The 115,343-nt window shown below is 72.7% G+C and carries 98 protein-coding genes; 53 read left to right on the top strand and 45 right to left on the bottom strand.

Going from position 1 to position 115,343, the window contains the following annotated elements:
- Positions 1-103 precede the first annotated feature (103 nt).
- The gene (locus IE248_RS33875) at positions 104-1,429 is read right to left on the bottom strand and encodes a hypothetical protein (RefSeq protein ID WP_190032677.1); all 1,326 of its coding nucleotides are present in this window, start codon (positions 1,427-1,429) and stop codon (positions 104-106) included.
- Positions 1,430-1,852: 423 nt separating this feature from the next.
- On the opposite strand from IE248_RS33875, the gene IE248_RS33870 reads away from it, so the two are divergent.
- Both IE248_RS33870 and IE248_RS33865 read left to right on the top strand, forming a co-directional pair.
- Positions 1,853-2,104: a hypothetical protein gene (locus IE248_RS33870; protein ID WP_143196297.1), complete on the top strand. Its 252-nt coding sequence runs from the start codon at positions 1,853-1,855 to the stop codon at positions 2,102-2,104.
- On the top strand, positions 2,101-2,469 hold the full coding sequence (locus tag IE248_RS33865) for a fic family toxin-antitoxin system, toxin component (RefSeq protein ID WP_073797053.1): 369 nt from the start codon (positions 2,101-2,103) through the stop codon (positions 2,467-2,469). Before IE248_RS33870 ends, IE248_RS33865 begins: the two co-directional genes overlap by 4 nt.
- A gap of 347 nt (positions 2,470-2,816) precedes the next feature.
- Here IE248_RS33865 and IE248_RS33860 read toward each other — a convergent pair whose 3' ends face one another.
- The gene (locus IE248_RS33860; protein WP_190032676.1) at positions 2,817-3,344 is read right to left on the bottom strand and encodes a hypothetical protein; all 528 of its coding nucleotides are present in this window, start codon (positions 3,342-3,344) and stop codon (positions 2,817-2,819) included.
- Between the two features lie 102 nt (positions 3,345-3,446).
- Here IE248_RS33860 and IE248_RS33855 point away from each other — a divergent pair, with 102 nt between their 5' ends.
- Positions 3,447-4,055 carry an SMI1/KNR4 family protein gene (locus IE248_RS33855; RefSeq protein WP_073797055.1) on the top strand — a complete coding sequence of 203 codons (609 nt, stop codon included), beginning with the start codon at positions 3,447-3,449 and terminating at the stop codon, positions 4,053-4,055.
- Positions 4,056-4,102: 47 nt separating this feature from the next.
- Here the strand turns inward: IE248_RS33855 and IE248_RS33850 are convergent, their stop codons facing one another.
- Positions 4,103-4,297, bottom strand: coding sequence for a hypothetical protein (locus IE248_RS33850; protein WP_073797056.1), 195 nt, complete (start codon positions 4,295-4,297; stop codon positions 4,103-4,105).
- On the opposite strand from IE248_RS33850, the gene IE248_RS33845 reads away from it, so the two are divergent.
- The 4 genes from IE248_RS33845 to IE248_RS33830 all read left to right on the top strand — a co-directional run bounded on the left by IE248_RS33845 (position 4,296) and on the right by IE248_RS33830 (position 7,849).
- Positions 4,296-4,580, top strand: coding sequence for a hypothetical protein (locus tag IE248_RS33845; protein WP_073797057.1), 285 nt, complete (start codon positions 4,296-4,298; stop codon positions 4,578-4,580). The genes IE248_RS33850 and IE248_RS33845 overlap by 2 nt on opposite strands.
- A 324-nt stretch (positions 4,581-4,904) precedes the next feature.
- Positions 4,905-5,609 carry a hypothetical protein gene (locus IE248_RS33840; RefSeq protein WP_190032675.1) on the top strand — a complete coding sequence of 235 codons (705 nt, stop codon included), beginning with the start codon at positions 4,905-4,907 and terminating at the stop codon, positions 5,607-5,609.
- A gap of 661 nt (positions 5,610-6,270) precedes the next feature.
- Positions 6,271-6,879 (top strand): RNA polymerase sigma factor, encoded by a 609-nt coding sequence (locus tag IE248_RS33835; protein WP_073797059.1) that lies wholly within the window; start codon positions 6,271-6,273, stop codon positions 6,877-6,879.
- A 511-nt stretch (positions 6,880-7,390) separates the two neighbouring features.
- Positions 7,391-7,849 (top strand): hypothetical protein, encoded by a 459-nt coding sequence (locus IE248_RS33830; RefSeq protein ID WP_073797060.1) that lies wholly within the window; start codon positions 7,391-7,393, stop codon positions 7,847-7,849.
- A gap of 423 nt (positions 7,850-8,272) precedes the next feature.
- On the opposite strand, the gene IE248_RS33825 is transcribed toward IE248_RS33830, so the two are convergent.
- Positions 8,273-8,743, bottom strand: coding sequence for a hypothetical protein (locus IE248_RS33825; RefSeq protein WP_073797061.1), 471 nt, complete (start codon positions 8,741-8,743; stop codon positions 8,273-8,275).
- A gap of 449 nt (positions 8,744-9,192) precedes the next feature.
- Here IE248_RS33825 and IE248_RS33820 point away from each other — a divergent pair, with 449 nt between their 5' ends.
- The 4 genes from IE248_RS33820 to IE248_RS33805 all read left to right on the top strand — a co-directional run bounded on the left by IE248_RS33820 (position 9,193) and on the right by IE248_RS33805 (position 13,618).
- Positions 9,193-10,296, top strand: a complete 1,104-nt coding sequence (locus tag IE248_RS33820; protein WP_373301692.1) for a bifunctional DNA primase/polymerase — start codon at positions 9,193-9,195, stop codon at positions 10,294-10,296.
- Complete coding sequence (locus IE248_RS33815; protein WP_073797062.1) at positions 10,293-11,810, top strand: DNA primase family protein; 1,518 nt, start codon at positions 10,293-10,295, stop codon at positions 11,808-11,810. The genes IE248_RS33820 and IE248_RS33815 overlap by 4 nt, the downstream gene beginning before the upstream one ends.
- A complete protein-coding gene (locus IE248_RS33810) occupies positions 11,807-12,181 on the top strand; it encodes a DUF6009 family protein (RefSeq protein ID WP_008742100.1) in 375 nt (124 codons plus the stop codon). Before IE248_RS33815 ends, IE248_RS33810 begins: the two co-directional genes overlap by 4 nt.
- 591 nt (positions 12,182-12,772) lie before the next feature.
- Positions 12,773-13,618: a DUF6008 family protein gene (locus tag IE248_RS33805; protein ID WP_373301691.1), complete on the top strand. Its 846-nt coding sequence runs from the start codon at positions 12,773-12,775 to the stop codon at positions 13,616-13,618.
- Between the two features lie 36 nt (positions 13,619-13,654).
- On the opposite strand, the gene IE248_RS33800 is transcribed toward IE248_RS33805, so the two are convergent.
- Together IE248_RS33800 and IE248_RS33795 are read right to left on the bottom strand one after the other, a co-directional pair.
- Complete coding sequence (locus tag IE248_RS33800; protein ID WP_229895719.1) at positions 13,655-15,178, bottom strand: helix-turn-helix domain-containing protein; 1,524 nt, start codon at positions 15,176-15,178, stop codon at positions 13,655-13,657.
- A 388-nt stretch (positions 15,179-15,566) separates the two neighbouring features.
- Positions 15,567-16,511 (bottom strand): ScbA/BarX family gamma-butyrolactone biosynthesis protein, encoded by a 945-nt coding sequence (locus IE248_RS33795; protein ID WP_190032673.1) that lies wholly within the window; start codon positions 16,509-16,511, stop codon positions 15,567-15,569.
- A gap of 113 nt (positions 16,512-16,624) precedes the next feature.
- On the opposite strand from IE248_RS33795, the gene IE248_RS33790 reads away from it, so the two are divergent.
- Both IE248_RS33790 and IE248_RS33785 read left to right on the top strand, forming a co-directional pair.
- Positions 16,625-17,251, top strand: coding sequence for a ScbR family autoregulator-binding transcription factor (locus IE248_RS33790; protein ID WP_073797065.1), 627 nt, complete (start codon positions 16,625-16,627; stop codon positions 17,249-17,251).
- Positions 17,248-18,210, top strand: coding sequence for an NAD-dependent epimerase/dehydratase family protein (locus IE248_RS33785; protein ID WP_190032672.1), 963 nt, complete (start codon positions 17,248-17,250; stop codon positions 18,208-18,210). Before IE248_RS33790 ends, IE248_RS33785 begins: the two co-directional genes overlap by 4 nt.
- Positions 18,211-18,235: 25 nt before the next feature.
- Here IE248_RS33785 and IE248_RS33780 read toward each other — a convergent pair whose 3' ends face one another.
- Entirely contained in the window at positions 18,236-18,853 is a 618-nt protein-coding gene (locus IE248_RS33780) for a TetR family transcriptional regulator (protein ID WP_079196138.1), read from the bottom strand.
- A gap of 427 nt (positions 18,854-19,280) precedes the next feature.
- Here IE248_RS33780 and IE248_RS33775 point away from each other — a divergent pair, with 427 nt between their 5' ends.
- The 10 genes from IE248_RS33775 to IE248_RS33730 all read left to right on the top strand — a co-directional run bounded on the left by IE248_RS33775 (position 19,281) and on the right by IE248_RS33730 (position 34,524).
- Entirely contained in the window at positions 19,281-20,486 is a 1,206-nt protein-coding gene (locus IE248_RS33775; RefSeq protein ID WP_073797068.1) for an IS701 family transposase, read from the top strand.
- A 151-nt stretch (positions 20,487-20,637) separates the two neighbouring features.
- Complete coding sequence (locus tag IE248_RS33770; RefSeq protein WP_008742090.1) at positions 20,638-21,081, top strand: winged helix-turn-helix transcriptional regulator; 444 nt, start codon at positions 20,638-20,640, stop codon at positions 21,079-21,081.
- A 94-nt stretch (positions 21,082-21,175) separates the two neighbouring features.
- Positions 21,176-22,156, top strand: a complete 981-nt coding sequence (locus IE248_RS33765; RefSeq protein ID WP_073797069.1) for a DUF1702 family protein — start codon at positions 21,176-21,178, stop codon at positions 22,154-22,156.
- 91 nt (positions 22,157-22,247) lie between these two features.
- Positions 22,248-23,234, top strand: coding sequence for a DUF1702 family protein (locus tag IE248_RS33760; RefSeq protein ID WP_008742088.1), 987 nt, complete (start codon positions 22,248-22,250; stop codon positions 23,232-23,234).
- Positions 23,235-23,290: 56 nt separating this feature from the next.
- Positions 23,291-25,141, top strand: a complete 1,851-nt coding sequence (locus IE248_RS33755; protein ID WP_037793737.1) for a CRTAC1 family protein — start codon at positions 23,291-23,293, stop codon at positions 25,139-25,141.
- Between the two features lie 2 nt (positions 25,142-25,143).
- Positions 25,144-26,280: an RnfABCDGE type electron transport complex subunit D gene (locus IE248_RS33750; RefSeq protein ID WP_073776204.1), complete on the top strand. Its 1,137-nt coding sequence runs from the start codon at positions 25,144-25,146 to the stop codon at positions 26,278-26,280.
- A complete protein-coding gene (locus IE248_RS33745; protein WP_190032671.1) occupies positions 26,277-32,174 on the top strand; it encodes a type I polyketide synthase in 5,898 nt (1,965 codons plus the stop codon). The genes IE248_RS33750 and IE248_RS33745 overlap by 4 nt, the downstream gene beginning before the upstream one ends.
- Positions 32,175-32,177: 3 nt before the next feature.
- Complete coding sequence (locus IE248_RS33740; protein WP_008742083.1) at positions 32,178-32,636, top strand: acyl-CoA thioesterase; 459 nt, start codon at positions 32,178-32,180, stop codon at positions 32,634-32,636.
- Entirely contained in the window at positions 32,633-33,178 is a 546-nt protein-coding gene (locus tag IE248_RS33735) for a flavin reductase family protein (RefSeq protein ID WP_008742082.1), read from the top strand. The genes IE248_RS33740 and IE248_RS33735 overlap by 4 nt, the downstream gene beginning before the upstream one ends.
- On the top strand, positions 33,175-34,524 hold the full coding sequence (locus IE248_RS33730) for a cytochrome P450 (protein WP_008742081.1): 1,350 nt from the start codon (positions 33,175-33,177) through the stop codon (positions 34,522-34,524). The genes IE248_RS33735 and IE248_RS33730 overlap by 4 nt, the downstream gene beginning before the upstream one ends.
- 93 nt (positions 34,525-34,617) lie before the next feature.
- On the opposite strand, the gene IE248_RS33725 is transcribed toward IE248_RS33730, so the two are convergent.
- Both IE248_RS33725 and IE248_RS33720 read right to left on the bottom strand, forming a co-directional pair.
- Entirely contained in the window at positions 34,618-35,394 is a 777-nt protein-coding gene (locus tag IE248_RS33725; RefSeq protein WP_073797071.1) for a helix-turn-helix domain-containing protein, read from the bottom strand.
- Positions 35,395-35,420: 26 nt separating this feature from the next.
- Positions 35,421-36,545 (bottom strand): ParB/RepB/Spo0J family partition protein, encoded by a 1,125-nt coding sequence (locus IE248_RS33720; protein ID WP_190032688.1) that lies wholly within the window; start codon positions 36,543-36,545, stop codon positions 35,421-35,423.
- Between the two features lie 297 nt (positions 36,546-36,842).
- On the opposite strand from IE248_RS33720, the gene IE248_RS33715 reads away from it, so the two are divergent.
- The 6 genes from IE248_RS33715 (at position 36,843) to IE248_RS33690 (ending at position 42,533) form a co-directional block, all read left to right on the top strand.
- A complete protein-coding gene (locus IE248_RS33715) occupies positions 36,843-37,430 on the top strand; it encodes a DUF5987 family protein (RefSeq protein ID WP_008742078.1) in 588 nt (195 codons plus the stop codon).
- Positions 37,427-39,094 (top strand): FAD-dependent oxidoreductase, encoded by a 1,668-nt coding sequence (locus tag IE248_RS33710; RefSeq protein WP_073797073.1) that lies wholly within the window; start codon positions 37,427-37,429, stop codon positions 39,092-39,094. The genes IE248_RS33715 and IE248_RS33710 overlap by 4 nt, the downstream gene beginning before the upstream one ends.
- Before the next feature lie 109 nt (positions 39,095-39,203).
- Positions 39,204-40,277: a carboxymuconolactone decarboxylase family protein gene (locus tag IE248_RS33705; protein WP_073797074.1), complete on the top strand. Its 1,074-nt coding sequence runs from the start codon at positions 39,204-39,206 to the stop codon at positions 40,275-40,277.
- Between the two features lie 59 nt (positions 40,278-40,336).
- Entirely contained in the window at positions 40,337-41,155 is an 819-nt protein-coding gene (locus IE248_RS33700) for a TIGR03084 family metal-binding protein (protein WP_037800480.1), read from the top strand.
- A gap of 143 nt (positions 41,156-41,298) precedes the next feature.
- The gene (locus tag IE248_RS33695; protein WP_190032669.1) at positions 41,299-42,198 is read left to right on the top strand and encodes a prephenate dehydrogenase/arogenate dehydrogenase family protein; all 900 of its coding nucleotides are present in this window, start codon (positions 41,299-41,301) and stop codon (positions 42,196-42,198) included.
- A 71-nt stretch (positions 42,199-42,269) separates the two neighbouring features.
- Positions 42,270-42,533 (top strand): DUF6059 family protein, encoded by a 264-nt coding sequence (locus IE248_RS33690; RefSeq protein ID WP_190032668.1) that lies wholly within the window; start codon positions 42,270-42,272, stop codon positions 42,531-42,533.
- Positions 42,534-42,546: 13 nt separating this feature from the next.
- On the opposite strand, the gene IE248_RS33685 is transcribed toward IE248_RS33690, so the two are convergent.
- Complete coding sequence (locus IE248_RS33685) at positions 42,547-43,440, bottom strand: alpha/beta hydrolase family protein (RefSeq protein WP_073797077.1); 894 nt, start codon at positions 43,438-43,440, stop codon at positions 42,547-42,549.
- A 197-nt stretch (positions 43,441-43,637) separates the two neighbouring features.
- Between IE248_RS33685 and IE248_RS33680 the strand changes: the two genes are divergently transcribed.
- The 4 genes from IE248_RS33680 (at position 43,638) to IE248_RS33665 (ending at position 48,870) form a co-directional block, all read left to right on the top strand.
- Positions 43,638-44,651, top strand: coding sequence for a methyltransferase (locus IE248_RS33680; protein WP_229895717.1), 1,014 nt, complete (start codon positions 43,638-43,640; stop codon positions 44,649-44,651).
- Between the two features lie 88 nt (positions 44,652-44,739).
- Complete coding sequence (locus tag IE248_RS33675) at positions 44,740-45,969, top strand: cytochrome P450 (RefSeq protein ID WP_079196131.1); 1,230 nt, start codon at positions 44,740-44,742, stop codon at positions 45,967-45,969.
- A 160-nt stretch (positions 45,970-46,129) separates the two neighbouring features.
- The gene (locus IE248_RS33670; protein WP_190032667.1) at positions 46,130-47,128 is read left to right on the top strand and encodes a class I SAM-dependent methyltransferase; all 999 of its coding nucleotides are present in this window, start codon (positions 46,130-46,132) and stop codon (positions 47,126-47,128) included.
- A 23-nt stretch (positions 47,129-47,151) separates the two neighbouring features.
- Positions 47,152-48,870, top strand: coding sequence for a thiamine pyrophosphate-binding protein (locus IE248_RS33665; RefSeq protein WP_190032666.1), 1,719 nt, complete (start codon positions 47,152-47,154; stop codon positions 48,868-48,870).
- A 48-nt stretch (positions 48,871-48,918) separates the two neighbouring features.
- On the opposite strand, the gene IE248_RS33660 is transcribed toward IE248_RS33665, so the two are convergent.
- A complete protein-coding gene (locus IE248_RS33660; protein WP_008743168.1) occupies positions 48,919-50,499 on the bottom strand; it encodes a 4-hydroxyphenylacetate 3-hydroxylase family protein in 1,581 nt (526 codons plus the stop codon).
- Positions 50,500-50,699: 200 nt separating this feature from the next.
- Between IE248_RS33660 and IE248_RS33655 the strand changes: the two genes are divergently transcribed.
- From IE248_RS33655 to IE248_RS33645, 3 genes are all read left to right on the top strand, one after another.
- On the top strand, positions 50,700-51,881 hold the full coding sequence (locus tag IE248_RS33655; RefSeq protein WP_008743167.1) for an acyl-CoA dehydrogenase family protein: 1,182 nt from the start codon (positions 50,700-50,702) through the stop codon (positions 51,879-51,881).
- Between the two features lie 61 nt (positions 51,882-51,942).
- A complete protein-coding gene (locus IE248_RS33650) occupies positions 51,943-52,371 on the top strand; it encodes an SgcJ/EcaC family oxidoreductase (protein ID WP_008743166.1) in 429 nt (142 codons plus the stop codon).
- A 36-nt stretch (positions 52,372-52,407) separates the two neighbouring features.
- A complete protein-coding gene (locus IE248_RS33645) occupies positions 52,408-53,751 on the top strand; it encodes an FAD-dependent oxidoreductase (protein WP_073776226.1) in 1,344 nt (447 codons plus the stop codon).
- 175 nt (positions 53,752-53,926) lie between these two features.
- On the opposite strand, the gene IE248_RS33640 is transcribed toward IE248_RS33645, so the two are convergent.
- The 6 genes from IE248_RS33640 to IE248_RS33615 form a co-directional block, all read right to left on the bottom strand.
- Positions 53,927-55,174 (bottom strand): cytochrome P450 family protein, encoded by a 1,248-nt coding sequence (locus IE248_RS33640; RefSeq protein ID WP_190032665.1) that lies wholly within the window; start codon positions 55,172-55,174, stop codon positions 53,927-53,929.
- Between the two features lie 74 nt (positions 55,175-55,248).
- A complete protein-coding gene (locus tag IE248_RS33635; RefSeq protein ID WP_190032664.1) occupies positions 55,249-56,484 on the bottom strand; it encodes an acyl-CoA dehydrogenase family protein in 1,236 nt (411 codons plus the stop codon).
- A gap of 47 nt (positions 56,485-56,531) precedes the next feature.
- Positions 56,532-57,911, bottom strand: coding sequence for a condensation domain-containing protein (locus tag IE248_RS33630; RefSeq protein ID WP_073776232.1), 1,380 nt, complete (start codon positions 57,909-57,911; stop codon positions 56,532-56,534).
- A 90-nt stretch (positions 57,912-58,001) separates the two neighbouring features.
- On the bottom strand, positions 58,002-58,223 hold the full coding sequence (locus IE248_RS33625) for an MbtH family protein (RefSeq protein ID WP_008743161.1): 222 nt from the start codon (positions 58,221-58,223) through the stop codon (positions 58,002-58,004).
- On the bottom strand, positions 58,220-60,016 hold the full coding sequence (locus IE248_RS33620; protein ID WP_073797134.1) for a non-ribosomal peptide synthetase: 1,797 nt from the start codon (positions 60,014-60,016) through the stop codon (positions 58,220-58,222). The genes IE248_RS33625 and IE248_RS33620 overlap by 4 nt, the downstream gene beginning before the upstream one ends.
- 82 nt (positions 60,017-60,098) lie before the next feature.
- The gene (locus IE248_RS33615) at positions 60,099-61,010 is read right to left on the bottom strand and encodes an arylamine N-acetyltransferase family protein (RefSeq protein WP_047961327.1); all 912 of its coding nucleotides are present in this window, start codon (positions 61,008-61,010) and stop codon (positions 60,099-60,101) included.
- Positions 61,011-61,202: 192 nt separating this feature from the next.
- Between IE248_RS33615 and IE248_RS33610 the strand changes: the two genes are divergently transcribed.
- Both IE248_RS33610 and IE248_RS33605 read left to right on the top strand, forming a co-directional pair.
- Positions 61,203-62,537 (top strand): acyltransferase family protein, encoded by a 1,335-nt coding sequence (locus IE248_RS33610; protein WP_106433417.1) that lies wholly within the window; start codon positions 61,203-61,205, stop codon positions 62,535-62,537.
- Positions 62,538-62,760: 223 nt separating this feature from the next.
- On the top strand, positions 62,761-63,546 hold the full coding sequence (locus IE248_RS33605) for an alpha/beta fold hydrolase (protein WP_073797084.1): 786 nt from the start codon (positions 62,761-62,763) through the stop codon (positions 63,544-63,546).
- Positions 63,547-63,676: 130 nt separating this feature from the next.
- Here IE248_RS33605 and IE248_RS33600 read toward each other — a convergent pair whose 3' ends face one another.
- Together IE248_RS33600 and IE248_RS33595 are read right to left on the bottom strand one after the other, a co-directional pair.
- Positions 63,677-65,083 carry an extracellular solute-binding protein gene (locus tag IE248_RS33600; protein ID WP_190032663.1) on the bottom strand — a complete coding sequence of 469 codons (1,407 nt, stop codon included), beginning with the start codon at positions 65,081-65,083 and terminating at the stop codon, positions 63,677-63,679.
- Positions 65,084-65,123: 40 nt separating this feature from the next.
- Positions 65,124-66,296, bottom strand: a complete 1,173-nt coding sequence (locus IE248_RS33595; protein WP_008743154.1) for an epoxide hydrolase family protein — start codon at positions 66,294-66,296, stop codon at positions 65,124-65,126.
- Between the two features lie 311 nt (positions 66,297-66,607).
- On the opposite strand from IE248_RS33595, the gene IE248_RS33590 reads away from it, so the two are divergent.
- Both IE248_RS33590 and IE248_RS33585 read left to right on the top strand, forming a co-directional pair.
- Positions 66,608-68,155, top strand: a complete 1,548-nt coding sequence (locus IE248_RS33590; protein ID WP_190032662.1) for a class I SAM-dependent methyltransferase — start codon at positions 66,608-66,610, stop codon at positions 68,153-68,155.
- A 43-nt stretch (positions 68,156-68,198) separates the two neighbouring features.
- Positions 68,199-69,569, top strand: coding sequence for an FAD-binding oxidoreductase (locus IE248_RS33585; protein WP_190032661.1), 1,371 nt, complete (start codon positions 68,199-68,201; stop codon positions 69,567-69,569).
- A gap of 140 nt (positions 69,570-69,709) precedes the next feature.
- Here the strand turns inward: IE248_RS33585 and IE248_RS33580 are convergent, their stop codons facing one another.
- Together IE248_RS33580 and IE248_RS33575 are read right to left on the bottom strand one after the other, a co-directional pair.
- Complete coding sequence (locus IE248_RS33580; RefSeq protein WP_008743151.1) at positions 69,710-70,156, bottom strand: enediyne antibiotic chromoprotein; 447 nt, start codon at positions 70,154-70,156, stop codon at positions 69,710-69,712.
- Positions 70,157-70,379: 223 nt separating this feature from the next.
- Positions 70,380-71,924: a benzoate-CoA ligase family protein gene (locus IE248_RS33575; protein WP_190032660.1), complete on the bottom strand. Its 1,545-nt coding sequence runs from the start codon at positions 71,922-71,924 to the stop codon at positions 70,380-70,382.
- A gap of 168 nt (positions 71,925-72,092) precedes the next feature.
- Here IE248_RS33575 and IE248_RS33570 point away from each other — a divergent pair, with 168 nt between their 5' ends.
- The 3 genes from IE248_RS33570 to IE248_RS33560 all read left to right on the top strand — a co-directional run bounded on the left by IE248_RS33570 (position 72,093) and on the right by IE248_RS33560 (position 75,811).
- Positions 72,093-72,884 (top strand): tryptophan 2,3-dioxygenase, encoded by a 792-nt coding sequence (locus tag IE248_RS33570; RefSeq protein ID WP_073797088.1) that lies wholly within the window; start codon positions 72,093-72,095, stop codon positions 72,882-72,884.
- Positions 72,881-74,080 (top strand): aminotransferase class V-fold PLP-dependent enzyme, encoded by a 1,200-nt coding sequence (locus IE248_RS33565; RefSeq protein WP_037794765.1) that lies wholly within the window; start codon positions 72,881-72,883, stop codon positions 74,078-74,080. The genes IE248_RS33570 and IE248_RS33565 overlap by 4 nt, the downstream gene beginning before the upstream one ends.
- Before the next feature lie 159 nt (positions 74,081-74,239).
- A complete protein-coding gene (locus tag IE248_RS33560) occupies positions 74,240-75,811 on the top strand; it encodes an MFS transporter (protein WP_073776248.1) in 1,572 nt (523 codons plus the stop codon).
- A 69-nt stretch (positions 75,812-75,880) separates the two neighbouring features.
- Here the strand turns inward: IE248_RS33560 and cmdF are convergent, their stop codons facing one another.
- From cmdF to IE248_RS33545, 3 genes are all read right to left on the bottom strand, one after another.
- The gene (gene cmdF / locus IE248_RS33555; RefSeq protein WP_073797089.1) at positions 75,881-77,506 is read right to left on the bottom strand and encodes a tyrosine 2,3-aminomutase; all 1,626 of its coding nucleotides are present in this window, start codon (positions 77,504-77,506) and stop codon (positions 75,881-75,883) included.
- Between the two features lie 63 nt (positions 77,507-77,569).
- Positions 77,570-79,054, bottom strand: coding sequence for an AMP-binding protein (locus IE248_RS33550; RefSeq protein ID WP_037794763.1), 1,485 nt, complete (start codon positions 79,052-79,054; stop codon positions 77,570-77,572).
- A complete protein-coding gene (locus IE248_RS33545) occupies positions 79,051-80,082 on the bottom strand; it encodes an FkbO/Hyg5 family chorismatase (RefSeq protein WP_190032659.1) in 1,032 nt (343 codons plus the stop codon). Before IE248_RS33545 ends, IE248_RS33550 begins: the two co-directional genes overlap by 4 nt.
- A 303-nt stretch (positions 80,083-80,385) precedes the next feature.
- Between IE248_RS33545 and IE248_RS33540 the strand changes: the two genes are divergently transcribed.
- Positions 80,386-81,879 (top strand): MFS transporter, encoded by a 1,494-nt coding sequence (locus tag IE248_RS33540; protein ID WP_073797091.1) that lies wholly within the window; start codon positions 80,386-80,388, stop codon positions 81,877-81,879.
- 42 nt (positions 81,880-81,921) lie between these two features.
- Here IE248_RS33540 and IE248_RS33535 read toward each other — a convergent pair whose 3' ends face one another.
- From IE248_RS33535 to IE248_RS33500, 8 genes are all read right to left on the bottom strand, one after another.
- Entirely contained in the window at positions 81,922-83,154 is a 1,233-nt protein-coding gene (locus IE248_RS33535) for an ATP-grasp domain-containing protein (RefSeq protein ID WP_190032658.1), read from the bottom strand.
- Positions 83,151-84,107, bottom strand: coding sequence for a PLP-dependent cysteine synthase family protein (locus IE248_RS33530; RefSeq protein ID WP_073797093.1), 957 nt, complete (start codon positions 84,105-84,107; stop codon positions 83,151-83,153). The genes IE248_RS33535 and IE248_RS33530 overlap by 4 nt, the downstream gene beginning before the upstream one ends.
- Positions 84,108-84,195: 88 nt before the next feature.
- Complete coding sequence (locus tag IE248_RS33525) at positions 84,196-84,831, bottom strand: serine O-acetyltransferase (protein WP_073797094.1); 636 nt, start codon at positions 84,829-84,831, stop codon at positions 84,196-84,198.
- 38 nt (positions 84,832-84,869) lie between these two features.
- The gene (locus IE248_RS33520) at positions 84,870-86,141 is read right to left on the bottom strand and encodes an ATP-grasp domain-containing protein (RefSeq protein WP_073797095.1); all 1,272 of its coding nucleotides are present in this window, start codon (positions 86,139-86,141) and stop codon (positions 84,870-84,872) included.
- Positions 86,138-87,391, bottom strand: a complete 1,254-nt coding sequence (locus IE248_RS33515) for an ATP-grasp domain-containing protein (protein WP_190032657.1) — start codon at positions 87,389-87,391, stop codon at positions 86,138-86,140. The genes IE248_RS33520 and IE248_RS33515 overlap by 4 nt, the downstream gene beginning before the upstream one ends.
- A gap of 156 nt (positions 87,392-87,547) precedes the next feature.
- Entirely contained in the window at positions 87,548-88,471 is a 924-nt protein-coding gene (locus IE248_RS33510) for a GNAT family N-acetyltransferase (RefSeq protein WP_123083552.1), read from the bottom strand.
- 146 nt (positions 88,472-88,617) lie between these two features.
- Positions 88,618-89,601 carry a UDP-glucuronic acid decarboxylase family protein gene (locus IE248_RS33505; protein ID WP_073797137.1) on the bottom strand — a complete coding sequence of 328 codons (984 nt, stop codon included), beginning with the start codon at positions 89,599-89,601 and terminating at the stop codon, positions 88,618-88,620.
- Positions 89,602-89,669: 68 nt separating this feature from the next.
- Complete coding sequence (locus IE248_RS33500) at positions 89,670-91,811, bottom strand: HAD-IIIC family phosphatase (protein ID WP_190032656.1); 2,142 nt, start codon at positions 91,809-91,811, stop codon at positions 89,670-89,672.
- A 229-nt stretch (positions 91,812-92,040) separates the two neighbouring features.
- Between IE248_RS33500 and IE248_RS33495 the strand changes: the two genes are divergently transcribed.
- The 6 genes from IE248_RS33495 to IE248_RS33470 are packed head-to-tail and all read left to right on the top strand — an operon-like array spanning position 92,041 to position 99,079.
- Positions 92,041-93,309 carry an aldehyde dehydrogenase family protein gene (locus tag IE248_RS33495; RefSeq protein ID WP_073797099.1) on the top strand — a complete coding sequence of 423 codons (1,269 nt, stop codon included), beginning with the start codon at positions 92,041-92,043 and terminating at the stop codon, positions 93,307-93,309.
- On the top strand, positions 93,306-93,962 hold the full coding sequence (locus tag IE248_RS33490) for a hypothetical protein (RefSeq protein WP_053065883.1): 657 nt from the start codon (positions 93,306-93,308) through the stop codon (positions 93,960-93,962). The genes IE248_RS33495 and IE248_RS33490 overlap by 4 nt, the downstream gene beginning before the upstream one ends.
- A gap of 35 nt (positions 93,963-93,997) precedes the next feature.
- Positions 93,998-95,755 (top strand): thiamine pyrophosphate-binding protein, encoded by a 1,758-nt coding sequence (locus IE248_RS33485; protein ID WP_190032655.1) that lies wholly within the window; start codon positions 93,998-94,000, stop codon positions 95,753-95,755.
- Positions 95,752-97,122: a class I adenylate-forming enzyme family protein gene (locus tag IE248_RS33480; RefSeq protein ID WP_073797101.1), complete on the top strand. Its 1,371-nt coding sequence runs from the start codon at positions 95,752-95,754 to the stop codon at positions 97,120-97,122. Before IE248_RS33485 ends, IE248_RS33480 begins: the two co-directional genes overlap by 4 nt.
- Positions 97,119-98,264 carry a beta-ketoacyl synthase N-terminal-like domain-containing protein gene (locus IE248_RS38320; RefSeq protein ID WP_073797102.1) on the top strand — a complete coding sequence of 382 codons (1,146 nt, stop codon included), beginning with the start codon at positions 97,119-97,121 and terminating at the stop codon, positions 98,262-98,264. Before IE248_RS33480 ends, IE248_RS38320 begins: the two co-directional genes overlap by 4 nt.
- A 20-nt stretch (positions 98,265-98,284) precedes the next feature.
- Positions 98,285-99,079 carry a glycosyltransferase family 2 protein gene (locus tag IE248_RS33470; RefSeq protein WP_190032654.1) on the top strand — a complete coding sequence of 265 codons (795 nt, stop codon included), beginning with the start codon at positions 98,285-98,287 and terminating at the stop codon, positions 99,077-99,079.
- On the opposite strand, the gene IE248_RS33465 is transcribed toward IE248_RS33470, so the two are convergent.
- The 13 genes from IE248_RS33465 to IE248_RS33405 all read right to left on the bottom strand — a co-directional run bounded on the left by IE248_RS33465 (position 99,076) and on the right by IE248_RS33405 (position 113,241).
- Positions 99,076-100,131, bottom strand: coding sequence for a hypothetical protein (locus IE248_RS33465; protein ID WP_190032653.1), 1,056 nt, complete (start codon positions 100,129-100,131; stop codon positions 99,076-99,078). The two genes, IE248_RS33470 and IE248_RS33465, sit on opposite strands and share 4 nt — an antisense overlap.
- A complete protein-coding gene (locus tag IE248_RS33460) occupies positions 100,128-101,477 on the bottom strand; it encodes an MFS transporter (RefSeq protein ID WP_073776279.1) in 1,350 nt (449 codons plus the stop codon). The genes IE248_RS33465 and IE248_RS33460 overlap by 4 nt, the downstream gene beginning before the upstream one ends.
- Positions 101,478-101,482: 5 nt before the next feature.
- Complete coding sequence (locus tag IE248_RS33455; protein ID WP_190032652.1) at positions 101,483-102,472, bottom strand: ribonucleotide-diphosphate reductase subunit beta; 990 nt, start codon at positions 102,470-102,472, stop codon at positions 101,483-101,485.
- A gap of 155 nt (positions 102,473-102,627) precedes the next feature.
- The gene (locus IE248_RS33450; protein ID WP_037796758.1) at positions 102,628-102,813 is read right to left on the bottom strand and encodes a hypothetical protein; all 186 of its coding nucleotides are present in this window, start codon (positions 102,811-102,813) and stop codon (positions 102,628-102,630) included.
- A gap of 147 nt (positions 102,814-102,960) precedes the next feature.
- Positions 102,961-103,269, bottom strand: coding sequence for a hypothetical protein (locus IE248_RS33445; RefSeq protein WP_037796760.1), 309 nt, complete (start codon positions 103,267-103,269; stop codon positions 102,961-102,963).
- 68 nt (positions 103,270-103,337) lie between these two features.
- Positions 103,338-105,176 carry an NAD(P)H-dependent oxidoreductase gene (locus tag IE248_RS33440; RefSeq protein ID WP_190032651.1) on the bottom strand — a complete coding sequence of 613 codons (1,839 nt, stop codon included), beginning with the start codon at positions 105,174-105,176 and terminating at the stop codon, positions 103,338-103,340.
- 3 nt (positions 105,177-105,179) lie between these two features.
- Positions 105,180-106,604, bottom strand: coding sequence for a dihydroorotase (locus tag IE248_RS33435; RefSeq protein ID WP_073797106.1), 1,425 nt, complete (start codon positions 106,602-106,604; stop codon positions 105,180-105,182).
- Positions 106,592-107,695 (bottom strand): acyl-CoA dehydrogenase family protein, encoded by a 1,104-nt coding sequence (locus IE248_RS33430; RefSeq protein ID WP_190032650.1) that lies wholly within the window; start codon positions 107,693-107,695, stop codon positions 106,592-106,594. Before IE248_RS33430 ends, IE248_RS33435 begins: the two co-directional genes overlap by 13 nt.
- The gene (locus tag IE248_RS33425) at positions 107,692-108,753 is read right to left on the bottom strand and encodes a PrpF domain-containing protein (RefSeq protein ID WP_190032649.1); all 1,062 of its coding nucleotides are present in this window, start codon (positions 108,751-108,753) and stop codon (positions 107,692-107,694) included. Before IE248_RS33425 ends, IE248_RS33430 begins: the two co-directional genes overlap by 4 nt.
- Complete coding sequence (gene asnB, locus IE248_RS33420; protein ID WP_190032648.1) at positions 108,750-110,585, bottom strand: asparagine synthase (glutamine-hydrolyzing); 1,836 nt, start codon at positions 110,583-110,585, stop codon at positions 108,750-108,752. Before asnB ends, IE248_RS33425 begins: the two co-directional genes overlap by 4 nt.
- Positions 110,586-110,620: 35 nt before the next feature.
- Positions 110,621-111,580 carry a PLP-dependent cysteine synthase family protein gene (locus tag IE248_RS33415; protein ID WP_037796765.1) on the bottom strand — a complete coding sequence of 320 codons (960 nt, stop codon included), beginning with the start codon at positions 111,578-111,580 and terminating at the stop codon, positions 110,621-110,623.
- Between the two features lie 27 nt (positions 111,581-111,607).
- Positions 111,608-112,381, bottom strand: coding sequence for an HpcH/HpaI aldolase family protein (locus IE248_RS33410; RefSeq protein ID WP_073776291.1), 774 nt, complete (start codon positions 112,379-112,381; stop codon positions 111,608-111,610).
- Positions 112,378-113,241, bottom strand: coding sequence for a TauD/TfdA dioxygenase family protein (locus IE248_RS33405; protein WP_190032647.1), 864 nt, complete (start codon positions 113,239-113,241; stop codon positions 112,378-112,380). Before IE248_RS33405 ends, IE248_RS33410 begins: the two co-directional genes overlap by 4 nt.
- 340 nt (positions 113,242-113,581) lie before the next feature.
- On the opposite strand from IE248_RS33405, the gene IE248_RS33400 reads away from it, so the two are divergent.
- From IE248_RS33400 to IE248_RS33390, 3 genes are all read left to right on the top strand, one after another.
- The gene (locus tag IE248_RS33400; RefSeq protein WP_008744129.1) at positions 113,582-113,794 is read left to right on the top strand and encodes a tautomerase family protein; all 213 of its coding nucleotides are present in this window, start codon (positions 113,582-113,584) and stop codon (positions 113,792-113,794) included.
- Complete coding sequence (locus tag IE248_RS33395) at positions 113,791-115,065, top strand: MFS transporter (protein ID WP_190032646.1); 1,275 nt, start codon at positions 113,791-113,793, stop codon at positions 115,063-115,065. The genes IE248_RS33400 and IE248_RS33395 overlap by 4 nt, the downstream gene beginning before the upstream one ends.
- Positions 115,066-115,155: 90 nt before the next feature.
- On the top strand, positions 115,156-115,343 hold a 188-nt coding region (locus IE248_RS33390), incomplete at its 3' end, for an S-adenosylmethionine synthetase N-terminal domain-containing protein (protein WP_229895722.1).

The raw sequence follows: 115,343 nt of genomic DNA, 5'->3' as shown, positions 1-115,343 counted from the left end.
CGCCGCCGCGCTGCGCCGGGCCCGCGCTACACGGGCGGGACGGCTGGTGCCGGCCGCCGCTCCCGTCCTGCGCCAGGTCGGATGAACGCTTTCGGGGCATCCTCTACGCTCCCCAGCCGTTCTGCCTCCCAGTCTCGCCGGCCTGGTCGTCGCCGTCGGTGGCCTGGTCGGGAGTGACGCGGTCGTCGAGAGTAATGGTGACGCGCTCGCCCTCGCCGAGGCTGAGGCGGGTCAGACGCTGGTTGATCCGGTCGTAGACCGTCGCGGCGAGTTCGTGGTCGCCGCTGTTGTCGGACGGAGCGCTGGTGATGGCGTGCAGGCTGATCAGCAAGGCGATCAGGGAGCGGCCGGACAGCGGGGCGAAGATGCCTTCGCCGGGTTCCTCGGTGACGCGGGGCGGGACGCGGAAGTGGGGGTGGCCGGCGGTACGGGCTGTGATGAACTCCCAGGTGTCGCGGTGGCAGTACAGGTCGGCGGAGGAGATCCGGGCCGCGGACCGCAGCAGGGCGGTGTGCTCCTTAGCCACCGGTACCGGCTCGGAGGTTTCGGCGGTGCCGGCCTGGAGTTGGTCGACGACCATACGCAGTTCGGCAAGCTCCTGCGTCAGGGCGGTCAAGCCGGCGCGGGCCTCCTCCAGCGCGGTGACGAGTTCTTCCCTGACCTGGTGGGCGACCTCGCGGACCGTCTCGCGCAGCTGCTCGGCGACGGCGCCGTCCCGCTGCTTGTCGGTAGTGAGCTGCTCGACGAGGGGAGCGAGCTCCTGGGCAAAGACCTCGCGCACGGCTTGACGCACGGACTCCTGCGACCGCGTCGGATCCTCCGTCTCCGGCGCGGTCTCGGTTGCCGGGTCCGCCCCGGCCGGGCCGTCGCCCAGCTCCTGCGCCCCGGCCGCGGGGACGGTCTGCGACCCGGTTTCCTGCCCATCGCCGGTCCCCGGCCCGGACGTGGGCGCAGGTACGGAGTAGGAGCCGAGGGTGGGGTCTTCTTGGTCGGAGCGGCGTTGGGCGGGGATCGCCGGCTGAAGGGGCGTGATCGGCCCGTCGGGGCCGGTGAAGGCGGCGGGAGCACCGGGTGCGGCGGGAGGAGTCGGGGTGAGGGCGTTGAGGTGGTTGAGGTGGTTGAGGGTGGTGCGCAGCTCGGTCAGCTCGGCGCGCAGCAGGCCGGTGACCTCCTCGGTCTTGCTGGTGAAGAGGTCGCCGGAGGCGGGCTTGAGGGTCCTGTTGACCTCTTTGCGCAGCTGGTTGACCTCGTCGAAGACTCGGGTGAGCCCGTCCGTGACGGCCCGGGAGGTCGCCTCCTGAGCGGTGCGACCGGAGCCGTCGACCTTCTCGAAGCTCTCGGTGAGGGCGTCCCGCAGGCTCTGGTCCCCGTGCAGGACAGCAGTGTGCAGCATGGACACCATCTCGGCGATGTCCGGCTTCCGGGCCATCTCTCCCCCAAATGTTGCTTTAAGTAGTTGATCGCTTCCGCTGCGTATAGTGCCCGAGAGGCGAGACCGTCCGGGCTGAAATCTGACCAACTGCCCTCTAGAGAGGAGGGATTGGCTACTCCGGCACTGCGAACTGGCCAGTTCCTTGCTCTCCGGCGCGACCGAACCTGGACCTGGTAGCGCTCCACCGTCGAAATCCCACGACCGGGAGAACCCGCAGAGCGCCGGTCGTACGAACGCCCGCCTCACGAAGACCCCGGCGGGGATGTGGCCGATCCGCACCGGTTTCCTCGGAAGGGCGTGATATCCGGGATCGGGTGCCCGTACGGTAGGAGACACAGGATTTACATGCCCGGGGCCGCCACCTCGGGTGACCGCCACAGGCTCCCGGGCCTCTTGTTCTCCACCCGCCAGGAGACCGTCATGAGCACACCCGCTCCGCACCCCGGCCGCCGCGAGCTGCGCGTCACCGTCACCGACGAGGTCTACGAGCAGCTCCAGGCGCTCGCCGCCGACAGCCGCGTCCCGGCCGAGGAGTACGCTGCGCGGATGCTCACCGACGACGTCGCCCGCGCCAGGTTCCTCGCCGGCGCCGAGCACTTCGTCGCCGAGCACGCCCTCGGCTTCGCCGAGCACTTCGGCCACCACCCCGCCGCGGGAGACCAGGCCGCGTGAACCTGACCGTCGACCTGATCTGGCTTCTTGAGGTCGCCCAGGAGAAGCTTCCGGGCGATCCCGACGTGGTCGATTTCGGCGCCCTGGAGGCCGCCCGGGCACGCCACTGCGCGGTCGTCATGGGCACCACCGTGTACCCAGAGCCGCACCACCGGGCCGCCGCCCTCCTGCAGTCCCTCGTCCGGCTGCCCGCGCTGGAACACTCCAACGAGCTGTACGCGGCCGTCATCGCCGCGGCCTTCCTCAACGCCAGCGGCCGCACCGTGAAGGTGAGCACCGACCAGGCCGTCGACCTGGTCAAGCAGACCGCGAACGGACTGGACGTCCGCGACATCGCAGCCGCCCTGACCACCTGGACCCCCTGAACGGCCCCCGTCGGCAGTGTCCCCGGAGCCCCGCACGACGTTGGGGACGGCGCCGCTTCCGCATCGAGTGGACGACGAACACCGCGCTATGCACTCACGGGTCAGGCGGCCTGGCCGAGGCTGGCAGCGGTCAGGCCCTGCGCTCCAGCGAGACGTCTCTGATGATGACAGCGACCTTGTCATCCAAGTCACAGCGGACTGCGCCCAACTCCGCCGTCAGTGACGGAAGCGGGGTCGGTATCCGGCGCAGGATAGAGCAGCATGTTCCTGCTGCGCAGCCGATCCCGTAGGCGCCGCTCCAGCAGCGTTTTCCCACAGGCGCACCAGGTGGTGGCCTCAGCCGGCGGTCAGGACGTAACGGCGGGCTCCGCTTCGTCGCCTGCGTCCCGCAGGGCATCTTCCAGGTCGGTGAGGGTGATGTCGGCGGGGGTGCCGATGGCCTGCAGGGAGAGGATGCTGGTGCCGCAGTAGGTGGTCAGAGCGAGCAGGAGGTCGAGGAAGCGGGTCTGGTCCTGCGCGAGGGTGCGGCCCATAATCTCGACGCCCTGGTCGTCGAGCATGCCCCGGATCGTCTCGACCATGAGCTTGTGCACCTCGTCGTCGCCGGCCTGCTCCAGGCCGGCGAGGAACTCGTCGAGCGTCTTCTCTCCTCGTGAGGCAACCTCCGCGCTGAGGCCGAGCGCTGCGAGGGCGAGACCGCCGGCGAGGTCGGCCAGGCGGCCGGCGCCGCTGTCGTCAGCGTCCGCGTGGGCCGCGGCGGCGATCAGGCGCCCGGTCAGAAGGTCTAGCTTCGAGACGACGTCCTTGCGGTGGCTCGCCGGATCGATCGAGGCACGAAGGAGTTCCATGACGGGCACGTGCGTGAGTTCACTCATCACGCCATCCTGCCTACCGGGCCGCGCGCTCCGGGCCGGAATCGGCATTGAGAATCGCAGTTCGCAGCAGATAGTTTGCGGAGGACAGAGAGAAGAGTTCGCATGGACCCCCGGATCCCCCGCATCCGACGCAAGCTCGCCAAGGTCCCCTATGCCGCGCCGCGAAGCTACTCCTTCGGTGAAGAGAAACACGGGTTCCGCCTCGAACGCCCGTTGCCGAACGAAAAGGTCGCCGAGTTCGAGGCTGACCACCACATCGAACTGCCCGATCCCTACCGCAGCTTCCTGACCACGCTGGGCGGGGGCGGTACATCGCCTTTCTACGGCCTGCTGCCGTTGCAGTCATGTCGGCTGTTCACGATGGACCCCCAAGGCGAGCCCGGCCGCCCTCGGGGGTTCACGTTCGCCGACGGCCCGACTCACCGAGGTGACCTGTTCCTGCACATCATCGAGGCGGGATGCACCGACCTGGTGCTTCTCGGCATCACAGGTCCCCTGGCTGGCCGCGTCCTCACCGGAAACGCCGACGGCTTCTGGGGCCCCAATGTCTCGTCAGCCACGGATTTCCTGGCCTGGTACGAGCGCTGGCTCGACCACATGCTCGACGGCCGCGACAACCGCGACCTGGAGCTGACCTCGCCAGCCCTGCGAGCGCCGGTTGACCGCATCCTGAGGCAGCACCGCGATCGCGAGCATCTGTCACAGCCCTGAAGATCCGGAGCCACGTCATCCGTTTGAGAACAGCTTGAAGCGGCTGTTCACGTGCTCAGCTCGTCGGCTTCGCTGAGGACGTCGCGCTGAAGCGGCCGGTAGTCGGGGTCCTCGGGGTGGCGCCACAGGTCGGGGTGGAGCCGGTTCATCTGCCGGTCGGTGAGGACGGCCGAGGGTGAAGTGAGCTGAGGCAGCCCGGCGCAGGGCGTAGGGGCCCCCGAGATCGGGATGGGCCCAGGCATGTTCAAGGGCACCGGCCACGCGGCCGGTGCCCCAGCCGAGGGACTCTGCGAGGAAGTCCGCGCTGAGCGGGCGGCCAGCGTGGGCGAGGGCGTTGAGGACCACGACAGCGTCCTGCTCCTTGTCGCTGTCGTCGGGTGGATTCTGGGTGTCGGTGTAGCGGGGGTGGGCGTAGGCGTCTTCGGCGTACGGGGCGAGGTCAGCCGTGTGGAGGTCCAGACGCCGGGCGAGTACCGGACGCTGTCCGCGTACGACGAAGCCACCGCCATCACCGGCCGTGGGTGACCGCCCGCTACGCCGCCATCAAGATGACTCCGTACGGCTGAACGTCCCCATTGGCGAACCCAGTGCCGGAACCCTGGTGATGGAGACGCCTCTCTAGCCTCGTAGGGCCACGCCAGGGCGCAGCCTCAGATGCTGAGGGCGTCTGCTTTGATCAGCCCTATGACGGAGTGGTCCCAGCTCACCCATGCGTACGGAACTGCCGAAGACGTGCCTGGCCTCCTGGAGGTAGCCGGGCCCGACCCGGAGAGTCCCGCGTGGGACGAGCTCTGGTCCCGCCTGTGTCACCAGGGGACGGTCTACCCCGCGAGCTACGCTGCCCTGCCGGTGCTGGTCGGCAAGGCGCGCCAGTTGACGGCGACAGACCGAACCATGCCCCTGCTCTTGGCCGCTTCCATCGTCGCCAGCACCGACCGGCCCTGCGGGATACCTGATCCCAAAGATGCCTACGCCGCGGAGACCTCTGAGCTGATCGAGCTGGCGGAGGAGGCTCTGCGCCATCCGTCACTGGCCGACAGTCCTGAGCGCTATGTGGAACTCCTGGAAGCCCTGCTCGCTTTCGAGGGGGTCGAGGTGTGGGGGGAGGAGCTGCACGGTCTCAGCGGTGAGGAGTTCGAGGTTCCCTGCCCCGCGTGCGAGGCGGAGAACTTCGTCGTGTTCGGCGAATACGGCTACTTTTCTACGACCGACAGCCTGTACATGAACGAGGCCACTGGGCACCGCAAGGAGTTGCAGCCTGCAGCCATCTCTTCCCTGGAAGGGCTGGCCAAGCGGCTCCACGTGCGGGCTCTCACCGACGGTCAGCACAAGGTCGCGGACGCATTGACCTACATCTTCGGAAGCGCGTACTGCGCCGAGTGCGACGCACTCTTCCTGACATCTACTCTGCGCCCGACACGGAGGCTGGCCGGCGGGGGATCAGCGGGGTCGCCAGATCGACAGCGCACCCCCCTGCCGCAGAGCTGGCACACACCCCGGCCGTACACGGGCGGAATGCTCCTCGGCGTAGAAGAGGTCCATCAGCACGCGTGAGCGGCCGGAGAATCGCTGGGGGAAGCCGGATCGCGTACGCGTTCTCCTCGATGTCGACGGCGTCCCCGGCGGCCCGGGCCCCGGCGGTGACGGTGAGGGTAAGGGTGACGTCCACGGTCACGGCGGCCGGTCCGGGCGGGACGGCATCGGTGACGGCGGTGGGCGGGAGCAGGAGAAGCCGCCAATCCGCCAGACCGCCGTGGACATCGTGGCCGGGCAGGCAGCTGAAAGTGTTGACCAGCCACCTGGAGCCCCTCGGCGAGGTGGGCGCCGGCGATCCCGGGGTCGCTGTGGAGAGCAGGGTGGTGCCTTCCGCGGGTTCGGGAGGCTGCGTAATCACGCAGCCGTCCCCTCGCCTATGACATCCCTGACGACCCGCACCCCGAGCGGTTCGACGCCTCCCGTCAGGCGGGCAGTGACCTTGGATCCGTCCCGCCTGACGAACTCGCCCTGCACGCGCACCGGTGGGCGGGGGCGGAGACGTGGTGCTCGCCTCCCGCGCCGCCCCAGACCAACACGCGAACCGCCTGTGATGCAGGTCACTCTGAGGCTTGCTCACGCCGGAGGCGCCGCCAGGAGTGGTTCTTGCAGAAAGCCTTGGTGTTCCCCCTTTGAGGAGAAGCCAGGGTGCTGGTGTCGACACCTCGGGGAAGGCCAGAACGTGCGTGATCGCGGTTCCTACCAGCGGGTCCTGGGGGACCCACCCTCTGACCTCACACCGGAGGCCCTGAGCCAGTGGCTCAAGGCCGACCGGCGCATGCCCAGCTACCACCGGACCGTCGAGGCGATGGTGGGCCCGACCCACGTCGACGACGTCTTGTCGAAGGCCCGGGAGAACCTCTACCGGCACCTGCAGGTCCATGGACCGGTCGCCAAGGTGATCCCGTACTTCGGCACGATCTGCCAGAACGCGGCGCTGGACCACATTAAGAAGATCGCCAAGTTGGCCGAGCAGTTCGTCGGGGACAACACGTCGTCGCTGGAGGACGCGGCTCAGCGGATCCGGATTGTCGGCGCGGACGGCATGACCGTCGTCGAGTTCTCCGACCAGGTCTCCCGTGCCGTCAAGGAGCTGAAGAAGCACTTCTCCGCGCACGAGCTGGCCGTCTGGCTCTTGGTCGAGATGTACGACCTGGACTCCGCCACCATCGCGATGATCCTCGGCGGCTCCTCGGGCGCCGTCCGCCAGACGGTCCGGCGGGCGCGCTCCAAGCTCGCCGACCCCGAGCTGCAGCGCAAGCTGCGCGAGTGGACGCTCGCTCCCGAGTAGTCCCTGCCCACGGCGTTCGGTCGGGCCACACCCCCGTCGGCCGGCCCGAGCGCCCAAGGGAGGGACTGCCCAGCCCGCTGCAACGGGCGAGCAGTCAGCACCTCCATCCGCCATGGGGGAGAGGACGACCGGCCCAGGGTGAAGGGGACCGGTCGTGGGGCCTCTCAGAAACAGGAGAAGACTGTGTTGTTCGAATCGTCACGACCCCCACGGACCGCTGCAGGTCTGTGGATCATGTCTGTCGTTGTGCTGACCGTCAGTCTCTTCCGGCGGCTGCTCGATCGCGTGCTCATGTCCCTGCCGGCTTCGCCCGAGCGGAAGGGCGGCGGCCTGCCCGTTCGGCGGTTGCTCCCCCGCTCGTCGGCCGGTCTGAGCGGAGTCTCTCCACGATCCTGATGAAGCGGGTGTGAGTAACGCCACGTAGACCGGGCCGGGGTTCTTCCTCACTGGAAGAGCCCCGGCCCAGGTGTTTCTTGATACCGGTTCAGACGGCCGGTCTCACCGCTCGACCATGGCGACCAACCACGAGCGGGAGCCCTTCGGCATCAAGGACACGCTGATGAACAGCTTGCCGTCCAACAGCTCCGCCAACGACGGTAGCGCCGAGATCAACGAGACGTACGCGGAGGTGCTCGACCAGATCGAGGCCGCGCCCGTGCCGCTGGCCAACTCCGGCACCCTCGACGGGATGAACACCACCTACGCGGAGATGCTCGACGACATCGAAGCCGAGATCGCGCTGCTGCAGGGGAGCGTGAAGCGCCGCCGTCGCGCCCTGCGGCGACAGGCCCGCCGACAGGCCATGGACCGCGTCGCTTTGTACCGCCGGTCCGCCCTGGTCATGCTGGGCGTCTCCTTCTTCGTCGTCGGCGTCGTCATGCTGCTCACCGGCCAGCCCCACGCGCTCGACATGTTCGACCGCGCGATGACCGCCTGGGCCACCGCGTTCGCCGTACCCCCGAAGAGCTGATCGGCCGCAGTGCCGGAAACGCAGGAAGGCCCCTTCCCACCGGACCATCCGGGGGGGAAGGGGCCTTCGCGGAAGGTGCGGATGGCACCCCTCACATCGGGGGAGGGTCGCTGTCTCCCAGTCGGTCGGCCCAGCGCCAAGGCGGCGAGCACCGAGGACGTCGCCGACCAGCTGGCCAAGTCGATCCGGGTGATGCTCGACGACGCACAGACCGGGGAGACACTGAGCGAGGCTGCCGACCACTCGTACGCCGCGGTGTTGCGTTCCCGCGCCTGGGCCGAGGGAACGCACGGTGTTCTTGCAGCGGCAGGCCCCTCGAACCGGAGCCGGCCGCACGTACCCTTGAGCCCCGCCACCCGTGAATCGAGCGGCGGGCGGGGGATCCCGCGATGCCCGCCCAGGGGCGCCAAGGAATCTGATGGCCTACATACGGTCGAGGCCAAACATGCGGTTCACCGCCTCCTTGATGGTGAGACCAGCTCGTTCTCGCTGGGCGGGAACCGCTGTAGCGGGTGGGAGTTCCACCGCGAGGCCTTCGACGCGCTGGCCGGGGGCGGCCTGGGCAGCGATGCGGCTGCGTTCGCGCTCGGAGGCGGCGAAGAGGACAAGCGGGGCCAGGCCGCGGCGCAGGGTGGGGACGCGGCTGGCCACAGGGCAGATGACCGCATACGGCTTGCCGCGGACGTACACGGGCACTCCCATGGCGAACTCGGGGATCCCGTCGCGACCGACGGTCGGGTAGGCGCCGGCCTCGTGGACGACGAACTCCACCACCGGCTTGACCAACGCCTTCTGGCGCTGGAGCAGGGCCTCGATCGCCGCCATGTGGTCCTGCTCCGCTGCCTGCCTGGCCTCCCGCTGGCGCCGCTGGACGGTCGCCAGGCGGTCGATCACTTGGTTTCGCCGGGCTCTTCGGTCGCTGCCCAGAACGTCAGCGACCGAAGGCGAGCGACCGTGGAGAAGTTCAGTCGCTGGCTTCAGTCGCTGATGAAACTGCAGGTCAGAGCAGTCTCTCTCGTCAGGCAGCGACTGAAGCGACTCAACTTCCGGTATATGAGGACATTCATGTGTGCGCGTGTGCGTCATATATAGGAGGTTTCAGTCGCTTCAGTCGCTGTTTCCTATCCACCAGTCTCTTGACCAGCTGTTTTTCTAGAAGCGACTCAAGCGACCGAAGTCGACTCGGTCGCTGTGTCACGGAGTTCAGTCGCTCCATGGGCCCCCGGGCCCCGGAGCGCGACACGCCGATCGAGGTACGTGCGACACACTGCGCACGGTCTCTGGCAGGTTTCGCTAGTCTGTGTTCATTGTTGAGTCGCTTCAGTCGCTGTGAGGGGAAGTACATGCCCGCTGAGCTGCGGTTTTCTCGCAGCGACTCAGGGCAGCCCACCCCTGAGCGTTCAGTCGCTGCCCTGAGACTGGCCCGCTGGTGCGCCAGCAACGGCTGGCCGGTCCACCCACTGGCCCCGGGTCGGAAGACACCTGCTGCCAACTGCCGCGAATGCTCCCAGACCGGGCACACCCGCACTGGATGCCCCTGCCACGCCGCCGGCCGCTGGTGCCACGGCTTCCATGCAGCGACCCTGGACTACGAGCGCATTGAGCAGTGGTGGGGTAACACCCCATCACTCGGCGTCGCTGTAGCCTGCGGCCCCGCGGGCCTCGTCGTCATCGACATCGACGCGCACCAGAGCGAGCCCCCACACCGTGACAAAGTACTTCCGGGCATCCCCATCGGTGAGCACATCGACCTCTCCGGCATGACCACCGGCTACCACTCCCTCGCCGTACTCGCGGCCCTCCGAGGCGAACCCAGCCCTGCCGAGGACACCTCCACCCTGCGAGTCCGCACTCCCTCAGGCGGCCTGCACGTCTGGTACCGCGCCACCGATGGCCGCCGCTGGCAGTGCTCCACCGGGTCCGGCAAGCGAGCCCTGGCCTGGCAGGTCGACGTCCGCGCTCACGGCGGCTACATCATCGCCCCCGGAACCACCACGACCGCGGGTACCTACACCCCCGTCGGCCCTGAGCGCAGGCCCGCTCCGCTGCCCGCCTGGCTAGCCCAGGAACTGCAGCGCACCGGACACTCTCCCGCCTCGCACGTCCCCGCCCCGCGGCCGGTCCCACCCCGAGCCCGCCAGGCAGTCCTCGCGGCAGGCGGAGGCCACACCCAGACATCCCGCCTGCTGACCGCGCTCCTCGCGGACGTCGCGGCGTGCGCCCAAGTCACCGAAGGCGCCGGCTTCACAGAGAAACTGAACCGGGCGGCCTACACTCTCGGCGGACTCGCCGCAGCCGGCCACCTCTCCGTCACCGACGCCGAAACAGCCCTCCAGGAAACCGCGGAAGCGGTCCGCCCGGGACAAAAGCAGCGCTCCGGTCAGATCATCCGCAGCGGCATGACCGCCGGCGCCAAGCGCCCCCTGCACCTCGGAGGCCGACGGTGAGCACCCCACCCGAAACCGATGGTTTCCTCTTCAACTTCGACCCCGAGGCCATCGCCGCACAGATCCTCGCCCAGCCCGCCCCGCCCCCGGTCCCCGCACAAGGAGGGGAACAGGCGCACCTGCACCACGCGACGGTCGCAGGCCTCATCCCCGACACCCTCAGCGACCGCGGCAACGCCAAGCTGTTCGTGCGCCTGTACGCCGGGGACTACCGGCACGTCCCCGGACTCGGCTGGTACCGATGGGACACCACCCGCTGGCAAGTCGACGAGGATGACACCGTCGTCTGGGCCGCCGGAGACCTCGCCGAAGCCATCGCCACCACCGACCCCCGCGGTATCCACAGCAACCAAGCCCTGCAAAAGCACCGCCGCCGCGCCTTGAGCACCTCCGGCATGAACGCCATGCTCACCCAGGCCAAGGCCGCCCCCGGCATGGTCCTGCGAGCAGAGCTCCTCGATGCCGACCCCTATGCCCTGTGCACCCCCGCGGGCATCGTCGACCTTCACACAGGCCTCATCCGTACCCCCGAGCCGGACAAGGACTTCCACTCCCGCTCGACATCCACTGCCCCCAAGTCGCAGCCCACCCCGCGCTGGAACCGCTTCCTGGCCGACACCTTCGGAGACGACGCCGAAGGCCGGGAGATGACCGACTTCCTGCACCTGATGCTCGGCTATTCCATTACCGGAGACGTCGGAGCCCAGGTCATGCCCTTCCTCTTCGGATCCGGCAAGAACGGCAAGAGCGTCCTCCTGGACGTCCTGATGAAACTCCTGGGTGACTACGCCGACGCCGCTCCACCCGGCTTCCTCATGGCCCGCACCTTCGAAGGACACCCCACCGAACTCGCCGAACTCCACGGCCGGCGCGTCATCGTCTGCTCCGAGGTCAAGCCCGGCGACAAGTTCGACGAAGCCCGCGTCAAGCTCCTTACCGGCGGCGACCGCATCAAAGCCCGCCGGATGCGACAGGACTTCTTCTCCTTCGCCCCCACCCACAAACTGTGGCTCATCGGCAACCACCGCCCCGAGGTCGGCACCGGCGGCTTCGCTTTCTGGCGCCGCATGCGCCTGGTCCCCTTCGAGAAAGTCGTCTCCGACGACCGGAAGATCGACAACCTCGCCGACATCCTCGTCACCGAAGAAGGCCCCGGCATCCTCGCCTGGCTGATCGACGGAGCCCGCCGCTACCTCGCCGGCGAGAAAGACCTCACCGGCCCCGCCCCGGTCCGCATCGCCACCACCGCCTACGCGGAAACCGAAGACCACACCGGCCGCTTCTTCGAAGAATGCTGCACCTTTGACCCCGACCACCGCGCGGAACAAGCCCGCCTCTACAACGTCTACCGCACCTGGTGCCAGAATGAAGGCGCGCCCACCGTCTCCTCCCGCGCCTTCGCGTCGCGGGCACGCGAGCTCGTAGGCCTTGCCTCACCCAAAGAAATGATCTTGTCCAACTCGAAGAAGTACTACCCCGGCATCGGACTGCTCGCAGAAGAGGAGAACGCATGAGCTCCCTCATCTCCGACGACGAGCTCCACCACGAAATCGACCTCATCTGGCTCGAAGACGTCTCCGAACTCGACTACGTCCGCCAGTCCCTCGACCGCCTCCCCACCCGCCGAGGCAAACCCGCCTACCACCGAGACGGCCGTCTCGTCGGCTACGCCCAGCTCGGCCCCCAGGCCAAGCCCTCGCGCTCCAGCGGTACCTTCCGCCGCCGAGTCTTCTGGCTCCTGCCGCACGACCGCGACACCGTCCCCGACGGCCTCTACGCCACCGGCGCCCCTGCGGAAGCCGTCGACCCGACCACGCTCACCGCCGGCAGCAGAGGCCGCAAGACGGAACGCTCGGAAAGGCCAGCACAGGCTGCGGACGCCTGACGGGATGGTTCTGCGGCAGACGCCTTGCTTTCTGTACGTGATTGTTTGAAGTTCGGTCGCTTCAGTCGCTAGCCATCTGGCGTCATGTCATCTGACCTGCATCTTTGTGTGCAGCGACTCAACCAGCGGACATCCGTCTCTACTCATCTGCATCCCGCGGCCGGCATCGCTGAGGACAGGGTCGGGTTCAGCTCGTGCCGGCTTGGGTGCACGGGTCAGGCCCGGTGCCCAGAGCGCTCTGGGGTCAGTACCACCGGGCACTGCCGACCGAGCCGATGGACAGGACCGAATCCTTCGACCAGAGCGAGAGGAACGATCCGTCGGTGCGGTTCCGGAGGAGCGACAACACGGTCGAGGCGGTCATGGGGCCATCCTGACACGGGGCGGGTCCGGGCCAGCCGGGCGGACCGAGCGCGTGACGGGGGCGTACTCCGCACGGGAGAAGTAGCCGCTCCGGGAGGCTGCTCCCTACCGTGAGAGCCGACAACGGGCGACTGCCTGGCCCGGGTTGGCCAGGGTGGAAGTCGCCCGTGCCGGAACGCCTCCGGTCGCCGTCGCTACTGAGGAGCCAGAATGAACCATCCTCCCGGCATGCCTGGCATGCCCGGAATGGCAGGCATGGGCGGGCCCGTGTCCACCCTGGACACCGTGACCGCGGTGCTGTTCATCCTGTGGGCCGTCTCCATGTGGTTGGCGGTGGGCGTCCTCGCGTACGCCAACCGCGGTCCCGTCAAGCCGTGGCTCTACAAGACCTCCGTGGGTCTGATCGGCCTCGGGGTGATCGGGCAGATCGGCCACTTCCAGGAGCACGTGTCGCAGGCCGTGTACTGGATCGCCCACCCGACCTCGCCGGCCTGGATGACCCCGTGGGCCAACAGCCTGTCGCGCGGCATGGGCCAGGTGGACACGACCAAGCCCTCGCTGGGCATGGAGATCCTCCACCTCACCGGCAACTTCATCTTCCTCGCCGGCCTGGTCGGCATCGTGCTGATCACCAAGCGCGTCGCCGGACAGCTCCAGTCCCGCAAGTGGGCCAAGATGGGCGTCTGGATGCAGGGCATCCACGGCCTGGAGCACGTCGTCCTGACCGCTTCCGTCGCCCTCGGCGCCAAGCGCGCGATCGGCCTCTCCACCTGGTTCGGCACGATCGACCCGGGCCCCGCGCTGACCACCTACCGCGTGTGGTGGCACTTCGTCGCCAACCTCATCGGTACGGGCATCCTCGCGCTGTCGCTGTACCACCTGTGGCGGGAGAAGCGGAGCGTCAAGGCCGGCTTCGGCGAGCGGACGGGCGACGAGGCCTCCCAGACTCCCGGTGACGGCGAGACCCCCGCACACGGTGAGCCGTGCCCCACTTGCCACACCACCACGGGGACTTCCTCCACCGCCGGTTCTGCCGCCGACTCCGAGTTGGTGGGGGCAGGACGCGCGACCTAGGCGAGCGGATCCGTCCCTCCGTGGACCCCGGTCACTTCAGCCGGTACTCGCCCAGGGGCGGGTGCCGGCTGAAGTCATGAGCGGGAGTCTGGGCGGGGGCTCCGTCTCCGAGGCCGCCGGTACGGGCTCCCGCTCGGCGAGTTCTTCCGTACGGCAGCGCCAGCACAGGCCGCTCGGCGCGGGGCGTCCGCAGTGCGCCCCGCGCCGTCCCGGGCAGGGCTGTGCCACCCAGAGCTCGGGCGGGAGCGCCGTGGGGCACTGGGAGCACTGCGCGCACTCCCCGGACTGCCCCGGGCGCAGCGGCCGCTCGCAGACGGGGCAGCAGTGCAGCTCGGCAGCGGGGGCGCCGGTGCCCGTACGCCCGGCCCGGCGGTCGGCGCGGAACTCCTGGCACGCCCGGCACTCTTCGCCGGTCGACCACAGGACGCCGGTCTCGCAGTCGGGGTTCGCGCAGCCCCACCGGGGGAGGGCCACGCCGAGCAGCCAGCGGCCGGGGTCGCGGATCTCGTCGATGAACGTGCCGGCGAGGCGGGAGGTGAGGCGGGCCCGCAGCCGGTCGGTGTTCGTCCCGTTGTCGAGCTGGTGGCCGATCTCGCGGCCGATGCGGCGCAGCACGTAGCGGTTCACGCCGCCGAGCAGCATGCGGACGGGGTCCAAGACCCCGTCGATGCGGGGGCTGAAGGTCAGCTGGGATCTCTTGTCCGCGGGGGTGGCGGGCCGGGCGCTGTCGGTGCGGTTCGGGGGAGAGGGGATCTTGTGGCCCGCGCGCAGCGCGACGTGCGCCTGGCGCACCGCGACCGGCGGGCGACCGGGAGACCGATCGGTTTCCCTACCTTCCGGAAGTTCGCCTGCGGCGGGTGGGACGAGCGCGCGCTCGTCATCGGGTCGGTCAGTCTTGGGGTCTTCCTTGTACGCGAGCGATCCGGCATGAGCGTCCGGACCTGACCCGTCATCAGTGGCAGGTGTGGAAATGGCCGTCGGCGGGGCGTCGGGACCGGCCGAGGAGCTGTGCACGAGGAAGAGGTGCCGACCGCGGACGCCCGCCCTCCGCTCGACCGTGAGCCAGCCCGAGGCGGCCAGCCGGTCGATGATCCGCCCTGCGGCCTCCACCGTGATCGGGTGCCCGGCGCGGTGGCCCGTGTGGTGGCGCAGGAGGCGGGCGAGGTCGCCTTCGGAGAGCGGGATCCGCTGGACCACGGCATGGGAGATCACCGCGTACGCCCTGAGCAGGCGGGGCGGGAGGGACTCGCTGGCGTGCACCGGGAGCCAGATGAAACGCTCGGTGGCGGTCATGGGGCGGACCCGGCGCAGCGCCGTGGTGCCGCGGCCGCCGGGCAGTGAGCGGCGCCGGTTTTCGGGCAGTTCCACGATGCCGTCCGGGGCGGTGTCGGACCGCAGCTGGGCCATGGCCCGCTCGACCGTCGAGACGGACAGTCCGAGGTACGAGGCGAGGGTGGCGACGCCCGCGGTGCACCCCTCGGGGCGCTGCCCCAGCGCTTTGATCTTCATGTACACGCTGAGCGTGGCGTCCGAGTAGTACGCCGACTCCACGAGGCGCATGGGCACCTTGACGCGTCGGCGGAAGCGCGGCGCCAAGTCGGCCTCGGGGGTGCCCAGTTGAATCGGCTCAGACGAAGCGGCGGACGTGGAGTCCTTTTCCGGACAACCTTTATGAAGGGAGTACTGGAAAAGCCCCGGGTTTTGGTCCATGATATGGAAATCTCCGTGCGGTTGAGGCATGGCGAAGCCCTTCATTCGGGCTGTTGGTTCTGGCAGAACCTGTAACGAGCGTTCGGGGTGGCACCCGCAACGTGTGATTCGCCCGCCGAGTTGGCGCTCGACGGGCGATCGAATGACGTCGGGTTCCCGGTGGTGGCACACCGGGATCGGCGACTTGGCTCGGTGGAGCCCGGTGGACGGCTGCCGACGGCAGCATCTCGCGTCCGGATCAGATAGAGCTCACGTCCGTCATCTCCGCGCAGGCGGTGAAGGCGAAGGCGCCGCCCTGGAGGGCGTTGACGCGTACGGTACGGCGTGCGGCGGACACCTCGCCGGCCAGCGGTTCCGCTTCGATCCAGCAGGCGTCGTCGAACTCGACGTAGCGGTTGAAGCTGACGTCCATCGATGTCGGGATCATCGGGCTCCAGGACGGCTGCAGAGCGTGGCCGGCCTGCCGTACGGACTCCAGGAGGAGCATCCCCGGGACGTGGTCGAGCGGGTGGTCGAAGAGGACCGGGTGGTTGGTGTCCACGCGCAACTGCCAGCGCCACCGCTCCGAGGTGGGGGCCAGCACGATGTCCTGGGTGCGACTGCGGCCGACCGCGTACCGCGAGACCGCAGCGGGGGGCGTCGGCACGTTCTTGAACGTCTGCGCGACGTTCCGGCCGGATCTCAGTCGCTGGTACATGGCGGGGGAGTGGCCGCAGAAGCCGATGCTGGCCGCAGCGAGCAGCGTGCCGTTGCGGACCGCCTCGATGTGCATCGTCATGGTGACCGCCTGGGAGTGGCGGTAGCGGACGTCCGAACAGGTCACGTGCAGTTCGATCTCGGCAGGGGTGTGCTCGATGCGCAGCGCCTGCGGGTTGACGGCGTACTGCAGGCGGGACCAGCTGATCGAGTGGTCGAACGGCACCTGGTACCCGACGTGCGTCAGCAGCAGGCCGCACTGGCGGAGTGTCTCGCAGAGCATGAGCGGGTCGTGGAACCCCTGCTCGGACGTGTAGAAGCTGTGACTGCGCGGCCACTGGGCGGTGACGGTGAACGCGTCGGTGCCCACTTTCTCCCATCCGGTCAGGAACACTTCCGACAGGGCCGCCCGGTGAACGTACTCCCTGGCCACGGTCGTGGTCAGCGACCTACCTGCGATTTCGGGCCGTTCCGTCGTGATGGACATACCTCTCCCCCCTGGAGCATGCGTATGTGGTCCCCTCGGTCCTACCGGTTCGAGGGGCAGACCTGTAAAATAAGGGTGTTCGTTTTTTTTGTCGAGAGAGACCGAGAACCCCGATGGCCGAACCGAAGCAAGAACGGGCGGTGAAGACGCGGGAAGCGATCCTTTTCGCCGCTGCTGAAGTCTTCGACGAGTGCGGGTACAGCGGTGCCAGCATCAGCAAGATCATGCAACGCGCGGACGTGACCCAGGGTGGGATGTACTTCCACTTCAAGTCGAAGAGAGGGCTCGCGCTGGCCGTCCTGCAGCATCAGCAGGAGTTCGTGCACTTCCCCGACGGCGGCGCCGGGTTGCAGCGGCTGGTGGACCTCACCTTCTTCATCGCCCACGAGCTGCAGACCAATGTGCTGTTCCGGGCGAGCGTCAGACTCGCCGTCGAGCAGGGCGACTTCGGCGTGCAGGACGACACGGCCTACCAGGAGTGGGTCGAGCAGCTGTACACGCACCTGTGCGAGGCACGTGAGCTCGGCCAGCTGCTTCCCGAGGTCGACGAGCGGGAATGCGCCAACGTGCTCGTCGGCGCGTACAGCGGTACCCAGGTGTTCTCGAACATCGCCAGTGGTCGGGTGGACCTCGCCGATCGCCTCGTCTCGATGTGGCGCTACGTGCTTCCGGGGATCGCCACCCCGAAGGCGCTGGCAGGGGTCGCGATGCCCAGGGGCACGCGAAGACTGGCCGCATGAGGCCCTTACGCGTGGTGCTCACCGGCGCGACGGGCTTCATCGGAGCGACCGTGCTGCGCGAGCTCGCCGGGTACCGGGAGACCCCCGGCGCCGGTGGGCTCGCGCACCTGCGCGTGGTGGGCCGGCGGATGCCCGAGGAGGCGGCGGACGCCGTGGACGAGTGGGTACCCGCCGACCTCGCCGAGCCGGGCACGCTGCGCCGGGTGTGCGAGGACGCGGACGTGCTGCTGCACCTCGCCGCGCTGATCGGACCCGACGAGGCACGGTGCGCGGCCGTCAACGTCGACGGGACCGCGGCCCTGATGGACGAGGCGCTCCGGGCCGGGGTGCGACGGATCGTCCACCTCTCGACGACGGCCGTCTACGGGCCGGGCCCCCACCGGGGCATCGCCGTCGACGGCGTCGTCCCGGCGCCCGCCTCCCCGGCGAGCCGTACCCGGCTCGCCGGGGAGGCGTACGCCCTGGCGGCCGGGGCGGCCGTGCTGCGCCCGGGCCTGGTGCTGGGGCGGGGAGACCGCTGGGTCGTGCCCGTGCTGGCCGAACTCCTGGACGCGGTACCGGCGTTGTGGGACGGCGGACGCGGGATGCTCTCCGCCGTGGCGGTCGACGACCTCGCCCGCCTCATCGCCCGCCTGGGGCTCGCCGGCGGGCTCACGGGCCGGGTGTTGCACGCCAGCCACCCCGACCCGGTGAGCACCGGCGAGCTGCTCGGCGCCCTCGCCCACCACCGGGTCCTTCCCGCGGTGTCGCGGGAGCTGTCGTGGGAGGAGTGCCTGGAGCGGCTGCGCGCGCGGCCGACGCGGGTGAGCGAACGCCAGTTCGCCCTCGTCGCCCGGGACCACTGGTACGACAGCCGCGAGGTGTGGACCGCCGCCGGCTGTCCGCCGGGACCCGGCCCGCTGCAGAGGCTGGCCGGGTCGGCGTCCTGGTACCGGTCCCGGCTCGCGGCCCCCGCGTGACGGCGAGGGCCGGGCGAGCCGGGGTTCAGCTGTCCCGCGTACCGCGCGGGCCGGGTAGCGGGGTCGCCCCGGGGGAGCCGTCCGCGGACACCCCGGCCAGCGCCAGATGCCATACGCGCTTGAGCTGGGCGACCGCGCTCTCGAATTCCGCTTCCGTGCCGATCCGGCTGCGCATGTACGCCTCGGCCCCGCTCGTCAGGTACTCGACGAGGGTCGTGACGTCCGCCGGGAGCGCGTTCTCGCGAAGTTGGCCGGATTCGTACGCACGGTCCAGCAACTCCCGTACGGCCGGCAGCCAGACGTCCGACCAGGAGCCCGTGCCCGGCCGTTCCCGGGACAGCCGGATGGCCGCGCGCACCGCGGGCTCCTCGTCCATGAGACGGGCCAGTTCCAGGGTGAGGTCGACGACCATGCGCAGAGCCGGCAGGTTCTCGGCGGACCTGCTGCTCAGCGCCGCCTCCGTCACGGCCCGGCCTTCCTCCTGGACCGCGTCGGCCAGCTCCGTCTTGGACGGGAAGTGGAAGGTGACCGCCCCGATGGACATGCCGGCCGCGCCGCTGATCCGGGAGAGCGAGGTGCCGTCGTAGCCGGCGGTGTCGAACTCAGAGGCAGCCGCTCTGATCAGGGCGATGCGCGTGCGCAAGGCCCGCTCCTGCTTCACCACGCTGCCTCCTCAGGAGCGTTCCGAGCCGCTGGGGCAGCGAGGTAGGGGGTGCCGGGCCGACGGCTCGCCGCCGGGTTGTCCCGGATCGAGCCCATGTGGAGATGAGGGGACCACCTTCCAGGCCCGCGAACACGTTCCGCAAGTCCGACTTGCTGAAGATGTCGTGGATTGCCCGGAGCGGGCTCCGGGGCTTCCAGGACAGCTTTGACGGCGCTCCGGCGCGCGGCGAGGTGCTGCGGGGAGTGGCGGTCACGGACCGGTGCGGAAGCTTGCCGCAGGTGCCTGTCGGAGCCCGACTTGGCGAAGTGCATCAGGCAACTCTCCTGAGTCGCAAAAAAAAGAGGGTGTTCGCTATTATTCTAGCGTGGTCAGCAGCCGCGGGCCGATACAGGGGAGGGAACACGCCATGGTCACGCATGTTTTGACGAGCAATCGAGCCTCGGTGCCGGTGTTCGCGGACCGGGTCTTCGAAGGGCTGCCGCGGACCGACCAGCGCCGCTGGGCCCAGGCATACGTGGAGAGCCTGCTCACCACGCCGGGCAAGAAGACGGTCCGCCGGCTGGCCGCGCAGATATCCGATTCGCCGACCGCGTCCCAGTCGCTGCACCAGTTCGTGAACGCGAGCCCGTGGGACTGGAACCCGGTCCGCGCGGAGCTGAGCCGGTGGGCGGAGCAGGAGATGACCCCGCAGGCGTGGGTGGTCGGCCAGGCGGTGCTGCGCAAGCGGGGCGAGCACTCCTGCGGGGTGCACCGGCGCTACGTTCCCGCGACCGGACGGTCGGTCACCTGCCAGCTGGGCGTGGGGGCGTTCCTGGCGTCGGCCGACAAGGCGGTGCCCGTCGACTGGCGCCTGATGCTTCCCGGCTCCTGGTCCAAGGACCCGGAGCGCCGCCAGCGCACCCGCATTCCCGACGAGGCCGTGTCGAGGACGGTCGAGCAGCACGCCCTCGACCTGGTCGACTCCCTCGTGGCCGCCAGCGGCACGGCGCCGCTCCCGGTGGTGTGCGACCTGGAATCGGCCACGGGCACGGCGGCCCTGGTGCGCGGACTCGCCCTGCGCGGGCGTGACTTCGTCGTCGCCGTCCCCAGCGGCATGCAGGTCATGGTGGGGCGCCACCTGAGGGTCCAGCGGCCGCAGGCGGGCGGTCCCGAGGGTCCGGCCATGGCGGTGTCCGCCGGCAGCCTGTTCGAGTTCGACGCGGGCATGCTGACCCGGATGGAGACGGTGGCCTCGCTCGATGGCCGGGGCCGGCACACGACGGTCATGACGAGCTACGTGCGCCTGCCGGAGCCGGGTACCGCCGGCGCCCAGACGTACCGCACCTACCGGCTCTTCGCCGTCCGGCCCGAGGACGGCCGCCGCCCGGTCCAGCTGTGGCTGACCAGCCTGATGCACGCCCGGATGGAGTCGGTGCTGGCGCTGACCCGGTTGCTGCCCCGCGCGACGGAGGCGGTGCGAGAGATGGCGGAGGACTTCGGGCTCGTCGACTTCGAAGGCCGCTCCTACCCGGGCTGGCACCACCACATGACGCTGGTGTCCGCCGCCTACGCCTACAGCCGCCTCGACCGCCGTCCCGTCAGGACCCCGGAGCCGATGCTCGCGGCCGCGTAGGACGGCGCCGGCGACACGTCACGGAACGACGACACGGACGGGACGCCGGGACGCCGCGCGGCGTCCCGGGCGCGCGCCGCGGGCCGGAACCGACGGCGGCTTCGCCACATCGGTCCTTTGAAGAGACTCGTCCCGCACCTAGAGTGAGCGAATGCTGAGACACACGTACGAGGGGCAGGACTGCAATCTCGCCCGGTCGCTGGAGGTCATCGGCGAACGCTGGACGCTCTTGATCATCCGTTCGGCCCTGCTCGGCACCAAGCGCTTCGACGGGTTCCTCGGCAGCCTGCAGATCGCCCGGAACGTCCTGACCAACCGGCTGGCCCGGCTGGTCGAACACGGGATCATGGAGCGGGTCCCGTACCAGGAGCGGCCCGTGCGCTACGAGTACCGGCTCACCCCCACCGGCCGCGACCTGACCCGGGCCGTCATCGCGCTGATGCAGTGGGGCGACCGGAACCTGCCGCAGGAGCTCGGCCCGCCCCGCCGCGCCGAGCACATCGGCTGCGACGGACCGCTCCACGTCGAACTGCACTGCTCCGGCTGCGGCCGCCAGGTGCACGACGAGGAAGTGGACGTCCGCAGCATCCGCTGAACACGGTTGCGCACACGAGGAGATGCCACCTCGCGCGAGGTTTCCCACGATGGGGCCCTCCGCCGCCGACAGGGCGGCCGCACGAGGAGGCGTGATGGCACCCGTACTGGGAGCGCTGCGCAGGCTGGCCATGGCACCGTCACTGGCCGAAGTGAGCTTCGCCGGACGCGGGTTCCCCGTGGAACCGTCGGCGCGGACCCGCAAGCTGGAGGCCGTGCCGCAGGCGGTGGTCTGCGGATTCGAGTGGGGCATCGAGGACCGCGACCTCGCGACCACCGAGCGCCGCCTGTCCATGGTCGAGCCGGAGGTCAAGGGCTTCGCCTACGAGGGCGCCACGATGGCCTGCGCCATCCGCGACGTCATGGGGCCGCAGGGCCACCGCACGCGTGACCTGCTCCAGGGCGGGGGCAAGCCGCACATCTTCCTGAACTACATCGGCATCGGCTTCGCCATGGCCCGGCTGCCGCGGCCGCTGTGGAAGAAGCTCGTACCCGACCTGGACGGCGCCGAGTACTACCCGGCGATGAGCTGGCTCGCCGTGGACGGCTACGGCTTCGACCGGGCCTACTTCGACACCGCCCGCTGGGTCGACGAGCAGCGCCTGGACACCCCGTACGCCTGGGAAGGCGACGCCGACTACTTCCAGCGCGCCGTCGACCAGGGCATCGGGCGGGCGCTGTGGTTCATCAACGGCGGTCACACCGCGCAGGTCAGCGCCGCCGTGCGCAGGTTCGCGGGCGACCGCCGCCCCGACCTGTGGAGCGGGGTGGGCCTGGCCGCGACCTTCGCCGGGGGCGCCACCGCCGCGGAGCTGGCCACGCTGGTGGAGGAGGCGGGCGAGAGCCGCGACCACCTCGGTCAGGGCTCGGTGTTCGCCGCGAAGGCCCGCCACCACGCCGGCTTCGTCCCCGAGCACACCCGAACGGCCGTCCACGCGTTCACCGGGCTTGAGGTCGACGCCGTCGCGCGCCTCGCGGACGACTGCGCCGCCACCGAGGCGGACCCCGAAGTGGGGCCGGCCTACGAGGTGTGGCGCAAGGGGGTCCGCGAGCAGCTCCTCGCGCACGCTGTTTGAGCACACGGGAAGTAGACGACCCTCCTGGGCCTCTGGATAGATTCGATTCGCTGCGGGAAATTCAGGGATCCAAGAGGGGCGGTTCAATCCGGTGTCCACATTCTTTGGCGCGATCCGGCGCCGAGTTCTCACACCTCCCACCTCCGAGACGACAATGGAGGTGCGCGGTTTCCACGTGAAGAACGAGGAAGCCAAGGCGCGACTTGAGAACATCGGCGAGATTTTTCTCCGGGGATATGCATACGCCGTCGAGGCGGGCTCCGCCGCCGAGGCCGAGGAAATGCTGGAGACCGTCCCGCTGGACATGCGCGGATTCGCGTACGAGGGCGCCGGCATGGGCGCCGCGGTGTACGACTCGCTGCCGGGGCACAGCGGCCGGCTCTCCGGCCTGCTGGCCGGCAAGGGCCGTGACCACGACTACATGATCTACGTCGGAGTCGGCTGGGCGATGGCCCGCCTGCCGCGGATCCTGTGGCCGGACATCCGCAAGACGGACCCGCTGCTGCGCTGGCTGGCTCTGGACGGGTACGGCTTCCACCAGGCTTACTTCCGCACCGACTCCTACGTGCGCGACCCGCACGCGCGGCACTCCTTCCGCTGGAACGGCGGACACAACGACTACACCCCCAACGCCATCGACCAGGGGATCGGTCGTGCGCTGTGGTTCGTCGGCGGCACCGACCCCGACGTCGTCACCGAGCTGATCCGCTCGTACCCCGAGAGCCGCCACAGCGACCTGTACGCGGGCGCGGGACTGGCCTCGACGTACGCGGGCGGCGTGACGGAGGAGGAGCTGACCCGGTTCGCCGAGGGCGCCGGGGAGCACCGCTTCTCCCTCGCCCAGGGCTCGGCCTTCGCCATCGAGGCCCGCATCAAGGCCGGCACGATCATCGACCACACCCACCTCGCGGCCCGCGTCCTGTGCAACGCGACGGCCGAGCAGGCGGCCCGGGTGTGCACCGACCTCAGGCCCGCCGCAGCCGGCCCCGAGAATTCGCCGGCCTATGAGACCTGGCGGCTCGACGTCGCCGCCGAACTCGCTTCTCTCTCGCTCTCCCGGAAAGGTGCCGACCTGTGACGGACAAAAAGAACTGGCTGCGTAGGAATTCGCCGGGAATTGTCGCTCTTGCCCTCATGGTAAGCACGTTCTACGCGGTCCGGCTGCCCGAGTCCTCCGCCGCTGAGATTTCGGCCGTGGCCAAGGAGTTCGGCTTCGAGCCGATGTCCATCGCCATGCCCGCCGGGTACAAGAAGCAGGAATTCCGACAGGTCAACAAGGCGTACCGGCACATCGAGGGGTGGGTCTCCTCGGTCGGCGCCGGCATCGCCATGAACGACCTCGACGGCGACGGTCTGCCCAACGACCTGTGCGTCAACGACCCGAAGATCGACCAGGCGGTCATCACGCCGGCACCGAACCGCACTCCGGTCCCGTACCAGCCCTTCGCGCTCGAACTGGGATCGCTGCCGAGCAGCGACACCCTGGCCCCGATGGGCTGTGTCCCCGGCGACTACAACGAGGACGGCAGGATCGACGTCCTCGTCTACTACTGGGGCCGTACGCCGGTCATCTTCACCAACAAGGGGGAGAAGGGGAAGCCGCTGACGGCCGCCTCCTTCGAGCCCACCGAGCTGCTGCCCGGCAAGCCGGGCAAGAAGTACACCGGCCCGCTGTGGAACAGCAACGCCGCGGCGGTCGCCGACTTCGACGGTGACGGCCACGACGACATCTACATCGGCAACTACTTCCCCGACAGCCCCGTCCTGGACCCGTCCAAGGACGGCGGCGTGGTGATGAACGAGTCCCTCTCCCACGCCCAGAACGGCGGCGGCGGCCACTTCTTCCGCTGGACCAAGGACGGCTACGAGAAGACCGACGACGCCATCCCGCAGAGCCTGAACAAGGGCTGGTCGCTCGGCGCGTCGGCGGCGGACCTCGACGGCGACCACCTGCCGGAGCTCTTCCTCGCCCACGACTTCGGCACCTCCGGGCTGCTGTACAACAAGTCCACCCCCGGCAAGATCGAGTTCGCCGAGGTCAAGCAGGTCCACAGCGGCACCGTCCCGAAGTCCAAGGAGCTGGGACGCAGCTCCTTCAAGGGCATGGGCGTCGACTTCGGCGACCTGGACAACGACGGCCTGTACGACATGTTCGTCAGCAACATCACCACGTCGTTCGGCATCCAGGAGTCGAACTTCGCCTTCATCGACCAGGCCAACAGCAAGGCCGAGGTGCAGGGCCGCTTCAAGGACGGCGAGGCGCCGTTCAAGGACAAGAGCGCCGATCTGGGCGTCGCGTGGTCCGGCTGGGGCTGGGACGTGAAGACCGGCGACTTCAACAACGACGGCAACCTGGAGATCACCCAGGCGCTCGGCTTCGTCAAGGGCAAGACCAACCGCTGGCCCCAGCTCCAGGAGCTGGCCACGGCCAACGACGCCCTGACCTCCAACCCGCTGTGGTGGCCCAACGTCCGGCACGGTGACGACCTCGCCGGCAGCCAGACCATGCGCTTCTTCGCCAAGGGCGACAACGGCAAGTACGTGAACCTCTCCCCGTCCCTCGGCATCGCCGAGCCCATCCCGACCCGTGGCCTGTCCACCGCCGACGTCGACGGTGACGGCCGCCTCGACCTGGCGGTCGCCCGCCAGTGGGGCGAGCCGATCTTCTACCGGAACGTCGCCGAGAACACCGGCTCGTACCTCGGCCTCAAGCTCGAACGCGAGGACGGCTCGCCCGCCGTCGGCGCCGAGGTCTGCGTCGAACTGCCCGACGGCACCAAGCGCATCGCCCGTGTGGACGGCGGCGGCGGCCACTCCGGCAAGCGCAGCACCGACGTGCACATCGGCCTGGGCAAGGGCGTCAAGGGACCGCTCCCGGCCATGATCACGTGGCGCGACCGCAGCGGGACCGTCCACGAAGAGCAGCTGAAGCTGACGCCCGGCTGGCACGGCGTCCAGCTCGGAACCCAGGCGAAGGAGAAGTGACCATGTCCGAGCAGAAGACCCCGCCACGCCACAATCCGAAGGTCACCACCGCACTGCGCCGGTTCGCGATCTCGATTTCCGTGCTCAACGTCTTCGGCTACACGGTGCTCGGCTTCGAACAGCCCTGGACCTGGCCGTTCATCGCGCTGGCCACCTCGTACACGCTCGAAATCGTGCTGGAGGTGCTCGGCGCCCGCTCCGAGAAGCGCGAGCCGCGCTTCCGCGGCGGCGGCTTCAAGGGCCTGGTGGAGTTCCTCTTCCCGGCCCACATCACCGCCCTCGCGGTGAACATGCTGACCTACGTCAACGACCGCGTCTGGGTCATGGTCTTCGGCGTCATCGTCGCCGTCGGCACCAAGTGGGTGCTGCGCGCCCCGGTCAAGGGCCGTATGCGGCACTTCATGAACCCGTCGAACTTCGGCATCGCGGTCATCCTGGTGCTCTTCCCGTGGGCCTCGATCGCGCCCCCGTACCACTTCACCGAGTACCTCGACGGCGGCTTCGACTGGCTGGTCCCGGCGATCATCATCTCGCTCGGCACGCTGCTCAACGCGAAGCTCACCGAGCGCATGTGGCTCATCCTGGCCTGGGTCGGCGGCTACGCCCTCCAGGCGATCGTCCGCGGTCTGATCTTCGACACCTCCATCCCCGCGGCCCTCGCGATGATGACCGGCGTGGCGTTCGTGCTCTTCACGAACTACATGATCACCGACCCGGGTACGACGCCCTCCTCCAAGTGGGGCCAGATCGCCTTCGGCGGCGGCGTCGCCACCATGTACGGCGTCCTGACCGCCCTGCACGTCGTGTACGGCATCTTCTTCGCCACCGCCCTCGTCTGCGCCATCCGCGGCGCCTTCCTGTGGACCGCCGACGTGGTCACCAAGCGCCGCGCCGCCGAGGTCGCCGCCATGGCCGCCCTGGAGCAGTCCGTCGCCGGCGCCGAGAGCTGCCCGAACGGCTGCCCCGCCGGCGCCTGCGCCTGCCCCGCCGACACCCTCGTCGCCCAGGTCTGCCCGAACGGCTGCCCGGCCGGTGCCTGCGGCTGCGCCGCGGATTCCGCCTGCTCCTGCCCGGCCGGCGCCTGCGCCTGCCCCGCCGGCGGCGAGGCCGTCACGCAGAAGATCGCGGTCGCCGTATGACCAGAATCGCCATCGTCGGGATGGCCTGCCGCTATCCCGACGCCACCAGCCCCGGTGAGCTGTGGGAGAACGCCGTCGCGGGACGCCGTGCCTTCCGCCGCCTGCCCAGTGTCCGGATGAACCTGGACGACTACTGGGACGCCGATCCCACCGTCCCGGACACCTTCTACGCCCGCAACGCCGCGGTGCTGGAGGGCTACGAGTTCGACCGCATCGCCCACAAGATCTCCGGCGGCACCTACCGCTCCACCGACCTCACGCACTGGCTCGCCCTGGACACCGCCGGGCGCGCGCTCGCCGACGCCGGATTCCCGGGCGGCGAGGGCCTGCCCCGCGAACGCACCGGCGTGGTCGTCGGCAACACCCTCACCGGCGAGTTCTCCCGCGCCAACGTGATGCGGCTGCGCTGGCCGTACGTACGGCGCGTGATGGCCGAGGCCCTCGGCGACCAGCCGGACTGGGACGAGGACCGCGTCGACGAGTTCCTCGACGACGTGGAGGCCGCGTACAAGCAGCCGTTCCCGGACATCAACGAGGACACCCTCGCCGGCGGCCTCGCCAACACGATCGCCGGCCGGATCTGCAACCAGTTCGACCTGGGCGGCGGCGGCTACACCGTCGACGGCGCGTGCTCCTCCTCGCTGCTGTCGGTCACCACCGCCGGCACCTCGCTCGTCAACGGCGACATCGACGTCGCCGTCGCGGGCGGCGTGGACCTGTCCATCGACCCGTTCGAGATCATCGGATTCGCCAAGACGGGCGCCCTCGCCAAGGGCGAGATGAAGCTCTACGACCGCGGCTCCAACGGCTTCTGGCCCGGCGAGGGCTGCGGAATGATCGTCATGATGCGCGAGGAGGACGCCCTCGCGGGCAACCACCGCATCTACGCGACGATCGCGGGCTGGGGCGTCTCCTCCGACGGCCAGGGCGGCATCACCCGCCCCGAGGTCAGCGGCTACCAGCTGGCCCTCAAGCGCGCCTACGACCGCGCCGGGTTCGGCATCGACACGGTCGCCCTCTTCGAAGGCCACGGCACCGGAACGGCCGTCGGCGACGCCACCGAGCTCACCGCCCTCATGGGCGCGCGGGCCGCGGCCGACCCGGACGCCCCCGTCGCCGCCATCACCTCCATCAAGGGCATGATCGGCCACACCAAGGCCGCCGCCGGCGTGGCGGGCCTGATCAAGGCGGCCATGGCCGTCGATAACCAGACCCTGCCCCCGGCCATCGGCACCGTCGATCCGCACGAGCTGCTCACCGCCACCGACGCCAACCTCAAGGCGCTGCGCAGGGCCGAGGCCTGGCCCCAGGGCACGCCCCGCCGCGCCGGCATCACCGCCATGGGCTTCGGCGGCATCAACACGCACGTCGTCCTCGACGAGCCCGCCACCCGGCGGCGCGCCCCGGGCCGCGGCCGGGGCGCGGCCCTCGCCCACTCGCTGCAGGACGCCGAACTGCTGCTGCTGGACGCCGAGTCGCCCCGCGAGCTGCGCGCCCGGATCACCGAGGTCGCCGACTTCGTCGAGCAGGTCTCGTACGGCCAGGTCTCGGACCTGGCCGCCACGCTCCAGCGCGAACTGCGCGGACTGCCCCACCGCGCCGCCGTCATCGTCTCCTCCCCGGAGGACGCCGAACGCCGGCTGCGCCACCTCGCCGGGCTCCTGGAGACCGGCGAGAGCGAGCACACCGCCGCCGACGGCCGAAGCCACCTCGGCAAGGCCACCGGCCGAGGCCGCATCGGCTTCCTCTTCCCGGGCCAGGGCTCGGGCCAGGGCACCGGCGGGGGCGCGCTGCGCCGCCGCTTCCCCGAGGCCGCCGAGGTCTTCGACCGGGCGGGGCTGCCGACGTCCGGCGACATGGTCGCCACCGACGTGGCGCAGCCGCGCATCGCCACCGGCTCCGCCGCAGGCCTGCGCGTCCTGGACTCCCTGCGGCTGGAGGCGTCCGTCGCCGTCGGCCACAGCCTCGGCGAGCTCTCCGCCCTGCACTGGGCCGGGGCGATCGACGAGGAGACGCTGCTGGAGGCCGCGCGGGTGCGCGGCCGGGCCATGGCCGAGCACGCCGACTGCGGCACGATGGCCTCGCTCGCCGCCGCGCCGGAGCGGGCCGAGCAGCTCATCGAGGGCCTGCCCGTCGTCATCGCCGGCTACAACGGTCCCGAACAGACGGTCGTCGCCGGCCCCGTCGACGCGATCGAGGAGGTCCAGCGCCGGGCCGGGCGCGCCGAGCTGGGCTGCACCCGCCTCGCCGTCTCGCACGCCTTCCACTCGCCGCTCGTCGCACCCGCCGCCGCCTCGTTCGGCGCCTGGCTCGACGGAGCGGCGTTCGCCCCCGTCTCCGGCCGGGTCCTCTCCACCGTCACCGGGGCCGAACTGGCCCTCGACACCGACGTGCCCGAACTGCTGCGGCGGCAGATCACCGACCCCGTCCGCTTCACCCAGGCGGTCCGGGCGGCCGCCGCCGACGTCGACCTGTTCGTCGAGGTGGGTCCGGGCCGCGTGCTCAGCGGCCTGGCCCGGGCGGCGACCGGGATCCCGGCCGTCGCGCTGAACACCGACGACGAATCGCTGCGGGCCGTCCTCCAGGTGGCCGGCGCCGCGTTCGTCGCGGGCGCGCCGCTCGCCCTCGAACGGCTCTTCCAGGACCGGCTGATCCGGCCGCTGGAGGTCGGACAGCGCTTCTCCTTCCTGGCCAGCCCCTGCGAGGAGGTGCCGCAGGACGACGCGCCGACGGCCCGGCCGCTCCCCGCGGCCGCCGCCCCCGCGCGGCCCGCGCGGGTCCGCACCAAGAAGAAGGCCAAGGCACAGCCGGCGCCCGAGGCGGCGGCCCAGGCCCCCGCCGGTCAGGCCGCCGGCGCCGAGGACGCGGCGGCCGAGGGCGCCGCGGCGCTCGACGTCCTGGTCGCCCTGGTCGCCGAACGCGCCGAGCTCCCCGCGGAGCTGGTGGAGCCCGGGACCCGGCTCCTGGACGACCTGCACATGAGCTCGATCACCGTCGGACAGATCGTCAACCAGGCGGCGTCCCGCCTCGGGATCGCCGCCGCCCAGGTGCCGACCAACTTCGCCACCGCCACCCTGGGCGAACTGGCCGAGGCCCTCGACACGCTGGTCAGCACCGGCGGCGCGGCGCCCGACGAGGCCGCCGCCCCGGTGGTCACGGGCTCCGCGGCCTGGTCCCGGCCCTTCTCCGTGGACCTCGACGAGGTGGCCCGGCCCCGCGCCGGCGCCGAGGAGAGCGACGGCGACTGGGACCTGTTCGCCCCGGCGGGCTCCGCGTTCGGCGCGGAGCTCAAGGCGGCGCTCGCCCACGCCAAGGTGGGCTCCGGCGTCCTGGCCGTCCTGCCCAAGGGCTCCGCCCAGGAGCAGACCGACCACGTCCTCGAAGCGGCCCGCAAGGCCCTCGCGGGCGGCTCCGGACAGCGGTTCGTCCTGGTCCAGGACGGCCGCGGCGCGGCCGGGCTGGCCAAGACCCTGTACCAGGAGGCGCCGCACCTGCGCACCACCATCGTCCACACCCCGGTGACGGACGACGCGGTACGACGGGTCGTGGCCGAGGTCGCGGCGACCACGCGGTTCGCCGAGGTCCACTACGACGAGGCCGGAGTGCGCCGCGTACCGACCCTGCGGGCGCTGCCCGTGGAGCCGCTGCGCTCCGACGCCCCGCTCGACGCCTCCGACGTCCTGCTCGTGACGGGCGGCGGCAAGGGCATCTCCGCGGAGTGCGCCCTCGCCGTGGCCCTGGAGACCGGAGCGAAGCTGGCCGTACTGGGCCGCTCCGACCCGCAGGCGGACCGGGAACTCGCCGAGAACCTCGCCCGGATGGCCGACAGCGGCGTCACCGTGCACTACGCGCGCGCCGACGTCACCGTCCCGGAGCAGGTCGGCGCGGCCGTCGCCGAGCTGGAGCGGGAACTGGGCAAGATCACCGGTCTGCTGCACGGCGCCGGGCGCAACGAGCCCCGGCCGCTGACCCAGCTCGAACCGGCGGACTTCCGCAAGACGTTCGCCCCCAAGGTCGACGGCCTGCGCCACGTCCTCGACGCGGTGGGCGCCGGCGAGCTGAAGCTGCTGGTCACCTTCGGCAGCATCATCGGACGGGCCGGCCTGCGCGGCGAGGGCCACTACGCCACCGCCAACGAGTGGCTGGCCGACCTCACCGAGGACGTCGCCCGTACCCACCCGCAGGTCCGCGCCCGGTGCATGGAATGGTCGGTGTGGTCCGGCGTCGGCATGGGCGAGAAGCTCTCTGTCGTCGAGTCCCTCGCCCGCGAGGGCATCACCCCGGTCTCCCCGGACCAGGGCGTGGAGATCCTGCTGCGCCTGATCTCCGACCCGGACGCCCCCGTCGTCACCGTCATCAGCGGCCGTACGGAGGGCATCGACACGGTACGCCGCGACCTGCCCCCGCTGCCGCTGCTGAGGTTCACCGGCAACCCGCTGATCCGCTACCACGGCGTCGAACTGGTCACCGAGGTCGAGCTGAACGCCGGCACCGACCCCTACCTGGCCGACCACCTCCTCGACGGGAACCTGCTGATGCCGGCGGTGCTCGGCATGGAGGCGATGGTCCAGGTCGGCGCCGCCGCCACCGGCCGCAGCACCACTCCGGTCATCGAGGGCGCGCGCTTCCTGCGGCCCATCGTCGTCCCCCCGAACGGCAGCATGCGCATCCGCGTCGCCGCCACCGTCACCGGCGCCGACACCGTCGACGTCGCCATCCACGCCGAGGACACCGGCTTCGTCGCCGAGCACTTCCGGGCCCGCCTGGTCTACTCCGGGGTCCCGGTCCCGGACGGCCCGCCGCTCCAGGTCCCCGCGGACACCCCGGTGGTCCCGCTGGACCCGGCGAACGACCTGTACGGCGGCATCCTCTTCCAGGGCGCCCGCTTCCAGCGGCTGCGGCGCTTCCACCGCGCCGCCGCCCGGCACGTCGACGCCGACGTCGCCGTGGAGCGCGAGCCGGACGGCTGGTTCGCCGGCTTCCTGCCGGGCGGACTGCTCCTCGCCGACCCGGGCATGCGCGACTCCCTCATGCACGGCAACCAGGTGTGCGTACCCGACGCGACCCTGCTGCCGTCGGGCGTCGAGCGGATCCACCCGCTGGGCACCGGAGACCACGTACCGGACCGGCTGCGGTACACCGCAGTCGAGCGCAGCCGCGACGGCGACACGTACGTGTACGACATCGCGGTCCGCACCGAGGACGGCACCGTCGTCGAGCGCTGGGAGGGCCTGACCCTGCACGCGGTGCGCAAGACGGACGGGTCCGGCCCCTGGGTCACCCCGCTGCTCGGCCCGTACCTGGAGCGCAGCCTGGAGGACGTGCTCGGCGCCCGCATCGCGGTCGCCGTCGAACCGCACGGCGACGCGCCGGCCGGTTCGATCTCGCAGCGCCGCGGCTTCACCGCGGACGCGGCGGCACGGGCGATGGGCAGCCCGGTGACGGTCCACCACCGTCCCGACGGCCGACCGGAAATCGGGGCGAGCCGGCACGTGTCGATGTCGGCGGCCCACGGGCTGGGCGTCACCGTCAGCGCCGTCTCCGACACCGAGGTGGCCTGCGACATCGAGGCGGTCAGCATGCGGCCGACCGCCGAATGGCACGGGCTGCTCGCCGAGCACGCGCCCGTCGCGCAGCTGGTCGCCAAGGAGACGGGAGAGGCGCCCGACACCGCGGCCACGCGGGTGTGGAGCGCCGTGGAATGCCTGAAGAAGGCCGGGATCATGGCGGGCGCGCCGCTGACGGTGCTGCCGCGCCGCAAGGACGCCTGGGTGGTCTTCGCCGCCGGCGACCTGCGGATCGCGACCTTCGTCACCGGGCTGCGCGACGCCCTGGAGCCCGCCGTCTTCGCCTTCCTCACGCATGCACCGGATCACATCGAAGGGCGGTCCTAGATCATGGCGGAAGACTATTTCGAGATGCGGCACCTGGTCGGTTTCGAGGAGACCAACCTGGTCGGCAACGTGTACTACGTGAACTACCTGCGCTGGCAGGGCCGGTGCCGCGAGCTGTTCCTGCAGCAGAAGGCGCCGGACGTGCTGGCCGAGGTGCAGGACGACCTCAAGCTGTTCACGCTGAAGGTGGACTGCGAGTTCTTCGCCGAGATCACCGCCTTCGACGAGCTGTCCATCCGGATGCGGCTGTCGGAGCTGGGCCAGACACAGCTGGAGTTCACCTTCGACTACGTCAAGGTGACCGACGGGGCCGAGGTGCTGATCGCCCGCGGCCGGCAGCGGATCGCGTGCATGCGCGGCCCGAACACCAACACCGTGCCCTCCCTCATCCCCGAGGGACTGGCGCGCGCCCTGGAGCCGTACTCGGCCGCCGGCCGCGCCCTGTCGGGGCGGGCCGCATGAGCACCCTGACCGCCGCGCCGCCGCGGGACCTCGCCACCGGCGACCCCGCGCGGCTGCGTCGGGCCTTCGGGGCCTTCGCCACCGGGGTGACCGTCGTCACCGTCGGCGGCGAGGCGCCCCGGGGCATGACCGCCAACTCCTTCACCTCGGTCTCGCTGGACCCGGCCCTCGTGCTGCTGTGCGTGGGCAAGGAGGCGGTCATGCACCGCACCCTCGCGGAGGCCGACACCTTCTCGGTCTCCGTGCTCGGAGCCGGCCAGGAGGCCGTGGCCCGGCACTTCGCCGACCGCTCGCGGCCCGCCGGCGCCCGCCAGTTCGACGCCGTCGACTGGCTGCCGGGCAGCGCCACCGACGCCCCCCTGATCGCGGGGGCGGCCGCGCACTTCGAATGCGCCAAGTGGCGCGCGTACGACGGCGGAGACCACACCGTGTACCTGGGGCAGGTGCTCAGCCTCGACGAACTGCCCGACCGCGAGCCGCTGGTCTTCCACCGCGGCCGGTTCCGCCGGCTGGACGCGCCGGCGCAGGGAGGAGCGGCATGAGCGTCCACCCGCCGGGCCCACCCGTCTGGGCGCTGCCCGGACTGCTGCGCAAACTGGCCGTCGACCGGCTCGCCATGATGCGCGACGCGGCCGAGCTCTCCGACGCCGTCCGCGTCTCGATGGGCCCGAAGAAGATGTACATCTTCAACCGCCCCGACTACGCCAAGCACGTCCTGGCCGACAACGCGGCCAACTACCACAAGGGCATAGGGCTCGTGGAGTCCCGCAAGGTGCTCGGCGACGGCCTCCTCACCAGCGAGGGCGACCTGTGGAAGGCCCAGCGCCGCAACGTCCAGCCCGCCTTCAAGCCGGGCCGGATCGCCGCGCAGGCGGGCGTCGTGGCCGAGGAGTCCGGACGCCTGCTGGAACTGCTGCGCTCGCGCGCGGACGGCGGCGCCGTCGACGTGCTCCACGAGGTCACCGGGCTCACCCTCGGGGTGCTCGGCCGGACCCTGATGGACACGGACATGGACGGGCACGGCGGCATCGCCCACGCCTTCGAGGCCGTACAGGACCAGGCCATGTTCGACATGGTCACCCAGGGCCTGATGCCGACCTGGCTGCCCTTCGCGACCCAGCGCAACTTCCGCCGGGCCCGCGCCGAACTCACGGCCACCGTCGACGTGCTCGTCGCCGACCGCAGCGCCCGGATGTCCGACGGCGACGGCGCCGACGACGCCTTCTCCCGGATGATCCTCGCCGCCCGCAAGGAGAGCGACCCGGCCCTCGGCCGCAAGCGCCTTCAGGACGAACTCGTCACCCTGCTGCTCGCCGGGCACGAGACGACCGCGAGCACGCTGGGCTGGACCCTGCTGCTGCTCGCCCGCCACCCGCACGTACGGGACCTGGTGCGCGAGGAGGCCCGCGCCGTGCTGGCCGGCGGGCGGCTGCCCGAGGTCGACGACCTCCACAAGCTCTCGTACACGATGCAGGTCGTCCAGGAGGCCATGCGGCTGTACCCGCCGGTGTGGATCCTGCCGCGGATCGCCCAGCGGGCCGACGAGGTCGGGGGGTTCTCCGTACCCGCCAAGGCGGACGTACTGGTGTGCCCGTACACCCTGCACCGCCACCCGGACCTGTGGGAGGACCCGGAGCGCTTCGACCCGAGCCGCTTCGAGCCGTCACGGGTCGCCAAGCGGCCCCGGTACGCGTACATCCCCTTCGGCGCGGGACCCAGGTTCTGCATCGGCAGCAACCTCGGGATGATGGAGGCGGTCTTCGTCACCGCGCTGCTCACCCGGGACCTCGACCTGGACGTCGTGCCCGGGCACGCGGGGATCGCCGAGCCGATGATGTCCCTGCGGATGCGCGGGGGACTGCCCATGACGATCCGTCCGGCGCACTGACCGGGCGGCTCTCGGGGGACACGAAGAAGAGGCCGGCCGCGGCATCCACCGCGGCCGGCCTCTTCTTCGTGTCCCCCGCGGATCCCCCCCGCCTCAGCTGGCGACGGCCTCCATGGCATGGGTGCGCAGGTCCAGCAGGGCCATCAGCACCGGCGGTTCCGTGGCGTCCAGGGGTCGCAGCGTGATCTCGGCGGGCATGAGCAGGGTGTCCGCGTGCGCGGTCACCGGCCCGTAGCGCCCGACGGAAACGGTGTCGTCATCGCCGGTGCCGGACGGCAGGTGCTCGGAGCCGTACGGGACGGAGTGCACGAGGACGTACCAGGTGCCGACCGGGACGTCACGCAGCTCGAAGGCGCCGGGGCCCTCCAGGACGGTGCAGCGGACCGGCTGGCCCTGCGGAACGGGCGTGGGGAAGAGGCCGACGAAGCAGTAGCCGGACGAGCGGCCCTCGGTCATCTGCACACGGCCGCGCAGGGTGGAGCGGATTCCGGGCACGCTCGGGGAGGGAAGCGGGCCGGAAACGATTTCGGGAGTGAATCCGCCCTTGTCGCGGAACATGCTCGGAGAAACGCCGACGCACGCCTTGAAACGCGAGCTGAAGGTGCCCACGCTGCTGTAGCCGACCTGGCTGCTGATGTCCGCGACACTGAATTTGGTTTCGATGAGGAGACGCTTGGCCTCCTGAAGGCGGAGTACGGAGAGAAAGCGTCCGGGAGACGTACCGGTCACATCGCGGAAAACCCGGGTGAAATGGAACTTGCTGAACATGGCGGTGCGCGCCATGTCGTCGATCGTCAGTTCCTGGCCGAGATTTGTGTGCATGTCGCCGATTACCCGGAGGACAGCAGCCTCAATGGCGGTGGTGGTCACCGTGTCTCCCTGTCGTGTAGTAACGCTCAATGCCGTGAATCGGAGGCCGCGCGCCATTCGGGTGCGGATGCCATGTCGGTCAGGCGCCGCCGGGACAGGTCCTCGGCGAAGCGCTGCCAGGTGCGCGAGCACTGGAGCGCCAGTTCCGCGACGGCGTCGGTGCAGTGCGGCGGTACGGCGTCGGCCTGTTGCCGCCAGGCGTCGTCCACCACGAAGTGGGTGTTGAGCCAGCGAAGGAACTGCCGCCCGGATTCGGAGTGGCGCAGCGAAGGGTCGCGGACCAGCCGGCCGAGGGCCTCCAGCGAGGCCCGGCTGCGGCCCGACAGGCCCTGGGCGGCGTACGGACCCTGGGCGCGCGCGGGGTCCGGCGGGTACGCGCGGACGGGGTCCGGGGGAGGCGGCGCGGGTCTCGCGGCCGCCACCGCGGGCGGGCGCGGGCCGAGCGGCGCGGCGGCGCTCGCGTCGGGTCTCCCGGCGCCGCTTGCGGGTGCGCTTGCCGGTGTGCTTCCGGCGGCCCGGCGCCCCCGGGGGATCGGCTCCTCGCCGCGCAGCAGCCGCTGACGCACGTCGTGCGCGGTGCCCAGGGAGATCCCGGTCTCCTTGACGATGGCCCGCAGCGGCAGATCGGGGCGGCGGGTCATGAGCTCGGCGGCGCGCAGGCGTTCCGCGGTCCGGTCCAGCGGGTGTGCCCGGCCGTCCATGCCGACCCGGAGGTTCGACTGCGGATTTTCCTCGGTTGAACCCCGGCGGATCGCGGCGACCGTCTTGGGGTCGACGCCGACGTGGGCGGCGACCGCCCGGTCGGACAGCTCCGGGTGCGAGCCGAGGATGCGCGCGGCGGCGGCCTTGCGGTCGGCGACCGTCAGCGGCAGTCCGTGGGCGACGTTGGCGGACACGGAGCGCAGGAAGCCCTCTTCCGGCGTGCCGTCGAAGTACCGGACCTCGACCGACCGCAGGCCGAGGGCGCGCGCGGCGGCCAGCCGGTGCATTCCGTCCACGACGCGCAGCGTGGTCCGGTGGACCAAGAGCGGCGGCAGCGCCGGGAACATCCCCGCGAGCCGTCGCACGTGCTGTTCGTTCATTCCGTCCAGGCGCGGCGAATCCGCCGCCAGCAGCGAGTCGATGCGGACCTCGAACGCGCGGTGGGACAAAGACGCCTCGGGCGCACTGTTCGCTTTCAACTCTCCCCCTTGAGTCCGCACGCCCGCGCACCCCACCTGCCCGCAGAACCCCCGTTCAGCAGCCGGGAGGAATACCTCCTCCAGAAGCATATAGATCGACCGGTTTTTTTTCTGAGCCGGGTACGGCGATGCGGCGACTCCGGTTAGTTCATTGAAAGGACCCACTTCGTGAAATGAACGGCCGGACTCAGTTGCTCGAAAAGACTCTGCAGTTCTACGTTCCTCTCACGCCCCAGAAATACCCAGACCACCTGAGTGGAGGCCGAGTTGCAGGCTGTGGAAGAAGGCACGGAACGGAGGGTCGAGATCGGCGCCGACCAGGCGCTCACCCTTGAGGCCTACGCCGACACGATCGTGCCGGGAGAGAAGCGCTGGCCCGGGGACCGCGCGGTCGCCGGAGTCAGCTCGGGCGGCGGAGCGGTCGCCGCCGGCGCCCTGGAGCTGCTGCGCTGGGACGCCACCGGCATCCACGACGGCCTGGAGGACCTGGCGGATCTGGTCAACGGCCACGCCGGGACCTACGCGGCGGACGCGGGCCTGACCCTCGACGGGGCGGTGCCGCCCTTCGTGGCCCTCGCCTACGAGGACCGGGTGGCGCTGATCCAGGAGCTGACCACCCCGGGCCACCCGGAGAAGGACTTCTGGGTCCTGCTCTCCCTCTTCTGCAACATGGCCTTCGACTCGGCGGCGCACCTGCACACCGCGCAGGCCATCGAGGACGGCCACCCGGGCCTGGAGGCCATGGGCATCACCAAGCCCGACGCCGACGGCCTCTGGCGATTCCAGGACTTCGGCTACGGCCGACAGCTCGCCGACCTCCACCCCGCCACCACCCTCTCCGGGAGCCCAGCATGAGCAGCACCATCGAGAAGACGGACGTCCTGGTCATCGGGAGCGGCTTCGGTGGCGCCATCGCCGCCTACCACCTCGCCGCCGGCGGCGCGAAGGTCACCGTGCTGGAGCGCGGGCCCTGGCTGGAGAGCAAGGACTTCGAGCACGACTACAAGCTCGGCTCCTCCTACACGCGGGCCTTCGACTTCGTGGTCGGCGACGGGATGAGCGTCCTGGGCGGCAACTGCGTCGGCGGCGGCAGCGTCGTCTACTTCGCGGCCATGCCGCGGGCGCCCAGGTTCGTCTTCGACCGCAAGGGCAGCATCGGCCGCCGGATGTGGCCGAAGGCCGTCAGCCGCGAGACCCTCGACCCCTGGTACGACCGGATCGAGGAGTCCCTCTCCGTCAGCAAGCAGGAGTGGAGCGACGTCTCCTACGCCGGAGGCCTGTGGGCCGCCGCGTGCAACCACTCGGGACGCACCGCCAACCCGCTGGCCGTGGCGATCGACAACTCCAAGTGCACGAACTGCAACTTCATGATGGCGGGATGCCGTTTCGAGGCGAAGCAGTCGCTCACCGTCAACTACCTCCCGGCCGCGCTCGCCCACGGCGCCGAGATCCGCCCGCTGCACGAGGTGCAGTACCTGGAGCGGACCCCCGAGGGCGACTACCGGGTCCACTACAACATCGTGCACGACGAGGACTACCGCCTCCAGAACGGCTCCGGCGTGATCGAGGCCAAGATCGTCGTGATGGCGGCCGGCGCCGCCGCGACCCCCGTCATCCTCCAGCGCAGCGAGGCACACCTCGGCACGATGCCGCACGCCGTGGGCCGCTACTTCTCCGGCAACGGCGAGCGCCTCAACACCGCGATCCTCAACGAGGACAAGGTCGCCGAGATCCTCGGCCTGAGCCGCGGCGACGGCGAGCTGCCCTACGGCGCCAACGCGATCGGCAAGGGCCCGACCGTCGCCAGCTGGGACAGGCTCGACGGCTCCCTGCCCGAGTACTCCCGCTACTCCCTTGAGCAGCTCTACTTCCCGCCGGGCCTGGGCACGATCCTCGCCCAGGTGCCCGACGCCTCGGGCCCGACCTGGTTCGGGAAGGAGAAGAAGGAGATCCTCAAGAACTGGAAGTCCTGGCTCACCATCTTCTCGATGACCGAGGACGACAACGAGGGGGTCTTCGGGCCGCCGCCGGCCACCGGGAACGCGATGCGCATCTCCCAGCAGATGCTCGGCCGCGGCAACCTCTCCTACAAGCCGACGAAGAACACCTGGCACGGCTGGAACCAGTCCGACGCCGAGGTGAAGGAGATCATGGAGAAGGACGGCCTCGCCAAGGTGATGCCGTGGACCAACGACCTCGTCGGCGCCTACACGGTGCACCCGCTGGCCTCCGTACGGATGGGCGACGACCCCCGCACCTCGGCGCTGGACGACACCAACGAACTGCGCGGCCACTCCGGCATCTTCGTCACCGACGGCTCCGCCGTCCCCGGCGCGCTCACCGTCAACCCGGCGATGACCATCGCGGCGATCGCCGAGCGCGCGGTGCCGGGCATCGTCGCGGCGGCCCAGCGCAGGGGTGTCGCGGTGACCTACGGGGCCCCGTCCCCGACCGGTTACAAGAGCGGACGCAAGGCGGTCCTGCCGCTGCTGCGCCAGAAGCGGCTCGTCACCGTCTGACGGCTCCGGACGGCTTTTCGCCGACCAGTGAGTTGCTTCACACAACCCATGTGCGTGACCAGTGGGTTGCTTCAAAAGACCAGCTATCGCATCGGAACAGGAGGCGGCGGTGAGACCGCTCGTCAGAGGAATCCTGAAGGGCTCCCTCAAGCAGATCCGGCACGTCACGGCCGTCCCGCACGCCGACGCCGAGGGCCTCGTGGCCCAGGTCTACGACCAGGCCCGCCGGGAGTTCGGCGTCGTGGCGCCGCCGCTGGCCCTCCACTCGCCGGCCCCCGTCGCGCTGGCCGCCTCCTGGCTGATGCTCAGGGAGACGCTGCTCGTCGACGGCCGGACGAGCCGGGCCGCCAAGGAGGCCGTGGCCACCGGGGTCTCCGAGGCCAACGAGTGCCCGTACTGCGTCGAGGTCCACCGGGCCAAGCTCGACACCCTGCCGGGCGGCCGCGACGACCGGGCCCTGGGCCCGATCGCCGACTGGGCCCGTACGAGCGCTGCCGCGGCCCCGACCGACTCCGCCGATCCGGCCGGCTCCGCGGACCCGAGGCTTCCCGCCGACGCGGCCGGCATCGCCGAGCTGTACGGCGTCGCCGTCACCTTCCACTACCTCAACCGGATGGTCCGGCTCTTCCTGCCGGACTCCCCGGTCCCCGACGCGGCCCCGGCCGCCGGGCGCGGGCCCGTCATGCGGATGGTCGCCCGGGCCATGCGGCCCGACTCCGGCGCCCCCGTCGCCGCCGGTGCCTCGCTCGGCCTGCTGCCCGCCGCGCCGCTGCCGGCCGGACTGGCCTGGGCCGGGGCCGCCCCGGCCGTGGCCGAGGCACTCGCCCGGTCCGTCGCCTCCGTGGACGCGGCGGCCGAGCGCTGGATCCCCGAGGCCGTCCGCGAGCGCCTGCACGTCGAACTCGCCCTCCACCAGGGCGTCGTCCCCGGTCCGGGCCGCGCCTGGCTCGCCGCCTCCGGCGACGGCCTGGACCCCGCGGACCTGCCGACGGTCCGCCTCGCGCTGCTCGTCGCCCTCGCCCCGTACCAGATCACCGACGCGGACCTCGCCGAGTTCCGCGCCGCACACCCCGGAGACCGGGAACTCGTCGAGCTCGCCTCATGGGCGGCGCTCACCGCGGCCGTCCACATCGGCGGCCGGTTCCCGAACCCGGTCCGCCCCACGACATCCGCCGCCCGCTGACCGGACGGCACCGCCCGCACCCCACCACTTCGCAGCACCTCTCACCCAGGAGACACACCATGACCGCGCAGAACCCCCTCAACGACGTTCTGAAGGACCTGGCCATCGAGATCGAGGAGACCGCCCGTCTCGTCGAGGGCCTCGACGATTCCGGCTGGGCCGCCGCGACCCCCGCCCCGGGCTGGAGCGTCGCCGACCAGATCGCCCACCTGACCTTCATCTTCCACCTGGCCGGCACCGCCGCCTCCGACGGCGAGGCCTTCGCGAAGATCGCCGCCGGCGCCTCCGACGACTTCGACGGCGCGGTCAACTCCGCCCTGCGCCAGTTCAACCAGTTCCCGCCGGCCCAGCTGCTGGGCCGCTTCCGGGCGCTGGGTCAGTCCTCCGTCGAGTCCCTCGCGGCCGTTCCGGCGGGCCAGGTCGTGCCGTGGCTGGTCAACCCGCTGCCGCCGACCGTGCTGGCCGCCGCCGGAATCATGGAGATCTTCGGCCACGGCCAGGACATCGCCGACGCCCTCGGGGTCCGGCGCGAGCCCACCGACCGCCTCCGCCACCTGGCCTTCTTCGCCTTCCTCACCCGTGACTTCGGCTACCTCTCGCGCGGCCTGACCCCGCCGGCCGAGCCGTTCCGCATCGAGGTGACCTCCCCGGCCGGTGAGGTGTGGGCCTTCGGTCCCGAGGACGCCGCGAACAAGATCACCGGCCCGGCCGAGGACTTCTGCCTGCTCGTCACCCGCCGCCGGCACCGCGACGACCTCGCCCTCGTCGCCACCGGCGAGGAGGCGGACCGCTGGCTGGACATCGCCCAGGCCTACCGCGGTCCCGCCGGCGAGGGCCGTACCCCCGGCCAGTTCCCCCACCACGACTGCGACCACTGAGCCGGCCGTGACCATGCCGCCGTCCTCCGCCCGGAGCCCACCAACCCCGCCCGCGGCCGCAGTCCGCAGCCGCAGTGCGCAGCCGCAGTGCGCGCCCGCCCCCAGCCCGCCGCCCGCCGCCCGTCACCAGGAGAGCCAGCCCCATGACCGCCACCCCGCTCCGCACCGCAGTCGTCATAGGCTGCGGCGCCACCGGCACCTCCGTGGCCCTCGCCCTCACCGGCGCGGGCGTCGAGGTCGCCCTGATCGACCAGGACCCGCGGGCGGCGGCGGACGCGGCGGCCCTCGGCGCCGGAACCCCGTGGCGCCCCGCGCTCCCGCCGGCCGATCTCGTCGTCGTCGCCACCCCGCCGTCGGCCGTCGTCGACGTCCTCTACACGGCGCAGGCCAGGGGACTGGGCCGGGTCTACACCGACACGGCCGGTACGAAGGACATCATCTGCGCCGACGCGGAACTGCGCGGCTGCGACCTCAAGGGGTACGTCCCCGGGCACCCGTCGGCCGGGCCCGACGCCCCGGGCCGGGCCACCGCCGACGCCGGCCGGTTCGCCGGACGTCCCTGGGTCCTGTGCCCGTACGAGACCACCCCCGCCTGGGCACTGGAGGCCGTGGACGCCCTGATCGCGCTGTGCGGCGCGGCCCGCCGGGACATGACCCCGGACGCGCACGACCGGGCCGTCGCCGCCGTCTCCCACGTGCCGTACCTGGTCGCGGCGGTGCTCGCCGCGGGCCTCGCCGACGCCGACGGCGAGCAGCTCTCCCTCACCGGGGACGAACTGGCCGCGCTGGCGGGCATCGCGGCCGCCGACCCGGTGCTCGGCAGCGACCTGCTGACCCACAACGCGGGTCCGGTCGCCGACGTGATCGACCGGGCCGTCCGCGACCTCGGGGCGGTGGCCCGGGTCCTGCACGAGGGAGCGGACACCGCGCCCGTCGAGCTCGGCCTGCTGTTGGAGCGGGGCGGGCGCGGCGCGGCCGCGGTGACCGGCGCTCGCCAGGCGCTTCGCACGCCGGGAGATGCGGGGCACGGCGGGCGGATGTGACGTTCGGGAGGCGGCCGGGCATGTCCGTGCGCGGCCGCCGGAGTCCTTTCCCCGACGAGAATCAGGAACCCGTGACCATCACATCGCCGTCCTCCACGCAGTTCCTCCCCGACCGGCCCGGCGGCCCCGCCGTACGGGCCCTCGCCCTCACGACGCGCGGTCTGCGTTTCGCCTACCGGTCCCTCGTCTGCTTCGGCTGGCTGTGGATCGGCCCGATGCCGCCCGACGAGTTCGCGCCCGTACTCGACGCACCCCCGCTCGGACACCCGGAGCGGCTGTGCCGGGCCCCGCTCACCGAGGCGGAACGCGCCCTGGACCGGCAGCTGAGGGGCTGAGCGCCCGCCGAGCTCAGCCGGCGGCCAGCCCCGGCAGCCGCTCCACCACGGTCCGCCACGCGGTCCCGGCGGGGTCGAGCACGTCGAAGTGGCCGCCGCCGGGCAGCTCGACGAGTTCCACCCGGTCGCCCGCCGCCCGCGCGGCCCGGGCGTAGCCGCGGCTGACACCGACCGGGACGAACGCGTCGGCCGTGCCGTGGACGAGCAGCTGGGTGGCGCCGGACGGCAGCAGCTCCGCGGGATCCGCCGCCCCGTACCGGCCGGGCACCTCCTCGGGGCCGCCGCCGAGCAGCGCGGCCACGGCCCCCACCCGCATCAACGGCAGCACCTCCCGGGCGAGGTGACGCCGCCCCGGCACCGGGGCGTCCGGCGGCGGCGCGGCCGTCCGGTCCGCGAGCACCGCCCCCACCCGGTGGGTGTGTCCGGCCCGCAGGTCCACCACGCCCGCCACCGACACGGCCGCGCGCACGCGCACCCGCGGCCCCGCGCCGACGGCGCCGGCGGGAAGCCGCCCGCGCGCGGCCGACCAGCACGCCAGGTGCCCTCCGGCCGAGTGGCCGACGGCCACGACCCGCTCCAGGTCCAGGCCGTACGGGGCGAGGTCCGCCAGGGCGTCAACGGCGGCGGCGGTGTCGAGCAGCGTCCCCGGCCAGCCCCCGCCCGGCTCGCCGACGCCCCGGTAGCCGATGTTCCACACGGCGTACCCCTGCCCGGCCAGGTGCTCGGCGAGCGGGGCCGTTTGCGTCCGGTCGAAGATCGCCGCCCAGAAGCCGCCGTGAACCAGCACCACCACGGGGTGCGGCCCGCCGCCGGGCGGCAGGTACAGCTCGCCCGCCTGGACGGACGCCGTTCCGTAGGAGTGGCGGAGGGTACGGGGGCCCGTCCGGGGCCCTGGGGTCGTGCGCATGGCTGGGGCTCCTCACCTGGCCAGGGCACCCGGACGGGTGCGCCGCGCGCCCGGTGCGGCGCGCCCCGGGAGCGTAACCGCGAGGCGACGAACCCGAGCAGCCCCGCACGCGGTTGGGCAATTCGGAAGATGAGCCGGGCGGGGAGCGGACAGCACGATGAACCGACCCAACCGCGTACGAGAGCGAGGAGAACACCGTGTCAGGTGAGGACGGGACGGGCGCCGCGCTGTGGGCGATGGCGCATCTGGCCACTCCCATGGCGCTGCGTGTGGCGGCCACTTTGAGGGTCGCCGACCACATCGCGGCCGGAGTGCGCACCGCTCCCGAGATCGCCCGCGAGGCGAAGGCCGATCCGGACGCGCTGGCGCGACTGCTGCGCTACCTCGCCGCACGGGGTGTGCTGCGCCGCGACGCCGCGGGCGGCTACGAGCTGACCGCGCTCGGCGAACCCCTGCGCGACGACCACCCCGACGGGATGCGGGCCAAGCTCGACATCGAGGGCACGGTCGGGCGGGCCGAACTCTGCTTCGTCCACCTGCTGCACACCATCCGCACCGGCGAGGCCGCCTACCCCCTCCAGTACGGGCTGCAGTTCTGGGACGACCTCGACCAGCACCCCGAGCGCGGGGCCTCGTTCGACACCTGGATGAGCTCCAGCGCCCCCGACCGCGCCCAGGCGATCATCGCCGGCTACGCCTGGGGCGACCTGGGCGACCTGGTCGACGTCGGTGGCGGCAACGGTTCGCTGCTGGTGGCGCTGCTGCGGGCCTTCCCGCAGCTGAACGGCACCCTCGTGGACATGTCGGAACCCGCGGCCACCGCCCAGCGGGCGCTGGAGGCGGCGGGCCTGACCGACCGCGGCCGGGCCGTCGTGGGCAGCTTCTTCGATCCCCTGCCCAAGGGCGCCAAGGGCTACCTGCTCTCGCTGATCATCCACGACTGGGGTGACGCGGAGGCCGTGGAGATCCTGGCGCGCTGCGCGGAAGCGGCCGGCGCGGACGGCTCCGTCTTCGTGGTGGAGAACCTGGGCGCCGACGGCGAGACCCCGCCGGCCGGCATGGACCTGAGGATGCTCGCCTTCTCCGGGGGCAAGGAGCGGGGCCTGGCAGAACTCGCCGGGCTCGCAGAGCGGGCCGGTCTGCGCATCGTGGCCCGCCACGGCGCGGGCACCCTGTCGATCGTCGAAATGGCCGCCGCGACCCTCGCCTGACGGCCCATCCATCCGCGACCGCCGCGCCGCCGCCCCCACCGGGCCGGCTGCGCGGCGGCACCGCCTTGCACCAGGAGGTCCGTATCCCATGCCGGTACTCGAAATGACGCCGGACGCGGCGCTCGCGGCCATGGTGTCCCCCGAGGGACGCCAGAACCCCTACCCCTTCTACGAGGCGATCCGCAGCCACGGCAACGTCGTGGAGGTCAGGCCCGGCCTGATGGCGGCCGTCGGCTACGACGAATGCGTCAAGGCGCTGCGCGAGCCCAGGATGCGGGTCCAGGACGCGGCGGCCTTCGACCGGACCTTCCCCGGCTGGCGCGACCACTCCTCGCTGCGCCACTTCACCAACTCGATGCTCTACACCAACCCGCCCGCCCACATCCCCATGCGGCGCATGGTGACGGAGGCGTTCACCGTGCCCCGGATCGCGGCGCTGCGCTCGACGGTGGAGCGGATGACCGACGAACTCCTGGAGCGGTTCGCCGGGCTGGGCGCCGCCGGCGCCCCCGTCGACTTCATGACGGAGTTCGCCTTCCGGCTCCCGGTCGCGGTGATCAGCCACATGCTCGGCGTCCCCGAGAGCGACCAGGTGTGGTTCCGGGAGATCGCCGCGGACATCATGATCGCCTTGGAGGGCATCAGCGACGCCAAGGAACTGGAGCCCGCGAACGCCGCCACCGACCAGCTCGCCGAATACTTCGCCCCGCTCATCGCCGAGCGGCGCCGCACCCCCGGCGACGACGTGATCGGCACGCTGGTACGGGTCCACGAGGAGGACTCCGACCGGTTCAACGCGCACGAACTGATCGGCAACCTGCTGCTCCTGTTGTCGGCGGGCTTCGACACCACCACACACCTGCTGGGCCACGGCCTGCTCCAGGCGCTGCGGCGCCCGGTGCTCGCCGACCGGCTGCGCCTGGAGCCGGAGCTCGCCGCCGGCTACGTGGAGGAGACGCTGCGCGTCGAACCGCCGGTGCAGGCCACCACGCGCTGGGCAACTCAGGACATCGACCTGCTGGGCCACCGGATACCGGCCGGCACCAAGCTGCTGGTGATCCTCGCCGCGGGCAACCGCGACCCGCGCCGCTACGAGCGGCCGGAGCTGTTCGACCCGGACCGCCGCGACATCCGGCCGCTGAGCTTCGCCGGCGGGGTGCACATCTGCGTGGGGGCGCCGCTGGCCCGCCTGGAGGCGCAGATCGCGCTGCCGCGGGTGCTGACCCGCTTCCCCCGGCTGGCCCTCGGCGGCACGCCCACCTACCGGCCGCGCTGGCTGGCTCGCGGCAACGACTGGCTGCCGGTCACCACGGGCTGACGCCCGCGCCGACATCCCCCCGGGGCGCCGCGAGGGGCGACGCGGGAGCGTCGCCGGGGGGACAGAGCAACGTCAGAGATGCCCTGTTCCCGGCCCCCTCCAAGCATGGAGGCGAGGGTGACAGAACTCGTGAACGGTTCCGATGATGAGGTGCTGAGCAGTGACTGTTGACATCGCACAGAGCAAGGCGCGTGGCATCGCGTCGATCTACAACTCCGCCGTCGCGGCGTGGGCGATCGCCGCGCTGTGGGAGATCGGCGCGCTGGACGAACTGCACCGCAACCGGACGCTGGACGCGGCTGACTTCGCCCGCTGCGGCGGACTCGACGTGCAGTCGACCACCGGCCTCTTCCGCGCCCTGTCGGCGGTCGGGCTGGTCCTGCGGCAGGACACCGTCGTCACACCGCTCGACGGCTTCGACGAGATGTACCGCGACAAGTCCTTCTTCCACTGGCTGGGCCGGGGCAGCGCCGAGCTGTTCCAGCAGATCCCCGCCGTGCTGCGGACCGAGAACCGCACGGGCGACCACTACCGCCGCGACCCCGCCGCCATCGCCTACGCCTGCCGCGAGATCGACCAGGTCACCTACGCCCCGACGTTCCGGGCCGCGCTGGACCGGGTGGACTTCCCGTTCACCCGCGTCGCCGACCTCGGCTGCGGCAGCGGCGCCCGGCTGATGCAGATCCTCGACCGCTACCCGGGAACCACGGGCATCGGCGTCGACATCGCCCAGCCCTCCATCGACGTGGCGGTGAAGGAAGCGGCCGAGGCCGGGTTCGCCGAGCGTGCCGAGTTCCTCCAGGGCGACGTCCTGCGGCTGGAGCGCCGGCCCGAGTACGACGACATCGAGCTGCTCACCTGCTTCATGATGGGCCACGACTTCTGGCCCCGGGAGAACTGCGTCGCCACCCTGCGCCGGCTGCGCGAGGTCTTCCCCGCCGCCCGGCGCCTGCTGATCGGCGATGCCACCCGCACCTCCCTGCCCGACACCGAACTCCCCGTCTTCACGCTCGGGTTCGAGCTCGGCCACGACCTGATGGGCACCTTCCTGCCCACCATCGAGGACTGGCAGTCCGTCTTCGAGGAGGGCGGCTGGGAGCTCGTGCGCACCAACCGCATCGAGATGACCGTCGGAGAGGTCATCTTCGAGCTCGCCTAGCCGGACCTCGGGAGCCACCAGCCATGACGACACTCTCCTCGGCCGTCGGACGGGCCCTCGCCGCCTGCGGCATCAGGCACGCCTTCGGCGTGGTGGGAGGCGGCAACATCCTCGCGACCGCGGCCCTGACCGCGTCCGGGGTGCGCTACACCGCCGCGCGCCACGAGGGCGGCGCCATGGCGATGGCCGACGCCTACTACCGGGCGACCGGAGAGGTGGCCGTCTGCACCACGACCCACGGCCCCGGCCTCGCCAACACCGCGACACCGCTCGCCGAAGCCGTGAAGAACCGCAGCGGCGTGGTCCTGCTGTGCGGTGACGCGCCGCTCGCGGGACCCCGCCCGCACGACATCGACCAGAGCGCCTTCGCGGCGTCGCTCGGCGTGCCGGTGGTACGCCTGAGCGACCCGGCGACCGCCCGGCGGGAGATCGCCGGGGCGGTACGGACCGCCCGCGCGCGGCAGTGCCCCGTCGCGGTGTTCATCCCAGGGGACCTGGCGGGCGCCGTGGTGCCCGCCGACGAGTCGGAGACGGCTGCGCGGACGGGCACGGCGCTGGACACCGCGCCGGACCCGGCGGCGGATCCGGTCGCCCCGGCGTACTCCGCCGCGGCCGGACCGGCCGGCGCCGCCCCGCCCCACGACCTCGCCCGGGCCGTCGCCGCCCTGGCCGGGGCCCGCCGACCGCTCCTCCTCGCCGGCCTCGGGGCCTGGCGCTCGGGCGCCGGCAAGATCCTGCTGGAACTCGGCGACCGCATCGGCGCGCTGTACACGACCACCGTCATGGCCAGCGGCCTCTTCCACGACAGCCCCTGGTCGCTGGGCGTGTGCGGAGGCTTCGCCGACCCGGCGGCGGCCGCCCTGGCGGGCGAGGCCGACGTGATCGTCGCCTTCGGCGCCCGCCTGGACACCTTCACCCTGCACGGCGGCCGCATCCTCGACCCCGCCGCCACGGTCGTCCAGGTCGACCTCACGGCCGGACCGACCGCCGAACGCGTCGACGTACACGTACGCGGGGACGCCGCCGTGGTGGCCGCCCAGTTGCTCGACGCGCTCGCCGCCCCCGCCCCGCCGCCGCCCGGGTGGCGCACCGGAGCCACCGCGCGGGCGCTGCCCGCCGGCTGGGCGGCCCGGCCGTACGAGGACGCGAGCGCCGGGGGCCGGATCGACCCCCGTACCCTCACCTCGGCACTGGCCCCTCTGCTGCCGGCGCAGCGCACCGTGGTCCTGGACGGCGGGCACTTCATCGGCTGGCCCGCGATGTACTGGCGGATCCCCGATCCGGCCGGGCTCGTGTTCACCGGCGCGGCCTTCCAGAGCATCGGCCTCGGCCTCGCGGGCGCCGTCGGCGCAGCCGTCGGCCGGCCCGACCGCACCGTGGTGGCGGCGGTGGGGGACGGCGGCGCCCTGATGGGCCTGTCCGAACTCGACACCCTGATCCGCTCGGGCCGTCCGGCGCTCGTCGTGGTCTACGACGACGCCGCCTACGGCTTCGAGGAGCACATGTACGCGCCCCAGGGCGCCGACTCGGCCACCATGACCTTCGCCGACACCGACTTCGCCGGCGTGGCACGGGCGCTCGGAGCCGCCGCCGCCACCGTGCGCACCGTCGACGACCTCGACGCCGTGCGGAGCTGGCGGGACCGGGGCAGCCCCGGCACGCTGCTGCTCGACTGCAAGGTGGTCTCCGGCGTGGTGGCGCCCTACCTGGCCGACCTGATCGCCCCGCACAGCGCGGGCTGACCGGGCCGGCCCGGTCCGGGCTGCCGGCCCGTCGGCCGGGCCCGGGCCTCAGCCGCCGAGCAGGCCCTGGCGGGCGTCCCGCAGACCCTCGAACGAGTTGAGGTCGGGGACGGTCCAGCCGTCGAGGTCGTACTCCGACAGGCACTCGTCCACGAACGCCTTGTAGCCGTCGAGCTGGCCCGACGCCGTCTGGGCGAACAGCAGCTCGGCCCTGGTGGCCTCGTGGTTGCCCGAGTAGTTGCGCTCGTAGAGCTCGTGGCGGCCGCCGAACTCGGTGCCGACCGCGTCCCACAGCAGCTTGAGGACCTTCACCCGCTCGACGGCGTCGACACCGCCCGAACCGCGCACGTACTTGTCGAGGTAGGGCCTGATCTCGGGGTTCTTGAAGTCCTCGGCGCTGGAGTTGAGGTAGATCAGCCCGCTGGCCACGTCCTGCTGGACGATCTCCTTGATCCGCGGGTAGCCGACCTGCATGAACCACCGGTACGCCATCCCGTAGTCGGCGTTCGGCAGCACCGCGCCGCCCCGCCACTTCTTCGGGTTGCGGGCGGCCGCGTCGGACAGTCCCCAGAAGAGGTTGCGCCACGCCAGTACCTCGCCCAGCCGGGTCTGCACCCCGCGGAAGTCGGAGGTCCCGGTGATCTCCAGCGCCTTGGCCAGCAGGCCCGCTATGAACTCCAGCTTCACCGCCAGCCGCGTCATGCCGTGGAAGGTGAAGCGCTCCATGAACCCGGACTGCCCCGAGAACATCTGGATCTTGGCCATGTCGCCGTAGATGAAGACGTTCTCCCAGGGGATGAGGACCTTGTCCATGACGAGGATGGTGTCGTTCTCGTCGAGCCGGGAGGACAGCGGGTAGTCGAAGGGGCTGCCCATCACCGCGGACATCGCGCTGTACGACGGGCGGCAGATCAGCTTCACGCCCTTCGCGCCGGTCGGCACGGTGGCGACCAGCGCGAACTCCTTCTTCTTCACCGGCAGCCCGTAGTGCGCGATGAAGTTGTGGTGGGTCAGCGCCGAACCCGTCGCCACGACCTTGGCACCGCTGACCACCAGGCCCGCGTCCGTCTCCTTCTCGACGTGGACGAAGACGTCGGACACCTGGTCCGGCGGCAGCGAGCGGTCCACCGGCGGGTGCACGATCGCGTGGTTCCAGTAGAGGACCTTCTCCTGCGTCTCCCGGTACCACCGGCGCGCGTTGTCGGCGAACGGCTCGTAGAACTCGGCGTTGGCGCCCAGCGTGCCGAGGAACGCCGCCTTGTAGTCGGGACTGCGGCCCATCCAGCCGTAGCTCATCCGCGACCAGCGCGCGATGGCCTGCTGGTCGGCGACCAGGTCCTCGACGCTGCGCGGAGTGGTGAAGAAGCGGTGGGTGTAGCCGTTCCCGGAGTCCGTCCGCGTGGTCAGTACGTCCTGGTGGGCCGGGTCGTGGAGCGCGTCGTACAGGCGGGCCGTCATCCGCACCGGGTTGGCGAACGCCGGGTGCGTGGTGACGTCCTTGACGCGCTCGCCGTAGAGGAAGACCTCGCGGTCGTCCCGCAGGCTCTCCACGTACTCGTCGCCCGTCAGAGGCCTCGTCTGCGGCGCCTGCGGCCCGCCCGCCGAGGCGGCATCGTCCTTGGAGGTCATGAACACCATCGTGTCAGCCGGCCCCCGCCCGGGGCTTCTTCCCGTGTGCGATAGCGGCGCCCGCACCGGCCCGGACCTGCCCAGGTCGCAGCGTGGCCGCTACTTCGCAATCCGGAAGGTGCTCAGGCGGCCCCGAGCGGTGTGAGGTCGGCTCAGAACGGCCTGGCCCTACGACTGTTACGTCCCCGGGAGGACTTACGATGCTCACCGCCGAGATTCCCACGCGTGCGCAGCTGGTACGGCGCGCGGCCGACCTCGTGCCGCTGCTGCGGAAGAACGCCGCGCAGGCCGAGGAGGAGGGGCGTCTCCAGGACGAGACCATCGAGGCGCTCGCCGAGGCCGGCATCTTCAAGCTGCGCGTGCCCAAGCGGTACGGCGGCTACGAGGCCGACACCCGCACCCTCGTCGAGGTCGCCGCCGAGCTCGGCCGCGGTGACGGCGCCGCCGCCTGGACCGCGTCGGTGTACTGGATCCCGACCTTCATGGCCTGTCTCTTCCCCGACTCCGTCCAGGACGAGGTCTTCGCCACCCCCGACGTGCGCATCTGCGGCACGCTGAGCCCCTCCGCGCTCGCTGCGCCCGCCGACGGCGGCATCACCGTCAGCGGCAAGTGGGGCTTCGTCAGCGGTGCCCGCCACGCCCACTGGCAGGAGATCATCGCCGTCCTGCCGACCCCGGACGGCCAGCACCTCCCGGTCATGGCGCTCGTCCCGATGGAGCAGCTCCAGATCGTCGACGACTGGGACACCTCCGGCCTGCGCGGCACCGGCAGCGTCAGCACGGTCGCCCAGGACGTGTTCATCCCGCACGAGCGGGTCATCCCGCTCCCCGCCATCCTCATGGGCCAGTACGCCTCCGAGCTCAACGCCGCCTCCGCGATCTACCGCGCCCCGCTGCTCCCGGTCGCCTCCGCCTCGTCGGTCGGCACCGTGCTCGGCCTGGCCCGCGCCGCGCGCGACACCTTCTTCGACCGGCTGCCCGGCCGCACCCTCACGTACACGGCGTACGAGACCCAGGCCGAGGCCCCGCTGACCCACCACCAGGTGGCCGAGGCGGTCCTGACGACCGACCAGGCCGAGTTCCATGCGTACCGCCTGGCCGACCTCGTCGACTCCAAGGGCGAGTCCGGCGCCGAGTGGACCCTGGAGGAGCGCGCCCGCGCCCGCGCCGACATGGGCGCCGTCGTGCGGCTGGCCAAGAAGGCCGTCGACATCTTCGCCTCCGCCTCCGGCGGCTCCTCGATCTACCGCGACGTGCCGATCCAGCGGATCACCCGCGACATCCAGGCGGTCAGCCTGCACGCCCTGATGAACCCGAACACCAACACCGAGCTGTACGGCCGGGTGCTGTGCGGGCTCGAACCCAACACGCTCTACATCTGAGCCCGGCCCGCCCCGCCACACCTCCCGCCCCACCCCCCGACCCACCTTCCACGGAGCAGACATGACCACGCAGACCACCGCCCCCGCCGTAGAGATCTCCGACGAGGACAAGGCCGCCGTCGCCGCCCTGCCGCAGCGCATCGTCGAGGCCTGGGCGGCGCACGACGCCGACGCCTTCGCCGACGTCTTCACCCCCGACGGCACGATGATCCTTCCCGGCAACTTCCAGAAGGGCCGCGACGCCGTCCGCGCCTTCATGTCCGCGGCCTTCGCCGGCCCGTACAAGGGCACCCGCGTCACCGGCACCCCGATCGACATCCGCTTCGCCAACGCGGAGTCCGGCGTCCTGATCACCCGCGGCGGCGTCCTCGCCCCGGGCGAGACCGAGCCCGCCCCCGAGCGCGCCGTGCACGCCTCCTGGGTCGTCGTGAAGCAGCAGGGCCGCTGGTTCCTCGCCGCCTACCAGAACAGCCCGCGCCACGCCGCCTGATCCGCGGCCCACGACGTTTCGAGAGGAATGAACGCGATGACCCGCACTCAGGGCGCCCGCGCGGTCGTGCTCGGCGGCAGCATGTCCGGCCTCCTGGCCGCCCGTGTCCTGGCCGATGCCTACGACGAGGTACTGATCATCGAGCGCGACACGGTGTCGGGCTCGACCACCGCCCGCAAGGGGGTCGGCCAGGGCCGCCACGTCCACGGGCTGCTCGCCCGCGGCCAGCAGATCCTGGAGGAGCTGTTCCCCGGCTTCACCCAGGGCGCGATCGACGCCGGGATCCCCACCGGTGACCTCGGCGAGCTGCGCTGGTTCTTCAACGGCCGCCGGCTGAGCCCCGGCACCACCGGGCTGATCTGCGTGTCGGCCACCCGCCCCGTCCTGGAGGGCCGGGTGCGCGAGCGGGTGTCGGAGCTGGCCAACGTGACGCTCGTCGAGGGCCACGACATCATCGGCCTGATCACGGACGCCGGGCACGACACCGTCACCGGTGTGCGGATCCAGGCCCACGGCACGGACGGCGAGGCCCGCGCGATCGACGCCGACCTCGTCGTCGACGCCACCGGCCGCGGCTCGCGGACCCCGGTGTGGCTGGAGGAGTTCGGCTACGAGCGCCCCTCCGAGGAGCGCATCAAGGTCGACCTGACCTACACCACCCGCAAGTTCCGGCTGCGCGACGACTCGGTCCTGCGCGGCGACCTGTCGATCAACCCGGTCTCCTCGCCGAGCCACCGCCGCGGCGCCTTCCTCTCGCGCATCGAGGACGGCCTGGTCGCGGTCTCCCTGACCGGCGTCCTTGGCGACAGCGCGCCCGCCGACCTCGACGGCTACCTGGAGTGGACCCGCAGCCTGCCGGTCTCCGACATCCACGACGTCCTCAAGGACGCCGAGCCCGTCGACGACGGCGCCGTGTTCCGCTACCCGGCCAGCGTCCGGCGCCGCTACGACCGGCTGGAGCGCTTCCCGGCCCGCTACCTCGTGGTCGGCGACGCGGCGTGCAGCTTCAACCCCGTCTACGGACAGGGCATGACCGTCGCCGCGCTGGAGGCCCTGGTGCTGCGCGACCACCTGGCCAAGGAGAGCGTCGACCCGCTGGCCTTCCTCGGGGACATCTCCAACGTCATCGAGTTCCCGTGGCAGTTCTCCGCGGGCGCCGACCTCGGCTACCCCGAGGTCGAGGGCGAGCGCACCCCCGAGTGGGAGCAGGGCGGTGCCTACATGGCCCGGCTGCACGCGGCCGCCGTCGTCGACGGGGAGATCACGGCCACCTTCATGCGCGTGGCCGGGCTGGTCGAGTCGCCTGCGGCGCTCATGAGCCCGGACATGCTCGAACGCGTCGAACGAGGGTCCCGGCAGACCGAGGCCCTCGCGGCCTAGGACCCCCTCCCGGGACGAGCCCGCCGTACACCCCCCCCCAGGTGCGGCGGGCTCTGCGCGTTCCGGGCCGTGACGCGTGCGGCCCCCCCCGTACGGCGGACAGCGCGAAGGGCCGCCCCGCGGACGCGGGACGGCCCTTCGGCCGCACGTGGCCGGACGTACGGGCGTGGCCGGCTCAGCCGGCGACGGAGGCCAGCGCCGGCACGGTCAGCCGGACCGGCAGGCTGCGGTGGCCGTTCATGATGAAGGTCGGCAGCGGCTCCAGCTCGTCCTTCGTGACGGCCAGCGACAGGTCCGGGAAGCGCTCGAACAGCCGCGACAGGCCGGTCCTCGCCACCAGGCGGGCGACACCGACACCGAGGCAGTAGTGCGGTCCGAAACCGAACGACAGGTGCTCCTTGTCGGCGCGGGCCAGGTCGAAGGCGTCCGGGCGATCCGGGTGCAGCTGCGGGTCGCGGCCCACGGCGCTGTAGTTGACGAGGATCGGGTCACCCTTGGGGATGGTCACCCCGTCGAGCTCGATCTCCTCGGCGGCGTAGCGCAGCGGCAGGTGCGCCAGCGGCGACTCCACGCGCAGGGTCTCGTCGATGACGTCGTCCCAGTCGGCCTGGCCCGATCGGACCAGCTCCAGCTGCGCCGGGTCCGACAGCAGCGCCGTGATGGCGTTGTCGAAGAAGTTGATGGTGGTCTCGGAACCGGCGCCGAGGATCGCGAAGATCGTGTCGGTGAGCTCGTCCTCGGACAGCCGCGAGCCGTCCTCGTCGCGGGCCGCGACCAGGTCGCTGGTGATGTCCTCGCCCGGCTCGCGCCGCTTGTCGGCGATGAGGTCGGCCATCGCGCCGCGCCAGCCGGCCAGCACGGCCTGGGCCTGCTCGGGCGTGATGGTGGTGTCCACCATCGCGTCGATGACCTTGGCGGTCTTGGCGCGGGCCTCCTCCGGCATACCGATCAGGTCGGCGACCAGACGGGCCGGCAGCGGGTACGCGAACCGCTCGCGCAGGTCGACGACCTCGCCCGGTGCGCTCTGCTCCAGCGCGTCCAGGAGCTGGTCGGTGAGCTCCTCCACGCGCGGGCGGAAGGCCTCGGTGCGGCGCGGGCTGAACGCCTTGCCGGTCAGCTTGCGCAGCCGCACGTGGTTCTTCCCGTACGCCGTGACCATGTTGTCCATGGCCACCCAGCTGATGAGCTCCCAGTCCGGCGGGACCTCGCCGCTCATGAAGGCGGGCCAGTGGTTGCGGGCGCTCTTGGTCACCCGCGGGTCTCCGAGCACCTTCTTGATCACGTCATGCCCGTTGAGCGACCAGGCGAGGACCCCGCCGGGCAGCTTCACCTGGGTCGCGGGACCCTGAGCACGCAGTACCGCTGCTTCGCCGTGGATGTCGCGCCCGGTGGTGTCGAGCGCGAAGGGGCAGCCTTGCTCCATGGAACTATCCCGATCTGTCTGAGTGAGGTCGAAGGAGGACGGCCCGCACGGGCCGCGAAGTCACCTGCCGCGGATCACTGACCGGTGCCGAAGTGGGCACGGGCCAGTTCGCGGTTGGCGTGGGTGGCCAGGAAGATGCCGTTGCCGGCGTGGCTGTGCAGGGTCGACAGGTCGCGCCAGACCCGCTCGATGCGGTGGCCCGCCCGGACGGAGCTGGAGCCGGCCGTCGGGAAGAGCTGCCCCTCGACGGCCCGCCAGCACAGCCGGACCGCCTCGCGGCTGATGGTGGCCAGCCGCAGCTCCTCCTCGCGGGTGAAGGCGGCGGCCTCCTTCAGACAGAGCTCCTGCCACTGGCGCACGGCGTCGTTCATGGCCGCCTCGGCGGCCGCGATCAGACCGGTGGCCTCACCGAAGCGGAACTGGAAGTCCGGGTCCTCGGTGCGCGCCACGATCGGGAAGAACGCCGTCGTACGGGAGCGCATCAGCTCCTCGTAGGCGTCGAGGCCGCCCTTGGCGATGCCGACGGCCAGCGCGCCCAGTTCGAGCAGCATGAAGCTGAGCGGACCGCCTCCGTACTCGGGGCCGTGCAGGAGCCGGCCCGGGGTCTCCTCGGTGACCGGGATCTGGCTCAGGTGCCCGATCAGCGCGTGGTGGGCCGGGATCCGGGCCTGCTCGATCCGGATGCTGTGCGAGCCGCTGCCCTTGAGCCCGAGCTGGTCGCCCCAGTCCTCCAGGCGCTCGAACTTCTCGCGCGGCGCGATGAACAGCAGCGGCGCCGGCGGCTGGTCCGGGTCCGAGAAGACCAGGCTGTGGCCGATGAAGTGGGTGGCGTAGGGGGCGCCCGAGCAGTAGTTCCAGGTGCCGTCCAGCAGCCAGCCGTCGCCGGTGCGCGTCGCCGTGCCGGCCGGGGCGACCGTCGCCGGGCAGATGAAGTCGCCGCCGGCGAACAGCTCGGCCTGGGTCCGTTCGTCGAACAGGGTGCCGACGACCAGCGCGTGGGCCGCGCCGAACAGGTACATCCAGCCCGTGGACGGGCAGCCGCGGGCCAGCGCCGTCGCGACCTTCAGGAAGGTCGCGGGGCCGAACTCGTAGCCGCCGTACTGGCGGGGGACGAGGATGCGGTAGAAACCGGCGCGGGAGAACGCCTCGTGGGTGTCCTCGGCGTAGTAGCCGCGCCGCTCGGTCTCCGCCTGGCGCTCGACCAGGGTCGACGCCAGCTCCTCGGCGCGGGCGACGATCTCGTCGGGGGTCAGGTCCGGCTCCGGCGGGGCCACGGGACCGGTGAAGGTCTCCGGCAGGGTCGTTGTCATCGTGGACGGTCCTCTTGCGTCGATGGGAGCGGCACCGGGCCGGCGGATCAGGCGTGCGTCAGCGGGGTCTGCGGGGCGTCGGCCAGAGCCGTCAGCAGCCGGCGGAAGCCGGCGACCAGCTCGATCGCCGTCGCCTCGTCGAAGCGGTTGTGGTCGAACTTGAGGCTGCCCGCGAGCTCACCGGTCGGCAGGATGTCCATGGCCCACAGGCCGCCGTCCGGGATGGCCGAACTGAGCCGCTGGGACCGGGTGCGGCGGCGGATCTCGGTGAACACCAGGCCGCCCGCCGCGTCCCCGTCCAGCGGGAACGGCGACTGGAGCACCTCGAAGGCGACGACCGCGAGGAAACCGTTCGCGAACGGCGCGAGCAGCGCCGGGCTGTCCTCGGCGATCCGCGCGAAGGGGATCTCGTGCTGGTAGGCGCCGATGCACGCGGCCCGGGCCTGGTCGAGCACGTCGCCCAGGGTGGCCGATCCGGTGGTGTCGATGCGGATCGGCACGAAGTTGAAGAACGGGCCGACCGCGTCCATGAACCGCTCCTCGTAGCGGCCGGAGGAGAAGGTCGGGAAGACCACGTCCGTGGTGCCGGTGCGCTCGCGCAGCAGCGCGGAGTACGCGGCGGCCATCACCATGAACGGGGTGCTGCGGGTGACCCGCGCGCGCTCCACGACCGCCTTGGACAGCTCCGCCTCGAAGACGAAGCGGTGCACGCCGTACGCGCTCGCCAGGCTGTCCTCGCGCGGCCGGTCGGAGGTGATGCCGGTGATCTCGGCGCCGGCGAGCCGCTCGCGCCAGTAGGCGCGGTTCTGGTCCATCCGGCTGCTGCCGGCGCTCTCGTGCTGCCAGCGGGCGAACTCCTGGTACTGCGGCGCCGCGGCGGCGTCGGCGGGCGCCCCGCCGAGCCCGGCCTCGTACGCCTCGACCAGGTCGCGCATGATGACCTGGAGCGACCAGGCATCGGTGGACGTGTGGTGCGTCGCCAGCACCAGCACGGCGTCGGTGGCGTCGAAACGGCCCAGGTGGCCGCGCAGGTGCGGCAGCTCCCGCACGGGGTACGGGGCCGCGTCCACCGTGTTCAGGAACTCCTCGGCCAGCGCGTCGCGCGCCTGCCCGGGGGCGGAGGCCAGCTCGGACACCTCCAGCGTCACGGCCGTCGCCGGGTGCACGACCTGGTGGCCGCCCTCCTCGTCGCCGAGGATCTCGGTGCGCAGCACCTCGTGGCGGGCCACGACCGCGTCGAGCGCCCGCTGGAGGACGGCCGTGTCGATCTCCCCGGAGACCCGCCAGCCGCACACCAGGGTGTGGCGGTGGCCGAAGGCACCGTCGGTCTCGCCCTTGTCGAACGCGCGGAGGAACTCCTGGTTGTACGCGAGCGGGATGCGCTGGGCTCGGCCGTTCGCCTCCGGCGGTGCGGCGGTGATGCTCAAAGTGACCAGTCCTTTCTGGGGCGGCCCCGGGGTCCGGGCCGCAGGGTTCGTGCCGTGAGGTTCGTGCCGTGCGGGTTCGTGCCGTGAGGTTCAGGCGGCGGCGGGCAGCGCGGTGGTGAGGCGGTGCGGGCTCGGGCGGCGGCTGATGAAGTCCATGCACTCCGCGCGCCGGGCCGGACCGAGCGCGACGGGCCAGCCGGCGGGCGTCTCCAGGTGGGCCGGCCACAGCGAGTGCTGGCCGATCGTGTTGACGAGCACGAGGAACGCCTTGCGCGCGGGGTCCGCGCCGTCGCTGTCGAACGGGTTCGTCATCGCCTTGCCTCCGTCAGTTCCTTCGGTGCCGTCAGTTCCAGTTCCCGCAGGTGGCGGTCGAGTTCGGCGACCGTCGGGTGGTTGAGCACGTCGCCGACCGTCGTCTCGACGCCCAGTTCGGACTCGATGCGGCTGACGAGGCGCATGGCCTGGAGCGACTCGCCGCCCAGGTCGAAGAAGCTGTCGTCGACGCCCACCGCCGGGATGCCCAGGGCCCGGGAGAACATCGCGCACAGGAGGACCTGGCGTTCGTCGCGCGCCGGGGCGGGCGCCGCGGCACGCTGCGGGGCGACCGCGGGCAGCGCCGCGCGGTCCAGCTTCCCGTTGGCCGTCAGGGGCAGGGCGTCGAGTTCGACGAACGCGGTGGGCACCATGTAGTCGGGCAGCAGCCCCGCGGCCTCCGCCTTGAGCCTCGTCAGGTCGAGGCCGGGGACGGCGGGCACGACGTAGGCGACGAGGCGCTTCTCGCCGGCCCCGTCCCCCTCCTGCCGCACGGCGACCACGGCGGCGTGCACCACGCCCGGCTGCCGGGCCAGCACGTGCTCCACCTCGCCAGGCTCGACGCGGTAGCCGCGGATCTTCACCTGGTCACCGGCGCGGCCGGCGAACTCCAGGAGCCCCTGCGGGCCGCGGCGCATGAGGTCTCCGGTGCGGTACATCCGCGTGCCCGGGGCTCCGTACGGGTCGGCGACGAAGCGCTCGGCGGTGAGCTCGGGCCGGTCGTGGTACCCGCGGGCCAGCCGCTCGCCCGCGATGTACAGCTCGCCGACCTCGCCGTCCGCCACGGGACGCAGCCGCTCGTCGAGCAGCCGCGCGTCGATCGTGTCCATCGGACGGCCGACGGGAATCGCCGCCGTCGGCTCGTACGGCGCGGTGATCTCGGCGTACGCGGCGAACGAGGACACCTCGGTGGATCCGTACATCGCCCGCACGACGACGCCGGGGCAGGCGTCCAGGACGCGCCGCACGGCCGTCGGGGCGATCACGTCGCCGCCGGTGAGCACCTCGCGCACGGTGGCGAAGCTTTCCGGGGCCTCCTGCGCGAACAGCCGGAACAGGCCCGCGGTCACGTGCAGCGCGGTGACGCGCTCGCGCGCGATGAGCCCGCGTACGGTGCGCACGTCGAGGTCGCCGGGGGGCGCCAGGACGATGTGCCCGCCGCGCAGCAGCGGCACCCACAGCTCGTACGTGGACACGCCGAAGGCGTAAGGGGCGAGCGAGAGGACCCGCCGGTGGCCCTCGCCGTCCCAGCAGGAGTCCGCGACCAGGCCGAGCACGCCGCGGTGCGTGACCGCGACGCCCTTGGGCTCGCCGGTCGACCCCGAGGTGTGGATGACGTACGCCAGGCTGTCCGGGCCGGCTGCGGGGTCCGGGGCCGGGGCCGAGGAGGGCATCGAGCCCGTGGCGGCGTCGGTCGCGGGGACGATGACCCTGCTGGTGCGCGGCAGGCCGCGCCCGCTCATCACCCGGTCGGTCAGCAGTACGGGGGAGGAGGCGCGGTCCATGATCTGCTGCATCCGCTCCAGCGGATAGGCGCTGTGGAGCGGCAGGTAGAAGGCTCCGGCCTTGAGCGCGGCGAGGATCGCCACCACCGTGTCGGGCGAGCGCTCCATCAGCACGGCGACCGGGTCCTGGGGGCCCACGCCCGACCGCAGCAGGCGGTGCGCGAGCCGGTTCGCCCGCTCGTCCAGCTCCCGGTAGGTCAGGGCGACCTCGTCCGACGACACCGCGACCGCGTCGGGCGTACGGCGTGCCTGGGCGGCGAAGCCCTCCTGAATCGATGTGGAGACCATGGTGTTGTCCAATCAGTCCGTTTGACCGCGGCTGCCCGTGCGGGCGCACGCCCGGGTCTTCCGGAACGGTCACACAGGCCGATTACGCGCTGCATCTCCTGGATTGCCGTACCAGGAAGGCCTCGTGCTGGCGCACCACACGGCGCCACAACAGGTCCCGTTCGGCCTTCGACAGGTCCCCCAGCGGCAGGCCGAAGACCTCGTCGAGGGCGGCGAACCAGTCCTCGCGCCGCTCCAGGGTCTGGCGCACGGTGGTCCGGGCCTGGCGGGTGAGGGTCAGGGCGCGCAGTACGTCGGAGCCCGCCGCGTGGCGCCGCATCACGGTGCACAGCTGGCGGAAGTGGGTGTCGGAGGAGGTGCTGAAGTACGCGTGGCGCCGCTCGAAGTCCGCCATGGAGGCCGGGGCGGGATCGAAGTCCATGCCGGTGAAACCGCTGCCGTCCGGGTGGCGCAGCTGCCAGGCCCCGGCCCGTACCTCGGAGGCGTCCAGTTCGAAGCGGAACCGGGCCTGGAGGATGCCGCCCTGGACGAAGCGGCCCCGCCGCAGCGGCAGCGGGGCGTAGAAGCCGTCGCCGAGACCGACGTCGACCAGCCAGCGCCCCCCGGGGTCGTCGGGCAGGGAGTCGACGGTCAGCGTCAGGTGGCTGCCGTCGATGGCGGGCCGGCCCTTGGGCGGGCGGTGCACACCGCCCTGGTGCAGGGTGACCCGGTAGCCGAGCGAGCGCAGCAGCACGGCGAACGCGCCGTTGAGCTGGAAGCAGTAACCGCCCCGGCGCAGCCGCACGATGCGGTCGACGGAGACGAGGGGATCGATGCCGGTGCGGCGGCCGAGCTGGATGTCGAGCGTCTCGTACGGCACGTGCTCCAAGAACGCGCCGTGCAGCCGGTGCAGCGCCGCCACGCTCGGCGGCCCGGCGGCCACGCCGCCCAGCCGGTCGAGGAACGCGGCGGTCTCGGACCGGCTCAGCGCGGTCGTGGCGGTCGTGGCGGACATGCGGTCTCCTCGGCGACAGATCCTGCGGCCGTCTCCCCGGGCCGGATGGGGCCCTCACACTCCGTCACGGCCTGTGCGGCCCGCATCTTCAGCATTGCGGCGCCGTTCCGGAGAACTGCGCAATGCAGGAGATGCCTTCAGGTCGCGCTGGCTTGATTCTGATCGGGCCGTCGAACTAGAGGAGAACAAGCCGTGGCGACAGCTGCACAGGGGGCCCGGCCGGGGGCCCGCACATCCCCGCGTGTCCCCAGACTCGAAGGAATTCGCGCGCTGTGCGCGTTCGGAGTGCTGGCCGTCCACACCTCGTTCAGCGCCGGGGTCATGGGGGCCTACGACCTCGCGCCGGGCAACGAGGTCGGCGCCGTCCTGCTCGGCGGCGTGAAGGGCATCATCCTCGGACCGTTCTTCGTGCTGTCCGGCATGCTGCTGTACCGCCCGTTCGCGCGCTGGACCCTCACCGGCAGCGCGCGTCCGGCCATCGGCCCCTTCCTGATCAAGCGCGTGGCCCGGCTGTGGCCGGCCTACGCGCTGCTGACGGTGGCCTGTCTGCTGCTGATCAACTACAACTCCATCCACAGCGTCTGGTACGTGCTGCGGCCCATCCTGATGCTCCAGGTCTACGACTTCACCCCGTACGCCGGCATGGACCCGACCTGGACCGTCCCGGCCGAGCTGCAGTACTACATCGCGCTGCCGCTGCTCGCCGCGGCGATGCACTGGCTGGCGCGCGGCGTGGCGGAGCCGGAGCGCAAGGCCCGGCGGATGATGATCCCGCCGGTGCTGCTCACCCTGGTCGGCTTCGGCTGGACCCTCTACATCCACCAGCCGTCGATGGGCATCTTCCCCGAGCAGTACTGGTGGCCGATCGCCATGGCGGGCGGCTTCGCCCTCGGCATGGCCATGGCGGTCCAGGGCGTGCTGGCGGAGATCAAGCCGGACCGCAAGCCGGTCCTGCACCGCTGGGCGGGCGCCCACCCCAACCTGTTCTGGCTCGGCGGCCTGGCAATCTACGCCATCAACTGCGCTCAGCCGTACGGCCGTCCGGGATACGGCGACTACGAGTCGCTCGGCAACGCCGTCGTCCAGTTCTTCCTCATCCTGATCTTCTCCTTCCTCGCCGTGATGCCGCTGACGGTCCCCGAGGCCCGCTCGCGCCTGATCGACGCGGTGCTGAGCAACCCGGTCTCGCGCTACCTGGGCCGGATCTCCTTCGGCATCTACCTCTGGCACTTCGCGATCATGTACTTCTGGTTCCGCAGCGGCAGCGTCTTCGGCGGTGACCCGCAGCCGCTGATGATGCTGCGCGGCACGATCGGCTTCCCCGAGCTGATGACGGCGGTCGTCCTCGGCAGCATCGCCGCCGCGGCCCTGAGCTACCACCTCGTCGAGCGTCCCGTCCTGAACGCGGTGGACCGCTGGGTCGCCAAGCGGTCCGCCGGCGCCGCCACGGCCGTCGCCGGCCCGGCCGACACCTCCGGCCGCTCCCGGCAGGCGGACGACTACATCAAGGCGGGTCCCTCGGCCTGAGCCCGAGCCCGCCGGACCCGCGAAGGGGGTGTCCCCGGCCGTCACGACGGCCGGGGACACCCCCTTCCGGCTGCCCGCGCCCGCCCCGCCGGAAGCGGAATGCCAGGAAGGGCGAGGCAACCTCGAAGATGCGCCCGGCGGTCCGGGCGGCGGATGCTGGTGCCCGCGGGACCAGAAGGGCTGATTCCGCGGAGCCGACCAGCGGCATCACAGTAGGAGATCCATGAGCACAGTTCAGTCGAGCGACGGCACGAACATCGCCTTCGACCGTTCCGGTGAGGGTGCGCCGCTCATTCTCGTGGGCGGTGCGTTCAGCGAGCGTGCCCACCCGGTCATGGCCCAGCTCGCCGAGCAGATGGCCCCGCACTTCACCGTCTACAACTACGACCGCCGCGGCCGTGGTGACTCCGGCGACGTCGAGACCTACGACATCGAGCGCGAGATCGACGACCTGGAGGCGCTGATCGCCGAGGCCGGCGGCAGCGTACGGATCTTCGGCATGTCCTCCGGCGGCAACCTGGCCTTCGCGGCCGCCGCCCGGGGTCTGGACATCACCCAGATCGCCGCGTACGACCCGCCGTTCATGGTCGACGAGAGCCGTCCGCGGCCGCCGGCGGACTTCGCCGAGCAGCTCGCCGCCCTCGCCGCCGAGGACCGCCGCGGCGACGCGGTGGAGCTCTTCATGGTGACGGGCATGGGCGTGCCCGCCGAGATCGTCGCCCAGATGCGGCCCGCGCCGTTCTGGCAGGGGCTGGAGTCGCTGGCGCACACCCTCGCCTACGACTCGGTCCTCATGGGCGACTTCACGCTGCCGACCGAGCGCCTGCGCGCCATCTCGGTGCCGGTCCTCGTCATGGACGGCGAGAAGACGGCTCCTTGGCTGCGCACCGCCGCCCGGACGGCCGCCGAGACGCTGCCGGCCGGTCAGCACCGGTCGCTGCCCGACCAGGACGCGGCGGTCGACCCGGCCGTCCTCGCGATCGAGCTGAAGAACTTCCTCGTCGCCTGAGCGCGGCGGTGAAAACCGGAAGTCCTCCCCGAAGGAACGTTCCTTCGGGGAGGACTTCCGCGTGTGCGGGACGTGGTGCGGGGGCGGCCCCCTGTGCTCCGCCCCCGCACCCGCCCCACCCCACGCCGGGTCAGTCGCGCGAAGCGCCCTTGACCGCGTTCTCCAACTGGGCGCCGGTGTAGACCTCGGCGTCCCGGAAGTACTCCACGCGCAGGCTCTGCGGGGAACGCACCCCGTTCTCGACGCGGTCCGCCTCGTACGCGTCGAGCAGCTCCTGGGCCTCGGCCGTCGCCTCGGCGAACCGCTCGGCCGGGTCGTCACCGCGCAGCAGCACGTCCGCCATCGCCCGCGTCATGACGTCCTGGGCGCCGGCGAAGTCGCCGAACTGCGCCCCGCGGCACGGCGGCACGCCCTCGCCGTCGGTGTACGAGCCCAGCTGTGCGCTCGCGAGCCGGTGGAAGGGGTGCGCCTCGAACCAGCCCTCGTCCTCCAGCAGCCGGTACGAGGACCGGGTGACGGGCACGAAGCTGCTCGCGATGTGCCGGTCGGCGGCGTTGCGGGGGTTGTTGAGGAACTGCATGAAGGCGAGCGCGCCGTCCTGCGTCACCTCGTCGAGCCCGTCGGCCAGCCACAGCGACGTACCGGCGATGATGTTGCCGCCGTACGGCTCGCCGGCGCGGCCCGGGAAGCGGCCCACCGTCATCTCGAAGCCGGCGTTCTCCGCCGCCATGCCCATGTAGTTCAGGTCGTTCGACGAGGTGATGCGCAGCGCCACGTCCTGGTCGGCGAACGCCTTGAGGTTGCCCTCCCAGTCCGGGATCTTGCCCGTGTACAGGTAGTGGCCCTTCCGGTGCAGGCCCTGCCACCACTCGGCCCAGGTGAGCATCTCCCGCGACGACAGCTCCAGGCGGGTCGCGCGGCCGGCGCGGCCGTTGTCGTTGTCGGCGAGCCGCCCGCCCTGGACGGCGAGCGCCTGCTGGAAGAAGAGGCCCTGGTTGGACCAGGTCACGCCGTACTCCGGGCCGTCCTTGAGCGCGGCGACGGCCTCGCACGCGGCCTCGATCTCGTCCCACGTCGTCGGCAGCCGCTCGACGCCCGCCGCCTTCAGGACCGTCTCGTTGCCGTAGATCAGCATCGCCGTGGCGACGGCCGGCATCGAGGCGAGGTCGCCCCCGAGCGAGTAGTGCTCGCGGACCGCCGGCAGCAGGTCGTCGATGACGACCGGCTCGCCGAGGATCTCCGTACGGTCGCCGATCGCCTGCTGCACGGAGGTGAACAGCGGCTTGCCGTCACGGGTGCGCGAGTCGCGGGCCGCCTGCGTGACGGCGAAGTAGTACTCCGCGACGGCCGGCTGACGGCCCTGGTCGGCGGCCTCCGCGATCTCCTGCGACAGCGTGCGGAAGTCGCGTCCCTCGATGTTGACCCGGTACTCGGGGTGCGCCGTCTCGAACTCGGCGCCCAGCTTGTGCAGCCGGTCCATGTAGCCGGGGAACGTCAGGTCGGCCACCCAGACGTCGATCACGGTAGGGGCGGTCATGTGATGCCTCTTCTCTCGGTGCGGAAGGTGGAGGGCCGGCTCAGGCGGCGACGGGGGCGGACACCAGGGCGCGGACGAACGACCGGATGTCGCCGGTCAGCGCGGCGGGCTGCTCCAGGGCCGCGAAGTGGCCGCCCCGCTCGAACTCCGTCCAGTGCGTGATGGTCGGGATGTCGCGGTCGGCCCAGCTGCGGATCGGCACGAAGATGTCGTCGGGGAAGACGGCGACGCCCACCGGAACGGTCAGCGCGGGCGGCACGGCGCCGGCGGCCGCCGCCCGGACGCCCTCGGCGCCCTCGAAGTAGAACTGCGCGGACGAGCCGGCGGTGGCCGTCAGCCAGTAGATCGACACGATGGTCAGCAGCAGGTCGCGGTCGACGGCCTCCTCGGGACGCTCCTGGGCGGCGGTCCAGTCCAGGAACTTCTCCGTGATCCAGGCGAGCTGGCCCACCGGGGAGTCGGTCAGCGCGTACGCCAGCGTCTGCGGGCGGGTCTGCTGGAGCTTCATGTAGCCCGACAGCTCGGCGTCGAAGCGCCCCAGCTTGCCCAGGCGCGCCTGGTCCTGCTCGCTCAGACCCGCGAACTCGGCCGGGTCACCGGACGGGAAGGTCATCAGCATGTTCACGTGGACGCCGATGACGTGCTCGGGGTCGACACGGCCCAGCTCCAGCGAGATCACCGCGCCGGCGTCGCCGCCCTGGGCGACGTAGCGGTCGTAGCCCAGCCGCGCCATCAGCTCGGCCCAGGCACGGGCGATGCGCGGCGTGTCCCAGCCCTTCTCCGGCAGCGGGTTGGAGAACCCGTAGCCCGGGATGGACGGGATCACCAGGTGGAAGGCTTCCGCCGGGTCGCCGCCGTGGGCGCGCGGGTCGGACAGCGGGCCGATCACGTCGAGGAACTCGGCCACCGAGCCGGGCCAGCCGTGCGTGAGCAGCAGCGGGGTGGCGTCCGGCTCCGGCGAGGTGACGTGCAGGAAGTGCACCGGGGCGCCGTCGATCTCCTCGACGAACTGCGGGTGCGCGTTCAGCCGGGCCTCCGCGGCGCGCCAGTCGAACGAGGTGCGCCAGTACTCGGCGAGCTCCTTCAGGTAGTCCAGCGGCACCCCGCGGCCCCAGCCGACGCCGGGCAGTTCGTCCGGCCAGCGGGTCGCCTCCAGGCGGCGGCGCAGGTCGTCCAGCTGCTCCTGGGGAATGTCGATACGGAAGGGATGCATGAGGGCACTCCGGAAGGCTCGGGCCGAGGTCGTCGAGGTCATCGAGGTCGATGGAGACAGAGAGCGCCCACCGGCGGCCGGTGTCCCGGATCCGCCTGGTGCGCCCAGCCGTATCGTGCGCCGCCGCGGCGACCCGCTGCATCTTGAGGATTGCTCCATGACCGGACGAAGGAGGGCAGCCCTGAAGATGCGGCTGGGCCGCACGCGTTGAAAGGCTCCGATCCCGGGCCACGGCACGGCCGCGCGCGCCGACCGCGCCGCGTCCCACGAGCGGCGCGGGCCCCACCGCACCGACCCGAGAGGACGCGTACATGTCCGTTCCCACCGCCCACGCCGCCGCAGGCCTCGTCGACGCATTCGTCGACGCGTTCGCAGACGCCGCCCCGGAGCGCCGCGCGGCCGAATACCGCGCGCTGGTGGACGCCCTCTGGTCCGACGGGGAACTCTCCCCGCAGGCCCTGTCCGCGGTGCCCGCGCTGGTCGCCGGGCTGGACCGGGCGCACCCCGGCGCCCGAGGCCACCTCGCCGTCCTGCTGGGGTTGCTGGCGGAGGCCGAGTACCCCACGACGGCGGGCCCGGTGACCCGTGAGGTCCGCGCCCACCTGGGCCTCTACCTGGAACTGGTGCGCACCGAGGGCATCGGGACGCCCCTCACGCTCGCCCTCCTCTACCTGCTCTCGCACTTCCCGGCCGACCGCGACGAGATCCTCGCCGCCGTGCTGGAGCTGGGCCTGGAGCCCGAGGACCTGTCGCGGCTCGACCGCAGCCTGAGCGAGCTCGACCCCGAGCGCCCCGACCTCGGCCGGGTGTGGCCCTCCCCGTCGGCCTGGACCCTCAACGAGGACGAGCGGGCCTTCGACCGGTCCTGGATCGCGGCGCTCACCCCCCGGCAGATCGCGGCGGCCTGGGAGAACGACACCCGTACGGTCCTCGGCTGCACCGGAGCCCGCGCCTACTGGGCCGTCTGCAACGGCGACCCCGAGAACCTGCCCGCGGCGACCGTGCCCGACCGCAGCCACGCCGCCGCCCCGGCCGCGGACACCTCGCTGTTCGCCCCGCACGCCGCGGCCCTGCGCTGCCCGGCCTGCCACGGCGCCCTCGAACCGGCCGGCGCCTCCTTCGTCGCGTGCTCCGGCTGCGCCGCGCGCTACCCGGCAGCCAACGGCATCCTCGACCTGACCGCCCCCGCGGCGGGGGACGGCGCCGTCGACGACTTCCTGGAGAAGCTCTCCCAGGTGCCCAGCATGGGCCTGTTCTACGAGGCCGTGGCCCGCCCGGCCTTCCTGCGCGTCTCCGGCGCCAACTGGGGCGGCGCCGTCGCCCCCGCCGACGAGGACCGCTACATCGCCGAGCACGTACGGCCCGTCGACGGCCCCGTCGTCGACCTGGCCGCCGGCGCCGGCCGGTGGACCGCCGTCATCGCCGAGGCCGTCGGCGCCGACCGCCTGGTGGCCGTCGACAGCTCGCTGCCGATGCTCAACGTCCTGCGCGACCGGCTGCCGGAGGTGCCCTCGGTCCTCGCCGGAGCCGCCGACCTGCCCTTCGCCGACGCCTCCGTCGGCGCGGTCGTGTGCTGGAACGCCCTGCAGGCCTTCTACCACGAGGCTGAGGCCGCGATCACCGAGGTGGGACGAGTCCTGCGCCCCGGCGGCACGTTCACGCTGATGACCTTCCGCCGCTCCGAGGACCCGGTCTACCGCTACTTCCAGTCCGCCCACCGCTTCCCGCAGCACGACGGCGGGCTCCAGCTCTTCGAGCTCGACGACCTGCGCCGTTGGCTGGCCGACGCCGGCCTGACGGTGCGTGAGGAGAGCGGCCCGGGGACGTTCGTGTTCGTGACGGCCGTGCGCGAGCACTGACCCAGACCGCGAACACCGACGCAGACAAGGACACACCGCTCCCATGCACCAGTACGACGTTGAACCGAAGACGACGGCCTTCGCCGCACCCGGCACCCCGGACTACGAGGAGGCCACGCGCGTCTTCAACCTCGCCGCCCCGCCGCGGCCCGACGCGGCCGTGACCGTCCGGACCGTCGAGGAGGTCCGCGCCGCCGTGCGCGAGGCGGCCGGACGCGGCCTGCCCGTGCGAGTGCACACCACCGGCCACGCCGCCGGCGCGCGCCGCGCGGTGGAGGGCGGCGTGCTCCTGCGCACCCGCCTGGAAGGCGGCGTCGAGATCGACGCCGGACGCCGCGTCGCCCGGGTCCCGGCCGGTACGACGTGGGGCGAGGTCGTCGAGGCGGCGGCCGCGCACGGTCTGGCCGCCCCGCACGGCTCGGCGGCCCACGTCGGCGTCGTCGGCTACCTGCTGGGCGGCGGCGTCAGCTTCTACGGCCGCCACACCGGGCTCGCCGCGAACAGCCTGCGCGCGGCCGAAATCGTCACCGCCGACGGCGAGCTGGTGCGCGCGGACGCCGACCGTGACCCCGAGCTGCTGTGGGCGCTGCGCGGGGCGGGCGCCGGCCTCGGCGTCGTCACCGCCGTGGAGATCGGGCTGTTCCCGGCGGCGAAGGTGGTCACCGGAGCCACGTACTGGTCCGCGGCGCACGCCCCGGCCCTGCTGGCGGCCTGGCTCCGCTGGAGCCGCGAGGCGCCCCGCGAGGCGACGACCTCCCTGCGGGTGATGAACCTGCCGCCGGTCCCCGGGGTGCCGCCCGAGCTCGCCGCGGGCCCGGTGCTGTGCGTGGACGGGGCGGTGCTGGCCGAGACCGAGAGCGACGTCGCGGCCGCCGAGCGGTACGCGGAGGAACTCCTGGCCCCGCTGCGCGAGATCGCGCCCCCGCTCCTGGACACCTGGGCGCTCACCGACCCCGCCGGGGTGCTGCACGCGCACATGGATCCGGCCGACCCCGTGCCGTTCGTCGGCGACCACCTGCTGCTGCGCGAGCTCGGGGAGGAAGGCGCCGCGGCGTTCGCGCGCGTCACCGGCGAGGGATCCGGCTCGCCGCTGGTCGTCGCCACGCTCCGTCAGCTCGGCGGGGCCTTCGCGGAGCCCGGCCCCGGCGCTCTGGGGCAGGTGGACGCGGCGTACGCGTACATGGGTTCGGGCCCGCCGTTCGGCCCGGTCACGGTGGAGGCCCTGGAGGCCCACTGCACCACCGTGCGCGAGGCGCTGGAGCCGTGGGACACCGGCCGCACCGTCCCCTCGCTCGTCGAGAGCGCCGGCCGGCCGGGACGCCGGCTCGACGCGGCGGCGGCCGAACGCGTGGCCCGGGTCCGGGACCGCCTCGACCCGCGGGGCGTGTTCGCCGGGGACGCGGCGGCTCTCTGAGGCGCCGTCCGAGGTCCGTCCGCAGGGGAGGGCCCGTCCGTCCCCGCCCGCGTAGCGCGCCGGAGCCCCCGGCAAGCGGCTCGAGGCCGGCTTGTCGGGGGCTCCCGGAGCATGCCCGCTCGGGCACGCGGACCAGCGGACTACTTGAACGAGATCAGCTGGCCGCCGCCCTCGCCCGCGTCGCTGCCCAGACCGACCTGGGTCGGGGTGGCCTTGGCGTCGACCGTGCCCCACGGGGTGGAGGAGGCGCCGACGACGGCGGAGAAGGAGACGTGGACCCGCAGCTGCGCGGTGACCTTGCCCTGGGCGTCGGCGACGACGTCCAGGGAGGTGGTCTTGTCGCACCCGAAGGTGTTCGGGGCCACGACGGCGCACTGGCCGACGTGGTACACGGTCCCCGGCGTCAGGCCGGTGCCGGTGACGGTGACCTGCTGGTTGTCCGACAGCCCGGTGGCCGGCGTCACCGTGACGGCCGCCGCGGCGGGGGCGGCCATCGCGGCCGGCTGGACCGCGACGGCCAGGCCGGTGGCGATGGCGGCGACGGCGCCGAGACGGGTGATCGCGGCGAGGGTGTTCTTGACGGTCATGCGGAAACTCCATCAGTAGAGGGGACTGGGCCATTCCGAATGCGGCCCTGAGATGAAATTAGTGATCTTGGAAGGGGCCCCGCATCTTCGAGGTTGCTTCACGCAACCCACTGCCCGGGGTGCCCCTCCCGCCCCTCGGAGCCTCTCCTTCCGCCCGGCGGACCCGTTCCTTCCGCCAGGGCCCGCCGGCCCACCGCCCGCCGGCCCGCGCCCGCCGGCCCGCTCAGGCCGCGCGCAGGGCGCGCCGGTCCACCTTCCCGGCCGCCGTCCTGGGCAGCTCCGTGACGAAGCGGTACTCCCGCGGGTACTTGTGCGGCGACAGCCCTGCGCGGACGAACTCCGTCAGCTGCGTCCCGGTCACCTCCGAGCGGGCCACGACGTACGCCCGCGGTTTCGTCAGGCCCTCGCTCTCCACACCCACCACGGCGCAGTCCACGACCTCGGGATGGGTCAGCAGGCAGTCCTCGATCTCCGCGGGGGCGATCCACACGCCGCCGACCTTCAGCAGGTCGTCCTTGCGCCCCCGGTAGTGGAAGAAGCCGTCCGCGTCCCGCACCGCCAGGTCCCCGGAGCGGACCGTGTGCGGGGCGGGGAAGGCGGCGGCGCTCTTGGCGGGCTCCTGCCAGTACTCCAGCGCCGCCGTCGCGCCGGTCACCTCCAGCACACCCGTCTCGCCGTCCGGCAGTTCCTCGCCGTCCTCGCCCACCACCTTGACCCGGTAGCCGGGCACCTCCTGACCCAGCGTCCCCACCCGGGCGGCGCCCGGCCGGTTCGACAGGAAGATGTGGTACGTCTCGGAGGAGCCCAGGCCGTCGGCCACCTCCACGCCGAACGTGTCCAGCCACGCCCGGTGCAGGTCCGGCGGCAGCGCCTCGCCCGCCGACGTGCACAGCCGCAGGCAGCTCAGGTCCTGCTCGCGCGCCAGCGGGTGCGCGACCATCGCGCGCATCATGGTCGGCACGTTGACCAGAACGGTCGGGCGGTGCGCGGCGATCAGCTCGAACACGCGCTCCACCGTGCTGCGTTCCGGGAAGATGATCCCGGCCGCCCCCACCCCGAAGGGGAACAGCGCCGCCAGATCGCGGGAGTAGCCGAAGAAGAGCTTGGGGACCGGCAGCACCACGTCATCGGGCCGCAGGTCCAGCACCCCCCGGGCGTACCAGTCGAAACTCAGGCGCGGACTGCGGGCCGGCAGCACGCACGCCTTCGGCGCCCCCGTGCTCCCCGTGGTGAACTTCCAGATCGCTGGCGCGTCCCGGTGGGTCGGCGCCGGGTCCAGCTCGTCCGGCTGTCCGGCGACCAGCGAGTCGAAATGGTGCTCACCGGCGCGCAGCGCATCCGCCGGCACCCCGGCGACCAGCAGGTTCCGGACTCCCGCGGCCCGCAGCCGCTCCAGCGTGCCCGCGTCGGCCACGACCACCCGCGGGGCCACGTACCGCTCGTAGTAGCGGTACTCCTTCGCGTGCAGGAAGCTGTAGACCTCGGCGGTGACCGCGCCGATCTTCTGCGCGCCGTACCAGGCCGCCACGAACTCGACGCCGTCACTCATGGCGATCAGCACCCGATCCTGCGGCCGCACCCCGAGGGCGCGCAGCGCGTGTCCCACCCGGTTGGCCAGGCCCCGCAGCCGCGCGTAACTCGTGCGCCGTCCGTCACCGCCGATCAGCGCCGTACGGTCGCCGTCGGCCCCGTCGAGGAAGTGGGCAGCGACGTTGAAGTTCTCCGGAACATCCGTGTGCCCCATGGGGGTCCTGTGGTCGATCTGCATGCCGTCATGCTCAGTCGGAGCACTTGGCCGCGCATCTCTCTCCATGCCGACCTCGCCCCTTCTCCCAACGTGCTGACCTCGGACGGGGCACCTTCGAGCGCTGTCGGCGGCCCGTGTCGATCTCCTAGCCTGACGACGCAGTAGCAGAGGCGAAGGAGGTGCAAAGCTGTGGCGGTCGGCTCTTCGACCGGGCTCACGTATTCCGGGTACCTGGCGTTGGACGAGGTACTCGCGGCTCAGAGGCCGGTTTCGGACGTGCACGACGAACTGCTCTTCATCGTCGTGCACCAGGTCCACGAACTGTGGTTCAAACAGATGCTCCACGAACTCGGCCAGGCCCAGGCCCGCCTGGTCGCGGGCGAGACGGAGCGGGCGCTGCGCAGCCTGCAACGGCTGCGGACCGTACTGGAGGCCACCACGGTCCCCATCGGTGTGATGGAGACCATGACGCCGCAGGAGTTCGCGCTCTTCCGCGACCGGCTCGGGACGAGCAGCGGATTCCAGTCCGTGCAGTTCCGCGAGGTCGAGGCCGTGCTCGGCGGACGCCGACGCCAGGCGATCGCGCACCTGGAGCGCGACAGCGAGGAACGCAGGCGCGTCGAGGCGGCCATGAACAGGCCCTCCCTCCTCGACTCGGCCCTCGTGTGCCTGGCCCTGCACGGCTATCCGGTACCGCTGGAGATCCTCCAGCGCGACACATCCCAGCCGCTCGCCCCTCACGAGGAACTGCGCCACGCCCTCACCGCCGTCCGGGACGAGGACGGCCCCGAGGCCCGTATGTGCGAGGAACTCCTCGCCGTCGACCGCGGCCTGCGGGAATGGCGCCGGCGCCACGTGGAGATGGTCGAACGGATGATCGGCGCCCAGCCGGGCACGGCGGGCTCGGCCGGCGCCGCCTACCTCCGTACGACGCTCGCCACCCCCTACTTCCCCGACCTGTGGGAGGTGTGGAGCCGATGAGCGACCTGTCCGCCCGGCTGGCCCCGCACTACTCGGCCTTCCGCGTCGCCGAACGGCTGCTGCTCACCGGCCACTCCCACCAGGCGTGGCCCGACGTCGCGCTCCAGGGCCAGATCGCCGCGTTCCAGGACGCCGCGCTCGCCGCCGACGAGAAGTGGGGCCGCGCCTTCGAACAGGCGGACCGGGTCCGCGCGGGCTTCCGGCTCTTCCTCGACGACCCCGGCGCCGAACTGGCCCTCGGCGCGAGCACGCACGACCTCGTCCTGCGCTTCCTGTCCGCCCTGGACCTGTCGCGCAGGCCCCGCCTGGTCACCTCCGACGGCGAGTTCCACACGCTGCGGCGCCAGCTGACGCGCCTCGCCGAGAGCGGCGTCGAACTCGTCAGGGTCCCCGCGGAGCCCGCCGCCACCCTCGCCGAACGGCTGGCCGCCGAGGTGGACGACCGCACCGCGGCCGTCCTGGTCTCCACGGTGCTCTTCGAGACCGCCCGGCTCGTGCCCGGCCTCGCCGGCCTCGCCGAGGCGTGCCGGAGCCGGGGCACGGAACTGCTCGTGGACGCCTACCACGCGCTGGGCGCCGTACCGTTCGACACGGAGGGCCTCGAAGAGGCCTGGGTGGTCGGCGGCGGCTACAAGTACCTCCAGCTCGGCGAGGGCAACTGCTTCCTGCGCGTCCCCGGCCACGCCGACACCCTGCGGCCCGTCATCACCGGCTGGTTCTCGGAGTTCTCCCGGCTCTCGGGCCGGACCCTGCCCGACACCGTCGGCTATCCGGCGGGTGCCGCCCGCTTCGCCGGCGCCACCTACGACCCCACCAGCCACTACCGGGCCGCCCGCGTCTTCGGCTTCCTCGCCGCCGAGAGGCTCACGCCCGCGCTGCTGCGCCGGGTTTCGCTGCGCCAGGTCGCCCTGCTGGCCCGGCACTTCGACGCGCTCGGGGCTCCCGACGAACTCGTCACCCGCGACCGCACCGGGTCGCCGCACGAGTTCGGCGGCTTCCTGGCCCTGCGCACCCCGTACGCCGCCCAGCTCCAGCAGGGCCTCGCGCGCCGGGGCGTGCTGACCGACAGCCGGGGCGCCTTCCTGCGCTTCGGCCCCGCCCCCTACCTGTCCGACGCCCAGCTGGCCGCCGCCATGGACGCGCTCGCGGCGGAACTCGCCGCGCTGTCCGCACCCGGCCTCGCCGCCGCGGCCTGAGCGGGCCCGGGCCGGGCCCGGACGGCCGGCGGGAACTGAGCATTCCGTGAGATGCGCCCACAGGGGCCCGGCGGCGAACCTCCTGAGGGCGCCCGGTGCCATCGGCACGAGGCGACCAGACCCCCCAAGCCCCCCAAGACGACGACGGGAAGTAGAAGCATGACTGCAGGCGGTGCTCCCAAGGCCGGGCGGAAGGAGTGGATCGGGCTGGGAATCCTCGCCCTTCCCACCCTCCTCGTGGCCCTCGACGTGTTCGTGCTGCTCCTGGCATTGCCGCACCTGAGCGCGGACCTCGACGCCAACAGCAACCAGCAGCTGTGGATCATGGACATCTACGGCTTCATGGTCGCCGGATTCCTGGTGCCCATGGGCACCCTCGGCGACCGCATCGGCCGCCGCAAGCTGCTGATGATCGGGGGCACCGCCTTCGGCGCGGCCTCGCTGCTCGCGGCCTTCTCCACCAGCCCCGGCATGCTCATCGCCGCCCGTGTCCTGCTGGGCATCGCCGGCGCCGCCATCAGCCCGTCCACGCTGGCGCTGATCGCCACCATGTTCCAGGACGCCAAGCAGCGGGCCGCCGCCATCGGCATGTGGGCCAGCTGCTTCACCATCGGCGCCATCGTCGGCCCGATGCTCGGCGGCGTCATGCTGGAGCACTTCTGGTGGGGCTCGCTCTTCCTCCTCGGCGTCCCGGCCATCGTGCTGCTGCTCGTCGTCGGCCCCAAGGTGCTCCCCGAGTTCAGCAACCCCGACGCCGGCCGCCTCGACCTGCCGAGCGTCGCCCTGAACCTGGGCACCACCATCCCGGTCATCTACGGCGTCAAGGAGCTCGCCCGCAGCGGCTGGCACCCGCTGCCCGCCGCGTCCATCGTCGTCGGCGTGGCCCTCGGTGTCCTCTTCGTCCGCCGCCAGCGCACCCTCAGCAACCCGCTGCTCGACGTGAGCCTGTTCCGCCACGGCCGTTTCAGCGCGTCCCTGCTCGGCCTGCTCGCCTACAGCCTCATCGGAGGCACGGTCATGCTCTTCATGACCCAGTACTTCGCGGCCGCCCAGGGCATGTCGCCGATCCAGTCCGGCCTCGGCCTGCTGCCCGGCATGGCCGCCGCGACCGTCTCCTTCATGATCTGCCCGATCATCGCCCGCAAGATCCGCCCCGCGTACATCATCGGCGCGGGCCTGGTCGGCGTCGTCGCGGTCCTGCTCACCTTCTCGCAGCTCGACGCGGACTCCGGTACCGCCACCCTCATCGTGGGCTTCGCCGTCTTCTCCTTCTGCGGCGCCCCCCTGGTGGCGCTCGGCACCAACATGGTCGTCGGCACCGTCCCGCCGGAGAAGGCCGGTTCGGCCGGCGCGCTGTCCCAGATCAGCAACGAGTTCGGCGCCGCCCTCGGCGTGGCCACGCTCGGCACCCTCGGGCTCGCCGTCTACCGCGACACCGTGGACAGCACCGTCCCGGCCACCGTCCCGGCCGAGGCGGCCGACGCCGCGCGCGACAGCGTCTCCGGCGCGGCGGCCGCCGCCCAGGGCCTGCCCGAGCAGCTCGCCGACGCGCTGATGGAGCCGGTCCGCGTCGCCTTCACCGGCGGCCTGCACACGGTCGCCGCCGTCAGCGCGGTCCTGATCGCGGTGGCAGGCGTCTTCTTCGTCACCGTGATGCGCCACATCCCGCCGATCGGCCAGGAAACCCCGGCCGACGCCGAAACCCCGGCGGACCAGACCCTCGCGGCCTGACCCACCCCGCCCCACGCACGAGCGCCCCGCCCGATCACCGGGCGGGGCGCTCGCGCGTGCGGGTCCGGGTCAGCGCAGCTCGACGTCGGTGTGCCGGCCGAGCGCGGCGAGGAACTCGCCGCGGGAGAGGGCGGCCGCGACGAGCTCGATGTCGTCGGCCATGTAACGGTCCACGTCCAGCGCGGGCACCAGGGCGCGCACCGCGTCGTACGTGGCCCGGGAGGCGGGGCTCAGGCCCTCGTAGCGGTCCGAGACGTCGACGGCCTGGGCGGCGGCGAGGAACTCGACCGCGAGGATGCGGTTGTTGTTGGCGAGGACACGGCGGGCGTTGCGGGCCGCGATCAGGCCCATGCTGACCACGTCCTGGTTGTCACCGTTCGAGGGCACCGACTGGGTGCTCGCCGGACCGATGGTGCGGTTCTCCGCCACCAGCGCGGTCGCCGGGTACTGGGCGCCGGCGAACCCGCAGTTCAGGCCCGGGTTCGAGGCCACCAGGAACTCCGGCAGACCGTAGCTCAGGTGGCGGTTCAGGAGGCGGTTGAGCTGCCGTTCGGCGAGGACACCGAGCTGGGTGAGGGCGATGGTCACGAAGTCCATGGCGAACGCGATCGGCTGGCCGTGGAAGTTCGCGCCATGGAAGATCTCCTCGCCCTCGAAGAAGAGCGGGTTGTCGTTCGCCGAGTTGAGCTCGATCTCCAGCTTGTCCTGCGCGTGGTACAGGGTGTCGCGCACCGCGCCGAGGATCTGCGGGACGGCACGCAGCGTGTAGGCCTTCTGCAGATAGGTCTCGGTGCGCTGGACGTCCTTGCCGTCCTGCGTGCCGTCCTCCTTGGCGTCCTGCACCTGACGGCGTATCTCCGAGTGATCGGCCGTCAGCTTGCTGCCGGCCAGCAGGGCCCGCATGTTGGCGGCCGAGTCGATCTGACCGCGGTGCGGCCGGGCGATGTCGTGCCCCTCGGCGAGGAAAGGGCTCGTGGAACCGCGGAGCACGTCGTTGAGGAGCGCCGAGACGAGCTCGGCCTGCCGCGCCTGCGTCAGGGCGCGCTCCACGACCAGCGAGCCGAGGCCCGTCATCGCCGACGTGCCGTTGATCAGCGCGAGGCCCTCCTTGAAGCGCAGCTCAAGCGGCTCGATGCCCAGCTCGCGCAGGACGGTGGCGGTCTCCACCCGCTTGCCGTCGCGCAGGACGTAGCCCTCGCCGATGAGCGTGCTCGCGATGTGCGAGAGCGGGACGAGGTCACCGCTGGCGCCGAGCGAGCCGATCTCCGGGATGGCCGGGATGACGTCCTGGTTCAGGTAGAGGGCCAGGCGCTCCAGGATCTCCGGACGCACCGCGGAGTGACCCTTGGCGAGGGTGTTGAGACGGGCGGCCACGATGGCCCGCGCCTCGTCCTCGGCGAACAGGGGACCCACGCCGGCGCTGTGGCTGCGCACGAGGTTGGTCTGCAGCCGGACCTCGTTCGACTTGTCCACCTGCATGTAGATCATCTCACCGTAGCCGGTGGTGACGCCGTAGATCGGGATGTTCTGCTCCGCCAGCTCCTCCAGCATCGCCCTGCTGCGCAGGGTCTTGGCGACGGCCTCGGGGGCGACACGCGCCGGTGCGCCTTCCTCGGCGACGCGCCGGACCGCGTCGATGGTGAGGGTCTGGCCGTCGAAGGCGACGGGGACGGTGCCGGTCTCAACTGAGGTCAACGCTCTCACTCCAGGCGTAGGTGTTGTGCGGGAAGAATGCGGAAGGGAAAAGGGCGCCTGACATCAGCGCAGGGAGTCCTCGGCGGCGAGCGCGCGGATGGTGCGGCGCAGCAGCTTGCCGGTCGGATTGCGCGGCAGACGCGCGACGAAGGTGATGTCGTGCGGCACCTTGTACCAGGTGAGGGAGTCCGCGGCGGCGAGCAGCAGCTCGCCCCGCAGCGCTTCGGCGGCCGCCGAGTCGAGCGGGTCGCGCAGGACGGCGTAGGCGCGCAGCACGGAGATGCCCGTGTCCTGCCGCACGGCGCACACCGCGGCCTCCTCGACGGCGGGGTGGGCCATCAGCCGGTCCTCGATCTCGGTCGGATGGACGTTCACCCCTCCGACGATCTCGACGTCGTCCAGCCGGCCGTGGACGCGTACGAACCCGTCGGCGTCCATGGTCGCGGCGTCACTGGTGCTGTACCACTGGTCGGCCGCGAGCCGGACCGGGGCGGCGTCGCCGTGCGGCACGCCGAGGCCGATCGTCGGGCCCGACACCTCAAGGCGTCCCTCGACGCCCGGCGCGGCCGCCTCGCCGTCGTCACCGACGACGCGCAGCCGGTACGGGGGCAGCACCCGGCCGAGGGTGAACTCGCGCATCTCGCCCGGACCGTTGGCGAGCAGGGCGTGCCCGATCTCCGTCGTCCCGTAGACGTTCAGCAGCCGGGGCCCCAGGATGCCGCGCAGCGTGCGCTCCAGGGACTCGGGCAGTACCTCTCCGGCCACGACCGCCACCCGCAGCCCGCCCAGGATCCGTGCGGCGTCCGGGTGGCCGAGCATGTGGGCGAAGAAGGTCGGCTGGCTGTAGAAGACGCTCACGCCGTACCTCTCCAGGACGGCCAGGGAGTCCCCGGGCGCCAGCCGCCGGGGGGTGAGCACGGTGGAGCCGCCGGACAGCAGTGAGAAGAAGAGCGAGTTGCCCAGGCCGTACGCGAAGTTCATGCGCGGCACCGAATAGCTGACGTCGTCGGGGCCGACGCCGACGGCGGCGCCGGCGGCCCGGCTCAGGATCTCCGGGTCGCCGTGCGTGTGGAAACAGAGCTTGGGCCCACCGGTCGTGCCGGACGTGAACGCGGCGAACGCGGGCGTGTCCGTCGTGCAGGGGGCGTACGCCGGCACCGGGCCGTCGCAGTCGAGCACGTCCGGCGTGAGGACGGGAACGGCGAACCGCTCCGCGAACTCGGGGACCGAGACCACGACGGCGGGCCGCGCGATGTCCGCGGCACGGCGCATCTCGTCGGGGTGGAGCATGGAGTTGACCGGGACCGCCACGGCACCGATGTGCAGGGCCCCGAGGAACGCCCGGACGAACTCGATGCCGTCCGGCAGGGCCAGCAGGATCCGCGCGCCGGGCCCCAGACCACGGGAGGCGTAGGCGGCGGCGGCCCGTGCCGCGCCCGCGTACACGTCCTCGTAGCGGTGGACGTCCTCGTCCACGAAGTAGGCGGGACGCTCCATCCAGCCCCGGTCGGCGGCGGTGTCCACCAGGCGTCGCACCAGGTTGGTCATCGGCAGATCCCCTCGATCTCCACGAGCAGGTCGGGCCGGCACACGTCGACGTTGAAGAAGGCGATGTCGACGTCGGTGCGGAGCACCTCGGCGCACCGGGCGCGGACCACGGGCAGGTGCTCGGCGTCGCGGACGTAGACCTTGACGCGGTCGAGGTCATCGAGGCGGAAGCCGCCGGCCAGGCCGTGCCGGCGCAGGTTCTCGTGGCTGACCAGCGTCTCGATGTTGGCCAGGGTGACGGTGCACTGTGCCTCGACGTCGTCGGGGTGGACCGTGTCGTCGCCGATGATGCTCGCGGTCCCCGACACGAAGAGGGCCGGAACGGAGCCGGCCGCCGACTCCAGGACGGTGGCGCGGGCGAAGCTCGGCGATTTGGGGCCGTACTGGCGCGGGTACTGGTGGGCCGGGGTCTGGCGCGGGTTCTCCAGGTGCGTGGCGATGCCGCTGCGGGAGGCCAGGAAGTACAGGTCGATGCCGGGGCGCAGGGATCCGATGCCGGTGGCGGCGGGCATGCCGGCGATCCGGTCGGACCAAGCTTCGAACACCTGGGCACGGCCCACGCAGAAGTCCCGGTAGTTCTCCGTACCCTCGCCGTTCGACTCGGTGATCGCACCGACGAGGTTCCACATGCGCACCAGCCGGGTGTAGCCGAGCCGCCACATCAGCGTGAACGCCGACTCGTACACGGCCCGCACCGCGTCGCGGTAGACGTCCCTCTCGTCGATGCGGACGGCGCAGAAGAAGTGCTCGCCGTCCTCCGCGTACACCAGGTCGTCCTGGCGGCCCGCGCGCACCTGACGGTCGGTGGTCCACACTTCGGTGACCGGCCGGTCGGCGGGGGCCGCCATCGCGACCTCCAGCCGAGGTACGCCGTGCAGCAGCCCGGGAGGGCGGCCGCCGTGCCCGTAGGTCACGCTGCCGAGCACGTTCCGCCCCGCGACGCGGGCTCGTTCGTCTTCGCCGGGCCACACGAAAACGCAGTCCAGGGCGGTCGTCAGGGTCGGTGTGCCGGGGTGGGTGACTGTCACGATTTCCTTCCCCGCGCGTCGGGCGGCGCGGCAATGGGCTGGGCCGCCCGAAGGGCGGGCGGTTGCGCGGGCCGCGCCGGGCCACCCCGCGGCGAGACGCCGCCTGACGGGCACCTGTGCGGTGTCGGTCACCGCGGGTCGGCCTCGCAGCGAGTGTGGGAGGCCGGGGTGAAACGTGTCCACGCCGAGTTGGCTAAGCCTGACCGGCGCTTTCGGCCGGGGAAGACTTAGCCAAGTGCACTTGCCGCCGTCGCGGACAGCTCGTGGGATGTCCGCAGGACACTGGCGAGAGGACAACGGCACATGGCGGATCAGCTCGTAGGCGCGGGGACCGGGGGGCGGCTGCGTCCGCGGCGGGACGACGCCGCGCCGGGCACGGGAACACCGCTCAACCCGCGGCGCCGGCAGGCGCTGGCCCTGCTGCTGGTCGGGCCGTTCCTCTCGCTGTTCGACCAGTTCTGCGTCAATCTCGCCGCCCCGTCGATCAACCAGTCCTTCCGGCTCTCCCCCTTCGAGTTCCAGGCGGTCGTCGGTGGCTACGGGCTGGTCTACGGACTCGGCCTGATCACCGGCGGACGGCTCGGGGACCTGTACGGCCGACGGCGCACGTACCGGGCGGGGATCGCCCTCTTCGCGGTGACCTCACTGGCCTGCGCGCTCGCGTGGTCCCCCGGGTCGCTCATCGTGGCCCGGCTTGCCCAGGGCGCCGCCGCGGCGATCCTGCAGCCCCAGGTGCTGGCCCTGATCCGGGTGCAGTTCCCGCCGACGGAGGGGCAGAAGGCGCTGTCGTGGTTCGCCGTGTCGATGAGCCTCGGCATGGTGTGCGGCCAGATCCTCGGCGGAGCCCTGCCCGCCTGGGACCTGCTGGGACTCGGATGGCGCCCGGTCTTCCTCGTGGCCGTACCGCTGTGCGCGCTCGTGTTCCTCGCGCTGCCCGCCACGATGGAAGCCGACCGGCCGGCGCACGCGGGGCGGGGGGCCGATGTCACCGGCGCCGTCCTCAGCGCCCTGGCGGTGGCTTTCGTCCTGCTGCCGCTGGCCGCGGTGCGGGAGTGGCCGTTCCTCCCCCTCGGCCTGGCGGTGTGCCTCGCCGGATGCCTGCTCGCGGCCGTCTTCGTCAGGCAGCAGCGGTCCCGGAGCCGCCGGGGCGGCCTGGCCCTGCTTCCCCTGGGTCTGTTCGCCGTGCCCGTCTTCGTGCGCGGCGTCCTTCTCAACTTCCTGCTCTACATGGCCAGCGTCCCGTTCGCCATCGTGCTCGCCCTCTACCTCCAGGACGAGGCGGGCATGAGCTCGGCGCGAGCCGGGCTGGTCTTCGTCCCCGCCGCCCTGGCCATCGCCGTCGGTTCGCGCATCGCCCTGCCGTCGCGCGGGCGGTTCGGAGAGGGAGTGCTCGTCGCGTCGGCCGCCCTGATCGCCCTGGGCCTTGCCGGCGCACTCGCGGCCGTCACGCTCGGGGGAGACGGCGCCGCCCTGGTGCTGCTGCTGGTGGCGCTCGCCGTCTACGGAGTGGGCAACGGCATGATCGTTCCGCTGCTGACCGGCGCCGTGATGAGCCGGGTTCCGCCCCAGGACGCGGGCGCGGGCTCCGGCGTGCTGTCCACGACGCAGCAACTCGCGGCAGCGCTGGGCATCGCGGTGGTCGGGATCTTCCTCTACCCGCGGTCGGCCGGCGCGCCGCTGCACTACTCGGCGGCAATGGGCGTGGAGGTCGCCCTCGCGGCGCTCGCCGTCCTGGCCTGCGCCCACCTGGTCGCCGCGACCCGGGGCCGCCGCGCCGGCGCCCCCGGAAAGCCGTAGAACGGACCTCCGCGCGGCCCGGCCGGCGGCCGTCCGGGCAGGTCAGCCGATGTCGAGGCCCGACGTGAACCAGGTCTCCACGGCGCGGATGCGGGACTCGCAGTCGGCGCGGTCCGCGCCCGTGATGACGAAGGCGGCCAGGAAGTCGCCCGAGTGGGAGGCGTCCGGGACCGTCTCGCCGACCTCGGCGTACGTCGTGTACTTGACGACCCCCTCCGGCATCAGCGCCGGGTCCGGCAGGGCGCGCAGGACGCCCGGACGCTTGGTGAACAGCAGCTGGCCCGCGATCAGCGCGGGGTCCCGGCGCGGCCCGGGCTCCGCCGGCAGGCCGAGCTGGCGGCGTACCGGGTACTCCATCGGGTCGAAGCCGAACAGGGCCCGCTGGACGTCCCGCACCCCGGCGCCGCCGGCCCGCGAGGCGGCCTCGCACAGGACCAGGTCACCGTCGGCGGTGACGAACACCTCGATGTGGAACGCGAAGTGCTCCGGCCCGCCGAACGCGGCAAGCACCTTCTCGCCGAACGCGGCCAGACGCCGCGCCAGCGGGTCCGCGGTGTCGAGCGCGATGTCCACCCGGCCGCCCCGGTCCCGGAAGTCGGCCAGCGCGTACAGGTACCGCGACGGCCACAGCGTCGCGATGCGCCCGTCCAGCACCGTGCCGTCGACGTGGCACATGGAGCCCTCGACGAACGCCTCGGCCAGCCACTCGGGCTCGCCGTCGGCCCCGGTCAGCTCTGTCGCCGCCCGCCAGCCGGCCAGTTCCGCGGCCGTGCGCAGGATGGACACCCCGATGGAGAGCACCCCGCGCCTCGGCTTCACGACGACCGGCAGCCCGTGCCGCTCCGCGAACGCGTCGAGGTCGGCGCCGGTCCGCAGCAGGACGTGGTCGGCGACCGGGATGCCCGCCCGCACGGCCGCCCGCTTCATCTCCCACTTGTCGCGGTAGACGACCGCGGAGTCGGGCCGCTGCCCCGGCAGGCCGAAGCGTTCCCGCAGCAGCGCCGCCCGCAGGATGTCGTACTCCTGGCAGGCGACGACGTCCGTGACGGCGAACTCCTCGACGAGTTCCGCGGCCCGCTCCAGCACCCGCTCGCCCGTGTCGTAGCCGGGCAGCACCTCGGCGTGCAGGTACGGGGCGCCGGTGGGCAGTTCCTCGCCGAACAGGGCCAGCTGCTCCGCGGAGCCCAGCAGGACGATCTTCTCGTCGTGGTCGGCGAGCCACCGCTCGTACGGGTTGGCGCGCAGCGAGCCGCGGTGCAGGATCAGGGTGGTCATGAGGAGACTCCTTCGTTGAAGATGCTCACGTACCGCTCGCCGGTGTCGGGCAGGATCGTGACGATGGTCTTGCCGGCGTACTCGGGCAGCCGGGCCAGGGCGGCGGCGCCGTGGACGGCGGCGCCGGAGGAGACGCCCGCGAAGATGCCCTGCTCCCGGGTGAGGGCGCGGGCCGTGGCCAGCGCGGCCTCGTCCGGGCAGGTGAGGACGCGGTCGATGAGGGCGACGTCGGTGGTGGGGGAGACGAAGCCGCCGTTGAGGCCCGGGATGCGGTGGGTCCCCGCGTAACCGCGCGAGAGCACGGGGGAGTTCTCCGGCTCCACGGCGACGATCTCCAGGTCCGGGTTGCGTTCGCGCAGGTAGCGCCCGGCCCCCGTCAGAGTGCCCCCGGTGCCCACGCCCGCGACGAGCACGTCGACACGGCCCGCGGTGTCGCGCCAGATCTCCGGGCCCGTGGCCTCGTAGTGGGCGCGCACGTTGTCGTCGTTCTCGTGCTGGCGGACGTACCAGGACCCGGGCGTGGCCGCCTGGATCTCCTCGGCCTTGGCGATGGCGCCGGCGAACCGCTCGGCGCTCGGGGTCTGGACGACCTCCGCGCCCAGGGCCGCCAGCAGCCCCATCCGCTCGGGCGTCGCGCTGTCGGGCAGCACGACGACGCAGCGGTAGCCCCGTACGGCGCACAGCGCGGCCAGGGCGATGCCGGTGTTGCCCGAGGTGGACTCCACCACGGTCGATCCGGGGCGGATGTCGCCGCGCCGCTCGGCGCCCCGCAGCATGGCCAGGGCGGCCCGGTCCTTGCTGCTGGCGAACGGGTTCGCGGACTCCAGCTTGCCCAGCACCTCGGTACCGGGCGCGGCGTCCGCCACGGAGATGCGGACCAGAGGGGTGTTGCCGATGAGTTCTTCCAGGCCGGCGGCGATCCTGCGCGCCGGCGGGGCGATGGCGGTGGTCACAGAAGGCCTCCGGGGATGACGGTACGGGGAACGGATACGGAGAGGGGTACGGGTACGAGTGCGGGCGCGGGGGGCCGCACCGGCCGGCTCACCACGAGCCGGCCGAGGCGAGCAGACGTACCGGATCGAGAGCGGTGGCGTCGTCCGGGACGGCCGGCGCCTCCCCGGGCGCGGGCAGGACCACGGATCGCGGAGCGTAGACCCGCGCGCCCGGCCCGATGTCCTCGGTGACGGTCGCCATGGCGCCGATCAGCGCCCGGTCGCCGACCGTGACGGGCCCGAGCACGGTGGCGTTGGCCCCCAGGACCACGCCGTTGCCGATCGCGGGGTGGCGCCGCTCGCCCGGCGGACGGGCGTTGTCGGCCCACCAGCCCACCGCCCCGAGCGTGACCTGCTGGTAGATCGTCACGTCGTCGCCGACGGTGGCGGTCTGGCCGACGACCACGGCCGCGCCGTGGTCGATGAACACGCGGCGCCCCAGCACCGCGCCGGGATGGATCTCGACGCCCGTACGGCGGCGCGCGACGCGCGCCATCGTCCGGGCCGCGGTCCGCATCCCGCCCCGGTGGAGACGGTGCGCGACCCGGTGGGCCCACAGGGCGGACAGGCCGGAGTGCCCCAGCGCCTCCCAGCGGCTGGCCACGGAGGGGTCCCGCGCGAGGACGACGTCGAGGTCCTCGCGCAGCACGAGCAGAAGTGAGATGGGTGCGGTCGGTGCGGACAACGGTCAACTCCTCGGTTCGGGCGGCGGGCCGCCGTGGCTCAGGCGGCCACGGGCCGCGCCGCGGACGGCTCCGCCGGCTCGACGTCGATGCGGATGGCGCTCTGCGTCAGGTGTTCGCACAGCTCGACGGCTCCGTCGGTGTCCGCGGCGCGTACGACGACACAGCCGAGCCGGTCCCAGTTGTCGCGCAGCGGCCGGACGGTGTCACCGGGCCGCACGGACACCTGGGCGGCGATCACGTCGGGCCGCGCCGCGACCTCCGCCACGCCGGACACGGCGGTGACGGTGCCGGGCTCGCGCAGGACGAAACGGGTCGCGGCGCCGGCCAGGGGCGCGGGGGAGGCGTCGAGGGGCTCGGTCAGACCCAGTGGCCAGGCCGCCCCGTAGGCGATCATGTCGATTCCGTAGGCGGCCTCGACGAGTTCGACGATGTGGTCGCCGCCGAGCCGGTTGTGGGACTCGATGACCACGGGACCGCGCCCGCTGAGGCGGATCTCCGTGTGGCTGGGGCCGTCGGTGACGCCCATGGCGGTCAGGAACGCCTCGACCGCACCGGTCAGCCGCTCGCGGTCGCCCTCGTCGAGGCGGGCCGGCACGGCGTGGCCGAGCTCCGCGAAGTGCGCCTCGTCCACGAGCTTCTCGGTGACGGCGACCACCACGTGGCGGCCGGCGAAGCTGAGTGCCTCGACGCTGAACTCGGGACCGTCGATGTAGGACTCCATCAGGAATCCGTCGACGGTGAACATGGTGGAGCCGCGGTCGGTGCGCCCGCCGTCGAGCTCCTGGATCCGCGCCCACACCCGGTCGAGGTCGCCGGGGTCCTCGGCGCGGAGCAGGCCGAAGCCGGCGGTCGTGGAGAGGGGCTTGAGGATGAAGGGGTACCCGGCCCGCTCCCCGAAGGCGTCCAGCGAGGCGCGGCCCTCGACCAGCGCGGCGTGCGGGACCGGCAGCCCCTGCTCGGCGAGGTGGCGGCGCATCAGCCACTTGTCGCGCATCCGGCGGCTGACCTCGTAGCGGCGGCCGTCGGAGAGGCCGAACAGGTCGCTGAGCCGGCTGGCCGGGTTCAGGCCGGGCTCGGTCAGCGACACGACCGCGTCGACCCCGTACACGGAGCGGGCCGCCTCGGCGAACGGCAGCACGGTGTCCCAGTCGGTGTAGTCGACGACGAGCAGGACGTCGGCGGTGCCGGCCTGGAACGCGGTGACCTTGTCAGGATGCTGGATCAGGACGACCTTCGCACCGAGCGCGGCGAAGCGCTCCAGGTGGGCGTCGACTCCGCCGATCAGCAGGACGGTGGGGGCAGGGCTCAACGGAGGGTTCCCTTCGGGGAGGCGGCGGCCGCTTCGCGGACGACGGGGCGCAGGAGTTCCCGTACGGCGGCGATCCGGTCGGCGGCCTGGGCGGGCGAGCCGGCATCGACGACGACGTAGCCGTGACGGGTGAACGAGTCGATGGTGCGCGGCAGTTCGGCCCCGGGTTCGAAGGGGAAGTGCAGCGCGCGGACGTAGGGCAGGGCCCGGATGGCGTCGAGGTCCCCGGTGGCCTCCAGGCGCCCCGGCGGCAGCAGGAAGAACCCGACGGACGCCGTCCGCCGGGGGACGGGCGGGGCGACGGGCTCGCCCGCCAGGGTGCGGAAGATCGCGGCCTCGATGTCGTAGCCGGAGGCCGTCTCGATCAGCAGCGGGATGCGGTCGCCGCCCAGCCGCGTCTGCGACTCCACGATCCGCGGGCCGCGGGCGGTGAGGATCACCTCGGTGTGCGCGGGCCCGAAGGCGTGACCGGCGAGGTCGAGCAGGCCCGTGACCACCGCCTGGATCGCGCGCTCGTCGGCGGGGTCCAGCGGGGCGGGATGGACGTGCGCCGTCTCGACGAAGCCGGGTGCGCCGGTGGTCTGCTTGGCGGTGACGCCGATGACGTGGTGCACCCCGCCGGCCGTGAGGGTCTCGACGCTGTACTCGGCCCCGTCCAGGTACTCCTCGACGAGGAACGGGCCACTCACCCCGCCCTCCTCGACGCGCCGCGTCCACTCCTGGAGGTCCGCGCCGTCGCGGATCAGGCCGACCCCCCGGCTGCCCGAGGACCGGGCCGGCTTGGCCACGACCGGCAGCGGCAGCCGCCCGGCGGCCGCCGCGACGGCCGCGGTGTCCGCGGCCGGCTCGGACCGGACGGCGGACAGCCCGTGCCGGGCGAGCAGCTCCCGCATGGCGGCCTTGTCGTTGAGCAGCCCCACGGCCGCCGCCGGGTTGGGGGACAGGCCCAGCGCCTCGGCCTCGGCGACGGCCGGAGCCATGCTGTCCTCGGCGCCCAGGTGCAGGACGACGTCGATGGCGTGGGCGCGCGCGGTCTCCCGGATCAGGGCGCGCAGGCCCGCCTCGTCGGAGAAGTCGGTCAGCAGCAGTTCGCGCGCGTGCTCGGCGACCTCGTCGAGGTAGGCCCGCTCGCGCAGGGAGGGGTCCCAGATCGCCCAGACCTCGAAGCCCGCCTCGGCGGCCTTGCGGACGAACTGGCTGTAGGGCATCACCATCAGCAGCCGTTTCCTCGGCTCGCCGGTGTGCGTCATGGCAGGCGTCTTCCTCTCGTACGCGGGGGACTTCACGAAGAAGCAGTGAGGGGCCGGCGTTGGCTGCCGGAAAAAGAGGGGGATCGCTATCGTTCCTGGGGACGTGGGGGACAGGACTCGGTCGGGAGTCCCGCCCCTGTCAGCGGTCCGCTCGTGTCATGCGGTCTGCTTGACGTAGTGCGTGAGCGCGCGTTCGCCCTGGATGGCGAGGACGCGGTGCAGGCCCTCTTGGTCGCGGAGTTCCGCCGTGTCCATGGTGATCCAGGCCCGGGCGGCGCCGAGGGCGCGCAGGTCCGCGAGGGCCGCGGTGGTCAGGGCGAGCCCGATGCCCAGGCCCCGGGACGCCGGAGCGACCGCGAGCTCGACGACGCGTCCCTCTCCGTCGCCCGCCTGGGCGAGGACGTATCCGGCCGGCCGGCCGGCCACTTCCAGCACCAGGGCGACGCCGCCGGCCGCGCGCAGGCGGTTCAGCAGCGTACGGAAGAGCTCCGGGCTGTGGGTCTTGGGGCCCTTCGAGAGGTTGCGCAGGTGCAGGCCGTGGACGGCCTCCACGTCCGCGTCCGACGAGACCGGCCGGACCAGCCCGTTCTCGGGCAGCGCGGGAGGCAGCGGCGGCTCCGTCAGATCGACGGAGTACTGGCCGAGCGTCACCCCGCGCACGAAACCGCCCCGCTCCAGGACCCGCGGGACCACGGTGTCCCCGCTGAGCACGCCGCGGACACTGACGCCGTAGTGGGTGTCCTGCTCCTCCCCGAGTTCACCGGCCCGGTTCAGCAGGCGGTGCAGGAGGCAGCGGGCGGCGGCCTCGCCGTGCTCGCCGGGCAGCGCCGTGAGCGCGGCGTCGACCGTGTCACCGCCCCGCACCGTCAGCGCGGCCCAGGCCACCACCTCGTCTGCGGCGTCCGTCAGGCACCAGCTGTTGTCCCGGTAGCCGGGTATCCCGGTCTCCTGCAGGATGTCCTCGCGGCTGTAGGTGGACGCGCCGGTGATGTTCTCCTCGTAGGTGCGGACGAACCGGATCAGGCTGTCCAGCGGGACGTCGGCGGGGTTCTTCAGCGTGAGGTGGTCGGGCAGGTTCATCGTTGTTCGTGCCCCCTTTCAGGTGCGTCGGGTCCTGGGCCGGCGCCGGGTCGGCGGCGCCGGTCCGTCGGTCTCTGCGTGAGCTGAGCCGGGTTGAGCTGTGAGGCGGTGCGGGCGGTGCGCGGTCGGGCGCGGCCCGCGGACGGTCAGGCCAGGGCCGGCGCGGCCTCCTCGTGGTGTACGGGCAGGCCGGTGCAGGCGCCCTCCCGGAAGTGGGCGATCGTGCGCCGCAGGCCCTCGTCCAAGGCGGTGCGCGGCTCCCAGCCCAGCTCCCGCACGGCGGCCGTGATGTCCGGCCGGCGCAGCTGCGGGTCGTCCTGCGGCCGCGGGATCAGGGTGAGTTCGCTGCTCGACCCGCACAGGCCGCGCACGGTCAGGGCGAGCTCGCGCATCGTCACCTCGACGGGGTTGCCGAGGTTCAGCGGCCCGGAGTGGCCCGAGGCCAGCGCCCGCACGATGCCGTCGACCGTGTCGTCGACGTAGCACAGCGAACGGGTCTGGCTTCCGTCGCCCGTGACCGTCAGGGCCCGGCCCGCGAGGGCCTGGGTGATGAACGCGGGCACCGCCCGGCCGTCGTCGCTCCGCAGCCGCGGACCGTACGTGTTGAAGAGGCGCACGATGGTCGTGCGCACCCCGTGGCTGCGGCGGTAGGCCATGGTGATGGCCTCGCCGAAGCGCTTGGCCTCGTCGTACACGGACCGCGGCCCGATCGGGTTGACGTTGCCCCAGTAGCTCTCGGGCTGGGGGTGCACTTCCGGGCTGCCGTACACCTCGGAGGTCGAGGTCAGCAGGAAGCCCGCGTCGTGGCGCCGGGCGAGTTCGAGCGCGTTGCGGGTGCCGTACGAGCCGACGAGCAGGGTTTCGAGCGGGAGCCGGAGGTAGTCGGCGGGAGAGGCGGGCGACGCCAGGTGGTAGACCGCGTCGACCCGGCCGGGCACGTCGAGGCCCTCGGTGACGTCCAGGAGCAGGAAACGGAATCCAGGGTGGTCCAGCAGGTGGGTGATGTTCTCGGCCCGCCCGGTGGAGAGGTTGTCCACGCAGACGACCTCCTGCCCCTCGGCCAGGAGCCGCTCGCACAGGTGCGATCCCACGAAACCGGCGCCGCCTGTGACCACTGCTCGCACGTTGATTCCCCCTCTTCTGTGGATCGTTCGATCCGGTTCTGCTGTCTCGGGTCCCGGCTCCCGGGCGCCCTGTACTAGGGCCCCGAGGTGACCGCGACGGGCAGGCCCGCCAGGTCCGGGAGCCGGCTCCCGGCGGTCAGGACGTACTCGCCCGGCGCGCCGTCCGCGCCCGGATCGAAACCGGCGTCCGGGAACAGCTCCCGGGCCGGGGTGTTGCGGTCGGTGGATACGAAACGGCCGCGCACCCCGGCGAGACCGGGGCCGTCCGGGCCGTCCTGGAGCGCCCCGTCGCGCAGCGCCGCGGCCAGGAACGGCACGGCGATGTCGAGGCCGATCACACGGCAGCTGAGGACGAAGGCCGTCACGGTGCGTCCCTGGACCAGGCAGGCACCGGTCAGGCCGTAGTCGGCGAACCGGTCGGAGGCGAAGGCCAGGTGCAACCGGGTGTCCGGCGCCGCGAGCAGCCGCCGCAACTCCTCGGGCGTGGTGCGCCAGGCCGTCGTGGTGAACTGGTTGGTCCGGTTGAACAGTTCGCTCGCGCGGGCCAGGTGCTCCTCGCCGGCCCGCGCCACGCGCAGGCCGATCCCGAGGGAGCGCAGGAACTCCTCGCGGTCCATGGTGGCGCCCAGCTCCTGGCGCCGCAGCATGGCCCGGGTGGTGTGGGTGCGCTGCGCCGCCTCCCGGGTGCGCCGGCCCGATTCCAGGGCCGGGCTGGAAAGCAGCTGCTCGCGGAAGGTGTGCACCGGCCCCTCGGCGATGCGCAGCCCGGGCAGCGCCGCGGCGACCTCGGCCCGCTCCACCGGGTTGTCGTCGAGGAACAGTACCTGCTCGGGCGCGAAACCCAGCCGGGTGCACAGCTCGGCGATGCCGGCCGATTTGGGACGCCAGTTGATGCTGTGCAGCACGAAGTCGTCGGGGCCCAGCAGCGGCCGGCCGCTGCCACCGTGGCCCTTCCAGGCGCCGAGCGTCGCCTCGGCGTCGCCCTTGCTGGAGGTCGCGAGCAGCACGCCGCGCGAGGCGAGTACGGAGAGCGCCTGGTGCAGCCCCGCGTGGACCCAGCGGCTGGTGGCGTCTCCGTCGAGCCAGTCGAAGCCGTCGTCGGCGGCGATGCCGGGCCACAGGGTCCCGTCGAGGTCGGTGACGACCAGCTTGATCTGGCCGGCGGCGCGGTGCGCGCGGTGGCAGGCCAGGTACTCGCCGGCCAGGGCCTCCCCGAGGGCGGGCAGCTGGTGCGGACGCTCGTCGGCCGGGTCCAGGGAGCCGCCGTGGTGGCCGAACGGGAAGACGAGGTCGTCGAAGAGGGTCGCGGCGCCGTACCGGGCCACCAGCCGCTCCTCGTCGACCACCATCAGGTTCGGGTGGCGCCGTACACAGTGGTCCACGTGGGCGTTGAGCTCCGCGACGACGCGCCGGAAGCCGTACTCCTCGGCGAAGTCGAAGCGTCCGAACGGGGACAGGGCCGGCGGCCCGAAGTTGTGGACCAGGCCCAGCCTGCCGTCGAGGGCGTCGGCGAGGGCCGTGATGTTGATCGACAGGGCGCTCTTCATCAGCGACAGGGTGCGCCCGCGCTCCTCGGAGTCCTGGGTGTGCGCGCCGTCCCACAGGGCCGACAGGAAGGGCTGGACGCCGGCCTGGTAGACCGTCACGTCGGGCCGCACCCGCGCGACCGCGCGGGACATGTCCCGGGTGGAGCCCGGCCAGAGGTGCTCGGTCCGCACGTCGAGCCCCTGCTCCCGGCCCAGCGAGACCAGCGGCTCCTCGGTGAACTGGGTGACGCACCCGCCCAGCAGGAGGTACGTCAGCGGCTCGGCGGCGCCGGACGAGCCGGGCCGCGGCCGCGCGGTGGACAGGTGCTGCGGCAGCCCGTACCGGGTCGTGGGCCAGGAGCCCCGCGCCGTTCCGGCCGCTCCGCGCCCCGCCGCCTCGGGCCGGTCCGCGAGCAGCGCCCGCAGGCCGCCCTCCTCGTCGGTCCCCTCGCGCACCACCAGGTCGCGGTCGAGCAGCGCGCGCAGCACGTCCGCGGCGGCGTCCGGGTCCGGGGCCAGGGCGCCGAACCCGGCGGCCGTGAAAGAGGTTCCCAGGAGCGCGCGCACGGGCCGCGCCCACTCGGAATCCAGCACCAGGCGCTGCATGCGCGGGCCATTGGCGAGCAGGATTCCGGATTCCAGATCGACCGCGGAGAGGAATGCGCTGAAACGGAATTCATCCGGCGTCACGGCATCTCCTCATCTCCTCGGCGGGCGGCGCATCGGTCTGATGTGCCGCAGACGTAGTCCCGGATGCTACGGGTCGCCGCGCCGCGGAGATTCTCCGAGAATGCTGAATCGGCTCGAAGGCGCCCGAAGGCGTGCGAAGAGAGCACGCCGTGAGATGCGCCGGTGCCCGCCACCAGGGCAGGCTCCTGCCTGGGCCCGAGGTCACGGGCACGGGCAAGGGGGTACACGCATGCACAGCGCCGTCATCGATGTGGAGCCGGAGACCGTATTCGCCGAGGGTGGCGCCACGGCGCCGGCGCACCCGGAGGGATTGGTTCCCGCCGAGGTGGAGCGCATCGTCCCCGCCCTCGTGGAAACCCTTCTGGAGAACCGGGAGGAATTGCTTTCCGTGCTCACCCGGGTCGCCACCCGGCAGGCCGCCGTCGACGAATTCTTCCGTTCGCTGCGCGCCCTGTCCGGCGCCCCCTGGGAACTGCTGCGCAATTCCCCCGGAAAGCTCGGCCGGCTGGCCACCTTCCTGCCGTCGAACAACCTGCTCTACTCCTACGTACTCTTCGGCGTCATCCCCTCGCTCTACACCGACGAGGTGCGGCTGCGCCCCTCGGCCCGCGTGGCTCCCGCCGCCATGGCCGTACACGACATCATCGGGCCGCGCGTGCGCGCGGCGGTGGGCGGCCGCTTCGAGATGGCGCCCGTCTCGCAGCGGGAGTTCCTCGACGCGTGCGCGCACTCCGACGCGGTCGTCTTCACCGGCCAGCCCGACAACGCCGGGACGGTGGCCGCGCGGATCCCGCACGACGCCTTGTTCCTCGGCTTCGGCTCCGGCCCCAACCCGCTGGTCGTGGGCCCCGAGGCGGACCTCGACACGGCCTGCCGCAGCGTGCTCGCCGCCCGCCTCTACAACTCGGGCCAGGACTGCCTGTGCACCGACATCGTCTTCGTACACCGCTCGGTCGCCCGCGAGCTCACCACCCGCCTGGCCGACGCCCTGTCCGCCGTCCGCGTCGGCGACCGGCGCGAGGCCGACACGCTCGTCGCCCCGCTGGTCTACCCCGACGCGGTGGAGGGCGCGGCCGAGTTCCTCGCCGGCCACCAGGAGTTCGTCGTCCGCGGCGGCCGCGCCGACCTCGCCCGCAACATCGTGGAACCCTCCCTGCTCACCCTGCCGTGGCGCCCCGGCTTCCACCCGCCGGAGTTCTTCTCCCCGGTCGTGCTGACGATGGAGTACGACGACCCGCGCCGGATCGAGCAGTGGCTGAGGTCCCCCGAGGAGACCGAGCGCGGCATGTACGTCCAGGTGTTCGGCGAGCCCGGACTGCGCGGCCCGCGCATCGGCACCAGCGTGGTCTGCGACGGTCGCGTCACCTTCGACGTGGAGGACGGCAACCGGCCGTTCGGCGGCTACGGCCTCCGGGCCGGGCACGTCCGCCGCGGCGGCGCCGTCACCGCCCGGCCGCTGCTGCTCTCCGCCGAAGCCGGCCGCCGGGCCCGCTCGTGACCCTCGTACTTGACCCTCCCGCCGTCCGCGGGCGCGTCGCGCTCGACCCCCCGGCGATCCGGGGCCGGGCCGCCGGCGACCCCCCGGCCCGCCCCGCCACCGGAGCCCGCCGCCTGGTCGCCGACCCCGAGGCCGTCGACGCGGTGTGCGGTGCGCTGTCCGACCACTACACCGCCGACGTGCCCGACGCGCCGGTGATCCTCGTCGCCACCGACTACTGCGTGTACGCCGCCGACCAGTTCGCCGCCCGCTGCGCCGACCCGGACCGGCGTCTGCGGCCCTCCGACTCCGTCGCCCTCGAACCCTCCGGGCTCCTCCAGCGGTTCATCGCCGCCACCGGCTGGCGGGGCCCCGGCTACGCGCTCGGCGACCCGGCCGGGGACGGCGGCGCCGCCCTGCGGCTCGCCACCGGCCTCGTCGCGTCGGGACGGGCGGGCACCGTCTACGTCTGCGAGGTGCTGCGCCGCGCGGACACCGGCGCCTTCACGGCCGTGGCCACCCGGCTGCGGCCGGCCGGGGCGGAGCCGTCCCGAGCCGTGGTGGACCGGCCCGCGTGGCTGGACGACGCCACCTGGGAGCGCAGCGCGATCGTGCGGGAGTACCTGCGGGCCCGGGCGGACCGCCTCCCCGCGCGCACCGGCCGCGCCGCCTGACCCCTTTCCTCCGACGAACCCGCCTTGGAGCAGCCGTGACCACCGAGAACCACCCCTGGAACCTCGTCGCCGCCACCCTCGCCGACGCGGGGTGCGACAGCGTCTTCGGCCTGCCCTCCGACGAGCCCGGACTGATGGACGCGGCCGGCGGTCACCCGGGACTGCGGGTCGTCGGCGTCCGTGACCAGCGCGTCGGCGCCTGCGCCGCGATCGGCCACGCGGCGGTCACCGGCCGCCCCGCGGTGCTCGCCGTCAACTCCGGCCCCAGTTTCACCAACACCCTGACCGGACTGCTGGAGGCCTCCTCGCTTGGCGCCCCGGTCGTCGTCGTCACCACCCGGGTGCCGGTCGCCGGGATCGGCCGCGGCGGCTTCCAGTACACCGACCAAGCCGCCGTCATCGGCCCGCTCGCCAAGTGGACCTTCCTGGTGGAGAGCCCGCTCCAGCTGACCTGGGCGCTGCGCCGGGCGGTCCACCTCGCCGTCAACGGCAGCCCCGGCGTGGTGCTGGTGGAGATCGCCGACGAGGTGCTGCGCGCCCCGGCGCCCGAGGCGGCGTCCGCCCTCCCGGTGCGCCGCACCCGCGGCGGCGCGGCCGCCGAGGACGTGGACCGCGCGGTCGCGCTGCTCACCACCGCGCGGCTGCCGCTCGTCGTCGCGGGCGGCGGCTGCAAGCCGGCGGGCGCCGGCGCCGCCGTACGCCGGCTCGCCGAGACGCTCGCCGCCCCGGTGTTCACCACCGCCGCCGGACGCGGCACCCTCGACGAGGAACACCCCCTGGCCTGCGGGCTGGTGGGCCTCTACGCCACACCGCCCGCCGACACCCTCCTCGCCGAGGCGGACGTGGTGCTGGTGGTGGGCTCCCGGCTGGAGGAGACCGCCCGGATGGGCTGGGACAGCCTCCAGGACAAGCGGCTCATCCACGTCGACATCGACCCCGACGTCTTCCTGACCGCTGTGGAGCCCGAGGTCGCGCTGCTCGGCGACGCCGCCGTCGTGGCGGACCAGCTCACCGACGCGCTGGCCGCGGCCCCGCCGGCCGCCACGGAGGAAGGCGCCCGGCGCCGCGCCGAAGTGGCCGCCGTACGGGCCACCCTGCACGCCCGGTACGGCACGACGGCCGGCTCCGAAGCACCCGGCGGCAGCCGCCCCGGCCACGGCGGCCCCGGCACCCCGCTCACCGCCCCGGCCGCGTTGCGCCTGCTCCAGGAGTCCGTCACGCGCGAGGCCACCCTCGTCCAGGAGAACGGCCTGCACGACATGTGGGGCTACCACTACCCGGTCGTCTCCGTCAGCGACCGGGCCCGCGTCATCACCCCCGGCGAGCAGACCATGGTCGGCTTCGGCCTGCCCGCCGCACTCGGCGCCGCGCTGGCCGACCCCACCCGCCGCACCGTCCTCGTCTGCGGCGACGGCGCCTTCGAGATGAGCCTGGCCGCCCTGCCCACGGCCGCCGAACACGGGGCCGGCATCACCGCCCTGGTCCTGGACAACGGCGGTTACGGCTGGCCGCGCTTCGTCCGCAGCGACGAGGGGGCACCCGACACGCTGACCCGCTTCACCGCCCCCTCCCACTCGGAGGCCGCCGTCCGCGCCGGCGGCGGCTGGACCGCCCGCTGCGCCACCGAGGGCGAACTCGCCGCAGCCCTGGAGACGGCGGCCAAGGTCACCGCCGAGGGACGCACCGCGGTGATCACCGTCCCCGTCCGCGACGACGACGTTCCGGTCGGCGTGCGCGGCCTGTTCGGCGGCAGCCCCACCGCCCACGGCGACGTCCAGGGGGCGGCGGCATGAGCGGGCCCGCACCGCACGCCCTGCCCCGGCTGACCGTCGACGGCGAGCACATCGACCCCGCGCGGCTGGCCCGCCTGGTCGCCCGTACCGCCCGCGCGCTCGACACGGCCGGGGCGCGCCCCGGCCGCGGCGTCTCCCTGGCCTGCGACCACCCGCTGACCGCGGTCGTCACCGCGCTCGCCGCCGCCGAGACCGGCGCCCCGCTGCTCCTCGACGGCTCCGCGCCGGTCCGCCGGATCGCACCCGCCGCCGTCGTGCGCGCCGCAGGCGACGGCGAGCCCGTGGTCGGGCCCGGCCCGCTGCAGGGCGCCCTGGAACTCCCCGACCGGACCGCGGCCGTCTTCTGGACCTCCGGCAGCTCCGGCGACCCCAAGGCCGTCGCCGCCCCCCACGCCGCCCTCGCCCACCAGGGCACGGCCACCGCCGACCGGATGGCGGTCACGGCCGCCGACGGACTGCTGCTCCCGCTGCCGCTGCGCCACGCCTACGGGTTCAGCGTCCTCCAGGTCTGGCGCGCCACCGGCGCACACCTGTTCGCCGAATCCGGCTTCCACCAGCGGCGCGTCCTCACGCTCCTGGCCCGCGAGCGGATCACCTCGCTGGACGGCGTGCCCACCATGTACCGGATGCTCGCCTCCGAGGCCGCCAAGGACCCGGAGGCCGCCCGCCTGCTGCGCGAACTGCGCATCCGCGGCTGCGGCGGCGACGTGCTGACACCCGCCCTGTACGAGGACTTCCGCGCCGCCGTCGGCGCGCCGCTGCACGACGGCTACGGGCTGAGCGAAGCCGGCCCCAACGTCGCCCTGAACGCCCCCGGCGACCTGCACCCGGGCACGGTCGGCCGGCTCCTGGACGGCGTCCGCGCCCGCCGTGCCGGCGCCGCCGGGGAGATCCAGATCGACAGCCCCGCCCTGATGCTCGGCTACCTCGACCCGGCCTCCGGCGCCCTGTCCCGGGCCGCCTTCACCGAGGACGGCTGGCTGCGCACCGGCGACACCGGATCCGTATCGCCCGACGGGGTGCTCGGTATCACCGGCCGGATCAAGGAGGTCCTCGTCGTGCACGGGGAAACGGTGGCGCCCACCGTCGTCGAGGACGCCGTACGGGCCGCGGCCGGCGTCGTCGACGCCGCGGTGATCGGGATCCGCCGGGGCGATCGCGGCGACACCGTATGGGCGTTCGTGGAGAGCGAGGACGGCGACCGGGCGGCGGTGGCCGGCCGGGTCGCCGCCGCGTGCCGCCGCAGCCTGCCCCCGCACGTACGGCCCCGCGCGGTCCGCGTCGTCACCGAGCTGCCGCGCACCGGCAGCGGCAAGCACGACCGGGTCCGGCTGCGGGCCTGGGCGGCGGGGGAGCAGGCCGCATGAACGCCGTGGCACTGGCCGGCACCGGCCTGATCACCGCGCTGGGCAGCGGGCCGCACGCCTTCTGGGGCGGCCTGCTCCGCGGCGAGCGGGCCTTCGGCGAACTCACCGCCTTCGAGGGCGATTTCCGCAGCCGCACGGTGGCCGCGGTACCCCCCTCGGCGTTCCCCGCCGCCCCCGACCGCACCACCCCGGGCCGGCGCAAGCACACGATGGCCCTGGCGGCCGCCGCCCAGGCGCTGCGCGCGGCCGGCCTGCCCGGACTGCCGGCCGGCGCCCTCGTCGTCCTCGTCTCCCAGGCCCCCGGCACCGCCGACGGCACCGCCCGCGAGTTCACCGGGCCCGACCCGGCCGCCCTCCTCGTCGCGCTGGGAAGCTCCCCCGGCCAGGCGGCCGTCGTCCACCTCTCGCACGCCTGCGCCTCCGCCGCCTTCGCCGCGTCCTTCGCCCGGGACTGGCTGCTGTCCGGACTCGGCGACACCGCGCTGGTGGTCGGCGCCAGCGCCCTCAACCCGTACGAGTACGCCAGCATGGACGTCGTCAGGACCCTGAGTCCCGGCGGGGCCCGGCCCTTCGACACCACCCGCGACGGCATCACCGTCGGCGAGGGCGGCGGCGCCTTCGTCCTGGAGACCGCGGCCCGGGCGAACCGCCGCGGCCACCGCCCCAAGGCCTGGCTGTCCGGGGCCGCCTGCCTGGTCGACAGCACCCAGGCGGTCGCCTCCGAGCCGGCCGCGATCCGGGCGGCCATGCGCGGCGCGCTGGAGGACGCCGGCGTCGGGCGCGTCGACTACGTCCACGCCCACGCCACCGGCACCGCCCAGGGCGACGCCGCCGAGGTCGAGGCCGTCGGGGAGCTGGCCCGCGAACTCGGCCCGCACCCGGTGCCCGTCAGCTCCCACAAGGGCGCCGTCGGACACCTGCTGCACGCCTCCGCCTTCCCCGCCCTGGTGGCGGCCGTCGGCTTCCTGCGCGAGGCGCGGCTGCCCGGCACACCCGGTCTGCGCGCCCCCCTGGAGGTCCCCGACGGCGTCGTGACCGTACGGGAGTCCACCGCGGCGGTCCGCGCGGAGCACGTGCTGGTCAACAGCTTCGGCTTCAGCGGCAACAACGCCTCCCTCGTCCTGTCGGCCGCCGGCCGCTGAGCAGCCCACAAGGAGTCCCCATGTCCGATCCCCTGGTCACCGTCGTCACCCTGACCAAGGGCCGCCCCCAGGCCCTGGTCGAGCGGGCCCTGACCTCGGTGGCCCGCTCCGAGGGCGTGCGCGTCCAACACGTCGTCGTCGGCGACGACTGCCCGTTCCTGGCCGAGGAGACCAACCGGCGCGAGCTCGCCGAACGGTTCCCGCACGCCGAGTTCGCGCACGTGGCGCCCGAGGACCACCCCGCCATCCCCGCCCCCTACCTGCCCGCCCGCCTGTCCTACCTGCGCAACCTCGGGATCTCCCGGGCCCGCGGCGCGTACATCGCCCACCTCGACGACGACAACGCCTGTCACCCCGACCACCTGCGCAGCCTGGTGGGCGCCCTGGAGGCCGCACCGGAGGCGGGCGTCGCGTACAGCTGGCGCCGGCTGCGCAACCCCGACGGCGGCCCGTTCGTGCCCGACGGCGAGGACCCCTGGCACCCGATTCCGGCGCGGCGGGCGCCCTCGTACGAGGCGCTGCGCGCCCAGGGCGTGTTCGTGCCCGGGTCGGACGTGGTGCGCGACGTGATGCGCGTCGTCGACGGGAAACTGCTGAGCCGGGTCGACACCAACGAGCTGATGGTGCGCCGCGAGACGCACGCCCGGATCCCGTTCCCCACCGAGTTCACGCTGTGGCAGCGGGTGCTGGAGACCACCGAGGACATGGCCTTCTGCCAGCGGCTGCTGGAACTGGGCGTCCCGTCCGTGTGCACCGGGCGGGCCACGGTCGACTACTACATGGGCGGCTTCTCCAACGCGGCGGCCCTCGCCTAGAACGCGGACCCGCCCCGGCGCAGACCCGCCAGGCCCTCCACCGCGCGCGCGTCCGCGTCGTACAGCTCGCGGACGCGCCGCCGGCACAGCTCCAGCGTCTCGGCGCTCCACGAGGCCCCGAGCAGGAACACGGCGCGGGCGAGGTCGAGCACCGCGTCGGAGGAGGCCTGGAGCAGCACGGCCGTCTCCGCCGCCAGCGCCGCCGTGCGCGGGCCGCCGGAGCGCAGCAGCCGGTCCCCGGCCAGCACCCGGGCGAGCACGTGCCGGTCACCCGAGACCTGCCGCTGCAGCGGGCCCGACACCCGCATCTGGAGCAGCCTGCGGCGCCCCGGGAGACCGGAGAGCTCATCGAGCACCCCGGGCAGGGCCCGCAGCCCCGCGAGTCCCGCCTGCGGCGCGCCGGGCTCGGTCATCTGCCGTACGGAACGGTCCAGAAGCAGCCCGAGCTCGCTTTCCCAGTCGGCGCGCGGCTCGTGCGCGTCCCAGACCAGCACCGGGGCCCCGGCCATGCCGGCGCGCAGTTCCCCGGCCGGGACGGTGCCCCGGTTGTCCTCGAAGGCGGCGGACTTGCGGGTGTTGCGGTCGGCGACGTACGCGACGCCGGGCTCCAGCCGGTGCACGAGGAAGGTGTGCGGGTAGCCGAAGAAGGGGACGCGGTAGAACTCGGAGTGGCGCATTCCCTCCAGCCGCGGTGAGACGGGCACCGCATGGCCGCGGGCGAGTTCGCGGCGTACGAGGTCCAGCGCCGCGTCGGGCCGGTCCGGATCGTCCGGCGAGGTCTCCCAGCGGGCGGTGACGCCCCGCTGGAAGCGCGGGGCGTGGTAGTCGGTGTCCAGACCCCCGTAGAGGGTGAGCAGCTCACCCTCCGGGGTGCGTTCGACGACGAAGTTCACCGGCTGGGCCAGCGCCCGCGCCGTGTCGCGGAAACCCGTGGCGTACAGGGCGTCGCGCAGGCAGTGCACCCAGCAGGACAGGCGCGGGTGCTTGACGTCCTCGACGGCGTCGAGCTCCTTGCCGAGGTAGGGGAACGGCGTCGCGGGGGCGAGTGTCACGAGAGCACCCCGCCGGCGACCGCGGGGGCGGCCGAAGCGGCGGGCAGCCGCTTCTCGGGGACCAGCCGGGAGACCAGCAGCAGCACGGGCACGGCCATCGCCAGGCCGACGAGGGCAGCGGACCAGCCGATCCCGGCCACGCCGACGAGCAGGCCGCCGGCCACCGTGCCCCCGACGAGGAAGACGTCGGAGAGCGGGACGAGCGTGGCGTAGTACTTGCCGGTGAGCTGAGTCGGGAGGCGCTTTTGCACCTCCGCGAAGTACACGACCGAGGCGATCGACTCGAACACGCCGGCGACGAAGAGCAGGGCGAGCGCGACGACCCAGCTGCCGGTCCAGATCAGGGCGATCCAGCAGACGCCTTCGAGGGCGTTGCCGAGGATGTACACCCAGCCCTGGTTCCAGCCCCGCAGGCGGGCCGTGAGCAGCGCCCCGCAGGCGCCGCCGAGTCCCATCGCGGCGAGCAGGTAGCCCAGCATGGCCGGGACGCCCTCGAACTCCTCCAGCGAGTACGCCGCGAGGAAGGTACGGCCCAGGCCCAGCGCGACCATGTACGTGAACGCGGTGATGGTCAGCGAGGACAGCCGCCCGTCGTCCTTGACCATGTGCACCAGCTCCCGGGCGCCCCCCGCCAGCGCGCGGGCCCAGGCGGCGACCCAGCGCAGCCCGGCCGGGCCGGAGCGGCCGGCGCCGGCCGCGGGCGCGGCGGGCGCGGACGGCGCCTCGGCGGCGGGCCGTTCGAGCAGTGGGAGGCGCAGCAGGAGGGCGGCCGCGGCGACGGCGGTGGCCGCCTCCGCGCAGAAGAGCCATCCGATGCCGAGGCCCGCCGCGATCGGCCCGGCGAGGGCCGGGCCGATGAGCTTCGGGACGCGCTCGGCCGTCACGATCAGCCCGTTGCCCTCCAGTTCGCTGCCCTCGGGGATCACCTGGGGGCGCAGCGCCATCGTGGCGGGGAAACTGAACATGTAGCCGACGCCGATGGCGAGGGCCAGCAGCTGGATCTGCCACATCGCGGTGGTCAGAGGGAAGAGCGCCACGACCAGGCCGCTGCCGAGCGCGGCGAACATCGCCACGCGGCGCGGGTCGTAACGGTCGACGATCTGCCCGGCGAGGGCGCCCAGCAGGATGTTCGGCAGGAACCGGGCGGCCAGGGTGAATCCGACCTCCAGGCCGAGTCCGTACCGCTGCATCACCAGCAGCGGCAGGCCGACCGTCGTCATCGCGGAACCCAGCTCCAGGATGAAGAGCGACCCGACCAGGCGCAGAGCCGCGGGTTTGCGCAGGAGACCCGCGAACTTCCCGCCGGCCCCGCGCGTGGCCGTGCTGTTGTCCGTCTCGTTCGCCATGTCCCCTACCTGTCCTGGGCGGTGGCCGCTGTGGATGCGTGCAGGACGGCCTCCTGGGCCGTCCTGCACCTGCCGAGTACGTGCTCGGCGAAGTCGCGTGGGAGATCGAGCTGGCGCAATCGCACCGCGATCGTGGCCAGCAGGTCGTTCGCGGACCGGGCCGAGGCAGCGGCCCGCCCGGGCGTGGCGCCGGGACCGACGGGGGCGACGCCGACGACGGCGGCGAGCGGCATCCCGGTCTCGATCATGTCGTGGACGGCCTCGGAGAAGCCTTCGCGGGCACCGCGGCGCAGCGCGTGCAGGCCGAAGCTGACGTGCCGCGACTCGTCGCGCGTCATGGCGGTGAAGCCCGCGCGCAGACCGGGCAGCAGGGGGACGCGCTGCAGGCCGCGGACCAGGCCCCGCTGCCCGTGAAGGGCGAGGACGCCCTCGGTGACGAGGTGGAAGAACGCGACGGCGCGCAGCCACTGCGCGTAGTCGTGCGGGGATTCGGCGAGATCGCGCAGCAGCGCGTTCTCCAGGCAGTGCACGGCCCGGTGGGCGGGGGTGAGGACGGACCAGGACTCGATGACCTGCCGGCGCAGCGACGCGTCCATCCCGAGGACCTGCTCGGCGACCTGGCTGACGAACACCGTGTGCCGGGACTCGTCGGCGGCCTGCGTCCCCAGGTAGACGAGGTACTCCTCGTCGGGGCAGGCGGCCAGGATCGGGCTCATCAGGTCGAGTCCGGTGTACTCCCCGACCAGGAAGCTCTTGATGAAGTACGCGAGGTTGTCCCGGGCACCCGGGCTCAGCAGGGTGTCCCAGTGCTTGCGGTCGCGTTCGAGGTCGATGTCGGAGGCCAGCCAGTGCTGGCGCTCCCAGCGCCGGTAGAGGTCACGGGGGTCGAAGCGCCGCTCCAGCGTGTCGCCGGCGGCGCCGAGCAGGGCGTCCGCGTCCAAGCGCGAGAGTTCGTCCAGGTCCGCCTCGTCGAACAGCAGCGTGGTCCAGCGCAACGGCCGGTTCCTTCCCCTCGTACGCGTCCTGCCGCGGGGGCGCGGCCCCCGCGTGTCCCCCGCACATGACGGGGTTCCCCCTGACGACCGTCGGCCGACCCGCGGGGAAGCACCCCCGCGCGTCGGCCGACCGGATCACACGTGAGTCGACAGACTCACGCCATCTTGTTGCCCATGAGCGACTCGATCTCGGTGGCGACACCGGCGAAGAGGTCCGAGTGGGACTCCTGGACGCCGTCCAGCCAGGCCTCGAACGCCACGGCGTCGTCGGTGCTCGGAGCGGCGGAGCCGGTCTCCGCGACGATGCGCTGCTGGATCTCCGTGCTGAGTGCGGTAGCCATTCCAGCACTCCTTTCTCGTCGAGCGGGCCTGAGCCCGCACAGGGTTGTAGAGACCCGTGAGTGCCTCTGCTGAACCGATCGTTTCAAGGGGCGGACCACTCACGCATCTTCTGAACTGCTCTTATGCGACCGGACAACCAGCCGGGCTCAGGCGGCGGTGGCGGACTCCGCCAGCACGGCCGCCACCGTCTCCGGCTCGAAGTTGACGGCGCTGGACCAGCCGCCGATGGCCAGCCGGAACCATACGGAACTGGTGATGACACCGCCGTGGTGCTCGCCCTCGACGACCTCGTCGCCGAACGACCACCCCTCGGCCTCGTAGCCGACGGCCGCGTCCGGCAGCAGCAGCCGGATGACGGGGCTCTCCAGCGAAGGGCCGGAGCGGACGTTCGCGTCACGCCACACGGGGCCGAGCCGGCTCGGCCCGGCGGTGAACTCCTCGTGGGATCGCGGCATGGGTGTGCTTCCTCTCTTCGGATGCGGTCCCTCGATGCGGGACCCGGGTACGGGGTACGGGCCGGTGTTCAGGCGGCCGGCGCGGCGCCGACGAGGGCCGGCCGCGCGGGCGCGGCCGCGGCTCGCGCGCCGGCCAGCCACATCACCTGCGACACCATCTGGACGAGCCGCTCGCCCTCCGGCGAGAGAGCCCCGTCCGCGGCCGGCGGCGCCGGAACCCCGGCCACCGCCACCCCCACCGGCGTCGGCCAGCCGCGCAGCGCGTGACCGATGGTGCGCAGCGTCGTCAGGGTCGAGACCGCGCCCTGGGCGCCCGCGCCGACCGCGACCGTCCCGATCGGGCGGCCGTCCAGGTAGGGGAGCGGACCGTCGATGTCGTTGACGAAGTCGAGGGCGTTCTTCAGCAGCCCCGAGACGGTGGCGTGGTAGGTCGGGGACACCAGGACGACACCGTCGGCCCGGCGCAGTTCGTCCAGGAACCCCGCGACCTTCCCGTTCGTCGCCGCGAGCCCCGGCCGGTACGCCGGAAAGTCGATCTCCGCGCCCGTGAAGACGCGTACGGTCGCCCCCCGCGCGGCGCACTCCCGGGCGCACCAGTCGGCCACCCGGTCCGACGTCGACCCCGTTCGCAGCGACCCGCTGACCAGGACCACGTGCGGTGTTCCCATTGTTGCCACACCTTCCTTCGTGCGATCCGCCGCGCGGGGTTCCGGCGGCCGGGGAGCGCTCGGGCGCCCGGCCCGAGGGCGCCAGCCGACCACGGCGCCGAGCTCGGAGTCCTTGCGTCCGGAGGAGCTCATACGGGCGTTGCGCCGCGATTCGGCCGCCTTGCCGGCCCCCTGGTCGAGGGAGCCCTGGCGGCGCGACTGGAGTACGACGGCGGCGGCCCGCTCCGCGCGCTCACGCGCGTATGCCTCCAGGGCCGCCGGCACGGACGGGGCGCCGGCCATGGCCTCGCCGAGGACGACCGCGTCCTCCAGCGCCATGTTGGCGCCCTGGCCGAGCGCCGGGACCATCGGGTGCGCGGCGTCGCCGAGCAGCACGACCCGGCCGTCGGTCCAGCGGGGCGCCGGGTCACGGTCGTGGATGTCGGTGACGACGAGGTCGTCGGGGTCGGCGTCCCGTACGAGGTCGACGACCGGCGCGTACCAGCCCTCCAGGGCCTCGACCAGGGCGCGCCGGGCACCCAGGGGGCCCAGGGCGGGCCAGACACCGGGCGGTGAGGTGATCTTCGCGGTCCAGTAGAGGGTGTCCCCGCCGACCGGCGCGATGAACAGCTGGATGCCGCGCCCGTTGACCACGTGGCTGCGCTGTCCGAGCACCGAGCCCGAGGTCCGGCCGCGCACCGAGGTGTAACCGCGGTACTGGGGCGGCCCGTCGCCGAGCATCCGCCGGCGCACCGCCGAGTTGATGCCGTCGGCGCCCACCAGAGCGTCGCAGTCCAGCGTGGCGCCGTCGCAGAGCAGGACGCGGACCTGCTCCCCCGCGGCGAGGTAGTCCTCCACCGCTGTGCCCAGCCGCAGGGCCGTCCCCGCGGCGAGCGCGTCGTCGAGCAGCGCGCGGTGCAGGTCCCGGCGCAGCAGCGGAATCTGCGGGGCGCCGAGTTCCCGGCCCGCGGCGCCGATCGGCTCCTCGGCGAGGACCACACCGGAGGCGTCCATCAGCACCCGCACCTCGTCGTCGGCGGTGACGTGGCCCGCCGCCCGGACGCGTTCGCCGACCAGACCCCCGAGGGCGTCGGCCGCCCGCACCCCGTTGGGATACAGCACGAGCCCGGAGCCCCCCGAGTCGATCCGGCCGGCCCGTTCGACGACGGTCACGTCGAACCCGTGGCCGGCCAGCGCGGCGGCCGTCGCCAGCCCCCCGATCCCGCCGCCCGCCACCACCACGGACTGTCGCTTCCCCATGGATCAGGCCTCCTGTCCGGCCGCGGTGGCCGTGTCGTGCGTACCGGTGGCCCCCAGCGGGCGCCCGTCGTACCTGCCGAAGGACCCGTCGGCCCGGTTCCACACCGTGCGGCCGGCGCGCAGCGTGCGCTCGACGCGGCCGGTGAACGTCCAGCCCTCGTACGCGGACCAGCCGCACTTGCTCTCCACGTCGTGCGCGGAGAACATCCAGGGCTCGTCGGGCGCGAAGAGGACGAGATCGGCGTCGGCGCCCGCCTCCAGACGCCCCTTGCCGGGCAGCCGGAACAGCGCCGCCGGCGCCGCGGCCAGGTGGTGCGCCAGGCGGGCGATCGCCGTGTCCGGGTCCTCCTGCGGCCGGCGCCGGCGCATGCCGGTCCACACGGCCACGGCCAGCTCCTGGACGCCGGGCAGCCCGGGCGGCGACTGGGCGGGTGTCCGGGTCTTCTCCGCGACGGTGTGCGGGGCGTGGTCGCTTCCCACCGTGGTGGCCTGGCCCGCCCACACCGCCTGCCACAGCCGGTCCTGGTCGCCGCGGGCGCGGATCGAGGGCGACAGTCGGGTCCGGGCGCCCAGGCGCCGGGTGTCCTCGTCGGTGAACGACAGGTGGTGACCGGTGACTTCGAAGGTGACCGGGAGCCCCGCGGCCCTGGCCGCGCACACCAGGTCGGCCTCCTCCGCGCTGGACAGGTGCAGGATGTGCGCCCGGGTGCCGTACCGCCGCACCAGCTCGATGACCTTCGCGACGGCCACGATGCCCCCGGTGCGCGGGCGGCGCGCCTCGTACTCCAGATAGCTGCCGGGCTCCCCCCACCAGGCGTCGAGCAGCGCGAACAGCCCGTCGTCCTCGGCGTGCAGGACCAGCTGGACACCGCCCTCGGCGGCGGCGACGAAGGCCTTCTCCAGCTGGGCGGGCTCGCGCACCACGGTGGGCGCGGTGTGGTGGCCCGCCATGAAGATCTTGGCGCTGGTGGCGACGGCCGGGTCCAGGTCCGACAGGAGCTCGGGGCGGTCCGGGTCCAGGCCGATGTGGAAGCCGTGGTCCACGAGCGAATGGCCCGCCACCAGGGCGCGCTTGGCCAGCACCGCCTCGGCGGTCAGCGTCGGCGGCACCGTGTTCGGCATGTCCATCACCGTGGTGACCCCGCCACGGACGGCGGCGCGGCTGCCGTGCTCCCAGTCCTCCTTGTACGTCAGGCCCGGGGTGCGGAAGTGCACGTGGGAGTCGATGAGACCGGGCAGGACGTAGTGGTCGCCCGCGTCGATCCGCTCGGCTCCGGCGGGCGCCGTGTCGGTGTCCGCGACCGCCGTGATCCGGCCGCCCCGGATCAGCAGGTGCCCGGAGCGCACGCCCCCCGGCGTCACCAGCCGACGGCCGCTGACGACGAGTTCGGCGGCCGGCGATCCGGCGGCGGGGCTCAGTCGGTCCATGACAGCGCCACCAGCTCCCGGCAGAGGTCGTTGGTCGGCCCCATCAGGCCCACCCCGCGGGCGTCCGCCAGCAGCCGGTCCGCGCCGCCGCCCGCCCCGTACCCGGCCGAGCCGAGCATCCGCGCGACATCGAGGCAGATCTCCTCGGCGGCGGCGGTGGCGTGCAGTTTGCTGTGCAGGGTGGCCAGCCCCGGATCGGGAGCCGTGCGGGCGCCGGCCCGCTCCACCGTCGCGCGCGCCGCCTCCAGCCGGGTCGCCAGACCGACGAGCCGGTGGCGCACCGTCGGCAGGGCCAGCAGCCCGCGGCCGCGCGCGTGCGAGACGGCGAGGTCGAAGGCCGCCTCGGCGATGCCGACCGAGACCGCGCCGAGCGAGGCCCCGCTCTCGCGGACGCCCGCGATGATCGAGGCCGCATACCCCTCGGGGCCGAGCCGGTCCGCGTCGGCCACCACACAGCCGTCGAGCGTGACCAGCCCCGTCGCCGAGCCCCGCATCCCGGCCAGGTCCAGGCCCAGGTCCGGGACGAGACCGGGATTGTCGGCCCCGACCAGGAAGAACGTCTGCCCGGCGGCCCCGTACGCGGCCTCCCCGCCGCTACCGTCCGCACCGGTCCGCACCAGCACCAGGTACAGGTCGGCGACCGCGGCGCCCGTCGTGAACGTCTTGGCGCCGCTCAGCACCCAGCCGCCCTCCGGGCGGCGCACGCCCGTACTGGACAGGTTCTGCTTCGCCGCGCCGGCGCCGTTCTCGCTCCACGACGAGGCGGCCAGCACACTGCCGTCCGCCAGGCCCGGCAGCAGCCGCGCCTTCTGCTCCGTGCTACCCCACTCGGCGATCCGGGCGCTCACCGCGAAGTGCTGGAACGCGATGATCGCCACCGACGGATTGGCGGCCGCGATCTCGGCGACGACCCGGTTGACGTCGGCGGCGTCGCCGCCCGCGCCCGCGTGGTCACGGGGCACGGCGGTGGCCAGCAGCCCGCTGGCGCGCAGCGCCGACAGCACCTCACGGTCCGGCTCACCGGCCGTCGCGGCCCGCTGAGCGGACGCGTACAGCCGCTCGCGCAGCTCGGGTCCCAGCTGGGGCCTCATGCGGCTCCCGACAGCGCCAGGCATTGGGCGACCTCCTCGAATTGCAGATGACTCAGGGGTGTCAGGACGAAGGAGCCCAGGAAGGTGACGCGCTTGTGCGCGACGCTCGCCCACAGCAGCTCGCCGTCCTCCCCGCTCCCGCCGGGCACCGCGGTGACGGCGGCGACCGCCGTGCGGGCGCCACTGGTCTCGATGTCCACCAGGCCATCCCCGGCGCCCAGTTCACGGGCGATGCGCCAGGGCACCGTCCCCGGCACGCGCACGGCCGTACCCAGGCACACGGCCCCGGTCAGCGCGATCGTCGGATGCCAGCCCGGCACGGTCACCGCACGCGCGGAGATGGCGCCGTCCGCTCCCGGAAGGATCGCGGCGATCTTGGGGAAGGCTCCGTCGGGACGCCACCCCAGCAGCCCGGCGGCGGCGCCGCGGATCAGCTCCAGACGGGCCAGCAGATCCTTCCCGGCGCCGAACAGGGCGGCGGTGTCCGGGACACCGAGGGTCCGCGCGTCGACGAAGGCGTACGTGTTGGCGCTCGCCACCATCGACACCTCGTGGCGCTCCCCGGCCACGTCGAGCACGGTACGCGGCGCACCCGTGGGCAGCAGCCGCGCGAACGGCACCGGCCGGGGCTGGACGAAGGTGACCGTGAAGCGGACCTCGCCGCGCTCGACCCGGTCGACCTCGCAGACCACGCCGTCGCCGTTGTTCAGGACGTGCACGCGGATCCGTACGCCCGGCACGAGCCGCTCCAGCATCCCGGACCGGGCCGCGGCGACGACCGCCGACAGGATCGAGTGGCCGCAGGAGCCCCGCAGGTCGAACCGGTCGGGCGCACCCGGCAGCGCCTGCACGAATCGGTAGTCGAGATCGAACATCGGGTGCGCCGACGGCTCCACCAGCGCGATCTTCAGGACGTGCGCGCCACCGGCCGACACCAGATAGCGGCGGGCCTCGGTCAGGTGGTCGAGCAGGGCCGTCTCCTCGCGCGGCAGTCGGCCCGCGTCGAGGACGAACGTCGGGCAGGGACTGCCCGCGGCGTAGGCCAGGTGCCCGATCACACCGCCACCGCCACCGGTGCCGGCGCGGCCGCCGACGGCGTCGCGCCGGCGAGGCCCGGCCGGAACTGCTCGCGCCACACCTCGTGCGTGAGCAGCGACCACAGGGCCAGCGCCGTGGCGTCGCCGGGCCGTTCGGCCTGGGCCGCGAACAGCGCCTGGACGGCGGCGGCGTCGAGCCGGCCGTCCGCGTCGAGCCGGGCGGGGGTGAGCAGGTCCCGCGCGTAGGACCACATCGGCGCCCCGGGGCGCAGCATCGCGGTGATCGGAAGGGTGAACGGCTGCTTGGGACGGGTGAGCACGCTGTCGGGCAGCAGGCCCGCGGCCGCCGCGTACAGGGTCCGCTTGACCTGCCCGTCGTACAGCCGCAGCCGGTCGGGCAGCGACCGGCCGAGGTCCACCACGGAGCTCTGGCAGAACGGCAGCCGCACCTCGATCGACCCGGCCATGCTCAAGTGGTCGACCCGGCGCAGGTGGTAGGCGGGCAGCCGGTACCCCAGCTCGAAACGGGTGACGCGCTCCAGCACCGTGCCCGGCCCGCGGCGCAGATCGTGCTCCGCGTCGGCCGGCAGCGCCGGGATCCCGCGCAGCGCGTCGCGGAAGTCGTCGGTGTACAGGTACCGGCGCACGGCGGCCGGGACGGCCGACAGCGCGTCGAGGTAGCCGGCCGCCCAGTCGCCGCCGGCCGCGGCCGTCTCCGCCGCGTGCCGCATCCGCTCGTACCCGCCGAACACCTCGTCGGCGGCGTCACCGGTCAGCGCGACGGTGAACCCGGCCGCGCGGACCGCCTGGAACAGGGCGTACGTACTGAGCGCGATGGGATCGGCGTTGGGCTGGCCCAGATGCCATACGGTCCGCTCCAGCAGCGCCGGGAAGTCCGCCGGGTCGATCTCCACCTGGTGGTACGCGGCCCGCGCGCGCTCGGCGGCCTGCCGGGCGAAATGCCGCTCGTCGAAGGGCCAGTCGCCCTTGTAGGCGATGTTGAAGGAGTGCACCGGGCCGTGCTCGGCCGCCAGCGCGGTCACCAGACTGGAATCGAGCCCGCCGGAGGTGATCAGCGCGACGGGCACGTCGGCGACCAGCAGCCGCCCGACCTCCTCGCGCAGCGCGCGCCGGACCCGCACCGCGGTCGCCGCCCCGTCACCGGGGCCCGGCCGCTGCACGTCCGCCACGGGCCGGCGGCGGCTGCGCGGGACACCGCCCAGGACGCACACCAGGGTCGTCGCCGGCGCCATCACCTCGACGTCCTCGAACATCGTCTGCCCGCCGAACGGCGTCCGCGTGGCCAGGTAGGCGTCGAGCGCCGTCTCCCGCACCCGCGCCACGGCACCGCCGAAGCCGAACAGGGCCGGGATCTCGGAGGAGAAGTGCAGCGAGCGGGCCGCCGCGTCCCACCGGTAGTAGAGCGGCTTCATGCCGATCCCGTCGGTGGCCAGCAGCAGCCGCGGCCGCTCCCCGCGCAGGTCGACCAGCGCGATCGAGTACATCCCGTCGAGGTGCTCGGTGAAGTCGTCCCCGTACTCCAGGTACAGGGCCGGGATGACGTTGCCGTCGCAGTGGTCGTCGAAGGTGTGCCCGAGGGCTTCGAGGCGGTGGCGCAGCGCCCCGTGGTTGTAGATCTCGCCGTTGAAGACGACCCGGAGCAGGCCGCCCTCGCCGTAGGGCTGCCGGCCGCCGTCAAGGTCGACGACGGCGAGCCGGTTGTTGCCCAGCCCCCAGCCGTCCGCCTGGTGGATGCCGGTTGCGTCGGGGCCGCCGTGGTGCTGGAGGGCCGCCACGGTGCGCATCTCGTGCGGTGAGGCGACCGCGTTGAAGTAGCCGTAGATCCGGCACATGTCTGCTGCCTGTCTTTCCGTGAGGAGACGACGGGTCAGCCGCGTGCCATGGACAGGTAGCGCTCCCCGCTGTCGGGGAAGACCGTGACCACCGTCGCACCCGCCCAGCGTGGATCCGCGGTGACGCTGCGGGCGGCCCAGGCGGCGGCTCCCGAGGAGACGCCGACCGGCAGACCGGTGGCTCGGGTGATCTCGCGGGCGGTGGTGGCCGCGGCCTCGTCCGGCACGGCGACGACCTCGTCGACGAGGGTGAGGTCGGTGATGTCCGAGACGTAGCCGGCCCCGATGCCCGGGATGCCGTGCGGGCCCGCCTCGCCGCCGGACAGGACGGCGGAGCGCGCCGGTTCGACGGCGACGACGTGCACGTCCCGGCGTTCCTTGAGGTAGCGGGCGGTACCGCTGAGGGTGCCGCCGGTGCCGACCCCGCACACGAGCACGTCGACCGCGCCCGCGGTGGCGGCCCAGATCTCCGGGCCGGTGCCGTCGTAGTGGGCGCGCGCGTTGGCCGGGTTGCGGTCCTGGTGCGGCACCCACGAGCCGGGTGTGGCCCGCTGGAGTTCCTCCGCGTGCGCCCAGGCGGCCATCAGCCCGTCCCGGTGCGGTACGAGGACCACCTCGGCCCCCAGCGCCGCCAGGATGAGGCGGCGCTCCTCGGTGGCGTTGTCGGGCATGACGATGACGCAGCGGTGGCCGCGCCGGGCGCACAGCGCCGCGAGCGAGATCCCGGTGCTGCCGGAGGAGCACTCGATGACGGTGCCGCCGGACAGGGGCAGCAGCCCCCGCTCCTCGGCGTCGCGCAGCATCGCGAGCGCGGCCCGGTCCTTGACGCTGAACAGCGGGTTGAACATCTCCAGCTTGGCCAGCAGCCGCACCGAGGCCGCCAGCCCCGGCAGGCCGACCTCCAGCAGCGGGGTGTTGCCCACCAGGTCGTCCAGCGACCGGGCGGGCGCTCTGCCGGCCGCCGTGGCGGACCACGGCTCGGTCTGCGTCGTCACTGCTCCCCCAAGAAGTGTCATGGCCGGTCAGGCGGCGGCAGCGGCCAGGTGTGCCGCCGCGACCTGCTGAAGGTGGGTGATGTCACTGGAGACGGTGGCGAAGGTGAAGCCCTCCGTCAGCCGCTTGGCGGCGCTCTCCCCGTCCAGGCAGTGGATGCCGCAGGCGATCTTGGCCGCGCGCGCCGTGTCCGTGACGCGCCGCAGTGCCGCTTCGAGGGCGTCCGCCGCGGCGGGGTCCCCGAAGTAGCGGGCGCCGAGCGCGGCGGACAGGTCCGCCGGGCCGACGTAGACGGCGTCGAGACCGGGTGTGGCACAGATGGCGTCGAGGTTCTCCAGGGCGGCGGCCGTCTCGATCATCACGACGCAGGCGATCTCGTCGTCGATGTCGGCCGGCACCGAGCCCAGCCGCAGCTCGGCGCGGACCGGCCCGGCGAGGCTGCGGGTCCCGGCCGGATGGTGGCGGCAGGCCCGTACGGCCGTGCGGGCCTGCTCGGCGGTGTCGACCATCGGGACGATGACCCCGCGCGCCCCGGTGTCGAGCGCGACCCCGATGGCGACCGGGTCTGCCGACGGCACGCGGATGATCCCGGCGGACCGCCGCCGGGAGTCGATCGCGAGCATGGCCGCCTGCCAGCCGGGCTGGTGCATCACGCCGTGCTGCCCGTCCACGCCGATGTAGTCGTAGCCGAGGCCGGCGACGCGTTCGGTGCCGGCCGGGTTGTCACAGGCGATCCAGTAGCCGACGAGCCGCTCGCGCCCGCGCAGCCGCCGGGCGAAGCCGGCCGGGCCGGGGGCGCTCACTCGCCCTCCTTGAGGGCGTAGCTCGGCCGCCCGTCGAGGCCGACGGGCACCTCGCCGTTGACGGAGACGCGGTGCAGCACCCGCTTGTGGGTGCCGTAGTCGTTGACGGCGTAGTGCTGCGTGCTGCGGTTGTCGAAGACCAGCACGTCTCCCGGGCGCCAGGTCCAGCGCGCGGTGTTCTCCGGCCGGCGCACGTACGACTGCAGGACGTCGATGATCGGGCGGGACTCGCGGACCTCCATGCCCACCAGCCACTGGGCGAAGCCGCCCAGGAACAGGCTCGGCTCCCCCGACTCGGGGTGCACCCGCACCACGGGGTGGGCGGTCTCGAACCGGCGGGACAGGAAGGCCTCGCGGACCTTGTCACCGCGCTCGGTGCCCAGCCGCGGCTGCTCGGCGTGGTTGGTGTGCACCGCCCACAGCCGGTCGGCGATCTTCCGCAGCTCGGCCGGCAGGTCCCGGTACCCCGCGGCGGCGTTGGCCACCAGGGTGTCGCCGCCGTACGGCGGGAGCACCACGGAGCGCAGCGTCGTACCGAGCGAAGGGGAGGTGGTGAAGCTGATGTCGGTGTGCCAGTGATCGGCGCGCTGGTCCTCGCCGTCCACGGCGAGCACGTGCGGCGCAGCCGTGTCGACGGCACGCATCATCGGGTGTTTCCGCGTGAGCGGACCGAACCGCCCGGCGAATGCGAGCTGCTGCTCGTCGGTGATGTCCTGATTCCGGAAGAAGAGCACCTTGTGCTCAAGGAATGCCTCGTTGATCTGCCCGAAAACAGAATCCGAAAGTCCGGCGGAAAGGTCGACGCCCGTTACCTCCGCGCCGATTCGGCCGCCGATCTTTCGTATGTCGAACGTGGACACCGGTTTCCTTCCGAGATCGCCAGGAGTCCTGTGTCTCCCGGGCCGGCGCACAGTGCCCCCCACGAGCTGAAAGCGCGAATCCCGGCCACGGGAGAAACGATCCAGCAGGACGGACGGGACCGGCCGGACAGGACGGCACCGAGCAAACCACGGGGTGGTTGACGGGGCAACAGGTCATCGCGAGGCGCCGCGACTTGAGCAACTTGGCCAAGTGGTCCCGCGACACCGGAGATTCTTGGCCAAAGAGCTCCGGCATGTTCCCCTCGGTATACCTGGAATCACTCTGCCGCCATCCCGGAAATTCTCCGGAATCTGCCCCGCCGAGAAAAGGAAAGCCGATATGCCGGTGATCACCGTCAACTGGTGGAAGGGCAACGACCGCGCCGCGCGCGGCGATCTGGTGGCAGGCATCACCGACGTCGTCACGCGCGTGTCCGGCTGTCCGCGGGAGTCCGTCACGGTGATCGTCCGGGACGTCGAGCTCGGCCACTGGGGCAAGGGCGGCCGGCTCGCCGACGACCGCGGCCCGGCCGGCCCCCGGAGCTCGCAGTGAACTTCCGAGACCTGCACCCCAACATCCGGCTGCGGATCTGCGTCGGATTCGTCCAGCGCCTGCTCTCCGTCATGCTGATGCCCCTGCTGATCATCCACCTGGCGGCGCTCTACGGAGCGGCGACGGCCGGCGCCCTGACCCTCGCCGTGGCCGCCGCAGGCATCGCGAGCAACTTCATCGGCGGCCACCTCGCCGACGTGTACGGGCGACGGCCCCTGCTCGTGGCCGGTGAGCTCGGCGCGACCGTCTGCTTCGCGCTGCTCGCGCTCGCCAACTCGCCCTGGTGGTCCTCCGGCGTGGCGACGTTCCTGCTCTTCCTCGCCAACACCTGCGCCGCGCAGCTGGCCACCCCCGCCGCCGACGCGATGATGGTCGACGTCTCCACCCCCGAGAGTCGCCCTCTCGTCTACACGATCAACTACTGGTCGATCAACGTCGCCTTCACCGTCGGCGCCCTGATCGGCGGCTTCCTCTACGACGGGCACTTCACGCAGCTGCTCACCGGCGCGGCCGCGGCCTGCGCGCTGACCACCCTCGTGATCTGGCGCTGGATCAGCGAGACCGCGCCCGCCACCGGCAAGGACGTCGCGACCGGCCCCCGTGCGATGCTGCGCGGCTACCTCGCGGTCGGCCGCGACCGGCTCTTCCTGCGGCAGCTGACCGCGGCCGCCCTGATCGCCGCCGTCGAGATGCAGATCGGCTACTACATCGCGGTGCGTCTCGCCGACGAGTTCCCGCGCCAGACCCTCGCCACCATCGGCTCCTGGACGCCGGCGGTCGACGGCGTCGCGATCCTCGGCATCCTGCGCGCCGTCAACGCCGCCCTCGTGGTGGCCCTGGTCCTGGCAGCGAAGACCCTCCTCGGCCGGGCCTCCGAGCGGACCCGGCTCTACGCCGGGATCGCCGCGTTCACCGCCGGCTACATGGTCTGGGCCGTCAGCAACGACGCCTGGGTGCTGATCGGCGCCGCCGTGCTGCTGACCCTCGGCGAGATCGCCAGCATCCCCGTCCGCCAGACCCTGCTGGCCGACCTGGTGCCCGCCCAGGCCCGTACGAAGTACATGGCCGCCTACGCCCTCAACGCCCGCGCCGGACTGCTCATCGCGGCCCTGTGCGTGACCGTCGGCGCCTTCGTCCCCGCCCTCGGCATGAGCCTGCTGTACGGGACCGCCGGCCTCGCCGCGATCCTGCTGTACCGCTCCCTGCTACGGGCACGGGAGCGGGCGGCGGACCGCACCGGGACGGCTCAGGTCCTCGACCGTGCCGCCTGACCTGCCCAAGCGTGCGCCGGCCGGGAGCCGTGCGGTGACTCAGCCAAGTCCGATTGCGGGCTGCGGGGAGCCGACGTTCTCATGCGCGACATGACAAAACGGCTCTTCACCTCCGAGTCGGTGACCGAGGGTCACCCCGACAAGATCGCTGACCAGATCAGCGACACCATCCTCGACGCACTGCTGCGCGCGGATCCGGCCTCCCGCGTCGCGGTCGAGACGCTCATCACCACCGGTCTCGTGCACATCGCGGGCGAGGTGACGACGAAGGCGTACGC

The organism is Streptomyces goshikiensis, from assembly GCF_014650555.1.
In the GTDB taxonomy this organism is placed as follows: Bacteria; Actinomycetota; Actinomycetes; order Streptomycetales; family Streptomycetaceae; genus Streptomyces; species Streptomyces goshikiensis.
The sequence above is the reverse complement of the archived record's forward strand: the minus strand, read 5'-3'. Positions and strand labels throughout refer to the sequence as shown.

Bases quoted from the DNA above. Each gene is read 5' to 3' on its own strand.
- IE248_RS33875 (WP_190032677.1), bottom strand. From the start codon at position 1,429: ATGGCCCGGAAGCCGGACATCGCCGAGATGGTGTCCATGCTGCACACT.
- IE248_RS33870 (WP_143196297.1), top strand. From the start codon at position 1,853: ATGAGCACACCCGCTCCGCACCCCGGCCGCCGCGAGCTGCGCGTCACC.
- IE248_RS33860 (WP_190032676.1), bottom strand. From the start codon at position 3,344: ATGAGTGAACTCACGCACGTGCCCGTCATGGAACTCCTTCGTGCCTCG.
- IE248_RS33855 (WP_073797055.1), top strand. From the start codon at position 3,447: ATGGACCCCCGGATCCCCCGCATCCGACGCAAGCTCGCCAAGGTCCCC.
- IE248_RS33845 (WP_073797057.1), top strand. From the start codon at position 4,296: ATGTTCAAGGGCACCGGCCACGCGGCCGGTGCCCCAGCCGAGGGACTC.
- IE248_RS33850 (WP_073797056.1), bottom strand. From the start codon at position 4,297: ATGCCTGGGCCCATCCCGATCTCGGGGGCCCCTACGCCCTGCGCCGGG.
- IE248_RS33830 (WP_073797060.1), top strand. From the start codon at position 7,391: ATGGCGACCAACCACGAGCGGGAGCCCTTCGGCATCAAGGACACGCTG.
- IE248_RS33820 (WP_373301692.1), top strand. From the start codon at position 9,193: ATGCCCGCTGAGCTGCGGTTTTCTCGCAGCGACTCAGGGCAGCCCACC.
- IE248_RS33810 (WP_008742100.1), top strand. From the start codon at position 11,807: ATGAGCTCCCTCATCTCCGACGACGAGCTCCACCACGAAATCGACCTC.
- IE248_RS33805 (WP_373301691.1), top strand. From the start codon at position 12,773: ATGCCTGGCATGCCCGGAATGGCAGGCATGGGCGGGCCCGTGTCCACC.
- IE248_RS33800 (WP_229895719.1), bottom strand. From the start codon at position 15,178: ATGCGCCTCGTGGAGTCGGCGTACTACTCGGACGCCACGCTCAGCGTG.
- IE248_RS33795 (WP_190032673.1), bottom strand. From the start codon at position 16,511: ATGTCCATCACGACGGAACGGCCCGAAATCGCAGGTAGGTCGCTGACC.
- IE248_RS33790 (WP_073797065.1), top strand. From the start codon at position 16,625: ATGGCCGAACCGAAGCAAGAACGGGCGGTGAAGACGCGGGAAGCGATC.
- IE248_RS33785 (WP_190032672.1), top strand. From the start codon at position 17,248: ATGAGGCCCTTACGCGTGGTGCTCACCGGCGCGACGGGCTTCATCGGA.
- IE248_RS33775 (WP_073797068.1), top strand. From the start codon at position 19,281: ATGGTCACGCATGTTTTGACGAGCAATCGAGCCTCGGTGCCGGTGTTC.
- IE248_RS33770 (WP_008742090.1), top strand. From the start codon at position 20,638: ATGCTGAGACACACGTACGAGGGGCAGGACTGCAATCTCGCCCGGTCG.
- IE248_RS33765 (WP_073797069.1), top strand. From the start codon at position 21,176: ATGGCACCCGTACTGGGAGCGCTGCGCAGGCTGGCCATGGCACCGTCA.
- IE248_RS33755 (WP_037793737.1), top strand. From the start codon at position 23,291: ATGGTAAGCACGTTCTACGCGGTCCGGCTGCCCGAGTCCTCCGCCGCT.
- IE248_RS33750 (WP_073776204.1), top strand. From the start codon at position 25,144: ATGTCCGAGCAGAAGACCCCGCCACGCCACAATCCGAAGGTCACCACC.
- IE248_RS33745 (WP_190032671.1), top strand. From the start codon at position 26,277: ATGACCAGAATCGCCATCGTCGGGATGGCCTGCCGCTATCCCGACGCC.
- IE248_RS33740 (WP_008742083.1), top strand. From the start codon at position 32,178: ATGGCGGAAGACTATTTCGAGATGCGGCACCTGGTCGGTTTCGAGGAG.
- IE248_RS33735 (WP_008742082.1), top strand. From the start codon at position 32,633: ATGAGCACCCTGACCGCCGCGCCGCCGCGGGACCTCGCCACCGGCGAC.
- IE248_RS33730 (WP_008742081.1), top strand. From the start codon at position 33,175: ATGAGCGTCCACCCGCCGGGCCCACCCGTCTGGGCGCTGCCCGGACTG.
- IE248_RS33710 (WP_073797073.1), top strand. From the start codon at position 37,427: ATGAGCAGCACCATCGAGAAGACGGACGTCCTGGTCATCGGGAGCGGC.
- IE248_RS33700 (WP_037800480.1), top strand. From the start codon at position 40,337: ATGACCGCGCAGAACCCCCTCAACGACGTTCTGAAGGACCTGGCCATC.
- IE248_RS33695 (WP_190032669.1), top strand. From the start codon at position 41,299: ATGACCGCCACCCCGCTCCGCACCGCAGTCGTCATAGGCTGCGGCGCC.
- IE248_RS33685 (WP_073797077.1), bottom strand. From the start codon at position 43,440: ATGCGCACGACCCCAGGGCCCCGGACGGGCCCCCGTACCCTCCGCCAC.
- IE248_RS33675 (WP_079196131.1), top strand. From the start codon at position 44,740: ATGCCGGTACTCGAAATGACGCCGGACGCGGCGCTCGCGGCCATGGTG.
- IE248_RS33665 (WP_190032666.1), top strand. From the start codon at position 47,152: ATGACGACACTCTCCTCGGCCGTCGGACGGGCCCTCGCCGCCTGCGGC.
- IE248_RS33660 (WP_008743168.1), bottom strand. From the start codon at position 50,499: ATGACCTCCAAGGACGATGCCGCCTCGGCGGGCGGGCCGCAGGCGCCG.
- IE248_RS33655 (WP_008743167.1), top strand. From the start codon at position 50,700: ATGCTCACCGCCGAGATTCCCACGCGTGCGCAGCTGGTACGGCGCGCG.
- IE248_RS33650 (WP_008743166.1), top strand. From the start codon at position 51,943: ATGACCACGCAGACCACCGCCCCCGCCGTAGAGATCTCCGACGAGGAC.
- IE248_RS33645 (WP_073776226.1), top strand. From the start codon at position 52,408: ATGACCCGCACTCAGGGCGCCCGCGCGGTCGTGCTCGGCGGCAGCATG.
- IE248_RS33640 (WP_190032665.1), bottom strand. From the start codon at position 55,174: ATGGAGCAAGGCTGCCCCTTCGCGCTCGACACCACCGGGCGCGACATC.
- IE248_RS33635 (WP_190032664.1), bottom strand. From the start codon at position 56,484: ATGACAACGACCCTGCCGGAGACCTTCACCGGTCCCGTGGCCCCGCCG.
- IE248_RS33625 (WP_008743161.1), bottom strand. From the start codon at position 58,223: ATGACGAACCCGTTCGACAGCGACGGCGCGGACCCCGCGCGCAAGGCG.
- IE248_RS33620 (WP_073797134.1), bottom strand. From the start codon at position 60,016: ATGGTCTCCACATCGATTCAGGAGGGCTTCGCCGCCCAGGCACGCCGT.
- IE248_RS33615 (WP_047961327.1), bottom strand. From the start codon at position 61,010: ATGTCCGCCACGACCGCCACGACCGCGCTGAGCCGGTCCGAGACCGCC.
- IE248_RS33605 (WP_073797084.1), top strand. From the start codon at position 62,761: ATGAGCACAGTTCAGTCGAGCGACGGCACGAACATCGCCTTCGACCGT.
- IE248_RS33600 (WP_190032663.1), bottom strand. From the start codon at position 65,083: ATGACCGCCCCTACCGTGATCGACGTCTGGGTGGCCGACCTGACGTTC.
- IE248_RS33595 (WP_008743154.1), bottom strand. From the start codon at position 66,296: ATGCATCCCTTCCGTATCGACATTCCCCAGGAGCAGCTGGACGACCTG.
- IE248_RS33590 (WP_190032662.1), top strand. From the start codon at position 66,608: ATGTCCGTTCCCACCGCCCACGCCGCCGCAGGCCTCGTCGACGCATTC.
- IE248_RS33585 (WP_190032661.1), top strand. From the start codon at position 68,199: ATGCACCAGTACGACGTTGAACCGAAGACGACGGCCTTCGCCGCACCC.
- IE248_RS33580 (WP_008743151.1), bottom strand. From the start codon at position 70,156: ATGACCGTCAAGAACACCCTCGCCGCGATCACCCGTCTCGGCGCCGTC.
- IE248_RS33575 (WP_190032660.1), bottom strand. From the start codon at position 71,924: ATGCAGATCGACCACAGGACCCCCATGGGGCACACGGATGTTCCGGAG.
- IE248_RS33565 (WP_037794765.1), top strand. From the start codon at position 72,881: ATGAGCGACCTGTCCGCCCGGCTGGCCCCGCACTACTCGGCCTTCCGC.
- IE248_RS33560 (WP_073776248.1), top strand. From the start codon at position 74,240: ATGACTGCAGGCGGTGCTCCCAAGGCCGGGCGGAAGGAGTGGATCGGG.
- IE248_RS33550 (WP_037794763.1), bottom strand. From the start codon at position 79,054: ATGACCAACCTGGTGCGACGCCTGGTGGACACCGCCGCCGACCGGGGC.
- IE248_RS33540 (WP_073797091.1), top strand. From the start codon at position 80,386: ATGGCGGATCAGCTCGTAGGCGCGGGGACCGGGGGGCGGCTGCGTCCG.
- IE248_RS33535 (WP_190032658.1), bottom strand. From the start codon at position 83,154: ATGACCACCCTGATCCTGCACCGCGGCTCGCTGCGCGCCAACCCGTAC.
- IE248_RS33515 (WP_190032657.1), bottom strand. From the start codon at position 87,391: ATGACGCACACCGGCGAGCCGAGGAAACGGCTGCTGATGGTGATGCCC.
- IE248_RS33510 (WP_123083552.1), bottom strand. From the start codon at position 88,471: ATGAACCTGCCCGACCACCTCACGCTGAAGAACCCCGCCGACGTCCCG.
- IE248_RS33495 (WP_073797099.1), top strand. From the start codon at position 92,041: ATGCACAGCGCCGTCATCGATGTGGAGCCGGAGACCGTATTCGCCGAG.
- IE248_RS33480 (WP_073797101.1), top strand. From the start codon at position 95,752: ATGAGCGGGCCCGCACCGCACGCCCTGCCCCGGCTGACCGTCGACGGC.
- IE248_RS38320 (WP_073797102.1), top strand. From the start codon at position 97,119: ATGAACGCCGTGGCACTGGCCGGCACCGGCCTGATCACCGCGCTGGGC.
- IE248_RS33470 (WP_190032654.1), top strand. From the start codon at position 98,285: ATGTCCGATCCCCTGGTCACCGTCGTCACCCTGACCAAGGGCCGCCCC.
- IE248_RS33460 (WP_073776279.1), bottom strand. From the start codon at position 101,477: ATGGCGAACGAGACGGACAACAGCACGGCCACGCGCGGGGCCGGCGGG.
- IE248_RS33450 (WP_037796758.1), bottom strand. From the start codon at position 102,813: ATGGCTACCGCACTCAGCACGGAGATCCAGCAGCGCATCGTCGCGGAG.
- IE248_RS33445 (WP_037796760.1), bottom strand. From the start codon at position 103,269: ATGCCGCGATCCCACGAGGAGTTCACCGCCGGGCCGAGCCGGCTCGGC.
- IE248_RS33440 (WP_190032651.1), bottom strand. From the start codon at position 105,176: ATGGGGAAGCGACAGTCCGTGGTGGTGGCGGGCGGCGGGATCGGGGGG.
- IE248_RS33435 (WP_073797106.1), bottom strand. From the start codon at position 106,604: ATGGACCGACTGAGCCCCGCCGCCGGATCGCCGGCCGCCGAACTCGTC.
- IE248_RS33430 (WP_190032650.1), bottom strand. From the start codon at position 107,695: ATGAGGCCCCAGCTGGGACCCGAGCTGCGCGAGCGGCTGTACGCGTCC.
- asnB (WP_190032648.1), bottom strand. From the start codon at position 110,585: ATGTGCCGGATCTACGGCTACTTCAACGCGGTCGCCTCACCGCACGAG.
- IE248_RS33400 (WP_008744129.1), top strand. From the start codon at position 113,582: ATGCCGGTGATCACCGTCAACTGGTGGAAGGGCAACGACCGCGCCGCG.